Origin of the sequence: Chryseobacterium sp. (assembly GCF_019236175.1) — a bacterium.
Lineage (GTDB): Bacteria > Bacteroidota > Bacteroidia > Flavobacteriales > Weeksellaceae > Chryseobacterium.
On sequence record NZ_JAFAJM010000024.1, the window covers coordinates 1 to 115,343 of the forward strand.

Annotated in this window: 112 protein-coding genes, 1 tRNA gene, 1 other RNA gene and 1 pseudogene (1 of these 115 running past the window's edge); 71 read left to right on the forward strand and 44 right to left on the reverse strand. The window is 36.0% G+C overall.

Annotated elements, in window-relative coordinates:
• The 4 genes from JO178_RS19870 to JO178_RS19885 form a co-directional block, all read left to right on the forward strand.
• Positions 1-1,516: RHS repeat-associated core domain-containing protein (locus tag JO178_RS19870; RefSeq protein ID WP_291939723.1), on the forward strand; the 1,516-nt coding region annotated here is incomplete at its 5' end.
• Between the two features lie 9 nt (positions 1,517-1,525).
• Positions 1,526-2,086: a hypothetical protein gene (locus tag JO178_RS19875; protein ID WP_291939727.1), complete on the forward strand. Its 561-nt coding sequence runs from the start codon at positions 1,526-1,528 to the stop codon at positions 2,084-2,086.
• Positions 2,087-2,555: 469 nt separating this feature from the next.
• Positions 2,556-2,735 (forward strand): hypothetical protein, encoded by a 180-nt coding sequence (locus JO178_RS19880; RefSeq protein ID WP_291939730.1) that lies wholly within the window; start codon positions 2,556-2,558, stop codon positions 2,733-2,735.
• Positions 2,728-2,928, forward strand: coding sequence for a hypothetical protein (locus tag JO178_RS19885; protein ID WP_291939732.1), 201 nt, complete (start codon positions 2,728-2,730; stop codon positions 2,926-2,928). The genes JO178_RS19880 and JO178_RS19885 overlap by 8 nt, the downstream gene beginning before the upstream one ends.
• Positions 2,929-3,440: 512 nt before the next feature.
• On the opposite strand, the gene JO178_RS19890 is transcribed toward JO178_RS19885, so the two are convergent.
• A tRNA-Gln gene (locus JO178_RS19890) sits at positions 3,441-3,514 on the reverse strand.
• Between the two features lie 259 nt (positions 3,515-3,773).
• On the opposite strand from JO178_RS19890, the gene der reads away from it, so the two are divergent.
• Positions 3,774-5,084, forward strand: a complete 1,311-nt coding sequence (gene der / locus JO178_RS19895; protein ID WP_291939735.1) for a ribosome biogenesis GTPase Der — start codon at positions 3,774-3,776, stop codon at positions 5,082-5,084.
• A 106-nt stretch (positions 5,085-5,190) separates the two neighbouring features.
• Here the strand turns inward: der and JO178_RS19900 are convergent, their stop codons facing one another.
• Both JO178_RS19900 and JO178_RS19905 read right to left on the reverse strand, forming a co-directional pair.
• Positions 5,191-5,673: a GNAT family N-acetyltransferase gene (locus tag JO178_RS19900; RefSeq protein WP_291939738.1), complete on the reverse strand. Its 483-nt coding sequence runs from the start codon at positions 5,671-5,673 to the stop codon at positions 5,191-5,193.
• A gap of 21 nt (positions 5,674-5,694) precedes the next feature.
• A complete protein-coding gene (locus JO178_RS19905; protein ID WP_291939741.1) occupies positions 5,695-9,615 on the reverse strand; it encodes a Pls/PosA family non-ribosomal peptide synthetase in 3,921 nt (1,306 codons plus the stop codon).
• Positions 9,616-9,759: 144 nt separating this feature from the next.
• Here JO178_RS19905 and upp point away from each other — a divergent pair, with 144 nt between their 5' ends.
• Positions 9,760-10,410, forward strand: coding sequence for a uracil phosphoribosyltransferase (upp, locus tag JO178_RS19910; RefSeq protein ID WP_291939743.1), 651 nt, complete (start codon positions 9,760-9,762; stop codon positions 10,408-10,410).
• A 1-nt stretch (position 10,411) separates the two neighbouring features.
• Here the strand turns inward: upp and JO178_RS19915 are convergent, their stop codons facing one another.
• The 3 genes from JO178_RS19915 to JO178_RS19925 form a co-directional block, all read right to left on the reverse strand.
• Positions 10,412-11,098, reverse strand: a complete 687-nt coding sequence (locus JO178_RS19915) for an alpha/beta hydrolase (protein WP_291939746.1) — start codon at positions 11,096-11,098, stop codon at positions 10,412-10,414.
• A gap of 93 nt (positions 11,099-11,191) precedes the next feature.
• Positions 11,192-11,845 carry a ComF family protein gene (locus tag JO178_RS19920; RefSeq protein WP_291939749.1) on the reverse strand — a complete coding sequence of 218 codons (654 nt, stop codon included), beginning with the start codon at positions 11,843-11,845 and terminating at the stop codon, positions 11,192-11,194.
• Between the two features lie 117 nt (positions 11,846-11,962).
• A complete protein-coding gene (locus JO178_RS19925) occupies positions 11,963-13,447 on the reverse strand; it encodes a helix-turn-helix transcriptional regulator (RefSeq protein ID WP_291939750.1) in 1,485 nt (494 codons plus the stop codon).
• 127 nt (positions 13,448-13,574) lie between these two features.
• On the opposite strand from JO178_RS19925, the gene aceB reads away from it, so the two are divergent.
• From aceB to JO178_RS19965, 8 genes are all read left to right on the forward strand, one after another.
• The gene (gene aceB / locus JO178_RS19930; RefSeq protein ID WP_291939753.1) at positions 13,575-15,149 is read left to right on the forward strand and encodes a malate synthase A; all 1,575 of its coding nucleotides are present in this window, start codon (positions 13,575-13,577) and stop codon (positions 15,147-15,149) included.
• A gap of 68 nt (positions 15,150-15,217) precedes the next feature.
• The gene (gene aceA, locus JO178_RS19935) at positions 15,218-16,501 is read left to right on the forward strand and encodes an isocitrate lyase (RefSeq protein WP_365867410.1); all 1,284 of its coding nucleotides are present in this window, start codon (positions 15,218-15,220) and stop codon (positions 16,499-16,501) included.
• Between the two features lie 189 nt (positions 16,502-16,690).
• Positions 16,691-17,260, forward strand: coding sequence for an OmpH family outer membrane protein (locus tag JO178_RS19940; protein ID WP_291939758.1), 570 nt, complete (start codon positions 16,691-16,693; stop codon positions 17,258-17,260).
• Between the two features lie 135 nt (positions 17,261-17,395).
• Positions 17,396-17,782, forward strand: coding sequence for a thioesterase family protein (locus JO178_RS19945; RefSeq protein ID WP_291939761.1), 387 nt, complete (start codon positions 17,396-17,398; stop codon positions 17,780-17,782).
• Positions 17,783-17,874: 92 nt separating this feature from the next.
• Positions 17,875-18,321 (forward strand): 6-carboxytetrahydropterin synthase, encoded by a 447-nt coding sequence (locus JO178_RS19950; RefSeq protein WP_047097353.1) that lies wholly within the window; start codon positions 17,875-17,877, stop codon positions 18,319-18,321.
• Positions 18,322-18,345: 24 nt separating this feature from the next.
• Positions 18,346-19,116: a UDP-2,3-diacylglucosamine diphosphatase gene (locus JO178_RS19955; protein ID WP_291939767.1), complete on the forward strand. Its 771-nt coding sequence runs from the start codon at positions 18,346-18,348 to the stop codon at positions 19,114-19,116.
• A gap of 198 nt (positions 19,117-19,314) precedes the next feature.
• Positions 19,315-20,295, forward strand: coding sequence for an acyl transferase (locus JO178_RS19960; protein WP_291939769.1), 981 nt, complete (start codon positions 19,315-19,317; stop codon positions 20,293-20,295).
• A gap of 66 nt (positions 20,296-20,361) precedes the next feature.
• Positions 20,362-20,907, forward strand: a complete 546-nt coding sequence (locus tag JO178_RS19965; protein WP_291939772.1) for a hypothetical protein — start codon at positions 20,362-20,364, stop codon at positions 20,905-20,907.
• Positions 20,908-20,957: 50 nt separating this feature from the next.
• On the opposite strand, the gene aqpZ is transcribed toward JO178_RS19965, so the two are convergent.
• The gene (gene aqpZ / locus JO178_RS19970; RefSeq protein WP_291940393.1) at positions 20,958-21,674 is read right to left on the reverse strand and encodes an aquaporin Z; all 717 of its coding nucleotides are present in this window, start codon (positions 21,672-21,674) and stop codon (positions 20,958-20,960) included.
• A 222-nt stretch (positions 21,675-21,896) separates the two neighbouring features.
• Here aqpZ and JO178_RS19975 point away from each other — a divergent pair, with 222 nt between their 5' ends.
• The 12 genes from JO178_RS19975 to JO178_RS20030 all read left to right on the forward strand — a co-directional run bounded on the left by JO178_RS19975 (position 21,897) and on the right by JO178_RS20030 (position 35,171).
• A complete protein-coding gene (locus JO178_RS19975; RefSeq protein WP_291939773.1) occupies positions 21,897-22,517 on the forward strand; it encodes a DUF5715 family protein in 621 nt (206 codons plus the stop codon).
• A 65-nt stretch (positions 22,518-22,582) separates the two neighbouring features.
• Positions 22,583-23,347: a hypothetical protein gene (locus JO178_RS19980; RefSeq protein ID WP_291939775.1), complete on the forward strand. Its 765-nt coding sequence runs from the start codon at positions 22,583-22,585 to the stop codon at positions 23,345-23,347.
• Between the two features lie 12 nt (positions 23,348-23,359).
• Entirely contained in the window at positions 23,360-23,983 is a 624-nt protein-coding gene (locus tag JO178_RS19985) for a hypothetical protein (protein ID WP_291939778.1), read from the forward strand.
• 152 nt (positions 23,984-24,135) lie between these two features.
• Entirely contained in the window at positions 24,136-24,768 is a 633-nt protein-coding gene (locus tag JO178_RS19990) for an ATP-binding protein (RefSeq protein WP_291939780.1), read from the forward strand.
• Complete coding sequence (locus tag JO178_RS19995) at positions 24,734-25,411, forward strand: response regulator transcription factor (protein ID WP_291939783.1); 678 nt, start codon at positions 24,734-24,736, stop codon at positions 25,409-25,411. The genes JO178_RS19990 and JO178_RS19995 overlap by 35 nt, the downstream gene beginning before the upstream one ends.
• A 163-nt stretch (positions 25,412-25,574) precedes the next feature.
• The gene (locus JO178_RS20000) at positions 25,575-26,921 is read left to right on the forward strand and encodes a DUF2235 domain-containing protein (RefSeq protein ID WP_291939787.1); all 1,347 of its coding nucleotides are present in this window, start codon (positions 25,575-25,577) and stop codon (positions 26,919-26,921) included.
• A 240-nt stretch (positions 26,922-27,161) separates the two neighbouring features.
• Complete coding sequence (locus tag JO178_RS20005; protein WP_291939790.1) at positions 27,162-29,093, forward strand: ABC-F family ATP-binding cassette domain-containing protein; 1,932 nt, start codon at positions 27,162-27,164, stop codon at positions 29,091-29,093.
• Between the two features lie 139 nt (positions 29,094-29,232).
• Entirely contained in the window at positions 29,233-29,589 is a 357-nt protein-coding gene (locus JO178_RS20010) for a hypothetical protein (RefSeq protein ID WP_291939792.1), read from the forward strand.
• Positions 29,590-29,828: 239 nt separating this feature from the next.
• Complete coding sequence (locus JO178_RS20015; protein ID WP_291939795.1) at positions 29,829-32,213, forward strand: TonB-dependent receptor; 2,385 nt, start codon at positions 29,829-29,831, stop codon at positions 32,211-32,213.
• 53 nt (positions 32,214-32,266) lie between these two features.
• Positions 32,267-32,839 (forward strand): hypothetical protein, encoded by a 573-nt coding sequence (locus JO178_RS20020; RefSeq protein ID WP_291939799.1) that lies wholly within the window; start codon positions 32,267-32,269, stop codon positions 32,837-32,839.
• A gap of 163 nt (positions 32,840-33,002) precedes the next feature.
• On the forward strand, positions 33,003-34,337 hold the full coding sequence (locus JO178_RS20025) for a trigger factor (RefSeq protein ID WP_291939801.1): 1,335 nt from the start codon (positions 33,003-33,005) through the stop codon (positions 34,335-34,337).
• Positions 34,338-34,478: 141 nt separating this feature from the next.
• The gene (locus JO178_RS20030; protein ID WP_291939804.1) at positions 34,479-35,171 is read left to right on the forward strand and encodes a hypothetical protein; all 693 of its coding nucleotides are present in this window, start codon (positions 34,479-34,481) and stop codon (positions 35,169-35,171) included.
• A gap of 60 nt (positions 35,172-35,231) precedes the next feature.
• Here JO178_RS20030 and JO178_RS20035 read toward each other — a convergent pair whose 3' ends face one another.
• Together JO178_RS20035 and JO178_RS20040 are read right to left on the reverse strand one after the other, a co-directional pair.
• On the reverse strand, positions 35,232-35,816 hold the full coding sequence (locus tag JO178_RS20035) for a DUF3109 family protein (RefSeq protein ID WP_291939807.1): 585 nt from the start codon (positions 35,814-35,816) through the stop codon (positions 35,232-35,234).
• A 6-nt stretch (positions 35,817-35,822) separates the two neighbouring features.
• Positions 35,823-36,728, reverse strand: a complete 906-nt coding sequence (locus JO178_RS20040) for a DUF6427 family protein (protein WP_291939810.1) — start codon at positions 36,726-36,728, stop codon at positions 35,823-35,825.
• Between the two features lie 42 nt (positions 36,729-36,770).
• Between JO178_RS20040 and JO178_RS20045 the strand changes: the two genes are divergently transcribed.
• Positions 36,771-37,004 carry a hypothetical protein gene (locus JO178_RS20045; RefSeq protein WP_002976854.1) on the forward strand — a complete coding sequence of 78 codons (234 nt, stop codon included), beginning with the start codon at positions 36,771-36,773 and terminating at the stop codon, positions 37,002-37,004.
• Positions 37,005-37,087: 83 nt separating this feature from the next.
• Here JO178_RS20045 and JO178_RS20050 read toward each other — a convergent pair whose 3' ends face one another.
• Positions 37,088-37,525, reverse strand: a complete 438-nt coding sequence (locus JO178_RS20050) for a universal stress protein (protein WP_291939815.1) — start codon at positions 37,523-37,525, stop codon at positions 37,088-37,090.
• Positions 37,526-37,892: 367 nt separating this feature from the next.
• Between JO178_RS20050 and JO178_RS20055 the strand changes: the two genes are divergently transcribed.
• Positions 37,893-38,816 carry a DUF535 family protein gene (locus tag JO178_RS20055; protein WP_291939818.1) on the forward strand — a complete coding sequence of 308 codons (924 nt, stop codon included), beginning with the start codon at positions 37,893-37,895 and terminating at the stop codon, positions 38,814-38,816.
• A gap of 78 nt (positions 38,817-38,894) precedes the next feature.
• Here the strand turns inward: JO178_RS20055 and JO178_RS20060 are convergent, their stop codons facing one another.
• From JO178_RS20060 to JO178_RS20080, 5 genes are all read right to left on the reverse strand, one after another.
• Positions 38,895-40,073, reverse strand: coding sequence for a glycosyltransferase family 87 protein (locus tag JO178_RS20060; protein WP_291939821.1), 1,179 nt, complete (start codon positions 40,071-40,073; stop codon positions 38,895-38,897).
• A 75-nt stretch (positions 40,074-40,148) separates the two neighbouring features.
• Positions 40,149-40,754 (reverse strand): fumarylacetoacetate hydrolase family protein, encoded by a 606-nt coding sequence (locus JO178_RS20065; protein ID WP_291939823.1) that lies wholly within the window; start codon positions 40,752-40,754, stop codon positions 40,149-40,151.
• 108 nt (positions 40,755-40,862) lie between these two features.
• Positions 40,863-41,285, reverse strand: a complete 423-nt coding sequence (locus tag JO178_RS20070; RefSeq protein ID WP_291939826.1) for a DUF2007 domain-containing protein — start codon at positions 41,283-41,285, stop codon at positions 40,863-40,865.
• Positions 41,286-42,050 carry a 3'-5' exonuclease gene (locus tag JO178_RS20075; protein WP_291939828.1) on the reverse strand — a complete coding sequence of 255 codons (765 nt, stop codon included), beginning with the start codon at positions 42,048-42,050 and terminating at the stop codon, positions 41,286-41,288.
• A gap of 87 nt (positions 42,051-42,137) precedes the next feature.
• Positions 42,138-42,851: a CDP-alcohol phosphatidyltransferase family protein gene (locus tag JO178_RS20080; RefSeq protein ID WP_291939831.1), complete on the reverse strand. Its 714-nt coding sequence runs from the start codon at positions 42,849-42,851 to the stop codon at positions 42,138-42,140.
• Between the two features lie 89 nt (positions 42,852-42,940).
• On the opposite strand from JO178_RS20080, the gene JO178_RS20085 reads away from it, so the two are divergent.
• The 9 genes from JO178_RS20085 to JO178_RS20125 all read left to right on the forward strand — a co-directional run bounded on the left by JO178_RS20085 (position 42,941) and on the right by JO178_RS20125 (position 53,766).
• Entirely contained in the window at positions 42,941-44,869 is a 1,929-nt protein-coding gene (locus JO178_RS20085; RefSeq protein WP_291939834.1) for an alkaline phosphatase family protein, read from the forward strand.
• 125 nt (positions 44,870-44,994) lie between these two features.
• On the forward strand, positions 44,995-45,414 hold the full coding sequence (locus JO178_RS20090; RefSeq protein ID WP_291939836.1) for a DUF2147 domain-containing protein: 420 nt from the start codon (positions 44,995-44,997) through the stop codon (positions 45,412-45,414).
• 230 nt (positions 45,415-45,644) lie between these two features.
• Positions 45,645-46,625 carry a pyruvate dehydrogenase complex E1 component subunit beta gene (locus JO178_RS20095; protein WP_291939839.1) on the forward strand — a complete coding sequence of 327 codons (981 nt, stop codon included), beginning with the start codon at positions 45,645-45,647 and terminating at the stop codon, positions 46,623-46,625.
• 117 nt (positions 46,626-46,742) lie between these two features.
• Complete coding sequence (locus tag JO178_RS20100) at positions 46,743-48,737, forward strand: KUP/HAK/KT family potassium transporter (protein WP_291939842.1); 1,995 nt, start codon at positions 46,743-46,745, stop codon at positions 48,735-48,737.
• A 67-nt stretch (positions 48,738-48,804) separates the two neighbouring features.
• Entirely contained in the window at positions 48,805-49,278 is a 474-nt protein-coding gene (locus JO178_RS20105; protein WP_291939845.1) for a transcriptional repressor, read from the forward strand.
• A gap of 3 nt (positions 49,279-49,281) precedes the next feature.
• The gene (locus tag JO178_RS20110; RefSeq protein ID WP_291939848.1) at positions 49,282-51,024 is read left to right on the forward strand and encodes an OstA-like protein; all 1,743 of its coding nucleotides are present in this window, start codon (positions 49,282-49,284) and stop codon (positions 51,022-51,024) included.
• Between the two features lie 98 nt (positions 51,025-51,122).
• Complete coding sequence (locus JO178_RS20115; RefSeq protein WP_291940394.1) at positions 51,123-52,298, forward strand: aspartate aminotransferase family protein; 1,176 nt, start codon at positions 51,123-51,125, stop codon at positions 52,296-52,298.
• A gap of 190 nt (positions 52,299-52,488) precedes the next feature.
• On the forward strand, positions 52,489-52,875 hold the full coding sequence (locus JO178_RS20120) for an START-like domain-containing protein (protein WP_027374691.1): 387 nt from the start codon (positions 52,489-52,491) through the stop codon (positions 52,873-52,875).
• A 78-nt stretch (positions 52,876-52,953) separates the two neighbouring features.
• Positions 52,954-53,766, forward strand: coding sequence for an aminotransferase class IV (locus tag JO178_RS20125; protein WP_291939856.1), 813 nt, complete (start codon positions 52,954-52,956; stop codon positions 53,764-53,766).
• 83 nt (positions 53,767-53,849) lie between these two features.
• Here JO178_RS20125 and JO178_RS20130 read toward each other — a convergent pair whose 3' ends face one another.
• Together JO178_RS20130 and JO178_RS20135 are read right to left on the reverse strand one after the other, a co-directional pair.
• A complete protein-coding gene (locus JO178_RS20130; protein ID WP_291939859.1) occupies positions 53,850-54,128 on the reverse strand; it encodes an N-acetylmuramoyl-L-alanine amidase in 279 nt (92 codons plus the stop codon).
• Positions 54,129-54,252: 124 nt separating this feature from the next.
• On the reverse strand, positions 54,253-54,801 hold the full coding sequence (locus tag JO178_RS20135) for a YqgE/AlgH family protein (RefSeq protein ID WP_291939862.1): 549 nt from the start codon (positions 54,799-54,801) through the stop codon (positions 54,253-54,255).
• Between the two features lie 24 nt (positions 54,802-54,825).
• Between JO178_RS20135 and pdxH the strand changes: the two genes are divergently transcribed.
• Positions 54,826-55,467, forward strand: a complete 642-nt coding sequence (gene pdxH / locus JO178_RS20140) for a pyridoxamine 5'-phosphate oxidase (protein WP_291939865.1) — start codon at positions 54,826-54,828, stop codon at positions 55,465-55,467.
• 195 nt (positions 55,468-55,662) lie between these two features.
• Here pdxH and JO178_RS20145 read toward each other — a convergent pair whose 3' ends face one another.
• On the reverse strand, positions 55,663-55,953 hold the full coding sequence (locus JO178_RS20145) for an HU family DNA-binding protein (RefSeq protein WP_062702846.1): 291 nt from the start codon (positions 55,951-55,953) through the stop codon (positions 55,663-55,665).
• 399 nt (positions 55,954-56,352) lie between these two features.
• On the opposite strand from JO178_RS20145, the gene panD reads away from it, so the two are divergent.
• The 4 genes from panD to JO178_RS20165 all read left to right on the forward strand — a co-directional run bounded on the left by panD (position 56,353) and on the right by JO178_RS20165 (position 59,176).
• Positions 56,353-56,703 (forward strand): aspartate 1-decarboxylase, encoded by a 351-nt coding sequence (panD, locus tag JO178_RS20150; protein WP_029294648.1) that lies wholly within the window; start codon positions 56,353-56,355, stop codon positions 56,701-56,703.
• Between the two features lie 3 nt (positions 56,704-56,706).
• Complete coding sequence (locus JO178_RS20155) at positions 56,707-57,729, forward strand: lysylphosphatidylglycerol synthase transmembrane domain-containing protein (RefSeq protein WP_291939881.1); 1,023 nt, start codon at positions 56,707-56,709, stop codon at positions 57,727-57,729.
• 167 nt (positions 57,730-57,896) lie between these two features.
• The gene (locus JO178_RS20160) at positions 57,897-58,472 is read left to right on the forward strand and encodes a TerD family protein (RefSeq protein ID WP_291939883.1); all 576 of its coding nucleotides are present in this window, start codon (positions 57,897-57,899) and stop codon (positions 58,470-58,472) included.
• A gap of 26 nt (positions 58,473-58,498) precedes the next feature.
• Complete coding sequence (locus tag JO178_RS20165) at positions 58,499-59,176, forward strand: TerD family protein (RefSeq protein WP_291939885.1); 678 nt, start codon at positions 58,499-58,501, stop codon at positions 59,174-59,176.
• 123 nt (positions 59,177-59,299) lie between these two features.
• Here the strand turns inward: JO178_RS20165 and JO178_RS20170 are convergent, their stop codons facing one another.
• From JO178_RS20170 to JO178_RS20200, 7 genes are all read right to left on the reverse strand, one after another.
• A complete protein-coding gene (locus JO178_RS20170) occupies positions 59,300-59,740 on the reverse strand; it encodes a GNAT family N-acetyltransferase (protein WP_291939888.1) in 441 nt (146 codons plus the stop codon).
• Between the two features lie 25 nt (positions 59,741-59,765).
• A complete protein-coding gene (locus JO178_RS20175) occupies positions 59,766-60,284 on the reverse strand; it encodes a 3'-5' exoribonuclease (protein WP_291939891.1) in 519 nt (172 codons plus the stop codon).
• 148 nt (positions 60,285-60,432) lie between these two features.
• Positions 60,433-61,632 carry a tyrosine--tRNA ligase gene (gene tyrS / locus JO178_RS20180; RefSeq protein WP_291939894.1) on the reverse strand — a complete coding sequence of 400 codons (1,200 nt, stop codon included), beginning with the start codon at positions 61,630-61,632 and terminating at the stop codon, positions 60,433-60,435.
• Between the two features lie 337 nt (positions 61,633-61,969).
• Positions 61,970-62,560 (reverse strand): NAD(P)H-dependent oxidoreductase, encoded by a 591-nt coding sequence (locus JO178_RS20185; RefSeq protein ID WP_291939897.1) that lies wholly within the window; start codon positions 62,558-62,560, stop codon positions 61,970-61,972.
• A gap of 77 nt (positions 62,561-62,637) precedes the next feature.
• Positions 62,638-63,462: a helix-turn-helix domain-containing protein gene (locus tag JO178_RS20190; protein ID WP_291939899.1), complete on the reverse strand. Its 825-nt coding sequence runs from the start codon at positions 63,460-63,462 to the stop codon at positions 62,638-62,640.
• Positions 63,463-63,479: 17 nt separating this feature from the next.
• On the reverse strand, positions 63,480-63,944 hold the full coding sequence (locus JO178_RS20195) for a GNAT family N-acetyltransferase (protein ID WP_291939902.1): 465 nt from the start codon (positions 63,942-63,944) through the stop codon (positions 63,480-63,482).
• Between the two features lie 9 nt (positions 63,945-63,953).
• A complete protein-coding gene (locus JO178_RS20200; RefSeq protein WP_291939904.1) occupies positions 63,954-64,571 on the reverse strand; it encodes a TetR/AcrR family transcriptional regulator in 618 nt (205 codons plus the stop codon).
• A 100-nt stretch (positions 64,572-64,671) separates the two neighbouring features.
• Here JO178_RS20200 and JO178_RS20205 point away from each other — a divergent pair, with 100 nt between their 5' ends.
• The 4 genes from JO178_RS20205 to JO178_RS20220 all read left to right on the forward strand — a co-directional run bounded on the left by JO178_RS20205 (position 64,672) and on the right by JO178_RS20220 (position 67,054).
• Entirely contained in the window at positions 64,672-64,806 is a 135-nt protein-coding gene (locus JO178_RS20205; RefSeq protein WP_291939907.1) for a hypothetical protein, read from the forward strand.
• Positions 64,806-65,174 (forward strand): hypothetical protein, encoded by a 369-nt coding sequence (locus JO178_RS20210; RefSeq protein ID WP_291939910.1) that lies wholly within the window; start codon positions 64,806-64,808, stop codon positions 65,172-65,174. The genes JO178_RS20205 and JO178_RS20210 overlap by 1 nt, the downstream gene beginning before the upstream one ends.
• A 225-nt stretch (positions 65,175-65,399) precedes the next feature.
• Positions 65,400-65,975, forward strand: a complete 576-nt coding sequence (locus tag JO178_RS20215; protein ID WP_291939913.1) for a Crp/Fnr family transcriptional regulator — start codon at positions 65,400-65,402, stop codon at positions 65,973-65,975.
• A 59-nt stretch (positions 65,976-66,034) separates the two neighbouring features.
• Positions 66,035-67,054, forward strand: a complete 1,020-nt coding sequence (locus JO178_RS20220) for an NAD-dependent epimerase/dehydratase family protein (RefSeq protein ID WP_291939915.1) — start codon at positions 66,035-66,037, stop codon at positions 67,052-67,054.
• Positions 67,055-67,080: 26 nt separating this feature from the next.
• Here JO178_RS20220 and JO178_RS20225 read toward each other — a convergent pair whose 3' ends face one another.
• The 6 genes from JO178_RS20225 to JO178_RS20250 form a co-directional block, all read right to left on the reverse strand.
• Complete coding sequence (locus JO178_RS20225; RefSeq protein ID WP_291939918.1) at positions 67,081-67,695, reverse strand: hypothetical protein; 615 nt, start codon at positions 67,693-67,695, stop codon at positions 67,081-67,083.
• A gap of 379 nt (positions 67,696-68,074) precedes the next feature.
• Positions 68,075-69,163, reverse strand: a complete 1,089-nt coding sequence (locus tag JO178_RS20230; protein WP_291939920.1) for a serine hydrolase domain-containing protein — start codon at positions 69,161-69,163, stop codon at positions 68,075-68,077.
• Between the two features lie 93 nt (positions 69,164-69,256).
• Positions 69,257-70,105, reverse strand: coding sequence for an SAM-dependent methyltransferase (locus JO178_RS20235; protein WP_291939923.1), 849 nt, complete (start codon positions 70,103-70,105; stop codon positions 69,257-69,259).
• Between the two features lie 5 nt (positions 70,106-70,110).
• Positions 70,111-70,842, reverse strand: coding sequence for a class I SAM-dependent methyltransferase (locus JO178_RS20240; protein ID WP_291939926.1), 732 nt, complete (start codon positions 70,840-70,842; stop codon positions 70,111-70,113).
• Positions 70,829-71,251, reverse strand: coding sequence for a hypothetical protein (locus JO178_RS20245; protein WP_291939929.1), 423 nt, complete (start codon positions 71,249-71,251; stop codon positions 70,829-70,831). The genes JO178_RS20240 and JO178_RS20245 overlap by 14 nt, the downstream gene beginning before the upstream one ends.
• Before the next feature lie 281 nt (positions 71,252-71,532).
• Positions 71,533-73,569: a M3 family metallopeptidase gene (locus JO178_RS20250; protein ID WP_291939930.1), complete on the reverse strand. Its 2,037-nt coding sequence runs from the start codon at positions 73,567-73,569 to the stop codon at positions 71,533-71,535.
• A 206-nt stretch (positions 73,570-73,775) separates the two neighbouring features.
• Between JO178_RS20250 and JO178_RS20255 the strand changes: the two genes are divergently transcribed.
• From JO178_RS20255 to rimM, 6 genes are all read left to right on the forward strand, one after another.
• Entirely contained in the window at positions 73,776-74,306 is a 531-nt protein-coding gene (locus tag JO178_RS20255) for an SRPBCC family protein (protein ID WP_291939934.1), read from the forward strand.
• Positions 74,307-74,538: 232 nt separating this feature from the next.
• Positions 74,539-74,988 carry a hypothetical protein gene (locus JO178_RS20260; protein ID WP_291939937.1) on the forward strand — a complete coding sequence of 150 codons (450 nt, stop codon included), beginning with the start codon at positions 74,539-74,541 and terminating at the stop codon, positions 74,986-74,988.
• Positions 74,989-75,154: 166 nt separating this feature from the next.
• Positions 75,155-75,664: a nitroreductase gene (locus tag JO178_RS20265; protein WP_291939939.1), complete on the forward strand. Its 510-nt coding sequence runs from the start codon at positions 75,155-75,157 to the stop codon at positions 75,662-75,664.
• 1 nt (position 75,665) lies between these two features.
• Positions 75,666-76,250 carry a hypothetical protein gene (locus JO178_RS20270; protein WP_291939941.1) on the forward strand — a complete coding sequence of 195 codons (585 nt, stop codon included), beginning with the start codon at positions 75,666-75,668 and terminating at the stop codon, positions 76,248-76,250.
• A 105-nt stretch (positions 76,251-76,355) separates the two neighbouring features.
• Complete coding sequence (locus tag JO178_RS20275) at positions 76,356-76,919, forward strand: 30S ribosomal protein S16 (RefSeq protein WP_291939943.1); 564 nt, start codon at positions 76,356-76,358, stop codon at positions 76,917-76,919.
• A 14-nt stretch (positions 76,920-76,933) separates the two neighbouring features.
• Positions 76,934-77,476: a ribosome maturation factor RimM gene (rimM, locus tag JO178_RS20280; protein WP_291939945.1), complete on the forward strand. Its 543-nt coding sequence runs from the start codon at positions 76,934-76,936 to the stop codon at positions 77,474-77,476.
• Positions 77,477-77,621: 145 nt separating this feature from the next.
• Here the strand turns inward: rimM and JO178_RS20285 are convergent, their stop codons facing one another.
• Positions 77,622-78,536 carry a response regulator transcription factor gene (locus tag JO178_RS20285; RefSeq protein WP_291939947.1) on the reverse strand — a complete coding sequence of 305 codons (915 nt, stop codon included), beginning with the start codon at positions 78,534-78,536 and terminating at the stop codon, positions 77,622-77,624.
• A 101-nt stretch (positions 78,537-78,637) separates the two neighbouring features.
• Positions 78,638-79,477 (reverse strand): SDR family NAD(P)-dependent oxidoreductase, encoded by an 840-nt coding sequence (locus JO178_RS20290; RefSeq protein WP_291939949.1) that lies wholly within the window; start codon positions 79,475-79,477, stop codon positions 78,638-78,640.
• Positions 79,478-80,626: 1,149 nt separating this feature from the next.
• Between JO178_RS20290 and asnS the strand changes: the two genes are divergently transcribed.
• Together asnS and rpoN are read left to right on the forward strand one after the other, a co-directional pair.
• Positions 80,627-82,075 (forward strand): asparagine--tRNA ligase, encoded by a 1,449-nt coding sequence (asnS, locus tag JO178_RS20295; RefSeq protein WP_291939950.1) that lies wholly within the window; start codon positions 80,627-80,629, stop codon positions 82,073-82,075.
• A gap of 159 nt (positions 82,076-82,234) precedes the next feature.
• Positions 82,235-83,698 (forward strand): RNA polymerase factor sigma-54, encoded by a 1,464-nt coding sequence (gene rpoN, locus JO178_RS20300; RefSeq protein ID WP_291939952.1) that lies wholly within the window; start codon positions 82,235-82,237, stop codon positions 83,696-83,698.
• 49 nt (positions 83,699-83,747) lie between these two features.
• Here rpoN and JO178_RS20305 read toward each other — a convergent pair whose 3' ends face one another.
• The 3 genes from JO178_RS20305 to JO178_RS20315 are packed head-to-tail and all read right to left on the reverse strand — an operon-like array spanning position 83,748 to position 86,587.
• Positions 83,748-85,370, reverse strand: a complete 1,623-nt coding sequence (locus JO178_RS20305; protein ID WP_291939953.1) for an AMP-binding protein — start codon at positions 85,368-85,370, stop codon at positions 83,748-83,750.
• A 58-nt stretch (positions 85,371-85,428) separates the two neighbouring features.
• Positions 85,429-86,103 (reverse strand): beta-carotene 15,15'-monooxygenase, encoded by a 675-nt coding sequence (locus JO178_RS20310; RefSeq protein WP_291939955.1) that lies wholly within the window; start codon positions 86,101-86,103, stop codon positions 85,429-85,431.
• A complete protein-coding gene (locus tag JO178_RS20315) occupies positions 86,096-86,587 on the reverse strand; it encodes a sigma-70 family RNA polymerase sigma factor (protein WP_045500386.1) in 492 nt (163 codons plus the stop codon). The genes JO178_RS20310 and JO178_RS20315 overlap by 8 nt, the downstream gene beginning before the upstream one ends.
• Positions 86,588-86,774: 187 nt before the next feature.
• On the opposite strand from JO178_RS20315, the gene rnpB reads away from it, so the two are divergent.
• Positions 86,775-87,099, forward strand: an RNA gene (gene rnpB / locus JO178_RS20320) — RNase P RNA component class A.
• A 149-nt stretch (positions 87,100-87,248) separates the two neighbouring features.
• Here the strand turns inward: rnpB and JO178_RS21550 are convergent.
• The 3 genes and pseudogenes from JO178_RS21550 to JO178_RS20330 all read right to left on the reverse strand — a co-directional run.
• A pseudogene (locus JO178_RS21550) lies at positions 87,249-87,539 on the reverse strand (CPBP family intramembrane glutamic endopeptidase); the annotation flags it as partial.
• A gap of 326 nt (positions 87,540-87,865) precedes the next feature.
• Positions 87,866-88,735: a polyphosphate kinase 2 family protein gene (locus tag JO178_RS20325; RefSeq protein ID WP_291939959.1), complete on the reverse strand. Its 870-nt coding sequence runs from the start codon at positions 88,733-88,735 to the stop codon at positions 87,866-87,868.
• A 164-nt stretch (positions 88,736-88,899) separates the two neighbouring features.
• Entirely contained in the window at positions 88,900-89,364 is a 465-nt protein-coding gene (locus JO178_RS20330; RefSeq protein WP_291939961.1) for a DUF1573 domain-containing protein, read from the reverse strand.
• A 128-nt stretch (positions 89,365-89,492) separates the two neighbouring features.
• On the opposite strand from JO178_RS20330, the gene JO178_RS20335 reads away from it, so the two are divergent.
• The 6 genes from JO178_RS20335 to JO178_RS20360 all read left to right on the forward strand — a co-directional run bounded on the left by JO178_RS20335 (position 89,493) and on the right by JO178_RS20360 (position 96,003).
• Complete coding sequence (locus JO178_RS20335) at positions 89,493-92,108, forward strand: valine--tRNA ligase (protein WP_291939963.1); 2,616 nt, start codon at positions 89,493-89,495, stop codon at positions 92,106-92,108.
• A gap of 92 nt (positions 92,109-92,200) precedes the next feature.
• Positions 92,201-92,836 carry a DUF4241 domain-containing protein gene (locus JO178_RS20340; RefSeq protein WP_291939965.1) on the forward strand — a complete coding sequence of 212 codons (636 nt, stop codon included), beginning with the start codon at positions 92,201-92,203 and terminating at the stop codon, positions 92,834-92,836.
• 68 nt (positions 92,837-92,904) lie between these two features.
• Positions 92,905-93,795, forward strand: coding sequence for a ribokinase (locus JO178_RS20345; RefSeq protein ID WP_291939966.1), 891 nt, complete (start codon positions 92,905-92,907; stop codon positions 93,793-93,795).
• An 89-nt stretch (positions 93,796-93,884) separates the two neighbouring features.
• Positions 93,885-94,730: an alpha/beta fold hydrolase gene (locus JO178_RS20350; protein WP_291939967.1), complete on the forward strand. Its 846-nt coding sequence runs from the start codon at positions 93,885-93,887 to the stop codon at positions 94,728-94,730.
• A complete protein-coding gene (locus tag JO178_RS20355; RefSeq protein WP_291939969.1) occupies positions 94,727-95,371 on the forward strand; it encodes an HD domain-containing protein in 645 nt (214 codons plus the stop codon). The genes JO178_RS20350 and JO178_RS20355 overlap by 4 nt, the downstream gene beginning before the upstream one ends.
• A gap of 38 nt (positions 95,372-95,409) precedes the next feature.
• Positions 95,410-96,003, forward strand: a complete 594-nt coding sequence (locus JO178_RS20360; protein WP_291939971.1) for a hypothetical protein — start codon at positions 95,410-95,412, stop codon at positions 96,001-96,003.
• Positions 96,004-96,069: 66 nt separating this feature from the next.
• Here the strand turns inward: JO178_RS20360 and JO178_RS20365 are convergent, their stop codons facing one another.
• Together JO178_RS20365 and JO178_RS20370 are read right to left on the reverse strand one after the other, a co-directional pair.
• The gene (locus tag JO178_RS20365) at positions 96,070-96,300 is read right to left on the reverse strand and encodes a hypothetical protein (protein ID WP_291939973.1); all 231 of its coding nucleotides are present in this window, start codon (positions 96,298-96,300) and stop codon (positions 96,070-96,072) included.
• A gap of 174 nt (positions 96,301-96,474) precedes the next feature.
• Positions 96,475-97,365, reverse strand: coding sequence for a DUF72 domain-containing protein (locus JO178_RS20370; protein ID WP_291939975.1), 891 nt, complete (start codon positions 97,363-97,365; stop codon positions 96,475-96,477).
• Between the two features lie 207 nt (positions 97,366-97,572).
• Between JO178_RS20370 and JO178_RS20375 the strand changes: the two genes are divergently transcribed.
• Positions 97,573-100,764 (forward strand): TonB-dependent receptor, encoded by a 3,192-nt coding sequence (locus tag JO178_RS20375; RefSeq protein WP_291939977.1) that lies wholly within the window; start codon positions 97,573-97,575, stop codon positions 100,762-100,764.
• Between the two features lie 288 nt (positions 100,765-101,052).
• Here JO178_RS20375 and JO178_RS20380 read toward each other — a convergent pair whose 3' ends face one another.
• Genes JO178_RS20380 through JO178_RS20390 form a run of 3 tightly spaced genes read right to left on the reverse strand, consistent with a single transcriptional unit; the run spans position 101,053 to position 104,059 of the window.
• On the reverse strand, positions 101,053-102,711 hold the full coding sequence (locus JO178_RS20380; RefSeq protein WP_291939979.1) for a ribonucleoside-diphosphate reductase subunit alpha: 1,659 nt from the start codon (positions 102,709-102,711) through the stop codon (positions 101,053-101,055).
• Between the two features lie 54 nt (positions 102,712-102,765).
• The gene (locus tag JO178_RS20385; RefSeq protein ID WP_291939981.1) at positions 102,766-103,056 is read right to left on the reverse strand and encodes a hypothetical protein; all 291 of its coding nucleotides are present in this window, start codon (positions 103,054-103,056) and stop codon (positions 102,766-102,768) included.
• A 28-nt stretch (positions 103,057-103,084) separates the two neighbouring features.
• Positions 103,085-104,059: a ribonucleotide-diphosphate reductase subunit beta gene (locus JO178_RS20390; protein ID WP_291940395.1), complete on the reverse strand. Its 975-nt coding sequence runs from the start codon at positions 104,057-104,059 to the stop codon at positions 103,085-103,087.
• A gap of 423 nt (positions 104,060-104,482) precedes the next feature.
• On the opposite strand from JO178_RS20390, the gene JO178_RS20395 reads away from it, so the two are divergent.
• The 9 genes from JO178_RS20395 to JO178_RS20435 form a co-directional block, all read left to right on the forward strand.
• Positions 104,483-105,172 (forward strand): ABC transporter ATP-binding protein, encoded by a 690-nt coding sequence (locus tag JO178_RS20395; RefSeq protein ID WP_291939983.1) that lies wholly within the window; start codon positions 104,483-104,485, stop codon positions 105,170-105,172.
• Between the two features lie 87 nt (positions 105,173-105,259).
• Positions 105,260-106,489, forward strand: coding sequence for an ABC transporter permease (locus JO178_RS20400; protein WP_291939985.1), 1,230 nt, complete (start codon positions 105,260-105,262; stop codon positions 106,487-106,489).
• 50 nt (positions 106,490-106,539) lie between these two features.
• A complete protein-coding gene (locus JO178_RS20405; protein WP_291939987.1) occupies positions 106,540-107,811 on the forward strand; it encodes an ABC transporter permease in 1,272 nt (423 codons plus the stop codon).
• 29 nt (positions 107,812-107,840) lie between these two features.
• Positions 107,841-109,046: an efflux RND transporter periplasmic adaptor subunit gene (locus JO178_RS20410; protein ID WP_291939989.1), complete on the forward strand. Its 1,206-nt coding sequence runs from the start codon at positions 107,841-107,843 to the stop codon at positions 109,044-109,046.
• 172 nt (positions 109,047-109,218) lie between these two features.
• Entirely contained in the window at positions 109,219-110,745 is a 1,527-nt protein-coding gene (locus JO178_RS20415) for a glycosyltransferase family 39 protein (RefSeq protein WP_291939990.1), read from the forward strand.
• Positions 110,746-111,045: 300 nt separating this feature from the next.
• Positions 111,046-111,966, forward strand: a complete 921-nt coding sequence (locus JO178_RS20420) for an NAD(P)/FAD-dependent oxidoreductase (protein ID WP_291939992.1) — start codon at positions 111,046-111,048, stop codon at positions 111,964-111,966.
• 92 nt (positions 111,967-112,058) lie between these two features.
• Positions 112,059-113,324 (forward strand): serine hydroxymethyltransferase, encoded by a 1,266-nt coding sequence (glyA, locus tag JO178_RS20425; RefSeq protein ID WP_291939994.1) that lies wholly within the window; start codon positions 112,059-112,061, stop codon positions 113,322-113,324.
• A 57-nt stretch (positions 113,325-113,381) separates the two neighbouring features.
• The gene (locus JO178_RS20430) at positions 113,382-113,840 is read left to right on the forward strand and encodes a regulatory protein RecX (protein ID WP_291939996.1); all 459 of its coding nucleotides are present in this window, start codon (positions 113,382-113,384) and stop codon (positions 113,838-113,840) included.
• 562 nt (positions 113,841-114,402) lie between these two features.
• A protein-coding gene (locus tag JO178_RS20435) for a nucleoside-diphosphate sugar epimerase/dehydratase (RefSeq protein ID WP_291939998.1) crosses the window boundary here: on the forward strand, positions 114,403-115,343 show its 5' end (the start). It continues 988 nt past the right edge of the window; only the first 941 of its 1,929 coding nucleotides appear in the window; it begins with the start codon at positions 114,403-114,405; its stop codon lies beyond the right edge, outside the window.

Here is a 115,343-nt window from a genome sequence, read left to right on the forward strand (position 1 = left end):
CCTGAGAAGAAATGCTTTTCCGGTAACAGGAACAACAGCTACCCGGGTAGATGATCTGGTATATCAATACACCGGCAACCGCCTGAATCAGGTGATAGAAAATGCGATGAACGACACCGGTTATGAAGGCGGCAACAATATCATTGACTATGACCTGAATGGCAACATGGTCAATATGAAAGATAAAGGGATCAACAGCATTCTCTATAACTATCTCAATTTACCCAATACGTATTCGATTATTCAGGGAGATCCTGTCTTAGGAGTCACTTCAAGTGTCGCATTGAAATACCTGTACAGAGCAGATGGGGTGAAGCTTCGCAAAAACAATACCACCATCTCAGGAAGAGGGCAGACCCCAACCACCGTTACCACAGATTATCTGGATGGCTTCCAGTATGAGACCACAGAAGGCGGCGGAATATGCCTGACCTGCAGAACGGAAACCGCCTATGAAGAACAGGCCTACAAAAACAGGGGACTTATCCCTCCCGGTGGAATTGCCACTACAAGACTTGATATTGTACCCACCGCAGAAGGTTTTTACAGTTTCACAGAAAACCGCTATATTTACCAGTACAAAGATCACTTGGGAAATACCCGGGTAAGCTTTGCCAAAAACAGCGCAGGCGCTCTTGAAGTCACTGATATCAACAACTATTATCCATTTGGATTAAACCATATCACGGTAGGTGGCACGAATTCTCTTTTGGGAGGGTATTACAGCTATAAATACAATGGTAAGGAAATTCAGGAAACGGGTTTTTATGATTATGGAGCGAGAATGTATATGCCGGACTTGGGAAGATGGGGAGTGATTGATGAAAAGGCAGAAAAATATAGAAGATGGTCGCCTTATACTTATGCAATAGACAACCCTATTAATTACATCGACCCTGATGGAAGGGATATTATTTTTGTGCAAATAGTAAATCAAAATACACAAGTGCATTTAAGGTACAATAAAGGAAACTTTTATTATTTAAATGGAGATAAAAAAGGAGAAAAGTATGATGGTCGGAAAGATAAGGTAAGTCAAAACCTATTTAGACTGGCAAGAGCTTATAGAAAAATAGAACATTCGAATAGTAAGATTCTAAAGGGAATGTTGCATCAACTTGAAAATAGTGAAAATAAGCATTATATCTTAGACCCTCAGACTCCAAATCAAGGTTCAGGCGTACAAGGTACCTCGGATGGAGGTTCTCAGACTATATTTAATCTTTCAAGCAAAGAAGAAAAAGAAAGATTCCAAAAAATGGAAGGTGTCCCAAATTCTGATTTAAGTACAGTGGCTCATGAAATGCAACATCAATATGATAAAGATACAGATAATCAGTCCGATGGAACTAATAAGAGTGATGCACAGAATCCATTAGAGCAAAGAGCTGTGAAAACTGAGAATGAAGCAAGAAAGATAGAAGAGTTACCTGCAAGAACTACTTATGGAGGGGTACCTGTTAATCCTAATCCCCCCAATTATAATGTACCTAAAGATGATAAAGAAAAAAAATAATATATAATTATGAGATACAAATTAAAATACCTTATATTAATTCTATCCTTTGGGTTGTTGTTTTGTTCTTGTAAAAATGAAAAAGCAAATCCTGAATTTATAGAAAAACTATCTGCTATAGAGAATGGATTACCCTCTCCTTACTTTAATTATTATTTATTTTTAAAAACTAAAGATGGTGAGCTTATAGAAACTAATATAATTTTTTTATACAAACTTTATCAAGACCATTACTCTCAAGATTATAAAAATAATTTTAAAGGTTTTTTAACGGATTTATTTTCAGAAGATAAACCATTAAAGATGGATGATGTCAATCTATACAAAGGAAAAGGCTATCTTTTAAATATTTATGATATTGATAAAAAGATATTAAATATGAATATTGAAGATATAAAAAAAGAATATTTGCAGTCGGAGCAAGAATCTTTTATATTGATTCCGAATAAAGTTGCTAATATATCAAGTTTAAAAACTGTTCTTTACGAAATGTTTATAAATGGGTACATAATTACAATAAATGATTATGGAGGAGGATATTATAATATTGAAAAATATCAATCAAAATAAACACCAAAGGCACTGATCAGGTGGCCCCTTGCTAGCGCGAGCTTCTAGCTCGTGTCTGATAAATAAAATAAAGATCATTGTACTTGCAATGGTCTTTATTTTTAATGTAACAATTGTTATATTTACCAGTATAAAAATCACTTGGGCAGACGAGTAAAAGAGAATCTTTTACGATGGATGCGAACGTAATTTAGCAAGGGTGAGTTTTGCCAAAAACAGCGCAGGCGCTCTTGAAGTCACTGATATCAACAATTACTATCCATTTGGATTAAACCATCACGGTAGGCGGTACGACTTCTCTTTTGGGAGGGTATTACAGCTATAAGTACCAAGGATAGGAATTACAGGAGACAGGTTTTTATAGTTTTAAGTGGAGAAACTATATGCCAGATCTAGGACGATTCTTTAATATAGACCCCTTGCAGAAAAATATCAGTATAATTCTACTTATGTGTTTCAGGATAATAAAATGGACTTAGGTAGAGAATTAGAAGGAGCTGAATTATTGCAGGAAAGAGGTTTAATAACATCAATAGGTATGACAGAATACGATGTATATACAAGAGAGCCACTACCTGATTATATGTCTTATTTAAATTATAAACCTTCTACTCCTGATTGCGATTTAATGACTGCCGAAAATGTCTAACGTATCAAAAGCAGTTAATTACTACCAGACAAAAAATATATACGGAGGAGAGAAAATAGAACCTACAAGCGATAATAAGACTACTAAAATAGTAAATGTTCTTGCCCCTACATCGGATCATAAAAGCATAGATAATGATTTAAGCACAAAAGTTAGAGATGTTGTAAAAAGGGAATTAATACCTAATCAATAATGAAAATAGTTACAAAAATAATTTTAATTATTTCAATAATTTATACCCTACTTTTATTATATTTTCAATATGATTATTTTTTAGAATTTACCCCTTTGGTGATAGTTCTATTGGCAATTAACTTTTACCTGATTTATAAATACAATAATAAGTTGCTAAACTTTATTTTAAATGGTTTATTGTTTGTCTTTCTACTATTTTGCTTCTCCTTTGGGGTAGCATTAAGGCAGGACTGGTAGATATAAGCTTTATTATTTATAATATGTTTTGCAGCTTAGTTTATTTGAGGAATTGGGTATTATGCTTACACCTGAAATAAAAACAAACCCTTGTAACCACGAGGGTTTTGTCTGATACGATAGCTTTAGAAAATAGGGATTTGATTATTACAGGAAGAATAGAAACCGCTATTTTATCCGCATAAAGACCATTTCGGAAATATCCGGGTGAGTTTTCCCGGATTATACAATAAAAAAACAATCTTCTGATATCAGAAGATTGTTTATGTTTGATGGTAGACCCACAGGGATTCGAACCCCAGATGACTGAACCAAAATCAGTAGTGTTACCGCTACACCATGGGTCTGTTTCAATGCCGCGAAATTATAGAAATTATTTGAAATATGAAAATAGAAAATGAAGATTTTGCAATATATTTCGTGTTTCTGAGGTTTAACGGCTGATATCCAAATCATTATTTTTTCATGAAAAAAAATCAAAAAGGAGGATATTTTTAATACTAAATAATAAAACCTTATCTTTGCAAAAAATTGGGCTCCAAAAGTTGGAGTAACCCATTAATAACTTATCCTGAGCATAAGCAAAAGGATTATTAAACATTTTTTATGTCAAATATTGTCGCAATCGTTGGACGTCCCAACGTAGGGAAATCCACGCTTTTTAACCGTTTATTAGAGAGAAGAGAAGCTATTGTAGATTCTACAGCCGGTGTAACCAGAGACCGTCACTACGGAAAATCTGACTGGAACGGGGTAGACTTTACCGTAATTGATACCGGAGGATATGATGTAGGTACTGATGATATCTTTGAAGAAGAAATCCGTAAGCAGGTACAATTAGCAGTAGATGAAGCTACTTCTATCATTTTCATGATGAACGTGGAAGAAGGCCTTACCGACACGGATTTTGAGATTTACAGGTTATTAAGAAGATCTAATAAACCGATTTATATTGTAGTTAATAAAGTAGATTCATCAAAAGAAGAACTTCCTGCAACGGAATTCTATCAGTTAGGAATTGAAAAATACTACACACTTTCTTCTGCTACAGGTTCCGGAACAGGAGATCTATTGGATGATATCGTTAAAGATTTCCCGACTACAGAATATAAAGATCCGTTTGAAGGATTGCCTAAAATCACTATTGCAGGCCGTCCGAACGTAGGAAAGTCTACGATGACTAATGCTTTACTGGATGTAGAAAGAAATATTGTAACAGATATTGCAGGAACTACAAGAGACAGTATCCAGACGCTGTACAATAAATTCGGACATGAGTTTGTACTGGTAGATACTGCGGGTATGAGAAGAAAATCCAAGGTCAATGAAGATCTGGAATTCTATTCGGTGATGAGATCCATTCGTTCTATTGAATATTCTGATGTGGTCATCATTATGGTAGATGCTACACAGGGATGGGAATCTCAGGATATGAATATTTTCGGTCTTGCACAGAAAAACAGAAAAGGTATTGTTATCCTGGTTAATAAATGGGATTTGATCGAGGACAAGCAAACCAATACAATGCGTGATTTCGAAAAATCAATTAAAGATAAAATAGGACAATTCCACGATATTCCGATTTTATTCGTTTCAGCTTTAACGAAGCAAAGAATCTTAAAAGCTGTAGAGGTTGCGATGGACGTGTATAACGATCGTAAGAAAAAGATCAAAACTTCAAAACTAAACGAAGTGATGCTTCCGATTTTCGAACAGACCCCTCCTCCGGCTAACAAAGGAAAATATATTAAAATCAAATACTGTGTTCAGCTTCCTACACCGTCGCCGCAGTTTGTATTTTTCTGTAACCTTCCTCAGTATGTAAAAGAGCCGTATAAGAGATTTACTGAAAATCAGCTTAGAAAAGAATTCGGATTTACCGGAGTTCCGATTGAAGTGTATTTCAGACAAAAATAAAAGAACATTGTTCGCAAAAAAGCCGGCTGTCTCTACCTTGAGACAGCCGGCTTTTTATTTTTCAGTATAAATTCACAGATGAAAATAGCCTGTGGATTATTTTGTATTACCTCCACTTTTCATACACGATCCTTACAGGGCGGTATCCCTGAGAATCCAGCCAGCGCTGCATCGTTTCATTATTACACAGCGTATAACGGTATATTTTCCGTATTTTATAATGAGCATAAGATTCTTCAAATGCTTTATTGAGAGCGGAATAAATGCCTTGTTTTCTGTATTCTTTTTTTACATAGCCCTCAGAAACATAGAGATCGTCCTCCTCTCCAAGTTCAAAATTGCTGTCGTCTTTTTCATCAATATAGCCGAAAAGGAAACCAATTGCTCTTCCGTCCACTTCTGCAATAAGGAATGTTCCGTCGTTTTCTTCTTCACATTCCGACATAAAACGGAGGTAATTTTCTCTGATATGACTCCAGTCGGCTGTTTTATCATTCATTTCCTTTTCGGAAACGTGGAGCTCTCCAACAAGCTCATCCACCACCGGAAGGTGTTCAGCGATTTTTATTTTTCGGATGGAATACTTCATGTGGACGTTTTTTAGTTGTATTTATTTTCCTCTCAGCGGACTTCCGTACCAGGAGGTGTTATCAGAAAGTACTTCTCCTTTCATTACCAGTGAAAGGGCATCAATATTGACATTGTTTCCGATTTCACTATCATATAAAATAATCGTTCTGGAATTAATGGTCGTCTGGCTGCCTATTTTTACACTTCCTACTTTCATAATTCTGTCTTCAAAAAGATGGGTCTGAGGACCACAGTCTTCATTGAGCATGGATTCGTCACCAATGGATACCATGTCGAATTCTGTAATATCAGTAGTGTTAAGCCATACTTTTTTACCAATTTTTACCCCCAGGAAACGCATAAAGAAGGGCAGCCACCAGGTTCCGCGAAGAAAATCCAGAAAAAACTGTACCGGAAGAGCTTCATAGATCGTGGTAATTCCTTCACTAAGCCATACTTTAAGACTGTACATCGGCATTTCGGTTTTCTTATACTTGCCTATTAACAGCCATTTAAGCAATACCGTAAGGAAAAAAGAAGGTAACGCAACGATTCCTAAATAATAAAAAGGAGCCAACAATAGCAGATAAGGAATTCTTCCTTCCAGATAAGTACTGGTATAGGCAATAAACAGAACACTGCAGATGATAATGACTGTTTGGGGGAGAATAATCCTGATTCCTTCTACAATGGCTCTTGCCAGCTTAAGACGGAAAGGCGGATTGTAAGTAAGGGTATCCTGAAATACATCGGATTTCTGTCTGGACGGAAGACCTATAGGAGGAGATCCGAACCAGTCTTTTTCCGAAGAGTTTCTCAATTGTTCTTCAGAGGGTGCTTTACTTAATACACCTATCAGCATATTGTCACCCAGTTCATATCCCTGGGGAATAAGCCCGCTGTTTCCTACAAAGCTGTTGTTTCCTATCGCTGTTTTGGAAAGGATTAATTTTTCATTTCTTACATCGTGCTCACCAAGAATAACCGCATCGGCAATGAAAGAGCCTTCTCCGATTTCCAGAAGGTGGTGGGAAACATCGCTGGCTGTCGAAATTTCTGAATTTCTGCCCACTTTCGCACCCATCATTCTGTAAAATTTACTGATATAGATGGAGGCAAAAAGAGGGTGTACAATAATCAGTGATAAATTAAAAATCTGGTCTTTTATCCATTTTTTATAATACATAAAACTATACACGGGATAAATTCCCGGTTTCATATTGTACTGTAAAATTCTGGTCAGAATACTTACTACAGCAATAAACAACAGAATATAAACGGTAGAAAGTATAGGCGCCTGCCATAAATAATAAAAATTGTAATCTGACGAACGGTCATCCAGATAATACAGCGTATATAAAGTAGGAGCCAGCGGTAAAACAATCAGCAGAGGAAAGAAAAACAGAGAACAGGCATATAAAACAGCAAACCGGTTTCTTTTTCCCGAAGAACTCAATTGCGGAGGCTGAATTTCTTCTCCGGTTTTCACCTTTACTTTTTCAGCAGGGCTTCCGTTCCATACCTCTCCGAATCCGATTCTCTTACCCTCATTCAGGCAGCTTAAATCCTGAAGTTCTCCAAATTCTTCAATTACGGTGTCTCCACATACAATCACAGAAGATCCAAGATAAGCATGAGCTTTAATATGAACTTTTCGTATTTTCAAAATCCCATTTTCAACGGAAGCATTGTCTATACTGCATCCGGAGCTGGTATTTACATTTTCGTCTATAGTGACAAGATCTTCTGCGGCAATAGGAAGCAGGCTTAGCTGAGCACTCGGATGAACTTTTACACCAAGAAGTCTCAGATATTTAGGATATAAAGGCGTTTCGACAATAAATTCCGAAGGCATCAGTCTTTTGATAGTCTTCCATAGCCACCATCTGAAATAATACCATCCCCACAAGGGATAATCTCCCTCTTTTATTTTTCCGATAACCAGCCATTTGGTGAGAACAATAATTGTTGAATACACGGGAGGGATCAACGTATAAAGCAGGATGGCACTTAGCAGCGCATATTGTATTCCGTAGCCGTTAAGCTGGAAATAATAATAACTTAGATAAGGAAAAAATATCTGGATGCTTAATAGTGCAAATACAAGCATCAGACTTAAAGTCTGGGCAATATTACAGGCAATGTACTGTAATGTTGAAACCCTCTGAAAAGGTTCCTGATGAGAGGTTTGCTGAGTCTGTTTGTTTTTTAAACATTCCGAATAGGCGGATAAAGGCCTGTTTTCGTAGATTTCCTTCAATGAAGCGGTAGGTATTCCGGCCTTTTGACGAAGATGGGAAACCAGAGTAGCGGCAAGCAGTGAATGCCCGCCCAGATCTGTAAAGAAATCCTGGCTCAGATCAATATCTTTTCCGGGAAATACCCACTGTAAGGTCTTCAGAAGTCTTTCTTCTACCGGGGCATTTATATCGATTGTAATATCTTCATTTTTTTCGTGAACAGTAAAGCTTTCCGGAACGGGAAGTCGCTTTCTGTCGATTTTTCCACTTGGCATTCGGGGCATTTCCTTCATCTGAACAATGGAAATAGGAACCATATAAGGAGCCAGAAACTTGGCCAGCGCTTTCCTCATTTCATTTTCATTGAATGAAGAATCGTTACCCATTACAACATAACCCACCAGTTGCCCCTGCTCATTGGAATCTTCTTTTACCGCCACAGCAGCAGAGGAAACATCCGGAAGCTGATTCAGTCGGGATTCTATTTCGCCCAGCTCAATTCTGTAACCCCGAAGTTTAATCTGATCATCAATTCTTCCCTGAAAGTCAATAAATCCGTCTTCACGGATAACCACAGCGTCTCCCGTTTTATAAATGGTTTCTCCCGGCATTTCCGGAAAAGGATTAGGTAAAAATTTCTGTTCAGTCAGTTCGGGCAGATTAAAATATCCGTTGCTTACTCCGGGACCGGAAATAATCATTTCTCCGCGCTCACCTCTTGGTACGATATTCAGGTTTTCATCTACAATGGCAATATGGTAATTAGGGAGCGGCGGTCCTATCGTAAGATCTTCCTTGCTGTTTAATCTGATCATATTGGAAGAAACAGTAGTCTCCGTAGGACCATAGCTGTTGATAAACGTTCTGTAAGGTTTTGCCCATTTTTCCTGAACCTGTTTTGTACAGGCTTCCCCACCGGTATTGATAAATCTTATAGCAGGAACTTCATCAATAATCGCTAAAATACTGGGAACGGCATGAAGAACGGTGATGTTGTTTTCCGTTAAAACATGGCTGAGCTCATCAATCGCTTTTACGGTAGTGGCATCGGCAATCCACAGGGTGGCTCCGGCAAATAGGCTGATCCAGACCTCTTCACACCACATATCAAAAGAAACTGAAAATCCCTGATATACAATATCCGTATTTCTGATTTCTATAAAATCCTGTTCAGACCGTATCAGATGGCAGATATTTCTGTGGGAAATAGGAATTCCTTTAGGATTTCCCGTACTCCCTGAAGTAAACAGTACATAAGCCCAGTTATCCGGACTATTCCGGATGGCAGGAGCCGGAATAGAATTTTGGGGTTGAGGTACTATTGATACAGGCGGGCAATGAATATGGGCGTCCGTATCAGAAAAATAAGTTTTTACCTGAATATCTGTAAAGACTTTTTTGATCCTGTCTTCGGGCATTTCCCTGTCTAAAGGGATGTAGGAAGCTCCGGCTTTTAAAATTCCAAGAATGGCGACAGGAAGTTCCATACTTCTCGGATACCAGACTCCCACACGGTCGCCGGGCTGTACACCCTGGTCCTGAAGTTGTTGTGCAATAGCATTACTCCAGCTGTCTAATTCAGCATAGGATAGTTTTTTATTTTTAAATATAAAGGCCGTTTTATCCTTATATTTTTCAAAAGTGGGACGTAGTAATTCAGGCAGAGTTTCATCTTTAATCAACTCCGGGCTGATTTTTCCTAAAATCAGGCTTTTCATCATCTAAAAAATTATAATAATATATCTATTGGGAAAACTTTATAAATATAACTCATTTCTCTTCATCTTCAATCTATCATTTCGTTTTTTAGTTGTAATTTTGCAGGAATTAATATCACTAACTGTAATTTAAAACTTAAAATATTCATGCTTAATATTTTATCGCAAAATTTTTCTCTTGTAAATGAATGGATTAATGAACTTCGAAACGTAGAAGTTCAGCACGATCGGATGAGGTTCCGAAGAAATATGGAAAGAATCGGAGAGATTGCGGCTTTTGAAATCAGTAAAGAACTGAAGTATCGTGAGGTTGTTATCCAGACTCCTCTAGATACCATTAAAAGCAGAGAAATTGCAGTACAACCGGTTATTACAACAATTCTCAGAGCCGGAGTACCATTGTTTGAAGGGATTCTCAATTATCTCGACAGAGCAGACTGTGGTTTCGTGGCAGCTTACAGAAAGCATGATGCCAACGATTATTTCTCTATCAAACAGGACTATCTTACCTGCCCGAATATTGAAGGAAGACCTTTAATTGTGGCAGACCCTATGCTGGCTACCGGAGCTTCTCTTATTGAAGCTATCAAAGATCTTTTAACGAACGGAAATCCTACACAACTTCATATTGTAGCAGCTATTGCTTCAAGACAGGGAGTAGAAACCGTTCAGAATGCATATCCTGATGCCCGTATTTGGGTAGGCGCTATTGATGAACAATTAACCTCTAAAGGATATATCACTCCGGGACTGGGAGATGCAGGAGATTTGAGCTACGGAGAAAAACTGCAGCGATAGTCTAAGACAGGTTCCAGAAATCTTTTATGATATCCAATAACAAAGTTGGCCGTACTTTATCCATCGGGTGTTTGGTATCCGGGAGTACGGCTAATTTTGCATTAGGAAGATTTCTGTAAGTATGGGCACTTTCTTCAATAGTTACCATATTATCCTTATCTCCAACCATAATCTGGACAGGAGTAATAATAGAGGCAAGATTGTCTTTTAAGGGAGGTTTTTTTCCTAAGTCAATCATCAGATCTGCAATGGCAGGAAGTAAGTGTTTCCATGTCGAGCCATGTTGTGATTCTAAAAGTTTTGCATATTGTGGAACTTTATCAAGAATAATATCGGGATTCAGCATTTTACTTTCTTTCAATGCCTGCTCTTCACTCCAGTCAAATTTTGTTCCTAAAGTAATGATAGAGTTAATAGTATCAGGGTTTTTCAAGGCATAGCAAAGTGCAATATAGCCCCCCATGCTATGTCCTAAAATAAAAACATCCTTCAGATTATTATTGTTGCAATAATCGGTAAGCTCCTGAGTGTATTTTTCTATACTGATTCCTCCTGCGGGAAGTTCGGTGCCTCCATGTCCCGAAAATAAAGGAGTATGAATAGTAAAATAAGAAGACAGTTTTTCCCGGTAAGGATTGAAAATGTCACTGTGGCCTAAAGCACCGTGCAGTAAAATCAAATTGGGCATGATTGTAAGTTTTCCTGAAAATTATGAAAAAGAATCTAAAGTCTGAAACGATTCATAATTAAAAAGTAAGAAATAGCCGTTTTGCTGCTGAGGCTAGACATCCATGGCTATCACCAATACGCTGACTTTATTGTTTCCGGCATTTAATATTTCCCAGGCAGCTGATGAGATTGTATTTCCTGTTGTGAAAACATCGTCGACTAATAAAATATGCTTTCCTGTGACAGGTCGGGTGATGGTGAATGTACCGCTGGATTCCAGGCGGTGCTTTTTATCTTTCAGTGCCTGAGCTTGAGCATAATGATTTCTTTGAATCAGCTCATGACGGAACGGGATTGTATAGAAATCCGATAATGTTTCCGTGAACAGGTGAAGCTGATTGTAACCTCTTTCCCGTAATTTCTTTGGATGTAAAGGAATGCTGGTTATAAGATCGGGCTTCGTATCTTTGAAATCCAGACGTTCTGCAGTCCATTCTGCAAGAATTTTTCCAACCCTTTCACGGCTTTTGTATTTCAGTTCATGAATGATTTTTCTGCTTACACTTTCTTGCTCAAACTGAATCAGGGCATATGTGTTTTCAACGGGAAAGAACAATCTGCATTTCTCCCTGATCGGATTGTTTTCAAAATAATCAAAATGGGTGAAATGAATCTGGCTGAAGCATGCGTCACATACCAGTAATTCCGGGTCAATAATTGTATGACAATTCAGGCATCGGTTTGGGAAAAACAGATCAAATATCATGGGTGTGTTTTTGTTAAAGATATGAAAATGCTTTTGTGAAAGAATGCATACTTTAATAATAATTTTTAAACCATTTTGTATCCGTCTGATCTTGGAGTTTCCAGACTTTCCGGAAAACTAATTCTCCTTCCCGAATTCCTTTCTTATTTTTTCTACCGCATTTTTCATGCTGAGATTAAACTGCTCTTTTTCCAGTCGTACAGGAGGAGCCTGTCTTACTTCACAGTCGGCAATGCTGCAGGATTCGCAGGTAACTCCTACATTGATGGTTTTTAAAGACGGAGATTTTATAAAACTTATTTTTTTAATTGTTTGGGGACTCAGTAAAATTCCCAGACAGTAACTTCTGTTGCTTCCGTCAGAAAACGGGTTTTTTTGAGACGTTGAAATCACCAGATAACTTATACCCTGATCTTTATAATGGGAAATCTGAGCATCGGTTAAAGTTTCATTTTCTTTTAAATGATGCAGGTTTTTTACAGCGACCCATCTCCTGCAGTAATGCTCGTTAGTCGCATTGGCATGAGGAGCCTGCTGATGATTGAGGTGAAGTTCTTTTAAAATCTGTATTGTATCGGAATCTTTCTTTTTAACCAGGCATAAATAAAAGAGATCTTTAATCCCCATTTCGGCAGAAAGAATGTTGGTCAGACGATAATAAAATGTCTCCGGAGAGTGGGTGAAACTTCTGATAAGGTTTTCGAAATTCTTAGGCTCCCATTTATTTTGTTTGAAAAAATCTGCAGTTTTTTCAAGAGCTGGTGTTTTTGAGATTAATAAAGCGCCTGCAAAATAGGAAGCATAGAAATTATTAAGAATTTCTTCAAAACTTCCGAAGTCAAGCCATGAGTAGGTATGGGGTCTTATTTTTAAATCCAGGACATTGAATCCGATCTCTTTAGACAGAATAAATGTTTTCTGGTCTTTTTCCAGTTTTTTATTCAGCAGCAATAACCTCTTTTCGGGAATAAACAGGGAACGGAGGTTGTCCAGTGTTCCGTATTTTTCAAAATCTTCCGACTGAAGCCGGTAGCTGAATTTTTCAGTAAGAATAGCCTCCAGTGTTTCTGACTTTAGATTTTTATCAGTTTGTAATTGGTTTTCCTGTATAAATAATGTGACTTTTTCTTCTATTTCCGGAAAATAATTGTCGTACAATTCCTGAAAAGATCTTAGAACGGCAAAATAAAAACGCTCTTTCCCCAGATTATAATTTTGGGAGATTTCTATCAGTGCATTGATGAAAGCGGTTACTTTTTTCGGAGCGTCACTGATGATGCTGATCAGATTGTTTTTATTAATTCCGAATAGTTCCAGCGGAATCTCCTTGAAAAAATCAGACTGCAGGATTTCATTAAAAGGAGCGAGGCTTTTATCAAGTTTTGTAGAAACCAGATCATCAAACGTGCAATTCAGGGATTCTGAAAGCTGGATAATCTTGTCGTGTTTCGGATACTTTTTTCCGTTTTCAATTTCGTTGAGGTAAGATTTTGATAATCCGGTTTTTAAGGCAAGATCCTGAAGAGACCAGTTTTTCTTCTGTCTCTGTTGTTTCAGCTTTAGCCCGAAAACCGTTTTGATAAAGTCGCTTTCTGAATTCATTACTCAAATATAAATAAATAGATGCGATTATTCGCATAATAATTTTTAAAATAAAATAGCGAACGTTCGCTGATTGTGAAAATTTTTATTTATGTTTGTAATATCAAATCATCAAAATCAATAAGTTATGGAAACGAAAACCCAATTGGAAATAAGAGCTGATCAGCAGTTTGAAAGTGTTTTTACTCCGGATTTAATGGATTTTCTGATAGCACTTCATCAGAATTTTAATCAGAAGAGACTGGAGCTTTTAGAAGAAAGAAAAAAAACTCAACAGAAATTTGATAACGGTATTCTTCCGGAGTTTTTACATGAAACGGAAGATATCAGGAATGGAAACTGGATATGTGCACCATTACCAAAAGATTTGCTGGACAGAAGAGTTGAAATTACCGGACCTGTTGATCGTAAAATGATTATCAATGCATTGAATTCCGGTGCAGTTACCTTTATGGCTGACTTTGAAGACAGCAGCTCGCCGACATGGGAAAACTGTATACATGGGCAGATTAATCTTTCAGATGCAATCAGCCGAAATATTGATTTTATTAATGAAAAAGGAAAGGCTTACACTCTTGATGAAAAGACCGCTGTATTATTAGTTCGTCCGAGAGGTTTACATCTTCCCGAAAAACATATTGAGATTAACGGAGAACCGGCTTCCGGTTCACTGACTGACTTTGGAATTTATTTTTTCAGCAATGTAAAAAATCTCCTGGAAAATGGCAGTGGCCCCTATTTTTATCTTCCGAAACTAGAACATTATAAAGAAGCCCGATGGTGGAATGAGGTTTTTGTTTTCGCCCAGAATTACCTTGGAATTCCACAGAAAACAATCAAAGCTACCGTATTGATCGAAACCATTACCGCTTCATTTCAGATTGATGAAATTTTATACGAATTAAAAGAACACAGTGCAGGACTGAACTGTGGCAGGTGGGATTACATTTTTTCCTATATCAAAAAATTCAGAAACCTTCCGGAGTTTATTGTTCCGGACAGAGATCAGGTAACCATGACTTCACCCTTTATGAGTGCATATTCAAAAAGAGTGATTGAGCTCTGTCATAAAAGAAATGTACATGCCATTGGTGGAATGGCAGCCCAGATTCCGGTAAAAGACAATGATGAAGCAAACAGGATTGCTTTTGAAAAAGTAAGAAATGATAAAGAACGTGAAGTAAAAAACGGGCACGACGGAACCTGGGTGGCACATCCGGCATTGGTCACAGTAGCCAAAGAGGTATTTGATGAACATATGCCTTCAGAAAATCAAATCGTTAAAAAGTTCGATTATCAGATAACAGAGCATGACCTTCTGGAAATTCCTAAAGGAGAAATTACAGAAAAAGGAGTCCGCAAGAATATCAACGTAGGCATCCTTTATCTTGAAAGCTGGCTGATGGGAGCCGGAGCCGCAGCGTTGTATCATTTAATGGAAGATGCTGCTACAGCTGAAATTTCAAGAACACAAATCTGGCAATGGCTGAAAAATGAAGCAGTATTGAGTGATGACAGAACGCTGACCCGAAATATGGTTCTCCAATGGGAAACCGAAGAAATGGAAAATATTGAAAAATACGTAGGAGAAAACCGCTTCAAAAACGGAAAATTCAATCTTGCGAAAGAGCTTTTCAATGAATTGATATTCTCTGAAAACTTTGAAGAATTTCTAACCTTAAAAGCTTACCCTTTTATTTAAGTAAACCCGGATGACCAAATATAACAGTCAACCGGTCATCAACAACACCTAATCTAAAAAATCCAAATATTATGAAATCAAGACAAGAACAAATCCAGGCTTTAGAGCAGGACTGGCTGACAAATCCTCGTTGGAACGGAGTAAAAAGACCCTATACTGCGGAGGAAGTTTTAAAATTAAGAGGTTCATATAAAATCGATTATACGATTGCTACTGAAATGTCAAAAAAATTCTGGGATAAATTACATAACCAGGATTATGTTGCAGGGCTTGGAGCCTTAACCGGAAATCAGGCAGTGCAGGAAGTGGATGCGGGGCTCGAGGCTATTTATCTTTCAGGATGGCAGGTTGCTGCAGATGCAAACCTGTCCGGAGAAATGTATCCCGATCAGTCATTGTATCCGGCTAATTCAGTGCCTTCTGTTGTGAAAAAAATCAATAATGCATTATTGAGAGCAGATCAGGTGCAGTCTGTAAGCGGTAGCGGAGACAAAGAATACCTTGTCCCGATTATCGCAGATGCGGAGGCCGGTTTTGGAGGAAATCTGAATGCTTTTGAGCTCATGAAGCAAATGATTGAGGCAGGCGCTGCTGCGGTACATTTTGAAGATCAGTTGTCTTCTGCAAAGAAATGTGGCCACCTGGGAGGCAAAGTTCTGGTGCCTACTCAGGAAGCTGTCAATAAGTTGATTGCAGCACGCTTAGCAGCGGATGTATTGGGAGTACCAAGTTTGATTATTGCAAGAACGGATGCCGATGCAGCAGATTTATTAACATCAGATATTGATGACAGAGATAAAAAATTTGTTACCGGAGAAAGAACTTCTGAAGGTTTTTATGTGGTAAGAAACGGAGTGGAACAGGGAATAGACAGAGGATTGTCTTATGCTCCTTATGCCGATTTAATCTGGATGGAAACCTCAAATCCGGACTTGGAACAGGCCCGGAAGTTTGCAGAAGGAATACATGCAGCATTTCCCGGAAAGATGCTCGCTTACAATTGTTCACCATCATTCAACTGGGCAGCAAAACTCAGTGTTGAAGAAATGTCTACATTCCGTGAGGAACTGGCAAAAATGGGCTACAAATTTCAGTTTATTACCTTGGCAGGATTCCATGCTTTGAATACCGCCATGTTTGAATTGGCTTTAGCTTATAAAGAAAGAGGCATGGCAGGATATTCAGAACTTCAGGAACGTGAATTCGCATTGCAGCAAAAAGGATTCAGAGCGGTAAAGCATCAGTCTTTTGTAGGAACAGGATATTTTGATGAAGTACAGAATGTAGTGACTAACGGTTCATCAGCAACTGTGGCTATGAAAGATTCTACGGAAGCAGCCCAGTTTCATTAATTCATTAATTAGTCATTTTTCCATATTTTTTGATGTAACCTTTCCGGAAACGGGAAGGTTTTTAAATTGATGATAAATCTGCGGACATTTCTAATGCCATTGAGTGTTGAACCAAACCTGAAAATTTCAGATCGTAATGAACGAAAATTTATGGTATCTTTGAAATCAAAATTTTTTAATAAGTACAGAATGAAATTAATTAAAAGTCTTTTTATAGCAATGGGGTTAATATTAACGGCTAATGCTGTAAGTGCTCAACAAAAGATAGGAAGTGTGAATACTGATGATATTCTTGGAAGTTTATCTGAAGTTAAAACGATGACAACAACCATTGATAATCTGACTAAGGCTAAACAGGCGGATATTGAAAAATTAATCAGTGAGTATCAGACTAAGCTGAAAGCTGCTCAGGATAAAGAAAAAACACTGAGTGAAGCAAACAGAGAAACTGTCAGTAAGGAACTGGTCGCTGCACAAACGGAACTTCAGGGACTGGGTAAAAAAATAGAAGATGCCAGAGCAGCTGCAAATAAAGAAATTGCAGACAAGCAAAATGAATTATTTGTTCCGCTACAGCAAAAAGTGAAGGCTGCTATCTCTGCCGTTGCTAAAGAAAGAAGTCTCAATTTTGTATTTGATGTTTCATCACCAGATAATAATAATCTTATTTATACAGATGGAACCGAGGATATTACGACTTTTGTTAAAACTAAACTGGGAGCATCCGCTTCAGCACCTGCTGCAAAAACAAAGAAGTAATTATAAAATATCATATAGAAAAAGGAATCAGGTGAAAATCTGATTCCTTTTTTGATGTAAACCTCCTGTATTCTGTTGTCAATATGAAGTTTCTTTTATGATTAAGTGATACATTTGAGTAAACTTTTCGGAGCAATGAATTTAATATACGAGAAACAAATCAGGGTGACACAGGAGCATATTGACGAAAATCAGCATGTGAACAATGTTCAGTACGTACACTGGGTAGAAGAAGTGGCAGCAGAACACTGGGCTCTTTTAAAAGATGGAACCGCCTATGTCAATGATGCCTGGATGCTTCTGGACCATCATATTCAATATAAAAAGCAGGCTTATCTGGGAGATATCATTACCGTGAAAACATATCCCCGGTCTCCCGAAGGAGCAAGGCAGCCCCGAAAAGTTGAATTTTACTGTAATGATCAGTTACTGGTAGATTCAAGTACATTATGGGTTTTGTTTGATCCTGAAACGAAGAAGATTAAAAGGCTGGAAAGCAACTGGCTGGAAAAGCTCCTGTAATTTTACAGAAAACGTTTCGTTTGATTATTTTAATATCATTGTAATAGAAACAGTCTCTTCTGTGTTAAGCTGTTTTATCCTATCTTTGCAATATGATACGTATTACAAAAATTTTTACATTCGAAACGGCTCACGTACTGTACAACTACGATGGGAAGTGTAAAAATATGCATGGGCATTCCTATAAACTGTTTGTCACAGTGAAAGGAAAGCCAATTAATGACATTGAAAACCCTAAAAACGGAATGGTAGTAGATTTTGGCGATATCAAAAGTATTGTAAAATCTGAAATTGTAGATGTATGGGATCATGCAGTTCTTGTTAATGCTTTGTCTCCCCATAAAGAATTGGGAGATGATCTTGAGCAGAAAGGACATAAAGTAATTTATTGCAGCTTCCAGCCGACTTGTGAAAACATGTTATACGCTATTGCCGCAAAAATAAAATCAAGACTTCCGGAAGGAATTTCATTAGCTTATCTTAAACTTCATGAGACAGAAAATTCTTATGGGGAATGGTTTGCGGAAGACAATCAATAATTTTTATCCAACAAAACTCAGACGGTGTTAAAAACTACAATTAATTTAGAACCTGGAAAAAAAGTATATTTTGCTTCAGATCAGCATTTTGGTGCTCCTACTCCTAAAGAGAGCAGATTGCGTGAAGATAAGTTTATACGTTGGATGAATGAGATCAAGGAAGATGCACAGGTTTTGTTTTTAATGGGAGACCTTTTTGATTTCTGGCATGAATGGAAGCATGTTGTTCCCAAAGGATACATACGTGTTCTTGGAAAGATTGCAGAGCTTAAAGACAGAGGAATTCACATCTATTTCTTTGTAGGAAACCACGACCTGTGGATGAAAGATTATCTGGAAGAAGAAATAGGATGTACGGTTTTCTATCAGAAACAATACTTCGAAATGGGAGGGAAACAGTTTTTACTGGCCCACGGAGACGGTTTGGGACCGGGTGATAAAGGCTATAAGAGAATGAAAAAGCTGTTCACCAATCCGGTGGCACAATGGTTTTTCAAATGGCTCCATCCGGATATTGCCATGAAAATCGCCTTATACCTTTCTCAAAAAAATAAAATGATCTCCGGAGAAGAAGACAAAGCTTTCCTGGGAGAAGATAAAGAGTTTCTGATTATTTATTCCAAAGAGAAGCTGAAGACAGAGAAGATTGATTATTTCATCTACGGACATCGCCACCTTCCCATGGTACTGGATCTGGAGCAGAATTCAAAATATATCAATCTCGGAGACTGGATTTCTTATTATACTTACGGGGTTTTTGAAAAAGACTTTGAACTGAAAGTTTTCGAAAAATAAAGCAAAAAAAAATTACCTCAAAAGAGGTAATTTTCGAATAAACCGAAGTTCATTCTTGTTTTTAATCCATATTCCGGATACATAATTGCAAGAAGTTTACCAAAGTTTCATTTTGGTATAAAATTTATTAAATAAAAAATTATTCACCTCATCATTGTTTAGTAACGGAGGTGGTGAGACGGCTAAAAAAATATAAAATTGGAATACATATTCAACATACAGACAGAGCAGGATTTCCTGGAAGCATCATTGAAAACCTTTCGTTATCAGTATGGAAATGTTGAGATATACAGAAAGTTTGTCGATTTTTTAAAAGTAACCCCTGATGAGGTCAACCGTCTGGAGGAAATACCTTTTCTGCCGATAGAAATGTTTAAAAACCATCAGATCCTGGATAAAAATGTAAGTGCAGATCTTTATTTTCAAAGTTCAGGAACTACGCAGATGAATCTTTCGAAACACTTTATCGCCGATCAGAACCTGTATGAAGAAAGTATTTATAAAAGTTTTGAACAGTTTATCGGTAAACCCGAAGATTTTATTTTTCTCGGGCTGCTTCCAAGTTATCTGGAAAAGCAAAACTCATCCCTGATTTATATGGTAGATTATCTGATGAAAAAATCAGCGAAATCTGAAAACGGATATTTTCTTTACAATCATTCCGAGCTTTGTGAGCTTTTACACCAATTAAAAGATAAAAAAGTGATCTTGTTCGGCGTTTCTTTTGCCCTGCTGGATTTCTTAGACAGCGTAGAATCTATGAATCTTTCCGTTGCAGGATCTCCGGACCTGACGATTATCGAGACAGGAGGAATGAAGGGAAGAAAAGAAGAAATGACAAAAGATGAACTGCTGAAAATTTTACAGAATGGATTTAAGACAGATAAAATTTATTCTGAATATTCCATGACCGAACTGCTTTCACAGGCTTATTCTCTAGGAAATAATGAGTATGAATGCCCGAAATGGATGCGGGTGATGGTGAGAAACGCAGAAGATCCTCTGACTTATGAAAAAGAAGGAAGAACCGGAGCTATTAATATCATTGATCTGGCCAATACCCATTCCTGTTCTTTTATTGCGACTCAGGATCTTGGGAAAATAACCGGAAATAAATTCCAGGTACTGGGAAGAATTGATCATTCTGATATCCGTGGCTGCAGCCTTTTGGTGAGCTGAAAACAGATAGTGTAAGGTTCTCATACTTTCTCTTATGACTTTTTTTCAAATTTTTACTTATAAATAATGATTAAAATAGAAGAACTTGTTCATGCATATATTCATTCTCATTGCGACTTTGAGAAAGAGCTTGTTCTTACCAATTACTTTCAGGCAGATTGGGAGGCAGATATACTGATTATTGATGCCGCAGGTTTTAGTCATGAAATTGAAATTAAATTTTCAAAAAGTGATTTTAAAAACGATTTTAAAAAATCTTACCTCAATAAGGAAACCGGAGAGCAATTTCTGAAACATGATAAAATTTCCTGTGGAGATTATATCTGCAATGCTTTCAGTTTCTTATTGCCGATGGGAATGGTGGAAGCTGACCTTGTTCCTGAACATTGTGGCATCATTGAATTTTATCATAATGCAGATACCTGGGAAACGGAATTTTATAATATCCGTGAACCTAAAAAGCTTCATGGAGATTCTTACTGGAATCTGAATGACAAAGATCTTTTTATCAGGAAAATGGCTCTTAATCTGCTTCAGCGCAAAATGGAAATCAAAGGAAAACACGAAGAGCTTATTTTTAAAAATCCTTTTGATATTAAAAAGATAACATAAAAAAATCCTGTCAAGTGACAGGATTTTATCGTTTATGGGGTTGGCTTCAATTAATCTGCTATTTCAGCCGTGTCTCTCTGAAGTAAGAATTTGTAGATCAGACCGCCTACAACACCACCTAAAATCGGGGCCACCCAAAACAGCCAAAGCTGTGACATGGCAAGACCGCCGGCGAAAACAGCCTGCGATAAAGATCTGGCAGGGTTTACGGAAGTATTGGTGATAGGAATAGAAATTAAATGGATTAAGGTAAGCGCAAGACCGATGGCAATACCTGCGAATTTACCGTTTGCCCACTTATCTGTAGCTCCCATAATCACGATAAGGAAAAAGGCAGTCAGCAAAAACTCTGCAAGGAATGCGGCTCCCATACTGAAAGCCTTCCCGTTATATACTGCTTCTCCGTAGAAGTTGGTGGCAAAGGCACCCGGTTTTGAAAAATCTACGACTCCCGCACCGTTAAGGATAGTGTATAAACATCCTGCTGCCACAAGTGCACCTAAACACTGGGCAACGATGTAAGGGATGAGATCTTTTGCCGGAAATCTTCCACCCGCTAAAAGTCCGAAAGAAACAGCGGGATTGAAGTGTCCGCCGGAAATGTGTCCAACAGCGTAAGCCATTGTCAGAACAGTAAGACCAAAGGCTAAGGCTACCCCTAAAAGTCCAATACCGATGTCAGGAACTCCGGCTGCGAAAACTGCGCTTCCACAACCCCCGAAAACAAGCCAAAATGTGCCGAAAAATTCAGCAAAAAGTTTTTTTATCATGTTGTTTATTTTTGAAATGTATCTCAAATGTAAAGTTTAAATCTTAAAATAAAAAGTTAAAACTGAAAAAATATTTCAAAATCAGGGGAACAAAAAATGTAAATTTAATAATTTGGTTTAATGTTTGTTTGGGATTTATCTGAGTACTATAATGATCAGAAATGAAAGGTATAACATAATTGTTTTATCCTTCATGATGTAAACTTAAAAGGGGAGTTAATGAGAAAGTTTTTTTGTGTGGTCTTTGTGCCTTTTCTTTATAATTTACACTATTCGCAGGCAGCAAGAAAATCTTTTCCTTGCTATGATTTTACATCGGTTTTGAAAGTGGAACCGACGGCGCTTTATAAGCCCCATATAGATGCTTCAAAAAGTTTTGGCATACAGCTGCTTAAAGATTCAAAAACGGTACAGAAATATATTAATAACGGAAAGTTCCATAAGGTTAAAAAATCCGGGAAAGGGTATCATGTTCAGAAGCTTGATTACAGCAGAGCTTATATGGTTTCAAAAGCAAAAGCCACCCTGGAAAAGATGGGAGCCAAATTCAGTAAAGATACAAAAGGGGGAACATTCACCGTTTCATCCATTACCCGGACACTTGAAGACCAATGCAGATTAAGAAGGGTGAATTCTAATGCTTCATTAGGGATAAGTTCTCATAATTACGGAAATTCTTTTGATATTTCATATATAAGATTCAATAACGTTCTCAAGTATAACCCTAAAATGGAGGTGGCGTTGGAGAAAGTTTTAAAGTATTATGCGAATGCTGGTAGGATTTATTACATAAAAGAAAGGCAACAGAGTTGCTATCATATTACAGTAAGGAATTATTAATTAAAATTCTTACTTGCATAGCATGTGTAGTTTGTATATTTTTATACCTCTTAAAAACCATGCTTATGACAACATTAAACAGAGAAGAGTATATGCTTTCTCATGATATATGCCAGGTTGCGGCAGCTACCTGGTGTGAGTATCTTACAAAATATCCGAAAATACAGGATATTATTCCCACCAACTATATTTTTGACCTGTCTCCGGCGCATCTTGACTGGATGAGAAATAACAGCCAATATGAAGAATTTTGTATTGAAGTCGGTGTTTATGACGGAAGGCTGATTCTTATTTTCTATCCTATGAGTAAGGAAGGGAAGAGAATAGATGATAAAGAAGCTTATCCTTTTAGTTTTCTTTGTCAGCTGGACAGAGATATCAGACTTCAGGAAACTCAGGAGTATGTTATCGTTAAAAATGCCATTTTATCAAAAGATCTTCAGAATGTAGATCAGGATGCAGATATGTCATTCCCGATTTCAGGCAAACCGGTCCTTGAACAGGACAAAGCGCTGGAAGCTATTGAGAAATGGAGAGATGAAGGAATGGAGTGGTTTTACAGGGAGTGTAATGAGTTTAACGGGGCAAGAATATTCAGAAGGTTTTACGTTCCAACAGCTGATTTATGCCTTAGTGATAAGAGCTTAAACGGGATCGTATGTTCATTCGGACTTAAATTCAATGATATCTACGAAAGAATGCTGGTAACACTGATTTTCATTTCTTTCCGTGACAGTTTACAGAATGTAGGCGGAGTACAGCTTGAGTCCAATACGTATGACTGGGCAAAACCATGTCCTCCGATCTGCCGTATACCGGGGTTTGAATAATTTGTAACAGGGATGGCTGATTTTTATAAGGCAATTTTATTTCTGAATTATGGTCTGCTTCTGTCAGTAATATTGCTGGGAGCAGTCAGATTCCGTGTTTTAAATAATAAGGAAAAGCAGTATTTTTATTGTATTGCTTTTCTTTTTTTTATTGAGCTTTTGAATCTGGTTTTACCCTATGTTTTTAACCTTAATGATACCTCATTTCTCTACCCTTTATATATTGCCGGTGAATTTTTTTTACTGTCCGCTTTATTTATCAGGAAACTGAATCTTCCGGCCTACTTTCTGGGACTCGTCGCAGTAGTAGCTTCCGGATTTATGATTTCAAAATACAGTTTTGACTATCCCGGTAATGCTGATATCGCGAAAGTGATTTCCAATATCATCATTATCTGTCTTTCCGGCTTTACTCTGATCAGAGAAATTAAAGATACTTCGGGGCAGAACCGTTTTCTGGTAACGGATGCCAGTATTTTTTTCTACTACTCCGTTTCTGTGTTTATTTTTATCGTTCAGCATCAGATAGCTTATCTTTCTGAACATGATTATTATATTATTTTCAGTGCAAATAATATCCTGTCTGGTATTTTATACATTTCATTTTTATATACTTTCATCAAATTAAAGAAGTAACCTTAAATATCAATCTGCTGATTCTTATCATTGTTACGATAGCGATTATCGTATCCTTTATTCTGCTTGCCTACAGAGCTTTTATCAGCAGGATTATCAAGGAAAAAAATGTACAGCATGAGGCGGAAGTCAGTCATCAGAAGAAACTGGTATTGGAAAATATTAAAGCCCAGGAAGAAGAAAGGAAAAGAATTGCAGTAATGATCCATGACGATATCGGAAACAGGCTTAATATTCTTTCTTTATGGCTCAATAATCTCGATACAAAAGGAGATGAAATAATCAAAAAAAATATTTACAGTCAGATGTCTTCACTCATTGATGCAGCCAGAAGTATTTCACACTCATTGTATCCCGTAAACCTTGAATCTGTAGGATTGGTATTGTATGTGGAAGAACTGATTGCTAACCTTTCTCACAAAATCAATATTTCCATGCAGGTAATGCCGGGCTATGAAAAGAAAGATCTTTTTATAGAAGTACAGCTGTATAGAATTATTCAGGAATTTACCACCAACGTCATAAAACATTCTACAGCTACAGATGTATGGATTTATATTAAAGATTATACTCAGAATATGACTGTTGTTATTTCAGATAACGGGCAGGGATTCATCTATGAAGAAGTGAAAAAAGGTATGGGAATTAAAAATATTGAATCCCGGATCAAATCTATGAATGCCACCCACAAATGGAAAAAAAGCTTTTCAAATAAAGGAAGTCGTCTAATTATTAAAATTCCCAAACAAAATGAGTTCCCAAATCAAAATAGCACTGATAGATGATGAACAGCTGATTCTGGAAGGTGTGAAAATGCTGCTGTCTAATGAAAAAAATATATCGGTATGTCTTACAGCAGATAATGGTCCCGATTTTATTACCGATCTGGAAAAACTTTCAGAAGATGAATTTCCCGATATTGCTCTTGTAGATGTACAGATGAAGCCAATGAACGGTTTTGAACTGGTAGAAATCCTCAAAGAAAGATATCCGGATCTTAAAATTATTATTCTTTCTTCACATTATAAGACCTCTATTCTCGGATATATGGTGAAATTGGGTGTGTCGGCCTTCCTTCCCAAAAACTCCAATAAAAAAACATTTATTGATGCCATTACAATGGTTGATAAAAACGGAGTGTTCTTTACGGCTGAAGATCATCAGATGCTGTTTACCTACATGAACAGTTCTGCAAAGAAAAACTCTCTCTTTGAAACAGAAGATGAGTTATCTGAAAGAGAAAAGGATGTTGTAAAACTGATTTGCCAGGAATTAACCAATAACGAGATCGGGGAAAAACTTTTTATCAGCCCGAGAACGGTAGAAAGCCACAGACAGCGGATTCTGGAGAAAATTGGTGCTAAAAATACAGTCGGAATTGTTATTTACGCGATTGTCAATAATATTTATGCGCTCGACAAATTATAATCCTATTCCGTAGAAATACGGATTTTTTTATTTGGTACTTTTCACTCTAGTGTATGTTTCTTTTCTTCTGTTACTTTGAAAAATCCTTGTTGAGAACAAGAATTTTGGATGAGAATTGAATGTAAAATGCAGATAGATCTGCAACATAAATGAATAAAAAAGAATGGAAGACAGTAACGTAATTTCCGTTGGAATCTTTTTTGACGGTACCGGAAATAACGGAGTGAATGCCTTTTCACCGGATAAACCACTGAAAAATAATGAAAGCTACTACGGAGCTTTTACCAATATTTATAAACTATACAATGTATTTAACGGGCAAAAAAAAATATATATAGAAGGTATAGGGACCGTGACAGGGGATGAAGATAACAACTTTGCCATAGCTACATGTGCCAATCCGCCTTACGATAAAGGATATTCAGCAGATGATAAACTTCAGCAGGCCGATGACTTTGTGCAGGAAATCATTGATGATAAAGGCAAAGAATATCATTTCTATATTTATGGGTTCGGTAGGGGAGGAATGCTGGCCAGAACTTTTTGTAACCAGCTGCTGACTCATTATTCTTTGTCTCATATTAAAATAAAATTTCTGGGAGCTTTTGATACCATAGAATCTAAACCTTTCAACAATTATGATTTAAGCTTATCTCAGGAAGTTGAGAATGCATTCCATCTCTGTGGGATAAATGAAAGCAGGTTTTTCTTTCCGCTTACTGGTTTTTTTGAAGACTCAAGGAATATGCAGGACAGACAATATACAGACTGGAATACGGTAAGAAGAGAAATTTTTGTTCCCGGAGCCCATGCAGACGTGGGAGGAGGATATCTGGAAGGTCCGCAGTCTGTTTATATTTCTACAGATTTTGAAAATGAGGCGGAATTGAACGATTATATTTCTGATATCAGGAATGCAAAAACAGATGAAGAGGGAAACAAAATCTGGGATGCTTTGCTTTCAGATTACCGAATTGAAAGCGAAGATGTATTTTTCCAGGCTTTCATTTGCCGGGATAAGGTATACAACAGTCTGGCAAGAGTATACGGGAAACTGATGCTCGAAGAAACCAATAAGGTAACAGATGTTTTTGATGCAGACCTTGCGGGTTTTTATTTTGAAATAGATGCTTCCAGGCATTCTTCTTTGGATAGGCTTTATAGGGGACTGCAAGAATATTTACAAAACATGACTACAGGAAAGAAACCGGTATATGAGTATGAAAAACTTACAGATTATATCCATATTTCAGGAAATTTTGGACTGTGTGGTCATATGTTGATAAGCAGAACAGCATCAGAAACGAATGCAGAGTTGATTAATAACGGTCTGAATGTTTCCAGCAGTACCTCTGTAGATGAGGAGAGCCAGGCAAGACTTTCCGTTGATCTTCATCTTCCGGAAGACAGTTTTGTAGCCGATTTTCTCTACGGAACGAATGTTCCCAATAATGATATCTGGATTCGTTCGGTGATTAAGACTCCCGCAACGGTAAAAATAATGAAATAGGCAATACTTTTTCAGTTTTAAATTTAGGTTATCGGGACATCTTCATAGATGTCCCTTTTAAATGATAGCTCTGTCTTACCGTTGCCAGATAATTGAAAAATGAATCAACCCGTACATATCCGTTTTTAATTGAATATACAGACTCTCCAACAGCCCGCTTTTTTATTTCTGGGCTATTCATTTCTTTTTCCGTATTTTTGCACCCGAAAATTCATTATTCATTACTAATTATTAATTAAGATGCTTTCGGTTCAAAGTTTAGGGTTACACCATTCAGGAAATTATTTATTTCAAAATGTCAATTTCACCATTAAAAAGGATGATAAAGTGGGTCTCGTTGGTAAAAACGGTGCGGGAAAATCCACTTTGTTGAAAATGCTGTCCGGAGAAATTAACTTCTACGAAGGAGAGGTGGTGACGGAGGGAAGTATTACCATCGGTTTCTTAAAACAGGACCTTGATTTTGTAAAAGGAAGAACGGTCTGGGCTGAAACTATGCAGGCTTTTGAAGAAATCAATGCGTGGAAAAATGAGCTGGAAGAGGTGAATCATCAGATGGCTACAAGAACCGATTATGAAAGTGATTCTTATACAGATCTGATTAATAAAATGACAGAACTGAATGATCTTTTAATGAACCATGATGCCTACAACCTGGAAGGTGATATGGAAAAAGTATTATTTGGTTTGGGATTTAAAGCTGATGATTTTCAGAAAATTACCGATGAGTTTTCAGGAGGATGGAGAATGAGAATCGAATTAGCCAAACTACTTCTTCAAAAGAATGATATCATGCTTCTCGATGAACCTACCAATCACCTGGATATGGAATCTATCATCTGGCTTGAAAATTTCCTGAAAGATTATCCCGGAGCCATTGTCCTGGTAAGTCACGACAAGCAGTTTATGACAGCTGTATGTAACAGAACTTTCGATATCAACAATAGAAAGGTAGATGATTATAAGGCCAACTATTCCAAATATCTGGTCATGAGAGAAGATCGCCGTGAAAAACTGATTCAGGCTAAAAAGAATCAGGATGCGGAGATCAAACAAATGGAAGATAATATTAATAAGTTCCGTGCAAGTGCTACCAAAGCATCTTTTGCCCAGTCACTTATTAAAAAATTAGATAAAATAGAACGTATCGAAGTAGATAATGAAGACGTTTCAAAATTCAATATCCGTTTCGTACAATCTATGGTTCCTGGAAAAGTGATTTTTGAAGCAGAACGTTTAGGAAAAGCTTACGGAACAAAACAAATCTTCGATGATGTGGACTTCATTGTTCAGAGAGGAGACAGAATCGCTCTTCTGGGACAGAACGGACAGGGGAAAACTACACTGGCTAAAATTCTTGCCGGTGATATTAAAGAATATTCAGGAAGCTGGAATCTGGGACATAATGTAAACATCGGATATTTTGCACAAAATCAGGAAGAAGTCTTAACTCCGAATAAAACTGTTTTAGAAGAAGCTGAAGATGCAGCAACAGAAGAAACCAGACCAAGAGTAAGAGATTTATTAGGATCTTTCCTATTCCAGGGAGATGCCGTTTCCAAAAAAACAAAAGTACTTTCCGGAGGAGAAAGAAACCGTCTTGCCCTTTGTAAATTATTGCTTCGTCCTTTCAATACCCTGATTATGGACGAACCTACCAATCACCTTGATATTCAGTCTAAGGAGATTATTAAGCTGGCGCTGCAAAACTTCGAAGGTACCCTGATCGTGATCTCTCACGACAGAGAATTCCTTCAGGGGCTTTGTGATAAAATCTACGAATTCCGTGACGGAAAAATGAAAGAATTCCTTGGAGATATCAATGAATATCTTGAATACAGACAAAAGGAAACCATCCGGGAAATTTCTGCAGAAAAAGCTAAACTTCACAAAGAAGATGTAAAGCCGGAACCTAAAAAAGTAGAAGAAAAACCGGTAGTTACTGCCAGTCAGTCTTCCAATATCGTGAGCAAAGAACAGAAGAATATTCAGAATAAAATCAAAAAAGTAGAAGAAAAAATTTCCGAACTTGAAACTAAAGTAGAAGAAATGGAAGCTTCTTTTGCCAAGGAAAATCCTTCTGATGATACTTTGGATAAATACAATAAAGCTAAAGAGGAACTTGATAATGCACTCCAGGAATGGGAGTATCTGGGAACTCAGCTTGATTAATTATAAGACAAATGCTTCATGATTCATGAGGCATTTTTTGTAACATAACATGATAAATTCCGACATATCGTCAACAATCATTAAAGTAATTTAATAAAAGTATAGCCTTACAATTAAATTATTTTCCTAATTTTGAACCATGATTTTAAAAGAAAGCAGAAACCTAAAGAGTTTTATCTCCAAGCTATTGTTTGGAGTGTACTTCCTCGCACTGCTTTCTCAAAGCTTTCACCACCATGATTCTGTAGACTATTTTAAGTCTTTTAATCTTAAAAAAACAGAAAATACGGTTACGAAAGCTGCGACTAAAGAGAAAGCCGGCGACTGTCTGGCCTGCCATTTTTTGGTAACCGGGCACACCTTAGCTCCTGAAGATTTCAGCTTAACTTTCGGGCATTACACTCAGGAAGTAAAGCAAATCATTGCCGTTCAGGAGAAAATCTGGTCTCAGACCAAATTCAGTTTTCAACTTCGGGGGCCTCCCAGTTTTTCATAATTCATAGATTCTTTTTTGGGGTTAAAGCATACGCTTTAAGGTTTAAAGTATAAGGTTGTTGCAAAACAACCGGTCGTTCATAATTGATAATATAATTTAAACAATGCTGTTACCTGCTTTTTAGCACCAATGCTTTGCGTTGTACATGAGACATTTCATTGCACAGTCCCATAAACCCTTTCAACAAATTTAACGAAAAATGTACCTGCTAAAAAGGTACACAATCAATCTATTTTACAATGAAATTGATATATTGCCTGATGCTGATCTTTTGTGGATCAGTATTGATAAGCGCACAAAAAAATTATGCTGTACAGGGAACGGTTCAGGATTTTCACGATAAAACCCTGCTGGAAAATGCAGTCGTGAAAATCGGAAACCAGACAGCTAAAACCAATAAGAAAGGTCAGTTTTCTTTCGATAAAATCCCTGCAGGGAATTATACTCTTATTGCACAACATCCTGACTGTAATGCTTATACTGAAAATGTAAATGTAAATCAGGACCTGCATTTAACGATAACCCTTGAGCATCATAGTAAGGATATCGAGACTGTGACTATCCACGGAAGTCATAAAAATAACGGTTCATTAGTCGTTAAAACAATCAATAAATCGGATATAGAGAAAAATTCAACAGACAATCTTGGAAATTTATTATCTAAAATTTCAGGAGTGACTGCTTTGAAGACTGGAAATAATATTTCAAAACCTGTTATCCATGGGCTTTATGGAAGCCGTATCAGCATTCTGAACAATGGAGTACGTCTTGCCGAGCAGGAATGGGGGGTAGAACATGCACCGAATGTTGACATTAACAATTTTCAGCATATTGACGTCATCAAAGGAGCATCTGCTCTGAAGTATGGGAGTGATGCTATTGGAGGGGTTGTGATAATGGAACCGGAAATTTTTCCTAAAAAGGACACCATCAAAGGTTCTATAGGGCTTACTGGAATTTCTAACGGAAGAGGTCTTGCATTAGACGCAGATGTCGCTAAAGTCTGGAAAAATGGATGGGCTATAAAATCCGGAGGAAGCATCAAGAAGCTTGGCGATCAGAGTGCGCCCAACTATAATCTGAAAAATACTGGAATGGATTTTTCTTCCTTCAATTTTACCGTTCAGAATAATACCTATGAAAAAGGAATCTCTTTTGATTATTATCTGACGAATCAGAATATAGGAATTTTAAGAGACTCACACGTATCTACTTCTGAAGATTACGACAGAGCGATGAGTGCTAACCCTCCTATATATTCCGGCAAATTCAGCTACGATATTGATAACCCAAGACAGGTTATAGAACATCATATTGCAAAAGTTTCTGCTTTCAAAAGATTTGAAAATATAGGAAAGTTATCTGCAACCTACAGTTATCAGTACAACCACAGACAGGAATATGATATCAGAAGAGGAGATTTGAATGATACTCCATCTCTGGATCTTGCATTGATGACACATCAATTTAATATTAATGATTTATTGGAAAGAGAAAAATGGTCTCTGGAAACAGGAATTGATGCAGGTTTTCAAAATAATTATTCAGACCCTGCCACAAAAGCAAGACGTCTGATCCCGAATTATGATAAGTATTCTGCCGGAGTATATTCTGTTTTCAAATATAAAATTTCACCTGAATTCAACTTTGAAGCAGGGGCGAGATATGATTTTACCCGCTATGATGTAACCAAATGGTATGATAAAAGTGACTGGGTAAACTTGTATGCGGATGCTTATCCACAATTTTATGTGAAAACAGATCAAAACAGAATTTTGACACGCCCTCAGCTTAATTATAATAATGTTTCTTTCAATGCCGGTTTGCAGTACCGCCCGAACGCCAATTTTGATTTGAAATTTAATTATGCAAAGGTAGGACGATCTCCAAATGTTGCAGAACTATTTTCAGACGGGCTGCACCACTCTGCGGGTATTATTGAAACAGGATATATGGGATTGAAAAATGAGCAGGGACATCAGTTTAACCTGAATGTAGACTCAAAGTTCAACGTTCTGAAAGGGTTGAATATTTCTGTAAACCCGTATTTCTTTATCACTAAAAATTTCATTAATGAAATTCCGGTAGGAATCAAAGGAACGATCAGAGGAGTATTCCCGGAATGGGTATATCAGCAGATTGATGCAAAAATGTATGGGGTAGACCTGGATATCAACTGGAAACTTACCGATAACCTTACCTATACAGGAAAAGGAAGTTATGTGTATGGTCAGGATGATACCCATAACGAACCGTTGATCTTAATGATGCCTCCGAATTTTTCCAATGCATTACAGTTTAAAAAACAAGAATGGAACAATTTCTATTTCACTGTTGAAAATCAAACATTTTTAAAACAAACCAGATTTCCGATTCGAAATGCACCACTGGAACTTTATATAAATGGCGAATTGGTGGATAAGGAAATCGATTTCAGTACACCTCCAAATGGATATTCACTTTGGAATATCCAGGCAGGAATCAATATCAGCAAAAATCTTTCTGCAGGACTTATCATCAACAATCTTTTCAATACTTCATACAGAGAGTATCTGAACCGTTTGAGATTCTTTGCAGATGAAGCAGGAAGAAACTTTATTTTAAATTTTAGATACAGATTCTAAAAATTTCAAAAAACTATTCAATCAAAATTTTACAATTTTAAAATTCTTAAAAAATGAAAAATCTATTCAATACTAAAAATATTATCAAATTATTAGCTGTTTTATTTATCATTATTACTGCCGTTACCTCTTGTCAGAGAAACGGATCTGCAGAAGAAGATGATCTTCCCCAGGAAGATCTTACCAATATCCTTTTATTGGTGACAGACGATACGGCAGGAACTACTCAGACTTATGATTATAGTATCGGCGCAGGAGGAATACCTACTATTCCTCTTAAAGATGGTAAAACATATACGGTTCAGGCCAAGTTCAAAAACGGAAATGAAGATGCAACTCAGGAAATTATTGATGCTAAAAATGAACACTTTTTAATATTTGATTTTCCAAAATCCAATATTACTGTAGAAAGAATAGATGGAGGTGATCTTAGAGGTGATGGAAAAAGAGTTGGGTTGAGAACAAAATGGACTGTTGTAAAAGCTGTTGACGGAACATCTCCATTATTGAAATTAACGCTTATCCACTCTCCAAAAAGCGTAAACGAGGCTAAATCAGGAACTGCATGGGGAAGTGTAGTAGGAGGTGAAACAGATGCTCAGGCTACTTATAATCTAAGTAACTAAAAAGACCTTAAAAACACACATACATTGTAAATATTATTTTGGTAAGGCCACCGATCTTTCGGTGGTTTTTTTAATTATAAATATTTGAAGACTAAGAATTTATTTGAAATGAGTTATTTTCATAAAAAATTCATATTTTTGCAACCTAAAATTTTAATCAATAATGAAGGTTACCGCACAAAACCATGATGACGTAAGTGCATTGCTTACAGTAACATTGGAGAAATCTGACTACAAAGAAAAAGTAGAAAAGCAATTGATTAATTATGCTAAAAATGCGCAAGTTCCTGGATTCAGAAAAGGGAAAGTGCCTTTAAGTATGGTTAAAAAACAATATGAAGCAGGTATTGCATTTGAAGAAATCAACAGACAGGTTTCTGATGCTTTGAACAACTATGTTAATGAAAACAAATTAAGATTAGTTGGTCAGCCAGTTCCTCAGCCAGTAAATGAATTAAATTACAATGCTGATCAGGTTGAAGTTGCTTTTGAAGTAGGATATGAGCCTGCATTCACTATCGATTTAGCTAAATATGAGGCTCCTCACTATAAAGTAGAGGCTTCTGAAAAAGAAATCAACAAGAGTATTGAAAACATGCAGAAGCGTTTCGCTGAGCAGGTTCCTCAAGATAAAATCACTAAGGATTCTTACATCGCTTTAGAAGTTTCTCAGGTTGTGGAAGAAGATGCTGAAGGAGAGCACCACCACCACCCAAAGAACGTTACCATTACAGCTGAAAATAAAGAAGCTTTCAAATTGGTAAAAGCTTTGAAAATGGATGAGGCTGTAAAAGTATCTAAAGAAACTCTTGCTGGTGACGAAGAATTAGCTAAAGAATTAGGATTCAGCAAAGAAGAAGTAGAGCACCTGCACCACAATGAAGTAGAAGTAAAAGTAAAAGATTTCTATTCATTAGACTTAGCTGAACTTAACGAAGAATTATTCGACAAAGTATACGGTGAAGGAAATATCAAATCTGAGGATGAACTTAAAGAAAAAGTAAAAACTGAATTAGACGAGTACTTCCAGCAGAATGCAGATGTTCACTTTGTGAATAAAGTATTAGAGCAGGTAACAGAGAAGGAAGAAGTAAAACTTCCTGAAACTTTCCTAGTGAAGTGGTTATTATTCTCTAATCAGAACATCCAGTCTGAAGCTCAGGCTAAAGAAATCCTTGAAGCTGAGAAAAGCCAGTTAAGATACCAGATTATTGAAGGTAAATTAATGACGGATAACGAAATCCAATTAGATTATGCTGACGTATTGGCACAGGCTGAGCAGTTGGTTAAAAATCAATTGGCTATCTACGGAATTCACCACTTAGGAGATGAAGAAATCCAGAAGTATGCTGTTGAAATGCTGAAAGATCAGGAGCAGGTAAGACAGATCTCTTCTGAAGTTGCTATGGCTAAACTAAAAGATGTAATTCTTGAAAAAGCGACTAAAAAAGAAACTAAAATTTCTCACGACGAGTTTTTAGAAGAACTTAAAAAATAATTATACACGATATAAATATTTTGAAACCGCCAGTTTTTGGCGGTTTTTTTATTTTCTGGCTTTTATCAATTATCATTTGTCTATCATAACGTATGTCCGCCAATATTCCTATATTTATCCCCTAAACTTATTATTACATATATGAAAAAGATAATCATTCCGTTTTTCTGTGCCGTGCTGTTTTCTATTCCGGCCAATGCTCAGAAGAAAGCAGCGGTAAGCACAGTTAAAACAACTGAGGCTGTGCAATCGAAATTAACACCTAAAGAAGTTATAGACAATTATTTCAAAGCTTTAGGAGGAAAAGATAAACTCGAAGCTGTGAAAACTTCAATCACAGACAATACACTGAGTGTACAGGGAATGGAAATTACCATGACGACTAAGAAATTAGGAAATAAATTCAAATCGGTACAATCATTAATGGGAAAACAAATGATTCAGCTTTTCGATGGTGAGAAAGGATATTTTGATCAGATGGGAAATAAGACTGAAATCCCGGCAGATAAAGTTGTCGAATTGAAAAAAGGAAAGCCGGTGGAAGCCTTGGCTTTTGATTCTGTTCCTTTCCAGAATGCAACCGTAGAAAAATTAGATGGTAAAGACTATAATGTGCTTTCCTCAGAAAAAGGGAAATTCTATTTTGATATAGCAACCGGACTTTTATACAAAACAGTGTCAGGAGACGGAAATATTATAGTGAAAAGCTATATGACCGTAGATGGGATCAAATTCCCTGCTGAAGTAGATGCTGAAGGCGGCGGTCAGAAGATTAATATCAAGACTACAAAAATGTCTATCAATTCCGGTGTAACGGAAGCCGATTTCAAATAAGAGGTCATCTATATAGAAAAAGCCGGAGAATATCCGGCTTTTTTTATTGTTTACTGAGTTCTATGAATCATATTCTCTTTTCCACTCCTCCGCAACTTCACTAAGTACATTATAAAAATCCACACCATATTTTCTTGTTAATGGTGTTTTCAGAAACTTATAAACAGGTACCTGAAGTTCTTTTCCAAGAGTACAGGCATCACTGCATACGTTCCATTCATGATAGTTCAAAGCAGTAAAAGTAGAGTATTCTGTAATTCTGATAGGGTAAAGGTGGCAGGAAATAGGTTTTTGCCAGTCTACAGCACCATCTTCATACGCTTTTTCAATCCCGCATTTGGTAATTCCTTTATCATCAAAAGTAACATACGCACATTCACGATTCTCCACCATCGGAGTAACATACATTCCGTCGTGTGGATCAGTAGTCCATGTTCCCTGTTCTTCCAGAGCTTTTATACCTTCCTCAGTAAGGTAAGGTTTTATTTTATCAAAAATACTGTCCAAAATTTCAAGCTCATCTTTATCCAAAGGAGCTCCTACATCTCCTTCCACACAACATGCACCTTTACACTTGGTAAGGTTGCAAACAAATTCTTCGGAAAAAATATCCTCGGAAATCAATTTATCGTCTATCTGAATCATAATTTCTTAAAATAAATCAAAAACTGTACCCGCTTTAAAACCGAGTAAACTAATAATAATCAACCATAATGCCGTTTCCTGCATCCAGTATTTAGGTAAAAATCTCATCATCCTGCTTAGAATAATACTTGAAGGAAATGCCAGTAAGAGCAGGTATTCATAGTTCTTATTCATATACAAAATAATTGTTACAAGCTGAGCAAGAGAAAAAACCAGCAGAAAAGTATATTTATATCTGCTTATCGGGCTTTTCTTATTATAATTTTGAAAATGATCATATACGGCATAGATCAGCATCAGAACTACAGGAATTAAAGGTAATAGTTCCGTGTAATCAGTTACCGGTTTCATTTTTCCAAAAGGGAAATAATCAATATTCCATGAAGTAAACTGTATGAAATACATCACAGAAAAATAGCTGAATGTGATCAGCATCATTCCCAAAAGGAATCTGAAGAGGTTGAGTCCTATTTTAGCAGACGTAGCGACCACATGGATGATCACAAAAACGGCCATAGGCCAGGTTGTCGGCAGGAAAATAAAATTCAATGCAACTATGGCTCCTACCAATACATAGGATTTTTTCCTGATGTCTTCGTCTGCACTCGTTAAGAGTAAAATCAGAAAAGAATTGGTAAGCAGTGAAACTGCAATTCCGATATCTAAATTACCCGGATACAGCCCAAAAATAAAAAATGTATATAAAAATAACGGAAGGTGGGTCTGATAATTGAGTGCAACACTATGAAAACAAAAATATCCCAAAGCAATTCCCAGGAATGTAATTCCGGCAATAAACGCTTCGTATGTATTGAAATTCAGGATGTTAAATATTATTACTACTAAAAGAAGAAAACCAATATAAACAGGAATTGAAAAAATATTGCTTTCTTTTGAAAGTAATTTAAACATTTTTTATAAATTTGTACAAAGTTAATTTAAAAAAGGAAAATAATGACGTCTTTCTTTCTATTCTTAAGCAAAGTTTTCAAATGGTCTTTCGGTTTCTTTGATGCTTTCGGAAATGTTTTAAACTGGATACTATTTATCGTTTGCTGTGTATTGTTTACGTATTGGTGCTATGTACTGGTGGTTACACTGGGTGGCGATAAAGATAAAGACTATTATTCTCCGACGGAAGGTAAGCATCCTTACTATGATCCGAATATCTACAAAAAAGAAGGTTAATTAATTGGTTATATAGTAAAAAACCGATCAAATAATTTATTTGATCGGTTTTTTTATTACTAACGATTAAAATTTAATTTCTTTTAGTCATGGATGGGAAGTACCAGAACAGGAACGGATGAACTTTTTGTAAGTCCCTTTGTTAAGCTTCCAACAAATACATCATAAATTCCACTTCTTCCGTGGGAACCCATAACGATATAGTCTGCATTTTTTGCCTTTGCATGTTCAAGGATAATATCCTTTGCAAGACCTTGTTTTAAAAGATGCTCACAATCGATATCGTGGGCAAGAATCCGTTGTTCAATTTTATTGAGCTGAACCAGTTCCTCTCTGATCTCATTGGCTTCCACTTCCGGAAAATATTGAAATCCCATATCCCCAATTGCAAAACCGATGTCTGATGGTGCTACGTGAATCAGGTATATTCTACCGTTAAGTTGTTTTGCAAATTTTATGGCACCTTCTACCAGCTGGTCTGTTTTGTCCCCAAAATCTACGGGTAATACAATATTGATCATAACCTTTCATTTTGTTACCTAAAGATATAAAAAAAATACCAGAGTCTGTGTTAAAATACTTATAATATTATATTTCCGGTCATTATTGAATAATCTGCATTTTTATTTCCTGTTGCACAGGCTTTCCTGTGAGCGGATCAGGAATTATTTTTTTTCATACTGTTATTCAGTTGGTTATGTGTTTTTCTTTGCGAATTTTTATCCTGTATTTAAAGTTTGAAATTTTATTTTGAACGGATGGAAAAAAATGATATTTTTGCGCGTAATTAACTGGTAATCTTTATTTTACGATGTTAATTTTAATTTTTTTTTAATAAAAATATAGTGTGTTTTTTATCAAAATGTTTATGGTTAAAATTTTTAACAAATGTTTGAAGTTAATATAAAAGCATGGAATTATGCGAAAGTAGCTTTCAGTGACGAAAGAGATAAATACAGGTATAAACAGCAGTACAAAAGCTTTTTCCTGTCTTTGTTGAATCGTGAACCTTCCAGAAAATGGTTTACGATTTTAGAAAGTGAACGGTATAAGGAAATTGTAGCCAAGAGGCCCAGACTCTTTTTAAAGCCCTTTAAAGCTTACCTTTCCACCCAGTATTGTATTAACAGAAGAATCAAAATCCTTTGTGATACTTATGATTTTATTTATGATAATAAGATTGAAAAAGTGATACAGGATGAAGATTGTACGGTCTGTGAATTTAATCTTAAAAATAATTTACCGGCAAAGCTGAAAATCGGTTACAATGACCGCTACAGAAAGGAAGGCGAATTGGTGTTTTCTCTGGTGATTGATCATCTTCATGGGAAAATAGCTTCTGTATCCTTTTCATTTGAAAAAGATGAGAAAAACGGCTGGATATGCAGAATCGGCTGTTTACAGGGAAGACCTGTGGTAGATGGAGTATATGTAACTAAAGAAGCTCAGAAACTTATGAACGGAATAAGACCTAAAGCTTTTCTGATCGAGGTTTTACAGGAATTTTGTAAAGTTTTTGAGATGAAGTCTATTGATGCTATCGGGGGGAAATATCAGGCACAAAACAAAAAACATTTTATTCATATTCCTTTTTTACATGCTATCCGTTTTTCTTACGATGGCTTTTGGGAGGAAATAGGAGGAAAGTATGCCGAGAATGACTGGTATTCATTACCTTTAGAAACTTCCAGAAAAGAAATGAGTGAAATAAAATCGGAAAAAAGATCGGCTTACAGAAAAAGATATGAGCTTATTGATGCGGTAAAAACCGATTTACAGCATTACTTCAGAAATACATCTGTAGTAGAGTAATTTTCTGGTTTACAGTAAAAAAAGGCAGATTTTCAATCTTATTGAAAACCTGCCTTTTTTTATTCGATAATTTCGTTTTTATTTAAAACTGTAATTCTTTTCAAAATCTTTGCTAAGAAGCTCATAACAGACTCTCAGCCATACCACAATACAAGGGACTGCTTTTAAAGAATATTTGATAATATAATTCTTTTTCACAAATTTCGGGAATAAGTCTGAAGTGGAAAAACAGGTAAAAATAATCACAAAGATTAATAAACCTATGACAAATGGTGTTTTTTCCTTCTGAAGAAAATACCAGATCATGACTCCTGTTACCGCAATGATATAGGTAGGTGATTCCGAGCTTGAACTGAATAATACTAAAAATAGTAAACTGGAAGCGAGGATCATAAGCTGGAAAGCATAGTGCTGATATTGCTTAATTCTTACATAAGGTAGCGCAAAAAGAGGTAATCCGAAGGCTAAAAATACCAGATTGGAAATCGATGGATCTCCCAGGATTCTTCTGACAACTCCCATTAATGAAATATCCTGCATATTTCCTAATACCTGATTTTCACTATTCTTTTCAATAAGAGAATGGAACCAGTCTGCATAGCATTGGGTCACAAACTCCGGACTTGAATAGATCATTGGAATAACAAAAAATAATCCGGCAATAACGAGTCCCGAAAGAATAAATTTAGTCTTATTTTTAATAAAAAAGAACTGTGTAAGACCTACAATTCCGTAGATTTTCACAAAAACCCCGATGAGAATTGCAGTGACAGACTGTACTTCTTTTCTTTCGTAAATATAAACTGCAGATAAGATTAAAAGCCCTGTTAAGGCAATGTTGAACTGATAATACAGGGAAGCAGTAATAAACTCCTGTAGACAAAGCCAGGCAAAAAAAGATTTTTTCTGGTCAGAAAAGGGCGTCTTATAAATGGCAAAAAGAAAAACCAATGTGTTGGCTATATTCCAGGCAACCATTCCTAATCCGTCCTGTAATAAAGCAAAAGGAGCGATAAGGGCACTGAAAAAAACACCATAATGATTACTGTCAAAAAATAAATCAGGGTACTGCAGGAAAATGTTCTTCTGTTCTACAGTATGTACATAAACATACTTGAATAGCAGATAATTATTATAAGATTGTGGTCCCCGGTAATAGTTGTTTACTGCCGTGATGACGCATATAATAACATAGACTGCAAAAATAATTTTATAATTGCCGATGAAACTGAGGAAATTGCGTTTAAATTTTTCCATAAAATTGCGTTAGAGAGGAGCGTATATTTATAATGTATCTAGTATTGCTGCTAAGATAAATTATTATAGCTGTTTTTATAATATCCGGATATCAAGAATTTTTTCGTCTTTAAGATAAGCTTCCAACATATCATTTTCATTTACTTTTCCTACTCCTTTTGGAGTTCCTGTAAAGATAAGATCTCCTACTCTTAATGTAAAATACTGAGAAGCGAAGGCAATAATATCATCAAAACTGAATATCATGTCTTTGGTATTGCCATCCTGTACAGTATCCTTATTCTTTAAAAGTGAAAAAGGCAAATTTTCAAGGCTGTAGTTTTCTTTTTTGAAGAAGCTTCCTACCACGGCGGAGCCGTCAAAACCTTTGGCAAGCTCCCACGGAAGACCTTTGGACTTTAACTCGGTCTGAAGATCTCTGGCTGTAAAATCTATTCCTAAGCTGATTTCTTCGTAATGCTTATGAGCAGATTCTTTCTGAATGTATTTACCTCCTTTTGAAATTTTTAGAACAACTTCCAGTTCGTAGTGAATATCATTTGAAAATTCCGGAATGTAAAAATCATTTCCTTTTAAAACGGCAGTGTCCGGTTTCATAAAAATAACGGGACTTTCAGGAACTTCATTTCCTAGTTCTTTTGCGTGTTCGCTATAATTTCTTCCTATGCAGATGATTTTCATAGTTTTTTATTTATCAATTTTAAATCTCCTTTCTTATTTTCCGGGCATTATATCCCGTTTGAACGACAGATTGGAGGTGTTTTTAATTTGTTTTTTCATTGTAAAGCTTTAATGAGAAAACTCATGTCCACAATAATAGCAATGATACTGATTTTTAGGTACCATGATAGGAAATCCTAATATCAGCCAGCTGATTCCAAAAATTCCACCGGGTTTTTCATCCTGATAAATATGATTGGAACCACACTTCGGACATACAAAACTAAATCCGGAATTTTCAATGGTGTAATCCACCTCTAATGAATATTCCTCATTGTCTTTGTAGTTCTGAAGAATCTTTTTCGCCTGCTCTGTATCATGCTCAAAAACCTGTAGCTGAATTCCGCCTACAGCCTGTGATAGCAGCCAGTCCGACTGAATGAGCTGTTCATTGGCAATAAAACTGTTGATTCCGTTTTCAGCCAATATCTGTTTGTCCCTGTTGGCTTCAAGGGCATTTTCATAAAACTTAATACGGACAAGATCAGACATTTAAAATTTACTTGAAAGTTGAATCTTTGTGAAAACCTTCTTCGTATACAATGGAAAATCAGCATTCTGAAGCCATCCGAAGTATCCCAGATCTTTCTGGAAAACAGCTTTCACACCCTGACCTTTGTATTTTCCGAAGTTGAAAACCTCTTCCATCTTTTCATTATAACCGATGAATCCTGCAAGATCTGCATTTTTATTATGAAATGTAAATTCACTTAAAGGAGCAATCTCGTTGGGAATATCGTCGTACTTTCCTACCTGAGCGTCAAGAACTTCGAAAGTAGCCATTACATCGGCTTCTGCAGAGTGAGCATTTTCTAATGTTTTTCCACAGTAAAACTGATAGGCAGCTCCTAAATTTCTGGGTTCTTTTTTATGAAAAATAGTCTGAGCATCTACCAGTCGGAATTTGCTAAGATCAAAATCAAGACCTACCCTCAGCAGTTCTTCTGCTAAAAGAGGAACGTCAAATCTGTTCGAATTGAAGCCTCCCAGGTCACTTCCGGAAAGCATCTCCATAATTTTGGGAGCTATTTCTCTAAAAGTAGGAGCCTCTTTTACATCTTCATCATAAATTCCGTGGATTTCACTGCATTCTTTTGGAATGGGCATTTCTGGATTCACACGCCATGTTTTACTCTCTCTGGAAGCGTCAGGATTTACTTTCAGGATACAGATTTCAACAATTTTATCTTTTCCGACATTAGTTCCTGTAGTTTCCAGGTCAAAAATACAAAGCGGTTTATGGAGTTTTAAATTCATGTCTGTAATTCAATAATTTGAAAATGTGTTAATTCAAAAATGAGACTATATTCAATCTCATCGTATATAAAGTGTTTTTTCCTAATTTTATTTCAGTTGTTTTTGAAAAATAAATGAGACCAGCATATAGTAGATAACCAACATAGGAATTCCTACTACTTTAAAGGCTGCCAAAATAATAATTCCTCCCGCAAGCAATACAATTTTAGGATAATTATCTTTTAACTGCCTGGATTTGAATTTCATTGCCATCATTTTTATCGGGCTTACAAGGAGCCATGAAGTGATCAGGCTCAATAGAATCAACAGCAGTCCGCTGTTAAATAGGAAGCCGAAACTTCCTGTTTCCCTGAAAGCATAATACAACCCGAAAAGTAATACGGTGTTGGTAGGCGTATTTAATCCTTTAAAATAATAACGCTGTTCTTCATCAAGATTAAAGATAGCCAGCCTCAGGCATGAGAATAGCGTAACCACTAACCCGATGTATTGAATTTCAAATGGAAAATGAAGTCCCAGTAGCTCATTCCCAAATGGTTCTAATGCCTTATACATGGTAAGTCCCGGAATCAATCCAAAGCTGACCATATCAGCAAGAGAGTCAAGCTGAAGTCCCAGATTAGAGTTTGATTTTAATGCCCGGGCTACAAAACCGTCGAAAAAATCAAAAATTGCAGAGAGAATAATACAGATTGCTGTAGTCTGATAGTCTCCCAAAATAAGATGTATTGCACCGATGCAGCCGGCAAATAAATTAGCCAGGGTTAAAGCATTGGCCAGGTTATTCTTTATAAAGTCCATGAGCACAAAATTACAGTTTTTAAAAATTCTATCTTAAAATAATATGTACGAAAAAATACAATCAAGTGATTTTGATGTAAATTTGCTGCATGAAATTTTTTAAAGAATTTAGAAAACAGGAAGTTCTGGCATTGGTTTACAGGATTTTTTTAGCCTATTTTTTTTACCAGACGGCAAGGCTTTTATTCTGGTATTTCAATAAAGACCTGATCAAAATTGATTCGGTATCAGATTATTTAAAGCTTGCCTATCATGGTATAGCTTTCGACACTACGGCGATTTTATATGTAAATTCGCTATTCATACTTCTCAGTCTTATTCCTTTAGTAATCAATACCAAAAAGGTGTTTCAGAAAATTCTTTTCTGGGTTTATTTTATCACAAACGGTATTGCCTATTCAATGAATTTCGGAGATTTTATCTATTATAAATTTTCGCAATCAAGGCTTACCTCTGCTGCATTGCAGGTGGCGGAACATGAGTCTAATCTATCTAAAACATTCATGATTTCGGTGGGGCAGCATCCTTTTGTACTCATCTGGTATATTGTTCTGATGGGGATATGGGTTTTTCTTTACAAAAAAGTAAAAGTTGAAGAGAGAAAGCCGGCTCACCTGTTTCCGTATTTTCTTCTTTCAGTCCTTACGCTTTGTATTACAGCTATTCTGGTTGTTGGAGGAATCCGCGGAGATTTTAAACACAGCACCAGACCGATTAATATGGTAGATGCCAATCGTTTTGTAACGAATCCGCTGCAGGGAAATATTGTATTGAACAGTACATTTTCTTTTTTCAGAACACTGGGAACCAATAGTTTTAAAGAAGTTCATTTTGTAGATGATCAATATATTAAAGATAATATAGAGCCTTATAAGGTATACGACAGAAAAGTAGAAAACCGGCCTAATATTGTTATTTTTATTGTAGAATCTTTTGGACGTGAGTATTCCGGAGCTTTTAATAAAGATAAAAATATCAAAGACTATGTTTCTTATACTCCGTTTATCGACAGTCTGGCAGGTCAGAGTCTTATTTTCCCCAATACATTTGCAAACGGGAGACAGTCTATTCATGGGATGAGCAGTGTTTTGGCGGGGATTCCAAGTCTTACTGATGCGTTTACAGGTTCGCCGTATTCTAATCAGAAAATTCAGTCTATTGTATCGGTTTGTAATGATTTAGGGTATGATACTTCTTTCTATCATGGCGCACCAAACGGTTCTATGGGTTTCCTCGGATTTGGAAACATCCTGGGTTTTAAACATTATTTTGGAAAAACAGAATATAATCATGATGAAGATTTTGATGGGATGTGGGCTATTTGGGATGAGCCTTTTCTTCAGTATTTTGCTAAAAATGTAGGCAAGAAACAACCATTTATGACGACTGTTTTTACGGCGTCTTCTCATCATCCTTTTAAAATTCCTGAAAAATACCAGGGGAAATTTAAAAAAGGAAAAATAGAAATGCATGAGCCTATCCAGTATACGGATTATGCTATTAAAAAATATTTTGAAACTGCTAAAAAACAACCGTGGTATAACAATACCATATTTGTTTTTACAGGAGATCATACCAATCAGATCTATTATCCGGAATATGAAAAAGCAATGAACCGTTTCGCTGTTCCACTGATTTTTTACTCTCCTAATCCTGAATATAAACTCAAAGGAGAAAATCCTGAAATTGCCCAGCAGATTGATATTTACCCTACTCTGGCAGATCTTATCGGTTACAATAAACCTATCAGAAGCTGGGGGAAAAGTCTGGTGAGCGATAAAGCTTATCCTTCTATTGTAGTCAATTCAGATGGAACATCCGAACAATTTATTATCGGGAATTATATTTATCGTTTCGATGGTAAGGAAATTATAGGAGTATATGATAAAAATGATTTAGGTTTAGACAACAATCTGATCGGTAAAGTTAAAACGCCTGAAGTAGAGAAAGGAAAACAAACAGCAAAAGCCTGGTATCAGGATTATATGAGTAAAGTGATTAACAGGAAACTCAATTAGGACGAAAAGAAAAGGAAACCTCTTTATGCTTTGTATAACAAAAGTTTTTGTTTGTTGAAAATTAATTTATATTTTTATCAATACGTAGAGAAGACTACTGTAACAGAATTGAAACTATAAGAAATATGAAAAAATTATTATTAACATTCGCGCTTTCTTTATTCGGTGTGCTTACTTTTGCACAAATAGAAGGCAAGTGGAAGACAATAGATGATGAAACAAAACAGGCAAAATCTATTGTAGAGATATTTAAAAAATCAGATGGTAAATATTACGGAAAAGTTTACCAGTTGTTAATAAAACCTGCAGATCCAAACTGTACAGTTTGTAAAGACGACAGAAAAGGAAAACCTATTTTAGGAATGGAAATTATCCGTGGACTGAAAAAAGAGGGTGATGAATTCACAGGAGGAAGTATCACAGATCCTAAAACAGGTAAGACTTATAAATGTACCATTACAAGAAGTGGAGATAAGCTGAATGTAAGAGGATATTTAGGACTGTCTTTGTTAGGAAGAACTCAGGTTTGGGAAAAAGCAAACTAATACGTTTAAATAGAATTTTAAGGCGGTATTTCAGGAATGAGATACCGTTTTTGTTTTTGAGATACAAACAGGCAAAGTAGTATATAAATGACTGTCAGGAAGTGAATGAACGGCAGAAAATGTATTTTAAATAAAATTAATATTAAAGCATCCCCTTGAATGAGATACCTTTTTTGTTATGTGTATAATAAAAAAACACTATTTTTGTAGTCTAAATTTTTCAAGAAAATATGGCAGAATATACTTTTCGTGAGGTAATTGCACAGGCAATGAGCGAGGAAATGCGTAAAGACGAATCTATCTACCTGATGGGGGAGGAAGTTGCAGAATATAATGGTGCATATAAAGCTTCAAAAGGAATGCTGGATGAATTTGGTCCGAAAAGAGTAATCGATACACCGATTGCAGAACTTGGATTTACAGGAATTTCTGTAGGAGCTGCAATGAACGGGAACAGACCAATCGTAGAATTTATGACATTCAATTTCTCTTTAGTAGGAATTGATCAGATTATCAATAATGCGGCGAAAATCCGTCAGATGAGTGGTGGACAGTGGAACTGTCCGATCGTTTTCCGTGGTCCTACTGCTTCTGCAGGACAATTAGGAGCTACACACTCTCAGGCTTTCGAAGGTTGGTTTGCCAACTGTCCGGGACTTAAAGTAGTAGTGCCTTCAAACCCTTATGATGCAAAAGGATTATTGAAAACTGCGATTCAGGATAATGATCCTGTGATCTTCATGGAATCTGAGCAGATGTATGGTGATAAAATGGAAATCCCTGAAGAGGAATATTATTTACCAATCGGAAAAGCTGATATCAAGAGAGAAGGTACAGATGTAACTTTGGTTTCATTCGGTAAAATCATGAAGTTAGCAATTCAGGCAGCTGAAGACATGGCTAAGGAAGGAATCTCAGTAGAAGTTATCGATCTTAGAACAGTACGTCCTCTGGATTTTGATACAATTTTAGAATCAGTAAAGAAAACAAACAGACTGGTTATTTTAGAAGAAGCTTGGCCTTTTGGTTCAATATCTTCAGAAATTACTTATATGGTACAGCAAAAAGCATTTGATTATTTAGATGCTCCAATCAAGAGAATTACGACTCCTGATGCACCTGCACCTTATTCTGCTGCATTATTTGCAGAATGGTTCCCTAAACTTGAAAAAGTAAAAGAGGAAATCAAAAAAGCGATGTACGTAAAATAACAATAATAGAAAAAAACTTCCGAAAGGAAGTTTTTTCATTTATTATATTCATGAAGAAAAATTCTTAGGGTCATAAAATTAGTATAAATTTGCGGGTTTAAAATTAAAAAAGCTGACATGGCAGACGTTACAGAAGATGGTTATCATTTTGACATAAAAAAACTTTCTTTTATTGGAGTTTTAGTCTCATTAGGAATTGTTTTCGGAGATATCGGAACATCACCGCTTTATGTGATGAAAGCAATTGTAAATGCAAGATCCGTAGGGAGCAATATGCCTTTCAATGAATACATAGAAGGGGCTCTTTCCTGTATTATCTGGACCCTTACTCTTCAGACCACTATAAAATATGTAATCATTGCCTTACGGGCAGATAACAAAGGAGAAGGAGGTATTTTAGCCTTGTTTTCTCTGGTCAGAAACCTGAAAAAAGGATGGTTGTATCTTATTGCCATCATCGGAGCTGCAGCCCTTATTGCAGACGGAGTAATCACTCCATCGCTTACCGTAATGTCGGCTATTGAAGGTTTGGAAATCTATAATCCGCATACACCGGTTGTCCCTATTACGATCGGAATCCTGATTGCTATTTTTGTGGTACAACAATTCGGAACCAGTTTTATCGGGAAGTTTTTCGGTCCCGTGATGGTGGTATGGTTCCTGGTATTAGGCGGTTTGGGAATAATGCATTTAAGCGAGAATTTTGAAATTCTGAGATCTTTTAATCCTTATTACGCATATAAGCTTATTGTGAACTCTCCGAGTGCAATTGTGATTCTTGGTGCAGTTTTCCTTTGTACAACAGGAGCAGAGGCGCTATACTCAGATTTGGGGCACTGCGGAGCTAAAAATATAAGAGTAAGCTGGGCATTTGTTAAAGTGATGCTCATTTTAAATTACCTTGGACAGGGAGCATGGCTCTTAACCAATTATAATAAACCAGGATTTTCAGTCGTAAACCCTTTCTTTGGAATTATGGAAGAATGGATGATTATACCGGGAGTGATTTTGGCTACAGCAGCAGCAATTATTGCGAGTCAGGCTTTGATTACAGGTTCTTTTACTATTTTCTCTGAAGCGATGTCTCTTAACTTATGGCCTAATCAGAAAATCGATTATCCTTCAGGGGTTAAAGGGCAAATGTATATTCCGAGAATCAACTGGGGACTTCTGATCTTATGCATCATTGTAGTACTTCATTTCAGGGAATCAGGAAAAATGGAAGCGGCCTATGGATTATCCATTACGGTAACCATGCTGATGACTACGGTATTGCTGGTATTCTGGTTATTAAAACACAGAGTCAGCAAAATACTGATCCTGTTTTTTGCTATGGTATACATGGCTATCGAATTAGGATTCTTCAGTGCCAATATCATCAAATTCATGGAAGGTGGATGGATTACGGTAGTATTAGCCGGTTCTATTGGGGTTTCTATGTATGCCTGGTATAACGGAAGACTGATCAAAACAAGATTTATCCAGTTTGTGAAAATAGAGAAATATGTGTCTATCCTTAAAGATATGAAGCTGGATGAAACGATTCCGAAATATGCTACCAATCTTGCTTATCTGAGCAGAGCCAAAAGAAATGATGAAGTGGAATCCAAAATTATCTATTCAATCATCAAAAAACAACCGAAAAGAGCGGATCATTATTTTATTTTAAGTATTGTAAATCAGGAAGATCCCTATACCTTCAGATATACCGTAGACGAAATTCTTCCGGGTACTGTTTATAAAATCAATTTCCTTTTAGGATTTAAAGTAGACCGAAGAATTAATGATTATTTCAATATGGTGCTGAAAGACTTAATGAATGACGGAACCATTCCTTCAAGAAGCAGCCACCCGTCTCTTAGGGCTCATGATATACCACCGGATTTGAAGTATGTAATTATAGATAATACATATATTAACGATATTCTTTTAACTGTTAAACAGAAGATTACCCTTAACATCTACAACTTCGTGAAGTATATCGGAAGTGATGACTTTAAAGCCTGGGGAGTGTCTTCGCACAATGTTGAAGTGGAATCTGCACCTATTACGGAACTTACTGTTTATGACAACAAAATTGAGCAGTCCGGTTACTTCCGTCACAATTCTTAAGAGAGCTGGCTCAGAACCATACTATCTATTTAAATAAAAATCAATAAATTTGTAGATAATTTTTTTAATGGATACAGTACAAAAAGAAAAGAATATAGCTTTGATCAAGGATGTTTTAAGGAACTACTTATTAGAAAAAGGGTTCAGAAACACACCTGAAAGATATACGATATTGGAAGAGATTTATAATATGGATCATCACTTTAATGTAGATGATCTGTATCTTCTGATGATGCAGAAGAAATATCATGTTTCCAAAGCAACTATTTATAATACAATCGAAATTTTCCTTGATGCAGGGCTTATCCGTAAGCATCAGTTCGGAGAAAAGACACTGACCTCTTCATCCTATGAGAAGTCTTATTTTGACAAACAACATGATCACCTTGTGATTTATAAAAAAGAATCTGATAAGGAAATTGAAGAAATTATTGAATTCTGTGACCCAAGAATCCAAGGAATCAAAGAAGCCATTGAAGAAGCATTTGGCGTAAAAATTGATTCTCATTCGCTATATTTTTATGGCACTAAGAATGACTAATTAATGAGAATAATCCTTTTTCTGTTTATCTTTATTTCTACGTTTGGTTTTGCGCAGGATAAAACACCTGTGAAGAGAGATCCTTATTTACAGACTCCCGCAACAGCAAAACCACAACCGCAGAGACCTGAAGATAAAATAAAAATTATCCATGCGGATAAAATTATCAAAGACCCCGGAAAATACGAGGGTAATCAATACTTTACAGGTAATGTTCAGATCGAACATCAGGGCTCTATCCTTACAGCAGATGAAGTAGTGCTTTATAACGAAGAAAACTTTGCAAAAGCAATAGGAAATACCAAACTTCAAAATGCCGACGGTTCTGTGATTACTGCCGGAGAAATGGAGTATGACGGGAATACCCAGAAGGGAGTTGCCCGAAAGAATGTGGTGCTTACCGATCCCAAACAGACCATAAAGACCGATATCCTTTATTATGATAAGCTGGCTAATCAGGCTTATTTTAATACCGGAGGAACAATTACAGACAATCAGGGAAATGTAATGTATACAAAGTCTGCAACGTATTTTCTGAATACAAAAATGATAGACTTCGTGGGGAATGTAAAAATAGATAATGCCCAATACATCATTGAAGGGGTTAATATCAAACAGAACCAGAATACCAAAGTAGCTGAATTTTTCGGGCCTACCACGATTACCAACAGGGCTAATCCTAAGAACAGGGTATATACGGAAAGAGGAACGTACAGAATGGAAACCAAAGAAGCTTTCCTTAATAAAAATTCCAAGATCTTCTATAATGATAAAATCCTTACCGGGGATGATATGTATTTTAACCAGATTACCGGTTTTGGAAAAGCAACCGGAAATGTAACCCTTGACGATCCTAAAGAAAGAAGATATATCAAAGGGGGGTACGGTGAAATTTTTGAAAAGAAAGATTCTTCAATGATGACTAAAAGTCCCTATGCTGTAAAAGTAATGGAGAAAGATTCCGTCTATTTTGCCGCAGAAAAAATCATTTCCTATCAAAGACCGGATTCATTAGATATTAAAATCAAGAAAAGCTATTTAAGAGCTTATAAGAAAGCACGTATTTACAAATCCAATGCACAGGGAAGGGCAGATTCTATCACCTTCAATGAAACGGACGGTATCATGCATATGTACACCAAACCAATTCTCTGGAGTGGAGAAAAACAGGTGACAGGTGATAAAGTAGAAGCCTATTTTAATACCAAAAATGAGAATATAGACTCGCTGAAAGTTATCGGAAATGCTTTTGCCATCAGTAAAGTAGATTCACTGAATCTGAAAGATGAATTCAATCAGGTAAAAGGGAAATTCATGACGGTATATTATGAGAAGAATGATATCAAAGAAGTAAGAGTCGTAGGGAATGCCCAGTCTATTGCCTATGTTGATGATACAGATCAGGAAACCAAAAAACCGGAAAGGATAGGAATTACACTTTCTGCCTGTGGTATTATCGGAGCTTTATTTGAAGAAAGGACCTTGCAGATTATTTCCTGCAGTATCGGAGCAGTATCAGATACTTACCCGATGAGCAAAATAGAACCTGTAAAAAGGAAATTTCCTGATTTTAACTGGAATACCAAAGACAGGATCAGGAAGTGGCAGGATATACTTGTCGACAGTCCTAATCATGAAGAAATAAAATATACCGGAGATAATGAGCTCTATGACAAAGCTCAGGATGCTATTGAAAAAGAAAGAGCAAAGGAAGAAGCTAAAAAACCTAAGCGAACCAGAAAATAATGGAAAAGACCGGAAAATCTCCGGTCTTTTTTTATGGATTAATTTTAACGTTTAGTGAATGTTTTATAGCTTTGCTAAAAAATTTTGAGACGATGGAAATGCATAAAGACTTTTTTATATATCAGGCACAAACCACTCAATTTGCAGCAGGTTTTGAAGTTGAGAAAGCAGTTGGAAGCTATATTTACGGGACAGACGGAAAAAAATACCTCGATTTCGTAGCAGGGGTTTCTGCCAATACTTTAGGACATTCACATCCTAAAGTAGTCAATGCAATTAAAGAGCAGGCTGATAAATATCTTCATGTTATGGTATATGGGGAGTATGCACAGGAAAAACCCGTTGAACTATGTAAATTACTTGCAGAGGCTACCCCGGATCCTCTGGAAATGACCTATCTGGTCAACAGCGGAGCAGAAGCTATTGACGGAAGTTTAAAACTGGCAAAAAGATATACGGGAAGAGAAGAAATTATTTCATTCAAAGATTCTTACCATGGCAATACACACGGAGCCCTGAGTGTTTCAGGAAATGAATACCATAAAAGAGAATTTCGTCCTTTGCTGCCAATGATTTCTTTTATCGAATTTAATAATGAAGCAGAATTTGAAAAGATTACCGAAAAAACAGCCTGTGTTATTCTGGAAACCATTCAGGGAGCAGCAGGGTTTCTGGTACCTGATGATGATTACCTGATCAAGCTTAAAAAAAGATGTGAAGAGGTAGGAGCGCTTTTGATTCTTGACGAAATTCAACCGGGTTTTGGAAGAACGGGAAAGCTCTTTTCTTTTGAGCATTTTGGAATCGTTCCTGATATTCTGGTTATGGGTAAAGGAATGGGAGGCGGGGTTCCTGTGGGAGCATTCATGAGTTCCAGAAAAATTATGGAAACCTTGGCACATTCACCAAAATTAGGTCATATTACTACATTCGGAGGCAATCCTTTAATTGCTGCGGCAAGTCACGCTACTTTAAAAGAAGTCCTGGAAAGCGGTTTAATGGATAAAGTCGCAGAGAAAGAAAAACTTTTCAGGGAGCTTTTGGTCCACCCGAAAATTAAAAATATTAATGGAAAAGGTTTAATGCTTGCGGTAAATTTAGGATCTCCGGAATATACCCTCACAGTAGCAAAAAAATGTATGGAAAGAGGGCTTATTGTTTTCTGGCAGTTGTATAGAAACGAGTACCTGAGAATTTCTCCTCCGCTTACATTATCTACGGATGAAATCAGACAGGGCTGCCAGATTATACTGGATGTCCTTAATGAAGATTAAAAGATAAAGTCTCTCTACCCGGAGAGATTTTTTTTATGCTTTACATGGTATTTTAAACCGCTTTTATTTAACATAATACAGATTTAATATCTCTGATAAATATCATGCAGATTCTTTAAAAAAGTAATTGCTTTTTTGTGTAATAAAAAAATTAATTTATATATTGCGGGACGATAAAAACAAAGATTATATGGCGAAACATAAAGTCCATTACGAATTTCCAATGCATTGTTTATCAGAGATTTTATACGAGTATCTGGCGACTGCAGAGGGATTGTCTGAATGGTTTGCGGATGAGGTAACAGAGAAAGGCGATGACTTCTTTTTTAGTTGGGGCGGAGGACCTGCTGAAAAGGCCACTTTGATCAGATATAAGCCTGAAGGTTTCGTGCGTTTTAGATGGGAAGAAGACGAAGGAACTAAGAATTTCTTTGAAATGACTATCGTAATAGATGATATTACAGAAGACTTAGCTCTGAATATTACAGATTTCTGTGAAGAAGGAGATGAAGAAGAAAACGCAATGTATTGGGAAAATCTTATTGAAAACCTCAGAATAAAATTAGGTGCTGCATAATAGAGCATTGTAATAAATGATAAAACTGATGAACGATTTATCGTTCATTATTTTTTTATAAATAAATCACATCAAAAATTGGAAAATCAATATTTTACATCAGATACATTAAATGTAAAGAATAGAGCCTTTCTTGTGGGCGATACAGTAAAGGTTTCTTTTTTCATACGACATGGCAGATTGATCATGGATGAAGAATGCTATTTTTTCCTGATGGCTTCTATGAGAAAGATGAGAATGAATATTCCTTTGACTTATACATTGGAATTTTTCCAGACACTTTTTCATAAAGATGTTATTGAAGGTAAAGGGCTACAGAACGGAATCATCAATTTTCAGGTTTTCAGAAATAATGATGAGCTTACATTGGCAAAATCTTCAGTTTCCTACTTCTATGAAGTTACGGAATTGAACGATCTGTTGGCTGTTCATGATAGACCTCTGGAGCTGGATCTGATTAAAGAAATTAATGTGAACAACAATTTGTTGAGCAATATCAGGGTTCATTGTCCGGAAAATATTTATGGTGGAATCTACGCACAGGAAAATGATCTGGATGATGTGATTCTTCTTAATCCGAACAAAAGAATTGCCCGCTCCACATCAGGAAATCTTTTATTTCTGGAAGGAAATGTGATTAAAGTTCCGAAACAGTCAGAAGGGGCCTATATTTCTCCTCTGATGGAAGGCTTTGTCACTTATTTGCATAAAAATAACCTTGCAGATATTCAGGAACACGAGATTATTGCATTTGAATCTCAGAAAGCCGAAGAGATTTTGATGATTTCAGATGAGAAAGGCATATTTTGTGTAGGTAAAATAAGAAATAAGACTTTTGCAACTGCCCGTTTCTCAGAACTGGTGGAAAACTGGAAAAAAAGTTTTAATTAAAAATTGACAAACCCGGTAAACAACAACATTTCAAAGTCCTTTACCGGGTTTTATTCTGAATATATCAGAAATTGTTTTTTATTTTAATATTCGTTGATGATTTCAACGGGTTTTTTGTACGATTTTTTCCTTGCAATAAGATCCGGATAGCTGTCGGAATTTCTTGTTAAAGCACTCCACTTGTTTTCGATGTAATTGAACTTTTGAATTTCTTTAGTGATATTCAGTGAAATTTCTTTCTCTGAGAAATGACTATATACCCCTTCCGGATCATTTCCGCCATGACCGGCGTTTATGATAATATATTTTTTGTTCAGGGGAATGGGTGACAGAAATGCTGTTGAAAAGATTAATAAAAGCAAGTAAATAAATCCCTTTCATTTTCAGTGATTTTGGTTTTTCAAAGAACGTGAAAAGTTTTTTAAAAATTAGTTAACGTAATCTTAAAATTTGTTAATTATTTACAAGGGATTGATGGAAATATTGTTAATTCAGTGAAATATCTTCCGGGGAGTTGGCCCAAAGTAAAAACTCGCCGCCAAGATTCTGCATGATAGATTTCCATAGTGTCTGATCATTAGGCAAAGTATAGTCAAGATTATAAACATCTACTACCGTCCACATCTTCCTCTGAACTTCGGTATCCAGCTGATTCGGCGACCATCCTGAATACCCCGAAAAGATTTTGATATTGTGAATATCCAGTTCGTTATTTAAAACCGCGCTGATGATACGTTCGATGTCTTCTGTAAGATAAAACTCATCGGTAATGTTGGTGTAGATATCTGTTACTCTTTCGCCTTTTACAATAAAGAAGACCTTGTCATTTTCCACGGGACCTCCGTCGTATACTTCAATCTTAAAATCAAAAAAGTCGTTGAATTTAGTACTCATCTGGCTGTTTTTCTTATTCAGTATCAAACCAAATGCTCCACTTTCATTATGTTCAATAACCAATACCACCGATCTTGAAAAAATATCGCCGGAAATGTCAGGGGTGGAGATTAATATTTTACCTTTGTATGAGTGATTCATACTCAAATTTAATAAAAAATATTTATGGAAAACCTGCACGATAAAAGAAAAGTGTACGAGAAATCCCAACTTATTGAAAGTGAGGTAAAACAAAATCCAATCGAGCAATTCAGAGACTGGTTTTTGGAAGCAAGCGAGAACCAGATGATCTCTGAAGCTAATGCTATGGCGGTTTCTACAGTAGAAGAAGACGGCTGCCCGAGAACAAGAATGGTGCTGCTTAAAGCATATACTCATGAAGGATTTATTTTTTATACCAATTATAACAGTCGAAAAGGAAAAGCTATAGAGCACAATCATAAAGCTTGCCTTCATTTTTTCTGGCCGAATCTTGAAAGACAGATTATTATTAAAGCCAATTTAGAAAAAGTGGCTGAAAATTTAAGTGACGGATATTTTCATTCAAGACCAAAGGGTAGTCAGCTGGGTGCAGTGGTTTCTCCTCAGAGTGAAGTGATTCCGAACAGAGAATTTCTGGAAATGAAATTAAAAGAACTGGAAAAAGAATTTGAAAACTCTGAGATTCCAAGACCTGCTAACTGGGGTGGATATATTGCCAAGCCCTATGAAATTGAATTCTGGCAGGGTAGACCTAATCGTCTTCATGACAGAATTATCTACCAGCTGGAAGATCTGGACTGGAAAATTTCAAGACTCGCTCCGTAGTATAAAAGTTAGAAAGGGTGGTAAGCTCAGCATCTTCTATCATATCAGTCAATATAAGCGGGCTAAAGCTCGCTTATATGTTTTTCTTTACTCTTATGTACATGAGTCGAAATTTCTAGATGGTTTTACGATTATAAAAAACATAAAAAAGGCTGTTTCAAAGAAACAGCCTGTAAATTTTTGTAATCTGAATGATTATTTTTTCTTAGCACCGGAAACTGCATTTGATAAATCAGCTCCAGCCTTGAATTTAGCAACTTTTTTAGCAGCAATTTTAATTGGTTTTTTAGTTGCAGGGTTGATCCCTTGTCTAGCCGCTCTCTCAGCTACTGAGAAAGTACCGAAACCTACTAAAGACACTTTTCCGTCTTTTTTCTTTAAAGTAGTAGTTACGTTAGAAATGAATGATTCTAAAGCAGCTTTAGCTGCAACTTTAGTGATACCTGCATCTTTTGCGATTGCGTCGATTAATTCAGACTTGTTCATAATTTTTAATATTAAAGTTAGTTCGTAATTATAGCAAATATAATACTATTTTCTAATTGTGCAATTTTTTTATTAAAACTTATACAATTTTTTTACATTTCAGTGAAAATAGTTAAAATATGATAATTCGGTTTTGCACGAAAAATCTACGTTACGGGTTACTAAAATCATGCCAAATGCTTATGTGTATTGACTTTAGCAAAAACTTAATATTATTTCCTGTATTTATTAAATCCTAAATTGTGTGTAAACTATTGATGTTTTTGAGTATATATTTGTTGATTCTATAATCAAAATTCATTTTTTTTATGTTTTTTTAAAATAAACACCTGTGTTCGTGGGACTTTTAAAATGATAAGGTACCGCTGTTTTATTAATTTTTATTAATAAATTTGCAACATGTTAATAGAAGTTTTCAAGTCTAAAATCCACAGGGTGAGAGTAACAGCCTCTGACCTTAATTATATTGGGAGTATAACGATAGATGAAGATCTTATAGAAGCGGCCGGACTGGTAGTGGGAGAAAGAGTCTACATCGTCAATGTAAACAACGGAGAGCGTTTTGATACCTATGTTATCAAAGGAAAAAGAAAGTCAGGAGAAGTGTGTCTGAACGGACCTGCTGCAAGAAAAGTGCAGAGAGATGATATTATTATCATTATCGCCTATGCACAGATGACGCCGGAAGAAGCCAAAGACTTCCAGCCGAAAATAGTTTTCCCGGATGAAAAAACAAATCTTCTTACCTAATTCATGGAGAAAACATCAAAAAATTCTTTAAAATCAGTACTTACAATAGTAATATCGCTTGCTTTTGCAGGCTTTTTTTTATGGCTCGCCTTAAAAGGCCTGGATTTTAAAGTGATTCAAAAATCATTAGCCAAGGCTAATTACCTATGGGTATTGTTTGCTGCCGTGTTTGGGCTTCTTGCCTACTGGTTTAGAGCAATCCGATGGAATCTGATGCTGGAACCTATGGGACACCGGATTTCAAACTCCAATTCACTCTGGTCTATATCATTCGGATACCTGATGAACCTTACCATTCCAAGAAGTGGAGAACTTGCAAGGGCTACAGCCCTCTATGGTGTGGAAAAAGTACCGGTAGATAAATCTTTCGGAACCATCATCCTGGAAAGGGTAGTAGACCTGATATGTATGCTTGGTTTTCTTGGATTGACTTTATTGTTTAAATATGAAGCCATTTTATCCTTTTATGAAAATTCAGGAGTGAAGATTAACCCCAATAAGATCTTAGTCGTTCTTTTGATTCTGGCCGGTGGCACGGTTCTCTTTTTTGTTTTTAAAAAGAAACTGGCCGGAGTTCCGTTTCTGGGAAAGATTGTTGGTTTTATTGACGGAATTTTTCAGGGATTAACAACCATTTTTAAACTGAAACAAAAAGGAAAATTTATTCTGTATACACTAGGCATCTGGATTTCTTATTATTTTGCAGCCTATCTGGTATGTTTTGCACTTCCTGAAACATCAGGATTTACGATGGCGGACGGTTTCTTTATTATTGTAGTGGGAACATTAGGAATGATCATTCCTGCCAGTGGCGGAATCGGAGCTTATAACCTGGCCATGAAATTCGGATTTATGGCACTCTTTATTTCTGTGGGAAAAAGTGCAGACCTGGGTGGTGAAATGGGGCTTACCTATTCATTTATCTCTCTGCCGCTTCAGATTGTTATTATGCTGGTGATGGGGCTTATCTCTATTCCTATGTTGGCAAAGGCAAGAAATGCGGCTGTTTCCGAGAAAGATTTTTAAAAGATAACATATCTTCCCTTATACAAGTCCAATTGAAAAAATTGGACTTTTTTAATGAAATACCACAGCCCAAAGGTTGTGGCATGCAGATTAATTTTTATAAATAAATTTGGTCAATTCATAAATCAAATTTATCTTAATGCAAAAATAATTTAATATAGAATACTATGGCAATTAATTTACAGAAAGGACAGAAGATTGAAATAGGGCTGACTAAAATGACAATAGGATTAGGATGGGACCCGAATGAAGGTACAGGATATGATTTTGACCTGGATGCTTCTGCAATCATGATTGATTCCGATAGAAAATTAGTAAGCGAAGAATATTTTGTTTTTTATAATAATCTAAAGTCTCCTGATGGAGCTTTAACACATACCGGAGATGATCCGAATGGTAAAAACAGCGATGGAGACGATGATGAAGCAATTATTATCGATCTTGAAAAAGTAGATTCCAGAGTGGAGGAAATCCTTTTTGTAGTAACCATAGAAGATTTTGAAAGACGAAGACAGAACTTCGGACAGGTAAGAAATTCATATATCAGAGTAGTAGATAACAATACTCATCAGGAAATTGCTAAATATGAACTGGATGAAGATTTTTCCATTGAAACCGGAGTAGAGTTCGGAAGACTCTATAAAAGAAATGGCGGATGGAAATTCGAAGCTTCAGGAATAGGCTACAGGGCAGATCTTGGATTCTTTCTTGAAAAATATTATAAAGGACAGATCATTAAATAAATTATCAATTACACAAAATAATAGCTATGGCAATTAATTTACAGAAAGGTCAAACAATTGATTTAAGAAAGAATGACCGTGGAGAAAGTGTTTACGATCTTTCGAAAGTGACGATCGGATTGGGATGGGATGTAAGAAAACAGGGAAGTGGTTTCTTTGGGAAGCTATTCAGTAAGGAAGCGGAATATGATCTTGATGCCGTTGCATTTCTTTTGGACGGAAACGGGAAAGTAGCTAATCTCGGAAGAACAGTTCAGACCAATGACGGAAGGCAGATGGGACTTTATCAGGGAGATGTGGTGTTCTTCAATTCTATGCAGCACCCTAGCGGAAATGTCTGGCTTACGGGAGACAACAGAACCGGAGCCGGAGATGGTGATGATGAGCAGATCATTGTGAAACTGGATCAGCTGGATCAGACTTATCAGAAAATTGTTTTTCTTGTAACTATTTATCAGGGCAGAACAAATAATCAGCATTTCGGAATGATTGAAAATGCATTTATCCGTGCCGTAGATGCTTCCGGTAAAGAGATTACCAAATATAGTCTGTCAGGTGATTCAAGTATGAACGGTATGTGTGCTATGGTCTTTGCAGAAGCTTATCGTCATAACGGCGACTGGAAGTTCCGTGCTGTGGGAGAACCTCATCATACCGATAATTTTATAGATATTCTGAAACAGCAATACGCATACTCTAATTAAATTTATCTTATTGATTCATAGAAACGGGCTTTAGCCCGTTTTTGTTTCTGAGTCTGAATTTATTTTTTAAATTGCAGATCAGTCAAATACTTTAACATCATAAAATAACAGAGATGTTTCTACCTAAACCGGCGAAATTTCCATAAAATAAGAATGTTCATCTTCACTGATGATTTTGAACCCCAGACTGGAATAAAGGTGTTGTGCTTTGTTGGTTTTTAAAACACTTAATGACACTGTTCTACCGGTTGCTCCTGCTTTATCAAGAATAGCTGTCAGAATTTTTCTTCCAAGCCCGCGGCCTTGTAATTCCGGATCAATCTGAAGTTGAAGAACTTCTGTTTTTTCATCAGTCTGGTTTATTTTCAACAATCCGATAGGCTGATGATGTAAAAAAATAATGTTGGCTTTATCAAACTCATAAAGTACCCTCTGAAGAGTAGTTTTCTGATCGGTAGGAAGTTTAGATTCAGCGTAATGGGGATTCATCGTTTTCATTCTCAGGTTGAGAAGAAAATCAATATCAGTTTCGTCGGCTTTTCTGTAATGAAGGTCAGGATCCATATCTGAATTAAAAATAATGTATCTGTTATAATGCAATTTTCAGTCCCATTTCTCTTTTCATATGAAGCAAAACTTCAGCATTTCCTCTGGCATCGTCTACCGGATGGTGGGTATGCTGCGTTTGGCGTAGATGCTTCCATTGTGCAAAAGTATCCTTTTCCAGTCCGCAATAAAGATCAGATAATCTTCTTGATGAATATCCGAAAGGGTTTCTTCCTATGAAATGATGAAAATACCAGCATATGAACATCCAGTCAAAACCATTATTATCACTAATAAAAATAGGTCTTCCCTTAGAATTTTTTATGATCCATTCCTCAAAATCATACATGACTCTCTCAGGATCCTCAAAATCCAGGGTTTCTTCTCTGCTAAAACCAGAAACGGCTAATGCCTCCGTATTAAACTTTGCCGAAACAGGTTTTAGTTTTCCGTAGAAAGTAGTATCCAGTCTCTCATTCACCAGGACTGCTCCAAAACAAACCATAGAAAAATCTCCGGGAATAGGACCATCTGATTCTATATCAACCATGATGTAGCTCATTGGATAATCGTTTTAATGAAGCGAAGATATTGATTTCATCTGATTTAGAAATGAAAAAGTGATGTAGAACCTAAGAGAAAAACCGGAAGTACTATTCATATATTGTTTGTTGGGCAAGAATGTAGTATTTCCGGCCTTATTTCAAGGGTTATACCAATTCAAAAAATGTTCTTTTGCCAATTTTTATTTTAGTTTGTGGCAGGAGTTTTACTGTTTCATCCGGATCGATAACTTTAACAGCGTTAATCTGAATCCCTCCGCCTTCAATCAGCCTTTTTACTGCTGATTTACTGAGGTCATTTTTTAGCTGATGGCATAGCTCAAGCAATGTAACAGAGTCGCCGGTACTGAATAATGCATCTATTATAACAGGGGCAAATATTTTCTCCTCAGGATTTTTGCTCTGGAGCTGACTCATGAAAAACTGTCCCGCATTTTCAGCCAGTGCTTCATTATGGTATTGGGTGATGATGTTTTTTGCAATTGTTTTTTTGACATTCATCGGGTTTTCACCATTTTCTATTTTTGATTTTAAATTTATTTTTTCTTCGGATGAAAAATCTGTAGTCAGGTCTATGAATTCATCAATTAATGCATCGGGAATAGACATCGTTTTTCCGAACATTTCATTAGGTTCATCGGTCAGTCCTATGATATTGTTTAATGATTTACTCATTTTTTCTTTTCCGTCAAGACCTTTTAGCAGAGGCATGCACATTACAATCTGAGCCGGCATCTGGTGAGCTTCCTGAAGTTGTCTTCCCATCGTACAGTTAAAAAGCTGGTCTGTGCCCCCCATTTCAATATCACATTCAATTTTTACAGAATCAAAAGCCTGCAGAATAGGGTATACCAGTTCATGCATAGCAATAGGTGTATTTTCTGTAAACCTTTTACTGAAATCATTTCTGTGCATCAGCTGGGCTACCGTTACTTTTGATATCAGCTCAATCACCTCAGGAAACCCAAGACTGTCCAGCCAATCAGAATTGAACACAATTTTTGTTTTCTTCATGTCAATAATTTTAGACAACTGGTTGATGTAAGTTTGTGCATTATGCTCCACATCTTCTTTACTCAAAGGTTTTCTTGCTTTGTTCTTTCCGGTAGGATCACCTATTCTCGCTGTAAAACTTCCTACAACAATAATAATCTGATGCCCCAGATTCTGAAATTGTCTGAGTTTTTTGAGTACGACAGCATGGCCGAGATGAAGATCCGGTGCTGTAGGATCAAAACCGAGCTTGATCGTTAATTTTCGGTTGTCTTCGTGGGCTTTTTTTAGTTTTTCTACCAATCCGTTTTCCGGAAGAATAATAGCCACATTTTCCTGTAATGTATGAATCATATTGAATAATTTTAAAAATGAAAAAACCCGGACAGGGATTGTCCGGGCTCTATATATATGTTAGATTATTTTATTAAAGTACAGCTATAGAAAGTCTTCCCGAACAATAGGTCGGGTTGTAATATTCACTGAAAAACGGAAGACGCAATATGCTGTTTAAGTGTTTCATCTGAAGTATAAATATACTTAATCCTCTGAAGATCCAATATTTAAACCATTAAGACAGTCCGGGCTATAAGAAGATATTGTAACCCGTCCTAATGGTTTAAAATAATGGTTCAAAACAATTTTACTTATCGTTTTCGTAGCGAATACCATGCCATAGTCATATCGGTTTTCAGATGTTGGAAACAGACTGGCTATATGTATTCTGAATTTGTTCTTTCCATATTTCAAGATCTTCGGAAGTCGCTTTGTCTGCCTTATCAAAAAAGAAATGTCGGATAATCTCAAAACCGCAGTATGTAAAAATTCCATGATCGGAAGTAAGGGTGAGTGCTTTGTTCATTTCGATGTGTTTATACTCTTCATGAGACTTTCCATGGGTGTTGATAATTACTGTTTTTTTTCCTTTCAGAAGTCCTTTCTGTATCCCCTGATCATAGCGGTATGCAAACCCATAGCTGAAGACTCGGTCTATATAGCCTTTTATGATCGCCGGTAAACCAGTCCACCATATCGGATAAATAAAAGTAACCTGTTCGGCCCAGGAAATATAATCCTGCTCTTCTTTTACATCATCGGATACCTTTCCGCTGTATTGTTTCTGCATGTCGGCCAGAGATAAGACCGGATCGAAATTCAGGTGATAAAGATCCCGAATTTTTATGTCATGATTTTCGGATTGAAGTGTTTCTGTGACATGATTCAGAATACTTCGGTTTAAACTGTTTTCGTTCGGATGAGCGTAAATAATCAAATGTCTCATTGTTGTATTGTTTTAAATTCTTGAGACAAAATTAGAACAGCGGTATCTGTAAAAATTGTAAGAAAACGAAACAACGGTTATTTTGATTTCGGATTACAGATATCCTGCTGGAATTTCAGATATTGAGCAGGAGAAATGTTAATAAAATGTCTGAAATCATGAATGAGCTGACTCTGATCATAGTATCCGCATTCATCAATAATGGCAAACCATTGCACCGGATTTTGTTTTGAAGTTTCTTCCTCTATGATTTTTATAGCCTTTAAAAAACGTTGATAGCGGCTGATTTCTTTTAGTGAATATCCGAACTGTTCTTTCTGCTTCCGCTGGATATTTCTTTCAGTCTGTCGGGTTTCTTCAGCAATTACCTTTATGGCACTCAGATGTTCATTCTCAAAACTGCTTAAAAGCTGTCCGGTACTATCCTGTTCTTTCAGGTAGAGGCTGCAAAATTTTAAAATGTGATCTACCTGTGCTGTTGGAGAGGTAATTTCGCTCAGTTGTTGCCATACACTGGTGAAACAATTTTCTTCCAGAAGCTCATCCGGATGGGTGACAACCTTATTTTCCATTGAAAATTTCCCGAAAAATCTAAAGAAAGCATTGTCTTTAAAATTAGCAACAAGAATAGATGTCCGAGGGGGTAGGGTATATTCAAAAGCTTGTCTTACAGGACCGGATACCATGCATTTGTCCACGCTGATCTTCGTATTTTCACGTGTCGTCATGGAGGCACTTTCACCGAAACAAAATAAAAGTATGGTCTGATAAGTAGGAAGCAGCTTTTTGGTCACAGGATGATCAGAAATATTTTCTGCAAAATAGAAATGTGTGAATACGTTCGCAAATTTCTCTGGAACTGAAATTCTCAACTCATTATATTCCGGCTGTAACTCCTGCATAAGATATTACGGTTTAATTAGTCTATTTTTTTACTCATTTTATAGTTGATGAGGTCTGCACCTTTTATATTGACAGTTTGTTGACAGATCGTTTTAAAACCCATTTTTTCAAAAAAAGGTTTAGCGGTTATGCTCACATCAGCGGTTAGTTCAGTAGTATCTTGCCGTAGTGCTTCTTTCTCAATCTGAGTATACAATTTTAAGGCAACTCCCTGTTGCTGATATTGATGATGGATGAAGAGCAGATCAATATAACTTCCGTGATCAAGTGTACAGAAGCCTATAAGTTTATGGCCAGATTCAGCAACCAAAACCATTTGATTTTGCATAACTTTATGCCACCTGGTCTCGTTTTCCGTTCCCGATTTCCATGCCTCGATCTGCTCATTATTATAATCTTTTTGACAGACATAAGTAATGGTATCAGCAAACAGCTGCTTCATTGCCGATAAGTCATTTATATTTCCCTCCCTGATTATCATATTTTATTTTTAAATATATTGTTGTTCGTAGAGTTTTTGCTGTTTCTCAGTAAGAAAAGGATAGAAAAGATTCATCTGCAGCAGTGTATAATGGTGTACAGCTTTTGTTTCGTTCAGTTTTAAAATCATATAATTATGAGTGATCCAGTTATCTGCAATAATGAATATTTGCTGAATAAGACTATCCATAATAAAATCAGGAACATCCTTTTTTAAAATACCATTTTTTTGAAAACCTGAAAAGATCACCTGAAATTCTTCCTTTCTGCTGATATGTATTCCTTCATACTGCGATTTTATTTCAGGAATGTTTTTCAGAATATCCACGAAATTCACAAAAATAAACCGATACGAATAAAAAATCTTACTGGTTGAAAGGGTAAACTGATAAAGGTCTTCCAGTGTTGTATTTTCCATTTTTTTCATGGTATTCAGCAACCCATCCATTTTTAAACTAAGCTCTGTAAAAAGTATTTTAATAATATCTTCCGAATGCCTGAAATGGTAATGTAAATTTCCTGCACTGATATTGAGCTCTGCAGCAATATGCCGCGTAGTAATTGTATTGTATCCCTTTTCATTAAACAGTTCAAGTGCCTTAAATAAAATCTTATCCCTGGTTTTCATCTTTCAAAGATAAGAATATAAGAAGCTAATCGATATCATTTTTAAAAATTAGAACAATTGTTCTAATTTGATTTATCTTTGCAGTAGAAAATTCAAAAAAATGGAAGGGAAAAAAATATTTGATTACGAAGCTGCAGAAAAAAAAGAAAAGAAAAATGAAACGGATATGCAGGATATAGCTGCAAAAATACTACAGGTTATCATCGGTTTTATAATGGCTATATTACATATGTAATGGAAAAAAAGATTTCATACTGGTTTTTATCAGGACTGGTAATCTGGGCATTCATCATCGTATTAAGAGAGAATGATATTTACATTCCTGTGATCAATAATCATTTTACGGATCTTATTTCCGTTCCTATGTATTGTTACCTGATAGAGTATATTATGAATGGAATATTAGGCTATCATTGGAAACCTGACCTTAATTTTGTTTTGACTTCAGTTGTATACATATCTTTTTTATTTGAAGTAATTTGCCCTGGATTGTCAGACTTGTTCACCGGAGATATTTTTGATGTCCTGGCTTATTTTCTTGGCGGAATAGGATATTACATTCTACATATAATGAGTAAAAACAAAAAGACCAACAGATTCTGAGCTATCGGAAACTGCTGGTCGGAGTTATAGTTTTTATCCTGTCTGATCCTGGTTCTGCATTTTCTGTTAAAGAAATTTTATAGCTTCTTTGTAATGTTTCATATAAGACAATTGGACCGGAAAAGATATTACATAGGTTGATGAAAAAAGTTTTTTAAACGGGAAACTGCCGTTCGGTTTTCTTTTGAGTATTTTTGTGGAATATTCAGAAAATATTTACCCTCAATGCATGATAAACTCTTACAATATATTCAGTTAGAACATGATTTTACTCCCGAAGATATTGAGGCTGTTAAAAATTGTTTTGAACCTGTAAAGTTTTTAAAAAATACAGTGATAGAAAAAGAAGGAGAAGTTCCTGTATATCTGTATTATATTGTTTCAGGGTATCTCAGATTATTTTATCTGGATCAGAAGGGTAATCAGATAACCACCCATATCAATTGTCCGCCAGGTTTTTTTACTTCGTATACTCATTTTATCAACGGAACCCGATCGCAGGATCATGTAGAATGTATTACAGATTGTGAACTTCTTAGAATTTCTAAACTCAATCTGGATCATTTAATAGACATAAGCCAGGCCATGAAAAATTTCAGCATCTCTGTCTTCCGTCAATCTATTATTTACAATGAAAACCGCTCCAGAGAATTGTCTGCACTGACAGCAGAACAACGTTACCTCAAACTTCTGGAAGATTACCCCGGCATTATTCAGAATGTACCTATTCAGTATATTGCTTCTTTCTTAGGAATGAAACCCGAAAGCCTGAGCCGGATCAGAAGAAAAATAATTAACTAACAAAAGTCAAGCATTTCCCAATGTAAGACTAAGAACTTTGTCATATTAAAATCAATACAATGATAAAGCATAATCTAAGTCTGGTTTCAGGAGCAAACGGACATCTGGGAAATAATTTAGTAAGACTTTTAGTACAAAAAGGAATTCCTGTAAGGGCTACGGTACGAAATATTAAAAATAAAAAGCCTTTTGAGGGGCTGGATTGCGAGGTGATACAGGCTGATATTACTGATAAAGCGTCTTTTGTAAAAGCACTGCAGGGAGTGGAAACATTTTATGCAGTGGGAGCTTCTTTTACATTATGGGCAAAAGATCCCAAAAGAGAAATTTATGATGTCAATATCAACGGTACCCGAAATACCATTGAAGCTGCCGCTGAAGCGGGTGTAAAAAGAATTGTCTATGTAAGTTCAATTGCTGCTCTTGATTATACAAAGCTTCCGGCTAAAGAAAGCAACGGATATAATCCGGACAGGAGAGATATGTATTATAATTCCAAGAATGACGGGGAAAAACTGGCTCTTGAGCTTGCTGCAAATCTGGGGATAGATCTGGTTTCTGTAATGCCTTCTGCAATGATAGGAAGCGAAGCCTTTCTGCCTCTGAATGTTTCTTATAATGTATTGAGGCTGATCCTCAACAGACAGATTCCGGTAGATACAAAAATTACTCTGAACTGGGTGGATGTAAAAGATGTTGCCGAAGGGTGTTTTCTCGCCGCTCAAAAAGGTCGCTCCGGTGAACGTTATATTCTGGCTAATGAAAAATGTATGAGCATTACAGAAACTACTCTTTTAGCTGATATATTATATCCTGAGCTTCATTTGAAAATTCCCGGTTCCGTTCCTAAGGTACTCTTATTTGCCATAGCTGCCATCATGGAATTTACAGCTAAAATAAAAGGAAAAGCTCCGGTACTCACCAGAAAAGATATTGCAATGTTTTCAGGCTTACAACAGAATTTTGATATCTCCAAAGCCAGAAATGAATTGGGATTCAATCCTAAAAGCCCTGAGCTTGCAGTGAAAGAAGCATTGAAATACCTGATGAAAAATCCTGAAATTTTAAAAGAAGCTTAACCGCTTCTTTTTTATTGTAAAGAATTTTAAAGCTGAATAATAGACCCTTTATAAAATTTAGTTAAATCATATAAATCGTTGAAATAGAGATGAAGATTGGTGTCTGTTTTCTCCTCAGGTTTTTTTAAATAAAACTGATTTTCTGCTAAGGTGTACAAAGAAGAATGATCTGCTTTTAGGTAATCAGAAAGAATATTTTCCTCCTCATGTTCCTTATTCAATAAGGCGGTGAAAAAAATCCCGTAAATCAGAAACTGATTGAAATTCTGAGCATTCACAATATAATCAAAATGTTGTTGTGTGGATTTTTCATAATCCGCAAGAACCTGTAGAAAATGCTGTACATGATCAGGAGATGGAATTTCATAGAAAAGATCAATTCCATGAACGAAAAGTTGTGTTTTTATTTCTTCAGGATTTGAAGGATATAAATGGCTGAACCATGAAAAAATATGCAGAAGCTCCTTTTTGCTAAGCTCTTCTACGGAATCTTTTATTTTTTCTTTTATCTTTTCAAGGTCGGTTTGGGAATTTGCCGGTATAAATTTTGAGAGCTCTTCTTCTTCACGGCAAAGCTTATTGTACAAATTAATTTTGGCAATATTAGGATTGGTTTTGATGAAAAGAAGTGCTTCTTCCATGGTTTTTTACCAATAATTTATGAATATGGTTATTAAAGATACAAAATATGCAGATACTTGTGTTAAAAAATGTTATGCAATAAATCATATATCAGCTAATGAATTGTTTCATGCAGTGCGATGCTGTTTCTTTCCGGATTTTTACTTTTAAAAATCAAAATGGGTCCGGAGACAAGCTTGATAAGAAATTTCATACACCACATAAGCTATAGAAACCAAAATTAAAATAAAACTCATAAGAGGAGACATTTGTCACTTCAATGCAATATATGTGATGATAAATTTCATTATCTCTACCCAGAAGATCATGGCTGATAAATCCTACAATAATATTTTTTATTGAAGCCCGTCTTTTTGAAGTTGTTATTTTTATCAGGTCTTATTTTTTTACAGATGTCCGGGTGATTTTTGCAATATTTCTGGTGATTTCAGTCGGAGAATGACAATCGCAATTACTTAAACCAATGACATATAAATCTTCAGAAGGAATATAAACCCCCATACTTTTAAATCCAAAGACACTTCCCCCGTGCTCACGGTCAGGAGTTCCATTGATTTCTTTCAAATGCCATCCGTATCCATAGGTAAATTCTTCACCATTATTAAGCTTATATTTTTGAAATGCCTTTTGGGTTTCTTCTTTATTCAACAGTGTATTTTGTTGTAAAGCCTGTTGCCACTTCAGCATATCATCCGCTGTAGACATCAGTGATCCGGAAGAAAACGGGACACTAAAGCTAATGATTGTTTTATTCACAAAACTATTTTCTTTTTTATGATAGCCATATGCTCTTTTGGGGATAAGCTTCCTGTCGGAGGCATAATAAGAATGAGACATTCCTGCTTTGTCAAAAACATTTTCCTGAATAAAATGTTCATAGGTATCTCCCGAAACCAGTTCGATGATATGCCCAAGAATTACATATCCTGAATTGTTATAATCAAATTTTTCTCCCGGAGCAAAATCAACCGGTTCATTTTTGAAGAAATCGACCATAGCCTCTGGTTTCATTTCTTTTTGAGCGATGGATGGTAGAGATTTCATTTTGGTAAAATCTTTAATTCCTGAAGTATGAGTCAGAAGATGATGAATCGTAATATGATCTCCATTAGGATAATCTTTAATATAGGTTGAAATAGGATCAGTTACCTTCAGTTTACCCTGCTGTTCCAGTATCAAAATAGATACAGCAGTAAATTGTTTGGTCATAGATCCGATTTGGAAAACCTGATCTGGGTTGATATTTACATTGAGTTCCAGATTGGCTTTTCCAAAAGCTTTCCGATATAGCGTTTTTCCTTTTTTGTAGACGAGAAATACGCCGCCGGGTTCATTTTGGTTTCCAAATTCAGTAGAAATTAAGCTGTCAATTTTCTTCTCATAGTTTTTGATGGATTGTTGTGCATCCACATTATGGATAAAGAGAACAAATAGTACGATTTTGGCTATCAGTTTTTTAGTAATCATATTTTATACTTTGTTATGCAAAGATATGTATTATTTCAATTACTATGTAATACAATATAGTTATCTGATTTTTTAATTAAAATAATAATTGGACTATAAATTGGCTAATAGAAAAAATTCTCCACTGGCAGGTTCCAGACCATCAGTCCGGTGTGAAAAATAAAGATGTTTAATATCGGGGGTGGAAATGATTTCAGCATTTTTAAATCCTATGTCCTGAGCTATTTCTAACACTTCCTGAGGGGTAAAGAAACTTATAAAAGGGGTTCCGGCCCCGAGGGCTCCTTTCTCCGCAATTTCCTGCATAGGCTGATCCTCTTCATCGAGAAGCTGTATAGGTAAATAAAAAGCTATGGCTAGTTTTGATCCGGGAGCCAACCCGACGATATGCTGTAATGTAGAAATAATAGCTTCTCTGGTAAGGTACAAAGTAACTCCGGTACAGGCAATCACAGCAGGCCGGCTGTTGTCAAATCCTGCTTTCAGAACCTCATTCCACCATGATGAAACTTCAAAATCTACAGGGACGAAATGAAGGTTTTCCGGAAGATTCCAGCCGATTTCAGAAAGACGTTTTTGTTTCCATACCAGTGTTTCCGGCTGATCAATTTCAAAAATCTGAAGTTGGGGAGTGGTATCGTGTCTGCGTTGGGCAAAAGTATCAAGCCCGGCTCCAAGGATAATATATTGTTGGGTTCCTTTTTTATTTTCCCGGATAATGGTATCTTCAATAAAACGTGATCTGCCAACAATGGAGGCTCGCAAACGCTTGGTGTATTTCATATCGGGGCGTTCCTGCCATCCTTCTTGCGGGTTAATGAGCTGTAGTCCGGTTTCGTCTTCAAGAATGTGGGGGAGAGCATCTGCCTGTATATGTAAAGCTCTCCATAAAGCAGTTCTTATTGCTGTGTTATCCGGCTGTGGAAGGCTTTGATTTTCCATAGAAGTTATTTTTCAGCTGAGATCAGGAGCATCATAGGCCGGCGAAGCTCATCTTTCATTTCGGGAATTTCTTTCAGCATTTCCTGACCGGGCTGCGGTTCAACAACTTCGCGGATTTTGAATCCGTGCTTTAGTAATGTATTCACATAAGAAGTTAAAGTTCTGTGATATTTTATGACATTTTCTCCTAAAAATGTAGTGTTTCTTGTACCTTCAATAAAGTAACGATCAACCGGCCAGCAGGTTTTTTCACCGTTTTTATCATAGATCCAGTCCTGGCCTCCTTCTGCTGTAAAAATAGGGTGTTCCACGGAAAATATAAAGTACCCTCCGAAATTCAGCCATCGGTAAATATTCTGAACAATCGTCTCCAGCGACTCCACATAATGTAATGTGAGTGAGCTTAAGACAATATCAAAGCTTTGGTCAGGGTAGTCTGCATCTTCCAATGCTTTTTTTTCATATTGAATACCCTCAGGATTATTGATTTCCTTAGCTCTGGCCAACATTTTTTCAGAAAGATCAATTCCTATAACGGAGGTTGCACCATTTTCTATAGCATAACGGCAATGCCATCCGAATCCACAGCCCAGATCAAGAACAGTTTTTCCTTTAAAATCAGGAAGCATATTTTTCAGCGTATGCCATTCACCGGCTCCTTCCAGTCCTATCCGGGACCTGAGCATTTTTTCATACTGATCAAAAAAAGAGGGCTGATCATATTTATTTTCTTTCATGGGATAAAAGCGGATCTGTGTTCATTAATTTGGACTTTATTTCGTTAAAAAATATGTCAAACTTTGGAAGATCCTTGGGGTCAATCCGGGAGGCAACCACTTTTAAAGTTTTATCAGAAGTGCTAAAAGTGTAATTATTAGTATGGTAATCTGCCGATATTATTTCATCAAGATTGATATGTTTTTTAGGCAGTGTGTTTACCGTAATCTGCTGATGGGTAATAATGATATATTTATTGATATATTCATAAGCTGCCATTAGAAAATAAAGCAGACCCACTACACAGGTTAGAATAGGTTTCCATTGTGAATTTCGAGATTCAAAAAAGTAAGTTATTCCCAATATTGTCCATACGGTACCAATTATAAAATTGATAATAATTGTTTTGTTTTTATGTGCAATTTCCATAGCTGTCGATTGTTAGAATAAACTTGTTTCCATAATGTCTAATGTAAAGTTACGACAATTATTTCAATAGATTAGAAGTTTAAATACAACATTTACGATATGAATAGAAACGGGTTTTGCAGCTCGTTTTTAAAGGGAATTATCAGGGTTTTTGCCAGAACTTATGTATGTTAAAAAGATCCTTTAACTTAAGTAAAGGATCTTTTATTGGCTTCAAATAGCTGTTTTTATCTGGAAGGATATCAAAAAATGAATGGTAAAATACCCTGTTCTTATTGTTTCTATCCAAAAGCTCTCTTCAGTAAACTCTCTACTTTCGGCTCACTTCCTCTGAAATTTTTATACAGTTCCATAGGGTCTTTTGTTCCGCCTGAAGAAAGAAGAACCTTGTATTTCGCTGCGATTTCAGGATTGAAAATACCGTTTTCTTTAAAATACTGGAAAGCATCAGCATCCAGTACTTCTGCCCATTTGTAAGAATAATATCCTGATGAATATCCACCCTGGAAAATATGAGAAAAGCTTGGGCTCATTGCCGTTTCAGGATTAATGGGGTATAGAGCGGTAGCTGTGGTGTATTTGTCTTCAAAGTCTTTAATACTTTCGTTGTTAAGTTCCTCGGCTCTTGTATGGTAATTCATATCCAGCAATCCAAAACCAAGTTGTCTTAATGTCTGATATCCTTCCATGAAGTTTTTAGATTGTTCAATTTTTTCAATCTTCTCATCAGGAAGAACTTCTCCGGTTTTATAATGTTTTGCAAATGTCTTTAAAAATTCAGGCTCATAACAGAAATTTTCCAGAAACTGAGACGGAAGTTCTACAAAATCCCATTTTACAGATGTCCCTGAAAGAGAAGGGTATTGAGTGTCGGCCATCATTCCGTGAAGGGCATGCCCGAATTCATGGAATAAAGTTGTTACTTCCTGGAATGTTAATAAGCTTGGACTATCCTTTGCCGGCTTGCTGAAATTACAGACAATAGAAATATGAGGACGTGAATTTTCTCCGTTCTGTTTGTACTGATTTTTGTAGCTTGTCATCCATGCGCCGGCTCTTTTTCCTTTTCTCGGAAAATAATCCACATATAAGAGCGATTTATAAATGCCATTTTCTTTTACTTCATACACCTGTACATCTTCATGATATTTTGGAATATCGTTTCTTTCCTCAAAAGTTAATCCGAAAAGTTTTCCTGCCAGTCCGAAAACAGCATCCTGTACCTGATTTAGCGGGAAATAAGGTTTTAATTCTTCATCATTAAGGTCGAATTTTTGTTTACGAAGCTTTTCAGCATAAAAAGCATGGTCATAGCTTTGCATATCCTCAATTCCATCGGCTTTTGCCAAAGATTTTAATTCCTCAATTTCTTTTTCGGCATAAGGCTTGGCTTTCGTTAAAAGTTCATGCAAGAAATCAAAAACTTTGACCGGAGATTTGGCCATTCTTTCTTCAAGAACAAAATCCGCGTAATCTTTATAACCTAAAAGTTCAGCCTTTTGTTGTTTCAAATGCAGGAGTTCTTTAATGAGTTGCTGGTTATCAAATTCACCGCCATCAAATGATTTTTTACCATTAGCCAGAGCAAGCTCTTTCCTCAGCTCACGATTCTCGGCATAGGTCATGAAAGGAATATAACTTGGATATTGCAGTGTAACTACCCACCCTTCAAGATTTCTTTCTTTAGCTTCTTCTGCAAACTGATCAATGACAGCCTCTGGAATTCCTGCCAGTTCTTCTTTATTTGCAATATGTTTAAAATATGCATTCGTAGAAGCTAATACATTTTGTCCGAACTGAAGAGATTTTAAAGACAGATCCATGCTGATTTTCTTTAATTTTTCTTTATCTTCTTCGTTCAGTAAAGCGCCACTCCTTACAAAGCTTTTATATGTTTCATTCAAAAGCATCTGCTGTTCTTCATTCAGAAGTTTATGATCTTTTTGATCAGATAAACTTATTTCATCATATACCTTTTTGATTTTATTGAACAGGGCTTCATTTTGAGATATTTTTGAAGAATATTCAGTTAATATCGGAGAAATTTCCTGAGCCAGCTGTTGAAGTTCATCGTTTGTTTCAGCAGAGTTTAAATTGAAAAAAATATTGGAAGCTCTGTCCAGTTGTTCGCCGGAATATGCTAATGCCTCAATTACATTTTCAAAAGTAGGGGCGTCCGGATTGTTGACGATAGCATTGATTTCTTCTTCGGATTTCTGAATTAATTCCTTAAACGCAGGAAGGTAATCTTCATTTTTAATCGTATTGAATGGTGCGGAATGATATGGAGTGTTAAATTTCTCTGTTAAAATATTCATTTTTCGAATTTTATTATAAAGTAAATGTAATGATTCATCGGAGAACCACAGCTGAAACGGTCAAAAATAATGCCTTAATATCAACTTATGACAAAAATACTTATCTTTAATTAATCTTGTCATATGAAAAGGTGGAGTGATGTTGAAATATTTAATTTTGAGAACAGATTTATACATTTAAATAAATAACCCTTTACATATAAACTATGAAAACACTCTTAAAAATTATCGGTATCATCATCCTGTTGATTATTGTATACGCACTGGTTGCTGTCTTGGCTTTCAGTAAAGATTATCACTATGAAAAATCTGTTGTCATCAATGCTCCTAAAGAGAAAGTATGGCAGTATGTAGGTTCTTTGAAAGGATATAATGCCTGGGACCCTTTTTCAAAAGCAGATAAAAATATCGTAATTACCTATTCGGGAGAAGGAGATAAGGTAGGAGATTCCTATCATTGGAAAGGAGATAAAAATGTTGGCGAAGGAGAGCAGACGATTACTGAAATTGTTCCCGGAGAAAAGATGATGACTAAGCTTCATTTTATCCAGCCTTTTGAAGGGGATGCCAAAGCAGCTTTTGTAGTAACACCCGAAGGAAGCGGAACAAAAGTGACCTGGATGATTGATAATGAATTGAATGCCATGATGAAGATTATGAAACCCATGATGAACAGCAATATGGATAAAATGTTTGGCCAGGGACTTGAAGACCTGAAAAAATTGTCTGAAAAATAAAGGAATCTATTTTCCAATGATCACGATACAGCATTTTTATGATGCATTCGTGAATGAAAAAAGCTGTCTTGTTTCAAGATGGCTTTTTTGTACAAAAGAAATCAATAATGGTATTAATTATGTATTTCATATCAGGTAAGGGTGAATGTTTTTTTTCCTCTTATACTTCCTTTTCAGTGAAACACTAAATTATTATTTTAAAAATATTATCTTTATAATAAAGAATCGATTTATGGAGAAGATTGTATTTGAAAAAAGCGATATCAGAGACTTCGTAAAAATTACGATTGCAGAGAAAATTGAAAAATTGAAAAATTTCATTGAATTTACTCTGGAAGCAAGCCGTGACATTAAAAAGACACCGAAATATGACAGTATGCGGGAAGAAATGCAGGAGGAAATTTACCAGATGCAAAGGCAGCTCGGTGCATTAAATGATCTTAGACGGAATATGGCAAAAGTTCTGAATAACGCTACTGAAAGAGTTCAGCTGGGTTCTCTGGTAATTACTAATAAAGCCCGTTTTTATATTTCAGTGTCATTAGGAGAGTTCTTTTTTGAAGGAGATCGCTTTTATGCTATTTCGCCGGAAAGCCCGATGGCTAAGAAAATGATGGGAATGAAATCCGGAGACGAATTTACCTTAAATAAAATTCATCAGAAGATTGTAGAAGTATTATAGAAATCGTATTGATGCCGGAAAAGAGAAACGTTGAGAAGTATATTCTTTCAGATTTATAGTTGTTTGTAAGACGTAAATAAAAATGATAATTATAAACAACAAAATCCTGATTAAATTCTTGATCTCTGATCCCAAATATTAAGTTACATATTGTAATTTTGTATCTATGAATAAAGCAGAAGTTTTAAAAGAAATCATAGAACAAAGAAAAAGTATTTTCCCAAAAGATTATACCGATGCGGAAATTTCTAAGGAAATTCTTGACGAAATTTTAAACGCAGCAACGTGCGCTCCGAATCATAAACGTACAAAACCCTGGCGTTTTAAAGTATTCAAAGGAGAAGAAAAATCCAAGCTGGCTTTAGAAATGCAGGCCATTTATAAAGCAACTCAACCGGAACAGCTTTTCCTGGAGAAAAAATACAATGATATAGGATTTAAAATCAATAAAGCCGATGTTGTTGTTTCTATTGTCGTTAATTTCAGCGGGATGGTTCCAGATTGGGAAGAAATTGCTGCGACCTCCATGGCAGTACAGAATATGTACCTGACCTGCACAGCCAATGAAGTAGGATGCTACTGGAGTTCTCCGAAAATCGTAGACTATTTGAAAGAATCTCTGACCATTGAGGAAAACCAGAAATGTCTGGGACTTTTCTATATGGGAATGGTATAGGATGAAAAACATTTACAGAAATTATAATGAAGAAGATTTGCTGACTGCTTATCTCGATGTGATTGACCATACAGGGAAAATGAATGATGAAATGGAGGAGATGATCAGAAAGAAATTCTATTATAATGAATTTGTAAAAAAAGCAGAATATAAAAGAATTCTGATCAAGGAGAAAGCGAGAATCTCATTTGAGGTTTATAATAAAGTAGAAAAAGGAGAGTGCCTAGATGCCGTTTTAAAAGATACCTTCTCTGAAATTATCGAAAGCAAGGAGCTTGTTTTTTTAATTTCAGAGAAGTTTTATCAATTCTCTGTATATAAAAAAAACAATACAATCGATATTAAAACACTTTATAGCTGTCTTTTGGGAACTTTAGTATCTTCTGGTATTGGGGTTCTGTTTTTCGTAATGCTGATCAGTATACTCAATGAATTTTCATTTCTTTTGTTAATTCCACTTTATATTATCAATTATTTTATTATTAAATTGATAACAGGAAAAACAAGGGATAACCTGATTGTGTTTCTGGCTGTTTTTATTTCTGTTATTATTTCAACAATTTTATTTTTTGTTCTGAAAAAATAAAAAAATGAAAATATCTTATTTTCAAATCACCTAATTGAAAAAAAAAATCTATCTTTGCACTCTTAAATATTTAACTGGGACGAGTTCCCGTAAAATTCAAACATTATGTCAGTAAAAATCAGATTACAAAGACACGGTAAAAAAGGAAAACCTTTTTTCCACATCGTGGTTGCAGATTCTAGAGCTAGAAGAGATGGTAGATTCATCGAAAAACTAGGAACTTACAACCCAATTACTAACCCGGCAACTATCGAATTGAACGTTGATTCCGCTGTACAGTGGTTAAACAACGGTGCTCAGCCTACTGATACTGCTAGAGCTATCCTTTCTTACAAAGGTGCCCTTTACAAAAAACACTTACAAGGTGGTGTTGCTAAAGGTGCTTTTGATGAAGCTGAAGCTGAGAAGAGATTCAACGCTTGGTTAGAAGCTAAAGATTCTAAAGTGCAAGGTAAAGTAGAAGGTTTAGCTACAGCTAAAGCTGATGCTAAGAAAGCTGCTTTAGAAGCTGAAGTAAAAGTAAACGAAGCTAGAATTGCTGCAGCTGCACAAGCTGAAGCTGATGCTAAGGCTGCTGAAGAAGCTGCTAACGCACCTGCTGAAGAAGTTGCTGAAGCTACAGAAGGAGAAGCTCCTGCTGCTGAAACTGAAGAAAACACTGAAGCTTAAGAACAACTCCTGTTATGCGTAAAGAAGATTGCTATTTTTTAGGTAAAATTACACGCAGACACGGACTTGCGGGAAATGTTATCCTTAAACTGGATACCGACCAACCCGAGCTTTACAATAAATTGGAATCAATATTCGTTGAAATCAACGGATTATTGGTTCCATTTTTTATTGCTAAATCATCCTGGAGCAAACTCGATGCTCTGAACCTTGCTTTTAAAGGTTCTTCTGAAGCCATGATAGATCAGGTGTTGGGTAAAAGTGTTTACCTGCCGCTGGCAACATTGCCCAAACTTTCAGGAAAACAATTCTACTATCACGAAATCATCGGATTTGAAATTTTTGATCAAAATGATAACAACTGTGGAGTAATCAGATCTGTAAACGATCAGACAGCACAGGTATATTTTGTGACAAATCTGGACGGAAAAGAAGTGGTTATTCCTATGATCAAAGACTGGATTCTTGAAGTAGACAGAGAAGAAAGATCAATTAAAATGGAACTTCCTGAGGGCCTTATTGATGTTTTTCTGGTTCCTTCTAAAAAAGACGAATAATTTTTGCAATAAGCACTTATTTTTTCTTCCTCACTTTTAATATTTTTCATTACTGATTATTTATTACCCATTTTCAAAGCGGGTAAAATTTCTGTTTACAATAAATAGATGGAAATTAATATTCCTGTTTTTATAAGTATATATTCTAGTTGAACAGCTTTCTAAATTCTCCCGGTGACTGATTGGTTTTTTGTTTAAACAGCTTACTGAAAGACTGAGGATGTTCAAAGCCAAGTTCGTAAGCAATTTCACTCACGGATAAACTTGTTGTGCTTAAACGTTCTTTCGCAGAATCAATTAATTTATTCTGAATATGCTGCTGTGTGTTTTGCTGAGTATGAAGACGAAGTAGCGTTCCAAGGTAATTGGGTGAAATATTCATCTGTTCGGCAATACACTTCACAGAAGGAATACCATTTTCTATAAGATTTCCGTTTTCAAAATAACCGGAGAGGATTTCTTCAAATTTATGGAGCAGTTCATGACTTGATTTTTTTCGGGTAAAAAACTGACGTTCATAAAAACGATCGGAATAAATCAGCAATAATTCAATCTGTGCAATAATCAGCTCCTGTGTGAATTTATCAATGTTTGACTGATATTCACGCTCGATGTTTTTAAGAATTTCAACAATGATTTTTTCTTCTTTATCTGAAAGAAAAAGAGCTTCTTTTACCTGATAGCTGAAGAAATCATAAGATTTTATTTTTTTTGTTAATGATGTATTCCAAAGAAAATCAGGGTGAATCAGCAATAAAAAACCTGTAGGTTCTACCTGGATATCGTGTCTTATCTCCAGACTTAAAAACTGTTGTGGTGAAACAAAACATAAGACTCCTGAATCAAAATCATACTGCTGCTGTCCGTAGTTGAATTTTGGATTCACATTTCTCTTCAGTCCGATCGAATAAAAATTCTGAATCCATTTCAATTCTTCATCCTCCACAATATAATGAACCTTAGTGTAATCTATCAGGCTGATCAGTGGATGTTCAGGACCGGGAAGACTACAGAAAGTATGAAAATCTGCAATAGAGTTAAAACGAACAGGTGGTTTCATAATAGCTAAGTTAATTATTTTGGTGAAAAATATAAGGCATGGTTTCAGAAAGACTTCAACTCCGGTCGCACTGAACGGAGTTGAAGGATATCATGATGATATTAAATTGCTGTTGAAACAGTCAGGTTTTCCCATTTTTCAGCATCCTTCTTTAAGATATCAATTTTATTGTTTAGAAATTCCATCGTTCCCACCCCTAATAATAAATGGACGGGTGGGTTTTCCTCTTTGCTGATTCGGATCAGAATATCAGCTGCTTTCACTGGATCGTTAGGTTGGTTGCCGTTAATTTCATTAAGGTGAGCCTGCTCAGAATTTCTTGCGGCTTCATAGGCCTGAATAGGATTTGAAGGAGTCCTCACGGAATCTTTATGTAAGAAATCCGTACGGAAATATCCTGGATAAACAACTGTAGCATGAATGCCGAAATCCTTTACCTCTTCAGCCAGAGCCTCCGTAAATCCGGCAACGGCAAATTTTGTAGAGCAATAAATTCCCCAACCCGGAAAATTAGCAGAATATCCACCGACAGAAGAGATGTTGAAGATGTTTCCGGATCCTTGCTCACGAAGATAAGGCATCGCGTTTCTGATCACATTTAAGGTTCCGAAAACATTCACAGCATAATTCTCTCTGGCTTCTTCATCGGTAAGTTCCTCCAGAGTTCCGATTTGCCCGTAGCCTGCATTGTTGACAACCACATCAATTCGGCCGAAATGTTTCACGGTCTTGGCAATCGCAGATTTTATATCGTCGTTATCTTTGATATTGACGCTGAGCGGAAGAAATTTTTCCGAAGCTTCCCCGATTGTAGAAATGAGGGATTCAACAGTACGGCTGGTGGCCGCAACCTGAAATCCTTCAGATAGTAATTTTTTTACCAGCTCGAATCCTAAGCCTTTTGAAGCTCCTGTCACAAACCATACCTTTTTTGTTTCCATTTTTAAATATTTTTTCTTGTTTAAGTGATGGTACAAAGATGAAAACTTACAGCAGGGAAAATGTAGCCGAATCGGGGAATGATGTAGCCGAATCGTGAATGATAATTGATTCGAAAAAAATCAGTGAGTTGTTCGGAAATTTTTTCTAATCCGGAAACAGATTTTCACATCAACGACCAGATTAAAAAGGTTAAGTATTTTAAAAAAAGTAAGCATATAAGAGGTATTCTACCCCTGAAAACTAAGCTGAAAATGATAACATATTTTTTATTCTGACTTTCAGAACAGCAGTAAAAAAGAATAATAAAGATTCTTTTTATAAGGATGACAAACATTAAAAAAGAAAATAATAGAATTATAAATCCATTTGATTTTCAGTTATTTGTGTTTATTTTTTTTAGGTATTTACGTCTATGAATTTATAAATTTATATAACATTCACTTGTGTTGTCATCATTCTTTACTGCATCTTTGCTTCAAGGTAAAAACACAGCATTTATATTTTTGTATTGTGGGAAACAGAAATATGAAAACAGAATCAACGATCAGAAAATTCTATATCTGAGATTCTAATGAGAAGAACATTAATTGAACTGGTTATTTAAAATTTTGAATAATTAGAAAATTAAAAAAATGAATAATAGTGTAATTATTCATAAGTGTGATAAGTGATCATTTTTTTAAAATTTATTGGAGTAATTAAAAACAAAAAATTAAAATCATTAGTGTTGTCAGCATAGTGGGTTAAAATAAAAGTTGGAACAAAAAAACTAGTGATGTACCTGATTATTAAATGCAGACGGGTTTATGTGAAATTTCGAATAAAACAAAACTAATAACTATTTCTATACATCAGAAAATCTGATGAAAACCTAAGAATAATTCAATTTATTCTTTTTCGAAAGCCATATAATGAAATGAATGTGTTAAAATCAAGTCAGGACAAATTTTGATTGAAGGTTCAAGACAGTGTTAATTGAAACTATCCTTAAGAATGAGAAGCGGCAATAGCCGAAAAAGGTTGTTTTCTTGAACTGAAAGTTTAAATACTTGATAAATGATTTTTAAAGACAGCGTAACCATTAAGTTGCGCTGTTTTTTTGTAACTTTGCAAACATTAATTTTTATACAAAAATTTATCATCAACAAATGAAAAAGCAAACGATCAAAGAAATCCTGAAGGATTACAAGAAAGTATTACATCATGACATTACTGTTTACGGATGGGTAAGAGCATTCCGTTCTAATCGCTTTATTGCGCTTAATGATGGATCTACGATTAATAATTTGCAGGTAGTTGTTGATTTCGAAAATTTTGATGAAGCGGTTATCAAGAATATCAATACAGCTTCTTCCCTTAAAATAGTAGGAGAGGTTGTAGAGAGTCAGGGAGCAGGACAAAGCGTTGAAATTATTGCTAAGAAAATTATCGTTTTAGGAGATAACTTTACTGAAGAACTTCAAAATACGATTCTTCAGCCTAAAAAACATAGTCTGGAAAAACTTCGCGAGCAGGCACACTTAAGATTCAGAACCAACTTGTTCGGAGCTGTTTTCAGAGTACGCCATGCAGTCAGCTTTGCTGTTCACTCGTTCTTTAACCAGAATCAGTTCTTTTATATCAATACACCGGTTATTACGGGTGCCGATGCAGAAGGAGCAGGGGAAATGTTCGGGGTTACCAACTTTGACCTGAATAATATGCCTAAAACTGAAGAAGGGGAAATTGATTTCTCACAGGACTTCTTCGGGAAAAAGACCAACCTTACCGTTTCAGGACAGCTTGAAGGAGAAACTGCAGCAATGGGATTAGGAAGAATTTATACATTCGGGCCTACTTTCCGTGCTGAAAACTCAAATACGACAAGACACCTTGCAGAATTCTGGATGATTGAGCCGGAAGTTGCTTTCAATAACCTTGAAGACAACATCGATCTTGCAGAGGATTTTTTAAAATATGTGATCCAGTATGTATTAGACCACTGTAAAGACGATCTTGATTTCTTAGATAAACGTTTTGCAGAAGAGCAAAAAACAAAACCTGAGAAAGAAAGAGCTAAAGAAGGTCTTATTGAAAAGTTGCAGAATGTTGTGTCTAAACGTTTCAAACGTGTAAGCTACACGGAAGCGATTGAAATTTTACTGAATTCAAAAGAGAATAAAAAAGGAAAATTCGCATATCCTGTTGAAAAATGGGGGACAGATCTTCAGTCTGAACACGAAAGGTACCTTGTAGAGAAGCACTTTGAAAGTCCGGTTGTTTTATTTGACTATCCAAAAGAAATTAAGGCTTTCTATATGAAGCTAAACGATGATAATAAAACCGTTGCTGCTATGGATGTTCTGTTTCCTGGTATCGGTGAAATCATCGGCGGATCGGAAAGAGAAGCGAGACTTGATGTATTGAAGCAGAAAATGGCTGATATGCATGTAGATGAGCACGAGCTTTGGTGGTATCTGGATACCCGTAAATTCGGATCAGTTCCGCACGCAGGGTTTGGTTTAGGATTAGAAAGACTGGTTCTTTTCGTTACGGGAATGACGAATATCAGAGATGTGATTCCTTTCCCTAGAACGCCGAAAAGTGCTGAATTCTAGAACAATAAAAAAAGCCTTAATCATTTGATAAGGCTTTTTTTATTTCTTAATAGTTTATTATGTTGAGAAGTATAAAGCAAAAATCATGCTAAATGCGTTTATTATCAAATAAATTTATTAAATTCGTAGAATATGTTATGTTAAAACGCAAATATTAGTATGCTTAAACAACACTTACAACTCAAATTAGGACAGAAGCTGGCGCCTCAGCAGATCCAGTTGATGAAGCTTATTCAGCTTCATACTCTTGAATTTGAAGAGGAGTTGGAGAGAGAGCTAGAAGAGAACCCTGCTTTAGAAATAGCAAAAGAAGATTCTAAGGAAGATGAATATTCTTCTTTAGAAGATGCTTATCAAGATGAGGGTACTGAAAGCATTGAAACAGATTTCGACGTTAATGAATATATCTATGACGACGAACCCAGCTATAAAACTGCATCCAGCAACTATTCTCCGGACGATGAAGAATTTGATAACGAAAGTCTTTTAACCGAAGGGCAGTCACTCTATGATTATCTCATGGAGCAGATTCATTTGGTCAATATCAGTGATGAAGATTTAAAGATTGCAGAATACCTCATCGGAAACTTAGATACAGACGGCTATTTAAGAAGAGAGATTAAATCTATTGTTGATGACCTTGCATTCTCCCAGGGAATTTACACTACCAAAGAAAGAGTAGAAGATATTCTTGAAAACTATGTTCAGAAACTGGATCCGTCCGGTGTTGGCGCAAGGGGATTACAGGAATGTTTATTACTTCAGATAGAAAAGAAAGTAAGTTCAGATAAAGCAGTTTCTTTGGCAGCCAGTATTTTGAGACATCAGTTTGATGCTTTAACCAATAAGCATTATAATAAGATTATTCAAAAATATGATATTGAGGAAGATGATTTGAAAGATGCACTGGATGAAATTTCAAAATTATCACCTAAAGTAGGAGGTAACTTCGATACTCAAACCATTACGATCAACCAGGAAATTATCCCTGATTTTGTGATTCAGGTAAAAGATGGTCAGGTTATTCCCATGTTAAACAGTAAAAACGCACCCACTTTAAGAGTCTCTGAAGAGTATAAAGATATCCTTACGACGTATTCGCATGATAAGAACTCATCTGAACATAAGCAGGCTGCTTTGTTCATCAAACAGAAACTCGATGCTGCCAAATGGTATATTGATGCTATTAATCAGCGTCAGAATACTTTGTTGCAAACGATTACAGCCATTGTGAAATTCCAGAAGGATTATTTTATTACAGGAGATGAAAAATCACTGAAACCCATGATTCTAAAAGATGTAGCGGATATCACAGGATTTGATATTTCCACCATTTCCAGAGTCGTGAAAAGCAAATATGCAGATACTCCAAACGGAATTGTATATCTTAAAGACTTATTCTCTGATAGTTTAACGAATGATGATGGAGAGGAGGTTTCTACAAAAGAAATTAAAACTCATCTTCAGGAAGTCATCAATAAAGAAAATAAGAGAAAGCCGCTTACCGATGATGCGTTGGTGGTGATCCTGAAAGAACAGGGATATAATATTGCCAGACGAACGATTGCTAAATACCGTGAACAACTTAATATTCCGGTTGCCAGATTAAGAAAAGAACTTTAAAATATAATAAAAGCATTTCAATTTGAAATGCTTTTTTATGTTGATCAGTTTAAGCTTTATGACCTTCCAGCCCCAGCTCTTTCATAGAAATTTCCCTCATTTCCACTTTTCTTATTTTACCGGAAATAGTCATTGGAAATTCATCTACAAATTTCCAGTATTTAGGGACCTTATAATGAGCTATTTTTCCTTTGCAATATTCCTGTAATTCTTCTTCGGTAATGGTAAAGCCTTTTCTTACTTTTACCCATGCCATTACTTCTTCTCCGAATTTTTCACTGGGAACTCCTATAATCTGAACATCCAGAATGTTGGTGTATGTATATAAAAAGTCTTCAATTTCTTTTGGTGAAATATTTTCTCCACCCCGGATAATAAGGTCTTTTATTCTTCCGGAAATTGTAATATAACCGTCTTTATCCATGACCGCCATATCTCCGGTATGCATCCATCGGGCGTTATCCAGTACTTTTTGAGTGTTTTCAGGATCATTCCAGTATTTCAGCATTACGGAATAGCCTCTTGTACAAAGTTCGCCATGTTCCCCACGCTTCAGGATTCTTCCATTCTCATCCACAATTTTAATTTCCAGATGATCCTGAACCGTCCCTACTGTACTGACCTGTTTTTGTAACGATGTTCCGATCCGTGTCTGGGTAGAAACAGGAGAGGTTTCTGTCATTCCATAACAGATACTCATTTCTTTAATGTTCATCTTATTTTCGACTTTCTTCATGATTTCAGGCGGACAGACAGAACCTGCCATCACACCGGTTCTTAAACTGGAAAAATCATAAGAATCAAAATCTTTTACAGCCAGTTCTGCAATGAACATCGTCGGAACTCCATATAAAGAAGTACATTTCTCATCAGAAACTGTTTTTAAAGTAATATCGGGATCAAAGCTGTCATTAGGAATTACCATACAGGCTCCATGGGCAGTACAGCACATATTCCCGATAACCATACCGAAGCAATGATAAAAAGGAACGGGAATACAAACACGGTCTTTTTCCGTATACTTTAATCTTATCCCGATAAAATAGCCGTTATTTAAAATATTATGATGAGAGAGAGTCACCCCCTTTGGAAATCCTGTAGTTCCGGAAGTGTATTGAATATTAACGGGATCATCGAATTGTACATGCTCTTCAAAGCTGTGAAGAACTTCATCCGAAATATCCTGTCCGTTGTTGACAAAATCATCCCAGTCTTCATCAAAGAAAATTTCATGCTCAAGGCTAGGGCATACCTCTCTGGCATACGCTATCATTTCTTTATAATTGCTGGTTTTAAAATTTAAAGAAGAAAAGATAAAGCGTACTCCGGATTGGTTGAGTACATACGTGAGCTCATGGGTTCTGTAAGCAGGATTGATATTGACTAAAATAGTCCCGATTCTGGCCGTGGCATATTGAAGCAGTACCCATTCATACCGGTTGGCAGCCCAGATTCCGATCCGGTCTCCGGATTTCGCTCCTAAAAATAATAAGGCTTTGGCAACAGCAGTAGTCTGATTATAGAACTCCTGATATGTTGCCCTGTAATCCTGATGAACACAGATTAAAGCTTCCTGATGTGGAAATTTTTCAACAGTACTTTTAAGGTTTCCTCCGATAGTCTGACCTAATAATGGAATTTCAGAAGCTCCATACACATAAGATTGTGGCATAGTTTAAGATTTGGTGAAATAAAATTAACGAATAAATCTTAACTACATTCTATGTATCCTAATTTTCCTCAGAATCTATCTGTTTCAGCTGTTTCAGGTTTTTATCAAGTTTTTTAATAATACTCCCATACACGAGTCTGTAATAAAACCAGATCATGGATACTGTGAGTAAAGTACTGACAACAATTCCTACAATGATAATGGTAAGATTTGCCTGGGTGGGCTGTATATTTTGAGCATTTAACGTGTAAAATATAAAAGCAATCAATACAAATGTAAAAGCCAGCAGCAGTACAATACTGATCAGAATAAATGCATTGACAGTTCTTTTGAATTTAATGATTCTTGTAATGAGTCCCTTGAGGTTTTCTTCAATCTTGATTTTGCGGTAGTTCTGATAAAACTTCAATACAAAATAAGCCGTAATCAGTAAGCTTACAATTTTTATAGCTAAGTAAACATGGCTGAAATTATTCTCTACCTCGTAAGATTCCTGCGCACCCAATCTTTCCAGTACCTTACGGAAACTTTCAGATTCTTCTTCCTGGAAAAAATAAAAAAGTCCCAGAACAGAAAAAAATAGGAATTCAGCAACACTGATCCAGAAAATATACTTTACATAATTACGTGATTTTCTATTCAGCATCTGAAGAATCTCACTGTTGTCATATTTTGGCTGGACAGGTTGTTCCTGCCAGGTTTTCTTAAAGCTATCTAAATCAAATTCAGGCATATTTTTCCATCTGTTCTTTAAGGGTTTTCTTTAATCGGTTCATTTTTACACGTGCATTAACTTCGGTGATCCCGAGGTTTTCAGCAATATCCTTGTAAGGCAGATCGTCAAGATACATCATGACAATGGCTCTTTCTATATTAGGAAGAGTTTTGATTACGGTATACAAAAGCGATATTTGTTGTTGCTTTTCATCGTCGTCTTCCACAAAGTCCTTGTGATTGATATCCAGTTCATTGGTAGGAAGACTTTTGCTTTTTTTTCTGAAGAGTGTAATGGCTGTATTAAGCGCTACACGGTACATCCATGTTGAAATTTTAGAATTTCCTTTAAAAGAATCATAGCTTCTCCAAAGCTGGAGTACGATTTCCTGAAAAAGATCTTCTTCGTCTTCCAGTGAATTGGTATATAAGCGGGATACCTTAATAATCAGACCCTGATTATCCTTGATAAGCTGCGCAAATTCTTTTTCTCTGGAATCCATAGATATATAATGCCACGAAGATAATAATAATGTGGTAATTGAGGATCGTTATGCCTATAAATAATTAAGGATACATAAAAAATAAAAAACTTATCATTCAGGGAATAGGCTTTCTGCATATTGAGTTTTGGATGATTTTAGCCTTTCATCATTTAGTCTTCCTTAAATTTACGTATCTTTGCCTCCGCGAGAAGATCGGCTTGTTGATTTCCCGTTTTACGGGAGGTAGGAAAGTCCGGACACCATAGAGCAACAAAGCGGATAACATCCGTCACCCGTGAGGGTAGGACAAGTGCAACAGAAAGCAGGTACAGTTCGGCTGTAGTGAAACCAGGTAAACTCTTTGTGGTGCAATGGTAAGTATATCGGTTCTTTTCAGTAATGGAAATAGGGGCGGCTCGTCCTGAAAACCGAGGGGTAATCAGCTCAAGTCTTGCAGCAATGTAAGACGTAGATAAATAACAGGCACTTCTTTTGAAGTACAAAATCCGGCTTATAGATTTTCTCGTGATTTTTCATATAAGTTATCCCCTCGTTTTAATATTAAAATTCCAATCATAATTATTATTAATCCCAGAGTAATATAAATCAGGTTATAAGAATTATTTTGCATACTTTTTTCTGCGTAATAATAATTGATGGCATAGATAACGAAATTAGCAATAGAATGGAAAAGAATAGAATATTCGATTCTTTGGGTTTTCTGAAAAATGATTCCCAAAACTATTCCTAAAATGAAGATTTGAAAAGAGGAATTCAAATCTTTATGATACAACGTGAATAGAATACTTGCACTTATTAAAGCAAAGGCATTAGAGTAACGTTTTACCAAATTCCCCTGAATAAATTTTCTGAAAAACAATTCTTCAACTACTGGAGCAATTATACAATCTTTTACCAACCTTAATCCTAAATAAGAAAATGATATGTTTCTCCCATTTACATTATTCATTGTATTTGTTTTAAGTATAATGTCCAAGATATTATTAAAACCATATTGAAAAATAAAATCTCCCAAAATAAATAAAACAAATACAAGAGTAATAAAAAAATTGACTGGAACTTTCTTTAAAGAGATTTTTTCAGAAGAGAAAAATAATCTTTTTATTATAAGAAAAGAGCAAAATTGAGCTATTATATTAATAAATATTTGGTAAAAATGATATTGGTACTTGTTTAAGTTCAATAGTAGTTTTAAAATATCTAATACTGAATAAGTAAAAGAACTCAAAAGTATAAATATCAGCGATATTATAATTGCTTTCCAAATAGTCAATGTTATTCACTTTCAAGAGTATTTTTAGCATCAATAAGTCCCTGTTTTTCCTTTTCCGAGAGAACAGGATACTTAAGATTCATTTTTTCAAGAGTATCAATGATGATCTGAATAGCGGCTACCCTTGCAAACCATTTATTGTCGGCGGGAAGAACATACCAGGGCGCATGATCTTTTGAGGTCTCATTGATTGCTGTTTCATAAGCCTCCATATACTGATCAAATAATGCTCTTTCCGGAAGGTCCCCGGCAGAGAATTTCCAGTTTTTTTCCTGCTCATTGATTCTGTCTAAAAGCCTTTTCTTTTGCTCATCTTTAGATACGTGTAAAAAAATTTTGATAATAGTGGTTCCGTTTTGAGCAAGATGTTTTTCAAAATTACGGATGCTTTCATATCTGTTTTCCCAGAATGTGTTGTTAAAATCTTTTACTGAAGACCAGGTTTTTTCATTCAGATTATATTCAGGGTGAACTTTACAGACGAGTACATTTTCGTAATGGGAGCGGTTAAAAATCCCGATCATCCCTTTTTGAGGTAAAGCCACATAATGTCGCCATAGAAAATCATGGGAATATTCTTTAGAGCTTGGGGTTTTAAAGCTGGTTACATTACAGCCCTGTGGATTTACACCTCCGAAAACATGTTCTATCATACTGTCTTTTCCTGCTGCGTCCATCGCCTGCAATACAACCAAAAGAGACTGGCTTCCGTCTGCGTAGAGCTTTTCCTGTAATTCACGAAGTTTTTCCTTTTCCTGAATAAGCATTTGAGCTCCATCGTCTTTGGTGAGTTTTCCTTTATAAGAAGTGGATGTTTTTTTGATTGAAAATTTTCCGGTTATTTTAAAATCGTCTGAGAAATTGGTGTCCATATGTTTTTTTTAAGATTAAAAAATTAAAAGATTCTGACTGTCATTTCAGATGTTGACATAAAGTCTCTGATATCTAATTTCCAGCCGTTAATCTCTATGCTTACATAAATGTAATAAAAAAACCGCCTCCAGGGAGACGGTTTTTTTATTTTTTTAAGTAGAGCTTACTTCACAGCAGCCTTTTTAGCAACTTTTGCAGCTTTTTTCTCAGCTTTTGCAGCTTCTTTCTGCTCAGCAGGAGTCAATACTTTTGGCTCAGGAGCATTAGCATCTACATTACCTTTAATGTAAATTACGCTTCTGCTGTTGGCAGGGTCATTAGAAAAAACCTCAATCATTTTGTTGAACCCTCCGTTAAGAGCGGTGTTGTATCCAACTTTGATTTTAGCAGATTTTCCCGGCATGATCGGATCCTGGCTGAATTCCGGAGTGGTACATCCGCAAGAAGGCTTTACGTTTGAAATGATCAAAGGTTTGTCACCTGTGTTTGTTACTGTAAAGAACCTTGTACCATCAGCATTTGGTTTAATAGTACCATAGTCAAAAGTAGTTTTATCAAACGTAATAGTTTGTGCAGATGCAAGAGCAAATGTTCCGAATAATGCAATTCCTGCGATTAATTTCTTCATATTCTTGAATGTTAATATGTTTGTTAGATAAATTTTGTGAAACAAAGTTAAAAATTATTTTAATTCATGCTTAAAAATTTTTTTCTTTAGACTATTTTTGCAAATTGCAAGCCAAAGAAATAGAATTTATGCAGATTTCAGAAAAGTACAATCCACAGGAAACAGAACAGAAATGGTACAATTACTGGTTGGAAAACAAATATTTCCACTCAGAGCCTAATGATAAACCACCATATACCGTGGTCATTCCTCCACCAAACGTTACGGGAATATTACACATGGGACATATGTTGAACAATACCATTCAGGATGTGCTGGTCCGTCGTGCAAGAATGCGCGGGTTTAACGCTTGTTGGATTCCGGGAACAGATCACGCTTCAATTGCTACCGAAGCTAAAGTTGTTGCTAAATTGAAGTCTGAAGGAATTAATAAGTCAGATATCACCCGTGAACAGTTCCTTGAACATGCCTGGGAGTGGACGAATAAGTACGGGGGAACAATTCTTGAACAGCTGAAAAAATTAGGATGTTCATGTGATTGGGACAGAACCCGCTTTACAATGGAAGACAAACTTTCACAACAGGTGATCAAAAGTTTTGTAGATCTTTATAACAAAGGATTAATCTACAGAGGGTACAGAATGGTAAACTGGGATCCTGAAGCAAAGACCAATATTTCTGATGAAGAGGTAATCTTTAAAGAACAAAACGGAAAGCTTTATTTTCTTAAATATAAAATTGAAGGGTCAGAAGATTTCCTTTCAGTTGCTACCACACGTCCTGAAACGATTTTCGGAGATACTGCTGTATGTATCAATCCTAATGACGAAAGATATGCGCATCTGAGAGGTAAAAATGTAATCGTTCCGATTGTAAACAGAGTAATTCCTATTATTGAAGATGAATATGTAGATATTGAATTCGGAACAGGAGCATTGAAGATTACACCGGCTCACGATACGAATGATTATGAGATCGGACAGAAGCACCAGCTGAAAATGATTGATGCTCTGGATGATGACGGAAATCTAAACGAGCACGGTCTTCATTATGCAGGGCAAAACAGATTTGATGTAAGAAAACAGATTGCCAAAGAACTGGAAGAAAAAGATCTTTTGCTAAAAGCAGAGGATTATGTTAATAAAGTAGGAACATCTGAAAGAACAGGTGCGGTTATTGAGCCTAAAGTTTCTGTACAGTGGTTTCTTAAAATGTCTGAAATTGCTAAGCCTGCTCTGGATGTAGTAATGGAAGATGAAGTAAAATTCTATCCTGAAAAATTCAAAAATACATACAAATACTGGATGGAAAACATCCGTGACTGGAATATTTCCCGTCAGCTTTGGTGGGGGCAGCAGATTCCTGCGTATTATTATGGTGAAGGAGAGAATGATTTTGTAGTGGCTGAAACCGGGGAAGAAGCATTAGAACTTGCGAAACAAAAAACCGGTAATCAAGCATTAACAGCTGATAATCTGAAGCAGGATGAAGATGCTCTTGATACCTGGTTCTCTTCATGGTTGTGGCCAATGTCAGTATTTGACGGATTACTTGATCCTGAAAATAAAGATATCAGTTATTATTATCCTACATCAGACCTGGTTACAGGTCCGGATATTATTTTCTTCTGGGTAGCCAGAATGATTATGGCAGGACTGGAATACCGAAAAGAAGTTCCGTTCAAGAATGTGTATTTTACCGGGATTGTAAGGGATAAGCAGAGAAGGAAGATGTCAAAATCTTTAGGAAATTCTCCTGATCCGCTGGAATTAATGGATAAATACGGTGCAGACGGTGTTCGTGTAGGAATTTTATTGAGCTCCGCAGCAGGAAACGATCTTCTTTTTGATGAAGACTTAATGCTTCAGGGAAGAAACTTCATGACTAAGATCTGGAATGCTTTCCGTCTGATCAATATGTGGAATCATGAGGATAAAACAGCCAATGCAACGGAAACACAAACTATCGATTGGTTTGAAAATAAATTAAATAAAACAATTGCCGAGATCAATGACCAGTTTGAGAAATTCAGAATTTCCGACGCACTTCATCTGATTTATAAATTAATTTGGGATGATTTTTGCGGATGGTATCTTGAGGCCATTAAACCTAACTATGGAGAAGGAATCTCCAAGGAGGTATATCATAAAACAATATATTTCTTTGAAGAACTGATGAAGCTGCTTCATCCGTTCATGCCTTTCCTGACGGAAGAGTTGTGGCAGACGATCTCAGAAAGAAGTATTGAAGAGGCATTAGTGGTTGCCCAGCAGAAAGAAGCCGTAGCCTTTGATGAAGCAGTTATCAAAAATTTTGAAACTGCGGCAGAATTGATTTCGGGAGTTAGAAACTACCGTCAGACAAAAGGAATTTCACCGAGAGAGACAGCGGAAATATATACCAATGCTTCTGAATTTGCTAATGAAGCAGTGGTGAGAAAACTGGCGAATGTTTCTGAAATCCATTTCGGACAGAAAACAGATAAGCCAAGTTTCACATTCCTGGTAGGGGCTACAGAAGTTTCAATTCCTTTGAGCGAAAACCTGGATTTAGGAGAAGAAAAAGCTAAAACTGAAGAAGAATTAAAATACCTGAAAGGATTTCTGGTTTCAGTAGATAAAAAACTTTCCAACGAAAAGTTTGTGGCTAATGCAAAACCTGAGATTGTAGAGGTAGAGCGTAAGAAACAAAAAGATGCTCTTGACAAGATCGCTATTCTGGAAGAGAAGCTGAAAAGTTTATAATTTAAAATACAGACAATTTAAATTGTCGGGAAATCAGGCTGGGTACAGATGAACACTTGTGCCCAGCCTTATGATTTAAAGAAAAAGAACACATGACACACATAGAAAACATACAAAAACTATTTTCAAAAGACTTTGTTGAAAGCCCTTTGCTGGAAAGTTTTGAAGTGGGGAAAATTTATCTTTCCAGTGGAAAACTGGTTGCCTGTGATCCTTTGATCACCAATGATATGCTTCCTTTTTCTACAGAATTTCCAAAAGGAGATTTCTCTGTTATATTGCACAAAGAAAGAGAAAGTAATTGTGTAGCCTACGCTGAAATTATATTTAGTAATGCTGAAATTACAGATTGGAAAATGGCTACCACAGCCGGACAGAATGTAAAAGATCTGGAAGAGGAGGAGGTATTCGGATATCCTGTAGAAAGCGGAATGGGATGTTTTATGGATGTAGACACTCAAAGCAGCCTGAATGAGCTGGAACAAACACTATATCAGAAGAAAGGAGATGACTTTATGGGGATTTATGAAGAATTCTTTCATGAGCATTTTTTCGATGAAAATGGGGCTATAGATCAATATGCCTTTTTAAAACCGTCGGAAGAGCACCCTGGAACTATATTTGCTTTTGAAACCGGATATGGAGAAGGTTTTTATGCCAGTTATATAGGTTATGGTAAAGATAAGTCACCGGTAAAGATAATTACTGAATTTATTGAAATTAGTTAAGTAAAATTAGTTATTTTTGAACCTGCAAAGTTCACCAGATATAAATGTTAAAACTAATATAAAGCACAATGAAATTCTCCTCAGAACAACCTAAAATTATTGTTGTAGGAAGCTCATCAATAGATTTGGTTTTAGAAACCGAAAAACTTCCTCTGCCTAATGAAACGGTTTTAGCCGTTAATTCAGACAGTTATTTTGGAGGTAAAGGTGCTAATCAGGCAGTAGGTACAGCAAGACTTGGAGCGAGTGTTTATTTCATAGGCTGTGTAGGAATGGATCCTTTGGGACAGCAGATTATGAGAAATCTTGTGGGAGAAGGAGTGAATGTAGGCTTTGTTCATGAAACAGATCAGGAGTCTACCGGAACGGCTTATGTAACCACAAGTAACGGAAATGCTGCCATTGTAGTCGTACCAGCTGCTAATAAATATTTAAATAAAGATCATATAGACGAAGCAGACCGGTATTTCAATACAGCAGACCTTATTCTTATTCAGCTTGAGGTTTCTATGGATGTGGTGGAGTATACGGTGAAAAAAGCCAAAAAGCATGGTAAAAAAGTAGGTTTATATGCTTCTCCTGCTATGCGAATCAGCGATGAAATTATTGAAAATGTTGATTTTATTATAGCCAAAAGCAGTGAGCTTTATATTATTTTTGGCGAAGAAAAGAGAGAAGATGTTCTTAAAAAATATTTCAATAAAGTTTTTGTAAGAGATGACACCAATTCCACCATTTATTTTGACGGTACTGAAATGAAGTACTACAGAAATGATAGAGACAAAACAGTCTATAAAATGGGGATGGGTGATGCTTTTACTTCAGGTTTTGCTATTGCACTTTGCCATGGGAATACTATTGAAGACTGTGTGAAATTCGGAAATGAAGTATCCTCAAGGGTTTCAGGAGGTAAGGGTTCACAGAACGGGCTGCCGAGAATGGCGGATTTTGTTTCTTAAAACTATTTACGGCATATCAAAAGTCTGAAACTTAACATAAAAATATAACGAAAATGTCCACTTTTATAGTGGATTTTTTCTTTTATCCTATGGAAAAACTAATACTTACTACTGAAGATCATGCCTCTTTAACAGCGCACCTTTTTCGCCCTGAGAAGAGTAACGGAAAATTATTACTCATTAATTCTGCAACAGGAGTAAAACAACAGGTTTATTTTTCATTTGCTCAATATTTTTCAGAAAAAGGATTCACGGTCATTACTTATGATTATAGAGGAATAGGCCTCTCTAAGCCTAGGAGTATGAAAGGATTTAATGCTTCTATGAGACTTTGGGGAGCAAAAGATTATAAAGAACTGACCCGGTATATTAAGGTAAAATATTCCGAGTATAAAAAATATTGCCTGGGACATTCTGTAGGAGCCTTGATTTTGGGAATGAACAAAGATTCTGAAATGTTTGATGAATTCTTCTTTGTAGGAACCCAAAATGCTTTTGTGGGAAATCTTAGGTGGAAAACTAAGATAGAAGCTTATCTGGGTTTCGGAATTGTTCAGCCTCTAACTACTTCGTTGCTGGGATACTTTCCGGCCCATTGGTTCGGATTGGGAGAAAGTCTTCCAAAAAATTGTGCATATGACTGGAGAACCTTAATTTTAAACAGGAAATCTACCAACAGATTGTTGGAGAAAATTGATAATTATTCTAACAATTTAAAACAGAATGTATTGGTAATCCGTGCAGAAGATGATGTATGGCTGACTGAGAAAGGCGTATTAAGTCTTTTAAATACTACCTATCCTCATCTCTGCCCGACATACAGGCTGGTGAAAACCTCCGAATCTGAGAAAAATGAAATAGGACATGTTAATTTTTTTAGAAGTTACAACAAAAAACTCTGGGATATTATTTTAAATGAACTGAAAGATAAATGAAAAGTACGATTGACAACACCGTAGAATTTGTAAAAGAAAAACTGGAAGGAGCAGAAGCAGGCCATGATTGGTATCACATCGAAAGAGTCTGGAAACTGGCCGGAAAAATTGCAGAAACCGAAGAATGTAACCGTGAAGTTGTAGAACTGTCTGCGCTTCTTCACGATATTGCAGATCCTAAGTTTCATAATGGAGATGAAACCATAGCTCCGAAAATTTCGAGAGAATTTCTTGAAAAACAAAATGTTTCCCATGAAGTGATAGAGCAGGTCCTTTTTGTTATTGAAAATATTTCATTCAAAAACAGAAGCAATGCGCCTCAGAATCCTTCTGCTGAGCTCATGATTGTTCAGGATGCTGACCGTATTGATGCCATTGGAGCGATCGGGATTGCCAGAACTTTCAATTTCGGAGGCTTTAAAAATAACCCGATGTATGATCCTGAAATCAAGCCTAATCTGGGCATGTCTAAAGAAGAATATAAAAAATCAAACGGAACTACTATCAATCATTTTTATGAGAAATTGCTGCTGCTGAAAGATTTAATGAACACAGAAAGCGGAAGAAAACTGGCAGAAGAAAGACATGAGTATATGTTGAATTTTCTAGATCAGTTTTATAAAGAATGGAATGTAGACTAGAATTCTCCTGAAAAATCTGAAATCTGTATCTTTGCAATATGGAATTTATCATTTTTGTTATCTTTTGGGGCTGTCTGTTTTCTTTGATTTTCTATAAGATTAAATCAGGAAAGATCGCAAAGTGGGCAAAACTGTTCCGGATTCTGACTGTCGTTTTTTCGATTTCTTTTTTTGCATACTGGTTTATCAAAAAAAGCGCTGTAGCGTTTGTTGATAACTCAGTGGGGCTTCAGGTTGTAAATAAACTTCCGCAAACCTTAGACTTCTATCTTGTTAAAGTAAATAAAGTAGAGTCTAATACGGCATTAATCCCCAAACACATCGGAAAAATACGTCCCGATTATTACAGAGTTGAATATCTGAAGATGGATAAATCTGATGAATACTGGATTGTAGGATATTTAGGAAAAAAGAACCTGGTGTATTTTTCCCAGCATTCGGTTCCTAATAAAAATATAGATCAGATTGTTGAAGTACAGAATTATATCAATCAAAGTGTAAAGCTTTCTGATGCTGCCAAAAAACAGGTAGATGCCTATAATTATGAAAATACGAAGCTGGGTATCTGGATTACATTGGATTTTCTGCTTTTATTTCTTAATCTGGTATTACTCCTGAGAAAAAGTGAATAGCAATGGTAATGAGTAATAGAGGTTATAAAAATGTATTACTCATTACTTTTATTCACTATTTGTTTATTAAGGATAGTTCAGGATATGCATAATCCTCTCCTTAAGATCTTCCGGACAATTTTTAATAAGCTTGTCCTTATTTTGCTCACTTATTTGTTCGGGAGTTACCCATTCTGAAACATTAGAGCTCATACTGTGATTGTCATATATTCTTTTGATGGTATCATTTTCATAAAAGATATATTCATCGGTAAGCCAGTTACTGGCAATGCTTATTGTACAAATTTCTTTTTCCATATCATTGTTTTTTAAATTTACACTATTGTGTGAAATACGTATCCTCTAATGTATAAAATTTTATGATATGAAAAGACTTTATCCCCCAAATTTGTTATTAAGGAGATAAATTAAAATGAGTCTATTTAAACTTTTGAAAATGGATGAATTATTGTCTCAGAATGATCATTGAAATTAAAACAGTGTGCCTGTATTTTCAGTTGCCATTTGAGGAATGTGGATATCGGTTTTCCATTCCGCATTTAATTTCTTGATAAAGTAAGCTGACAATAACGGAGATGCTTTTTCGATATTTTGATGTACAAAGAAGTACAGGTTTTGCAGCCCTTCTTTCTTCCATTTTGTTAAATGCTGTACCCAGTCATCCAGTCTTTCATAATCACTTTCAGCATTAGCTCCTACATATCGGATAAAGGCATTCGGAGTAGTAAGACGCATATGAAGCATATCTCTTCTTCCGGCAGTATCTACAATAATGTTGGTGATATTGTGGGCTTCAAAAAGTTCACAGGTTGTATTGAGTATTTCTTCGTCTGTGAACCATTCGGTATTTCGCAGCTCAATGGCCAGAGGAACTTCTTTAGGCCACTCTTTTACAAATTTTTCCAGCCTGTCATAGTCTTTCGGTTTAAAATTATCATGAAGCTGAAGAAAGGCCATCCCTAATTTTTCATCAAAATTAATTACGGCTGAAGCAAAATGAGTGACCGGATCTGTAACATCTATAAGCCTCCTGAAATGAGAAACGGTGTTGGTAATTTTAGGAAAGAACTTAAATCCTTCCGGAGTTTTTTCCTTCCATGTTTTTACCTGATCAGGTGTCGGCATTCCGTAAAAAGTGGCATTCAGTTCTATAGAATTAAACTGAGTGGCATAATAGGTCAATTCGTCTTTCGTTCCTTTAGGATAGAATCCCTTAAGGTCGGTCTTATTCCATTTTGCACATCCGATAGATATATTGTTCAGCCCCTTTTTATTAAGGCTTAAAATTTCTTTGGTTCTGGAGTGATCTTTAGGAAGTGTAAAATCTATTTTTGAAGGGTCCTCTACTTGTCCGAATTTCATATTAAACTATTTTAATGGTTTAAAATTAAGTAATTTTTTTCAGTGATTTCTATAGTTGAGTGAAAAATTAAAGAGGTTACCGGAATGTAGATATTAAGTTTTTTTTAAGGAAATATTAAACTTTAGGTTACATAATGTTAATTTTATGTTACCATACTTCATATGAATGAATTTTAATTTTACAGCCGAGTTTGTATCAATAAAAATATGAAGAAAAAAATTATCTGTGCTTTTGCTTTATTGTCTTTTGGATTTGCATTTTCACAGGAAACCAGCTCTAAGATTTTTGGAAGATTAAAAGGAATTTCTTCCGAAGTTACGGTAAAGGTAGTGCATGTACCTACTAATAGTACCTTTGAAACAAAAAGTAACAGCAAAGGACAATTCAGTTTGGATAACCTTCAGCCGGGTGGTCCTTATAAAATTGAAATATTAGACGGTTCGCAGGTTATTTATGAAAATCCTAACCTTCAACTTTCCTTAGGAAACAACGATTTGCCTATAGTAGACGTTGGCAGCAAAGAAAAGACGATTGACGAGGTAAAAATTACTTCTAAGAGAACTATCGTAAAAAACGGGGTAGGGATCAGCCAGGCACAGATCTCCGGTCTTCCTAATATCAACAGAGGAATTCAGGATGTTACAAAATTGGTTCCACAGAGTGCTAACAACTCTTTTAACGGTACCAATTTCCGTTATAATAACGTTACGATTGACGGATCTATCAACAATGATGCTATCGGATTCAGCCCGTCTTTGGGAGGGCAGACAGGTACATCAGGAATGCCCGGAAGTAGTACCCGTTCCAATTCCATAAGCCTGGATGCTATTCAGGATGTACAGGTTTATATTGCTCCTTATGACGTGAAACTTGGGAACTTCCTGGGCGGAAGTATCAATGCTGTCACCCGAAGCGGAAGTAATGATGTGACAGGTTCTATGTATGTTTACGGAAGGAATGCTGCAATTACAGGGAATAACAGAGTAGGAGATAATTCTAAAATGCCAAAAGATTTTTCGGATTTCATTTATGGAGGAAGAGTAGGACTGCCAATCGTAAGAGATAAGGTGTTTTTATTTACCAATTTAGAATATACGAAAAGAACAGATCCGATCTTCTATAACGCCAATGATCCCAATGCCCTTATTAATGAAGAAGTTGCCCATAAGATCTCCGATTTTGTAAAAAATAGATACGGATTTAATGTAGGAAGTTTTAATCAGTACAATAACTTTTCAGAAAGCTCCAAGCTTTTTAATAAGTTAGACTGGAAAATTAATGATAAACACACATTATCCATTAAAAATAATACCGTATTTTCACAGGCTTCCAATCTTGAAAGAGATGGTGCCAACTTCAGGTTTTCCAGTATGGACTTCATCCAGAAGAATACCGCTTCCACCACTACTCTTGAACTCAAGAGCCGTTTTAATGATAAGTGGAGTAACAATTTAGTTTTAGGATATTCTTCAATTCATGATTACAGAGACCCTACTTCCGGTAATGCTATGTTTCCACAGGTTGAAATTACTTATAACGGAGGAACTATTTTGTTAGGAAACGACAGGGAAGCTACTGTTTTCAATATGAAACAGAAAACGTTTGAAATTACCGATAACCTTACCTATAAAAAAGGAAATCATACCTTCTTATTAGGAACCCATAATGAGCTTTATAATATTAATTATGGTTTCGTAAATGCTTTGAACGGAAGAATTTCGTATAAATCTCTTGATGATTTTTACAACTCCAATCCTGCGAGGATAAGAGGTACCTATCCTTTTAACGGAGAGAGCAGACAAACGCTTTTTGATAATCCTTATGCGCAGTATCAGGTAAACCTTCTTTCATTGTACCTCCAGGATGAAATCAACTGGGGAAGATTGAGATTGTCACCGGGTGTGAGAGTAGATTATACAGATTTACCTAACAAACCTCAGCTAAGCCCGCTGGTTACAAACTCTCCTCAGGATCCTAATTACGGGAAAACTTATACCTATACGCCTCTGAGCCAGCTAACCAATAACTATCTTAACAAACCAACGCTATCTCCAAGACTTGGATTTACCTATGATGTTACTGAAGACCGATCTGTAGTCTTAAGAGGAGGTTCAGGAATTTTCGTAGGTAGAATTCCGTTTGCATGGCTAGGATATGCATATTATAATGACGGGGTTGGATTTGGAAGTTACGATTATAACGCTCCGACAGCGGCGCAGCTTGCAGCCAACGGAGACCCTCTGGTAAGCGGCAACTTCCCAAAATGGCAAAACTCTTCAAAGGTACAGGTAGACCTTGTTGATAATAACTTTAAAATGCCAAGAGTCTGGAGAAGTTCATTAGCCGTTGATTATACCTTTAAAGGATATAAACTTACTTTAGAAGGTATTTATACCAAAGTGCTTTATGACCTGAAATTCCAGCAGGTGAATAAAACAGATAATGTGACGTATTACAGCTATGATGTGAATCATGAAATGCCAATTTATACAACGAACATCAATAGCAATTTCTCCAATGCTTATCTTCTTTCCAATACCAAAGAAGGATACCGTTACAATTTAACAGCGCAGCTTTCAAAATCATATGATTTCGGATTCAATTTCTTCGTAGCTTATACATACGGTGATGCTAAAGATATTACCAACGGAATCAGAAACTCTATGGAAAGTAACTGGCAGATGAACCAGTCGCTTACGCCTAACGATCCTAAGCTGACCACTTCCAACTTTGCGATTAAAAACAGGGTAGTGGCGAATCTGGGATATGCATTCAATATTTCTAATTCCAACAGGTTATATACGAATGTCTATTTCAATGCTCAATCCGGAAACCCTTATTCATGGGGATTTGTGAACAGTACTATTGCAAATACGGGACAGGCGGCAGGACTTGCTTATATTTTTAAAGATGCCAATGAAGCAGCCAAATATATTGTTCCTATAATGGGGAAAGATCAAAGTGGAGCGTCTGTTGTTTTGGTGTCTGCCCAGCAACAGGTTGCTGATTACGAAAACTTTATCAATAGCAATGACTATCTGAAATCAAGAAGAGGAAAGTTTACCGAAAGAAACGGAGACGTTACTCCTTGGAACATTCAGGCGGATATCAGAATTATGGATGAGATTAAACTGGGTAAAAAGAATAATATCCAGATTTCATTAAGTATTATCAATTTTACCAATTTGCTGAACAAAGACTGGGGGAAAGTATACTTTGTACCTAATACCTTCAACTCAACCGCAAGTGTAGGACTTACAAAAGTGGGGAATATTGCTACAGGTCAGCCTTCTGCAGGAGACCCTACTTATAACTTTAAAACACCGGGATTACCGTACACGATTGACCAGTTTGCGTCAAGATTCCAGGCACAGCTGGGAGTCAGATACAATTTCTAAGGTCAGTCTTTTATTTTACTTTATACAACTTTTTCATGGGTCCGGATTTTCTTTCCGGGCCTTTTTCTTTTATAGGACTGTAATGAATGAAGAATACCAAGGACTGATTTTTTTATAAAAGAAAATTATTTTAAACAGTTACAACCACCCGACTTTAATCCGCATATCCTCCAGTTATATTTTAAATTGCTTTTGCCTGATTTATTCTGCTAAAGCGAATCTGTGATAAAATATTAAAAGCACGCCATTGGCGTGCTTTCGTTGATATAGCGTGTTTATTATTTGGATTTATGCTTCACAAGCTGAGCATGTCACAAAATTCACCATCATTTCCTTTGAAACAGAAGAACTTCTTTGGTAGTAAAGTGTTTTTACCCCTTTCTTCCATGCCTCAATGTACAGATAGTTGACATCTTTTACAGGCATTGTAGAAGGAATCTGAAGATTCAGCGACTGAGCCTGATCGATATATTGTTGTCTCTGTGCCGCCTGAGAAATAATTTCCATCGGAGAAATTTCTTTGAACGTTTTGAATACTGCCTTTTCTTCAGGAGTAAGCTCATTAAGGTGTTGTACAGAACCGTGGTTCAGCATGATTGTTCTCCAGGTTTCTTCATTATCTAAACCTTTTTCTTCTAATAATTTTGCTAAATACTTGTTCTTACGCATAAAGTTTCCTTTAGCAAGCCCCGCTTTATAATAGTTTGAAGAGAAAGGTTCAATTCCGGGAGAAGTCTGCCCTAAAATAGCTGAACTTGAAGTGGTAGGAGCAATAGCCATAGTTGTGGTATTTCTTAATCCGTATCCTTTCAGTACTTCAGGTTCACCATAGATATTGGCTAGCTCTCTTGAAGCTTGTTCTGCCTGTTCTTTAATATGTCTGAAAGCTCTTGCATTGAATTGAGTAGCCTCAAAGCTTTCAAACGGGATCATATTTTTCTGTAAATAAGAGTGGTATCCTAAAACACCTAACCCAAGAGCTCTGTGACGCATAGCGAAATTTCTGGCTCCCTGTAAATAATAGTTACCTTCCGTTTTATCTATAAATTCAGATAAAACAGCATCAAGGAAGTAGATGGCTAATTTTACCGCATCCGTGTCCTTCCACTCATCGTACAATTCAAGATTCATGGAAGATAAGCAGCAGATAAAAGATTCATCTCTTGTAGAAGGCAGCATAATTTCAGAACAAAGGTTACTTGCATTGACTGCTAATCCTAGATCTTTATATACCTGTGGCTTATTTCTGTTAACATTATCTGTAAAGAAAATATAAGGCAGACCTTTTTGCTGACGGCTTTCCAGTACTCTTGCCCACACTTTACGTTTCTCCATGTCACCGTCAATCATATCCTGCATCCAGTAATCCGGAACACAAATTCCGGTGAAAAGATTCTGAATCGGGCTACCGATATCTTTAATGGATAAAAATTCTTCAATATCTCCGTGGTCAATATCTAAATAAGCTGCAAAAGCTCCTCTTCTTACTCCTCCCTGAGAAACAACATCCATTGCCGTATCAAATAACTTCATAAATGAAACGGCTCCTGAAGACTTACCATTGTCTGTTACAGCAGTACCTCTGTTTCTAAGTTCTCCGAAGTATCCTGAAGTACCACCACCAATCTTTGTCTGCATGATGACCTCACCCATTTTATGAGTAATCCCTTCAATACTGTCCGGAATGTGAACATTGAAACATGAAATAGGAAGACCTCTCTGTGTTCCCATATTTGCCCATACTGGAGATGAGAAACTGATCCATCCTTTTGTGATCATTTCTTTAAAAGCCGCTTGCAATTCAGGTTTGTATAACCTTTTTGCTGCTGCAGTGGTAATTCTGTCGATAGCTCCGTCTACCGTTTCACCTTTCAACAGATATCCTCTGTTCAACATCTGCTCAGACTCTTCGTTGAGCCACCATATATTTGAATTTTGCTCTTCCATAGATGTTATATTTTCAAACACCGGAGTGAGGGGATCACTCCGGTATTTTGTTTTTTATATTATTGATTCTAAAAATTCTACTTTGTGGGAACCTTTCAGCCCGCTTTCATCTCTTACCCGCTGAAACTCCTTAAAAGATGGGATATTCAAAACCTCATGCTGAACTTCTTCATTGAGGTAGTTCGAATAATGTAAAAATGTAACACCGTCTTCTTTTACATACACCTTATACTCAAACGCAGATGAATCCAAATTTTTAAAATCATCCAGAAATTTTTGAATATTTGCTTTATTTGCAGGAACAAATTCAGGTTTTACCGTGTAACTTACGATTACATTAATCATCTTTTATATTTGTGCTTGTGTTGTTGGATTAGAATAAATCGTTGGCCGTAATACTCTTATCGTGTTTCGTGTAATCAACAGGTCTTTTGGCAAAGAAATCATCCAATGAATTGGCAAATACTTCTTCCTCAAACCAGACCATTGGTCTGTATTGTTCCGGAGTAATATTATATCTTGTTTTCATATTGATTTTCTTCAAACTGTCATCCACACGATATTTCATGAAGTTTAACAGGTTTTCTTTAGACACATTGTCGATCTCACCCAATTCAAAAATCCAGCTCAGAATATCTCCTTCTCTTTCAATAGATTCATCCACAAGCGTGTAAATGTCTTCAATATCACTGTCTGATAACAGATCAGGTTGTTCTTCACGAATTTTGTTGATTAAATAGATTCCTGCATTAGCGTGAATCTGCTCATCTACAGAAGTCCATGCAATGATATTAGATACATTTTTCATGAATCCTTTGAATCTCGTGAAAGAAAGGATGATGGCAAACTGAGAAAATAGAGAAACGTTTTCTACCAGAATACTGAATAATAATAACGCTGAAACATACTCTTTAGGTGTTGCCGAGTTGGCATGTTTTAAAGCATTTCCAAGGAATTCAATTCTGCCTTTTACAGCCGGAATTTCTATCACATTAAGAAACTCGTCATTATATCCTAATACCTCTAGTAAACGGGAATATGCTTCAGAATGACGGAATTCGCATTCTGCAAAAGTAGATCCTAATCCATTGAATTCCGGTTTCGGAAGGTGATTGTATAAATTTCCCCAGAATGTCTTTACAGACACCTCAATCTGTGCAATGGCTAAAAGCGCATTTTTCACAGCATGCTTTTCATGTGGTTCCAACTGCGAATGAAAATCCTGAACATCTGCAGTAAAATCCACTTCCGAATGTACCCAGAACGATTTGTTGATCGCTTCTACAAATTGAAGAACCTCAGGGTATTCAAATGGCTTATAACTTACTCTTTTATCAAAAATTCCCATATTAATATCTTTATAATTAAAATAATTCAGATCTCTGTGGATAACGTTCAGAAAGTTTCTAACTTTTTGTTTTTCTGGTGGTTGTGAATGAAAGTTATTCACATTGTAAGTTTGTGTTTCTGATCAGAATCTAAATACAAAGTTCGAAAAAAAGAACTGATTTTGAAAGAGGTAAATACTAATTGACTGACTTTTAGCTGTAAAAGTTTTCCACATTTACATGAAACCGGCACGAATAATAGGCTGGAAGGGGATATTGTGGGTAAATAGATGGAAATCTTAAGTTACAACTAAACACTTTTGTGTAAAGTGTTATAAATAAAGATAAAATTAATTAAACAAAAAAAATATTGAATTAATTTTCATTCTTGTAACAATTTGAAAGTATCTTCTACTTATTGGGTATAAAACATAGACCACTTAATGTTAGTAATTCAGGATTTACATAAGTCATACGATACGGGGAAAAGCAAACTTCATGTTCTCAAGGGAATTAATCTGGATATATCAGAAGGTGAGTTTGTTTCTATTATGGGAAGTTCCGGTTCCGGAAAGTCTACACTTCTTAATATCATTGGAATTCTGGATGAAAAAGATTCAGGAACTTACGAGTTGGATGGCGTTCCGATCGAGCATTTGTCTGAGGTAAAGGCCGCAGAATACAGAAGCAAGTTTTTAGGATTTATTTTTCAGTCTTTTAACCTGATTAGTTATAAAACAGCGTTGGAAAATGTAGCACTGCCTCTCTATTATCAGAATGTTCCAAGAAAAGAACGTAATCAGAAAGCTTTGGAATACCTGGAAAAAGTGGGACTTTCGCAATGGGCTAATCACCTTCCAAGCGAACTTTCGGGAGGGCAGAAACAGAGAGTAGCCATTGCAAGAGCTCTGATCACAGATCCCAAAGTTGTACTGGCGGATGAACCTACCGGAGCACTGGATTCAAAAACAACCCATGATATTATGAAGCTGCTTCAGGATATTAACAATGAAGGAAAAACGATTATTGTGGTAACCCATGAACCCGATGTGGCTGCACAGACAAAAAGAAATGTGGTCCTGAAAGACGGGATTATTGAAAGCGATGAGTTCATTAAACAAATCGTTTTATAAATTAATTTGAGAATGAAATAACTTGAAAATTGATGGATCCTATTCTGTTCATCTTTAAATTTTTCAATCTTTTAATACTACTACAAAATGTTTGACCTAGATCGTTGGCAGGAAATATTCAGCTCTATCCGAAGTAATGTACTCCGGACAGTACTTTCCGGATTTACTGTGGCTTTGGGACTGTTTATTTTTATTGTGCTTTTTGGGATCGGAAAAGGGCTGCAGAATGCCTTCTCTGAAGGATTTGCCGGAGATGCCAAAAACCTGATTACCATTTATACAGGAAAAACTACTTTAGCCTATAAAGGACTGCAATCCGACCGGACTGTTACCATGAATAATTCTGACTATGATTTTCTGGTCAGTACCGATAAAGAAAAAGTAGGAGCATCCAGCCCCAGGTATGAAGTGAATTTAATGGTAAAATACGGAAAAGAAAGTGGCCTTTATCAGATTCACGGTGCAGAACCCGGAGAACAGATTATTGAAAACAGAAAGATTATTGACGGTCGCTATATCAGCCCCGGAGATCTGGCAAGAAAGCAAAATGTGGCCGTGATCGGAAGAATGGTACAAAGAGACTTGATTAAAAACGGAAGTTCTGTAGGAAAAGAACTGGATATCAACGGAACAATGTTTAAAGTAATCGGAGTGTTCTCTGATGACGGAGGAGACAGAGACGAAAGACATATTACCGTTCCGATTACGACTTTACAACAGATGAAAAAAGGATCTGATACCGTGAATACAGCCTATATCACATATAATGATAAACTAACACCGGATCAGGCAATTAAATACGGTGACGAACTGAGAGATAAGCTGAAAGCAAGAAAAAATGTTTCTCCTGATGATGAAAATGGTGTCCGTGTCTGGAATAATGCCAAGAATATGAACGATACGTTTACATTTATGGCTGTTCTTACGGCTATTGTAGGATTTATCGGACTGGGAACCTTATTGGCCGGAATTATAGGGATCAGTAACATCATGGTGTATATCGTGAAAGAAAGAACCAAAGAAATCGGGGTAAGAAAAGCAATTGGTGCAAAACCAAAAGGAATTGTAGCCCTGATTGTTCAGGAGAGTGTAGTGATTACGGTGGTTTCCGGATTTGTAGGAGTGGCTGTAGGGGTTTTAACATTAAACCTGTTAGGAGACAGCCTTGAAGAATTCTTTATTAAAAGTCCTAGCGTAGGATGGGGAACCATCTTTATGGCATTCATTGCTCTGGTCTTTTCCGGCTTAATTGCAGGATTCGTTCCGGCGTACAGAGCGTCAAGAATTAAACCAATTGAAGCACTAAGAACAGAATAAACAGCTTGTAAAACTTATAACTCATAATGTATAACTCATAATTCGAAAAGGTGAATATCATATTTAAAAAAGACACTTGGCAGGAGATCTATTATTCACTGAGGAATAATAAGCTTCGGACATTTCTTACCATGATTGGAGTAGGATGGGGGATGTTTTTGTATGTAAGCCTTCTTGGGGCTGCCAAAGGAATGGAAAATGGTTTTGATAAATTGTTTTCAGGATTTGCAACCAATTCAATTTTTTTATGGGCTCAAAAAACATCAATCCCCTATGAAGGATTTCCAAAAGGAAGAGATGTTCACCTTAATCTGTCTGATATGGATATGCTGAAGAGAAAGATTAATGAAATTGATTATATATCCCCGCAAAATGCAAGAGGAAGTTTTACCGGAACACCGGGAGAAACGATTTCAAGAAATGGAAAAAGCGGGACTTATTCTCTTACGGGAGATTATTCCGTAGGAAATAAAATTTCAGAGAAGAAGCTTATTTTCGGAAGATATATCAATGATGCGGATGTTTCGGGAAATAAAAACGTAGTAGTGATTGGAGAAGAAATCTATAAAAACTTTTTTGCTTCCAAGAAAAATGAAAATCCCATTGGCCAGTCTATCAATATAAAAGGAATATTCTTTAATGTAATCGGCGTTTTCAGAGTGAAAAAAGGAGGTGGTTTCGAAAACGACCGTACGGCATTTATCCCACTTTCTACCTATACGAAGATGTATAACGCAGGTGAACAGATCGATATGTTTGCTATTGTCAGTAAACCGAATGCTAATGTGAATGCTGTTGAAGAAAATGTGAAGCAGGTTCTGAAAAATAAAAATAAAGTTTCTCCTGAAGATACCAATGCTTTTGGAAGTTTCAATTTGGGAAAAGAGTTTAAAAAACTGACAGGCTTCCTTACGGGGATGCAGCTTTTGACCATTATTGTGGGAACGCTCACTATTCTTGCAGGGGTTATTGCGATTTCAAATATTTTGCTGATCACAGTAAAAGAAAGAACAAAAGAGATCGGAATCCGAAGAGCATTAGGAGCAAAGCCGGCGGAAGTGAGAAATCAGATTCTGTTGGAAAGTGTTGTGATTACTCTCTCTTCAGGGCTGCTGGGATTCATGTTTGGAATTTTTGTGCTGATGATTTTGAATGCCGTTACCCAGGGACAGGATTCGTTTCCTTTTTATAATCCAACGGTAAACTATGGAAATGTATTTGCCGCAATGGCAGTGATGGTGATTTTAGGATTAATTATCGGAATGATACCGGCACAAAGAGCCGTAAAAATTAGACCTATTGAAGCGTTAAGAACAGAATAATAATTTGATTAAAAAAATAAACTATACGTATGAAAAAGAAATTCACTTGGAAAAAAGCCATTTATATTTTTTTAGGGCTTTTATTTGCAGTGGCATTGTTCTCAGGGATTGGATATCTTATAAAATCTAACTCTAAAGAAGGGGAAGCCTTTCTGACCCGTCAGCCTAAAGTTCAAAATATGGATGATAAAGTAATGGCTACCGGAAAGATTACTCCAAAAGAAGAAATTGAGATCAAACCGAATATTACAGGTATTATCGATAAAATTTTAGTGAAAGAAGGAGATAGAGTAGAAGTAGGGCAATTGATTGCCACAATAAGAATTGTTCCCAGTATTTCTGAGGTAAATGCTGCGCAACAGGAGGTTCAGAATGCACAGCTTCAGATCAATAATTCCCAGATGAATGTCGGGAATATGCAAAAACAGTATGAAATGCAGGAACGATTATATAAGCAAGGTGTAATTTCCAAACAGGATTACCTGAATTCTCAACAACAGCTGTTTACACAACAACAGAATCTTAAAAATGCTCAACAACAGCTTAATACAGCACAAAAAAGACTGCAAATTGCAAAGACAGGTGCTACTCCCGAACTTCAGGGGCAAGGGCTTGCTACGACGCAAATCCGTTCTAAAGCTTCAGGTACTGTTCTTGAGGTTCCCGTAAAAGTAGGAAGTCAGGTAATTGAAGCCAATAACTTTAACGCGGGTACAACTATTTGTTCTGTTGCAGATCTAAATTCGTTGATCTTTAAAGGAGAAATTGATGAAGCACAGGCCGGAAAACTAAAGGAAGGTATGGATATGAATATTGTGATCGGAGCATTACAGAATAAAACATTTCCGGGAAGGCTGACGATGATTGCACCGAAAGGAAAAGATAATGCCGGAACCATTAAATTTCCGGTAGAAGGTGATGTTAATAACCCTAATAATGAATACATCAGAGCTGGTTTTTCAGCAAACGGAGAAATTGTCTTAAGTTCTCAGAAAAATGCATTGTTACTGGATGAATCATTGGTTCAGTATGAAAAGAAAGACGGAAAAGATATTCCTTTTGTTGAAGTGAAACAACAAGACGGAAAATTCAAGAAAGCTTATCTGAAACTGGGCGCAAGTGATGGTATTAACGTTCAGGTTCTTTCGGGATCCGGAATTACAAAAGATTCTCAGATTAAAGTCTGGAACCCGTCTGATAAAGACAAAGAAGAATTAAAGTCAAAGCAAAAATAATAAACTGACACTATAAGTTTTTTAAACTGTGAAATCCCGAGGAATCTCTTCGGGATTTTTTATTGTCATATCAGTATATTTCTATAGCAATTGTATGAATAATTGTATATTAGATGTAATAATAGGTTGAGGATAGATGTCTTATAGTTAATTCCGGTTTATTGTTATAATCATGAAAAAATATTATTGGGTTCTTGTTATTTTTATTCTTGCAAAATTTATTCTTCAATATTCTCTGGTCAGCCCGGAATACGACCTGCAGCGCGATGAATACCTGCATTTTGATCAGGGATATCATTTGGCGTGGGGATATCTTTCGGTGCCTCCTGTGACTTCATGGATTGCCTGGCTTATCAGAATGTTAGGCGGATCCGAATTTTGGATCCGGTTTTTTCCTGCCTTATTTGGGGCTTTAACGATCGTGGTGGTCTGGAAAATAATTGAAGAACTGAATGGAAGTCTGTTTGCTAAAATTCTTGCATCTGCCGGACTGCTTTTTTCTATATTACTCCGGTTGAATATGTTTTTTCAGCCCAATTCCATGGAAGTGTTGTTATGGACGTTGTTTTTTTATATTCTCATCAGATATGTCAGTACTGAAAAAGTAAAATGGCTGTATTGGGGAGGAATTGTCTTCGGAATCGGAATCCTGAATAAATACAATATTGCTTTTCTCGCCTTAGGGTTTATTCCGGCACTGCTCCTGAGCAGTCAGAGAAAGATCTTTCTGAATCCGCATCTTTACTTGAGCGGGCTTCTGACTCTTCTTATCGTTTTACCCAATTTGATCTGGCAATATGAACAGCATTTTCCGGTGATTCATCATATGAAGGAATTGTCAGAAAGACAGCTGGTGAATGTGAACAGATGGAATTTTATGAGAGCGCAGGCATTGTTTTTTATTGGAATTGGTTTTGCCATTATCGCTGCTTTTTATGCTTTGCTGTTTTATCCTCCTTTTAAAAAGTTCCGGTTTTTCTTTTGGGGGTATGTGATTACGATAGGATTATTTGTTTTTTTTAAAGCGAAGGATTACTATGCTATAGGACTTTATCCTGTTTATATTGCTTTTGGAACTACCTATTTAGGAACTATCCTCAGAGAGGGCTGGAAAAAGAAATGTATTCAGCCTGTTTGTCTTTTGCATCCTGTGATTTTGTTTTTTCCGTTGTACAGTCTTTTGTTTCCGAATAAAAGCCCGGAATTTATAGCTGCTCATCCGGAGTGGTACAAAAAATTTGGATTACTTCGCTGGGAAGATGGTGAAGACCATTCCTTACCTCAGGATTTTGCCGATATGCAGGGCTGGAAAGAACTTGCCCAAAAAGTGGATGAAAAATATTCCCGGTTATCAAAAACAGGAAATACATTGGTTTTATGTGACAATTACGGACAGGCAGGAGCTATCAATTTTTATTCAAAAAAAGGAATAAGAGCAGTTTCATTCAATGCCGATTATATCAATTGGTTCGACTTAAGTAAAGCCTATAAAAACCTGATCAGAGTCAAAGATTATTCAGAGAATCAGGATGAAATTAGAGAAACAGGTCCTTATTTTGACATTACGGAAAAGGTAGAGTATATCACCAAACCGTTTGCCAGAGAGAAAGGTACTGCCATATTCAGTTTTGAAGGAGCGAAAATAGATATTAACAATAGAGTTCAGAATGAGATCAGGGAAGTCAAACAAGAATATTAATACACTATTAACACTTGATACTGAGATGTAAGTGTGAAATAATCTCTACATTCGTTCTTGCTAAAACGGTTGGTCAGAAGAATTTCTTTGAATGCCGGAACTTAGTTGAAACAACTAAATTATATAAACCCGATCGGCTGTTTAGTAAAAGAGCTGATCAGAAACTGATTCTTGAATTTGTATCAACTCAGGAATCTTTTTTTTAATTTATAGTATAAAATATTATCGCAACAATATTGCGTTATCTGATTTTGTTTTACCTTTGCATGAACAGTTGTTATTTCTAACTGTCATCATATTATGGAAAATAAAAACTTTGATGCCATCATCATAGGAGGCAGTTATGCCGGATTATCAGCAGGAATGGCTTTAGGAAGATCCCTGAGAAATGTATTAATCATTGATAACGGGAACCCCTGCAATAAACAAACTCCGCATTCTCATAATTTTATTACTCAGGATGGGAAAACCCCGGGAGAAATTTCAGATCTTGCCAGAAAGCAGGTGAAAGCCTATCCTACCGTCCGGTTTTATGACGGAACCGTTTCAGTCATGAAAAAAGAAAGCTCAGGCTTTAAGATAGAAACTTCCTCCGGTGAATGTTTTAATGGTAAAAAGCTCATTCTGGCTTCGGGGATAAAAGATGCTATGCCGGATATTCCCGGATTTGCAGAATGCTGGGGAATATCAGTAATTCATTGCCCGTACTGTCATGGCTATGAAGTCAGAAATGAAGTAACAGGGGTTTTGTCTGATGGAGATCTGGGTTTTGAGTTTTCAAAACTGATCTATAATCTGACAAAAGAACTGACACTGTTTACCAACGGGAAAACGAAACTTAGTGCTGAGCAGCTTGGAAAGCTCAATCAGCATACAATACGGGTAAACGAAGATGAGATTGAAAAGATAGAACACGAAAAAGGATATATTCAAAAGATCATTTTTAAAAATGGAAAAGAAGCTCCGTTAAAGGCTTTGTATGCTAAAATAACTTTCACACAAAATCTTAATGTTTCAGCAGATTTAGGATGTGAGCTGACAGAGCAGGGATTTATAAAAGTTGATTTTATACAAAAGACAAGCGTTTCCGGAGTTTTTGCCTGTGGTGATAACGTTACTATGATGAGGTCTGTAGCCAATGCTGTTGCTCAGGGGAGTTTGGCAGGAGCAATGGTTAATAAGGAGTTGTCGGAAGAGGAATTTGAAATCAGTAGTTTTTAAATTTTATGACTGAAAAACATCCTTTTCCATATTAAAATCTTGCCGGAAATTCCGTACATTTGGGGTGAAAAATTTCAAAAACTAAAAGTAAAATGGATATTATTTTCGACCTGATTGAAAAGGAAAGACAAAGACAGGCCCATGGATTGGAGCTGATTGCATCAGAAAATTTTGTTTCTGAAAATGTGATGAAAGCAATGGGAAGTGTACTGACAAACAAATATGCTGAAGGATACCCCGGAAAAAGATATTACGGTGGATGCGAAGTAGTAGATGAGGTTGAAACATTAGCTATCAACAGAGCAAAAGAACTTTTCGGAGTGGATTATGTAAATGTACAGCCACATTCCGGTTCTCAGGCTAATGCCGCCATTTATCTTGCCGTTTTGAAACCCGGTGATAAAATTATGGGAATGGATCTTTCAATGGGAGGTCACCTTACCCATGGTTCTGCGGTAAATTTTTCAGGAATTCAATATGAAGTAGTTTCTTACGGAGTAGAAAAAGAGACGGGTCTTATTGATTATAATCAAATGAGAGAAGTAGCGCTAAGAGAAAGACCCAAAATGATGATTGCCGGTTTTTCTGCTTATTCAAGAGACCTTGATTATGCCAAATACAGAGAGATTGCTGATGAAATAGGTGCAACACTTTGGGCAGATATCGCTCACCCTGCAGGTTTAGTTGCCAAAGGATTATTAAATTCTCCGTTTGAGCACTGTCATGTAGTAACAACTACCACTCACAAAACGTTAAGAGGGCCAAGAGGAGGAATGATCATGATGGGGAAAGACTTTGAAAATACATACGGTCATAAAACTCCGAAAGGAGAGGTTAAAATGATGAGTCAGGTGTTAGACGGAGCTGTATTCCCTGGAATTCAGGGAGGACCTTTAGAGCATGTAATTGCCGGTAAAGCAATCGCTTTCGGAGAAGCTCTGGATGGGCAGTTCGAAACCTATGCAAAACAAGTGAGATCTAATGCTCAGGCGTTGTCAAAAGCCATGATCGAAAGAGGGTTTGACATTGTAAGCGGTGGTACGGATAATCACCTGATGTTGGTAGATCTTAGAAATAAAGGAGTAAATGGTAAGGAAACTGAAAAAGCATTAGTGCTTGCTGATATTACTTGTAATAAAAATATGGTACCTTTTGACGATAAGTCACCGTTTACAACATCTGGTATCAGATTAGGAACAGCTGCCATTACAACAAGAGGACTTAAAGAAAATGATATGGATACGATTGCAGGATTTATTTCTGAAGTCGTAGATAATATCAAAAATGAAGAGGTGCTTACTTCCGTAAGAAAGAAGGTTAATGAATTAATGGAAGGGAAAGCACTGTTCAACTATTAATATAACTGGAAATATAATATAAAGAATGGGCGCCTGCTCATTCTTTTTTTTTTACCTATGGAAAAGAAATCGTTTACTTTTGAAGAGATTAAGCAGAAGCTGGTTAACTATTGTGTTTATCAGGATCGCTGCCATGCGGAAGTGGAACAAAAAATGAGGGAATTCCTTCTTATTGATGAAGCGAAGGAAGAAATTCTGTTATATCTTTTAAAAGAAAACTATCTCAATGAAGAAAGATTTACCAGAAGTTATATTCGTGGGAAATTCTATATTAAGCATTGGGGGAAAAATAAGATCAAAATGAATCTGAAGCAGAAACAAATATCTGAAAAAATGATCAGTATATGCTTTGATGAAATTCATGAAGATGATTACAGAAAAACCATTATAAGAATCTATGAAGATTATTTCTCCAAACAAAAAGGGCTTCAGGAATACCAGAAAAAATCAAAGACGATCAAGTACTTAATGAGCCGGGGCTTTGAATATGAAAAAATAAATGATACATTTGATTAAATATAAAAAGTGAATATTAAAAACATAAGAAAAGATTGAAAGGAAATAAAAGGATAGATGCTGATATTTTAGAATCTGTAAAAACCATGAATTTTATCAGGAATAATTTTACGCTTTTGAAAGTGTCTGTCTTTTCGAAAAATATAATAAAGCTCTTTTTTCGAGGAATTGTTGAGCAACTGTCACTATATAAGGAAATAAATTCAAAATTAGAAAAGAAAAATTTTAAAAAAATATTTTCTGAAAATGGTATAGAAACCAGATGTTTATGACAGGTAGTATATTTTTCAAAATTATATAACAAATATAAATTCTTTAAAGAGAATCTTTGTGGTATACTTTTTGAAAGGGGTTTATGTTTATCGCCGGAACTAATCTTACTGCTAGTAATGAAAATAAAATCGAACAATTATTAAATAATATCAGAAACTAAATTTATTTTTTTAGATATAGTATATTGATGAGATTTTATTTTAATTTTGCATCAATGATTCAATGGGGGTTGAATTAATAATCATGACTTGTACCACACTTTAATAATATATGAACACAAATAAAGACAATGTATAATTCTTTCAGGAAAAAAATATTTGGAGGGGATAATGTTGTCAATCTCTCAGATGTAAGATATCTACCGAGATGGATAATACTAATCATAGATATTATAATTCTCGTAATATCCTTATTTCTTTCCACCTATATCATCGAAAAAATCACTAAAGGAGAATTTATTTATCATGATGATAAAAGTATTGTTTTTGCTTTTATTATTCTTATAAACACCTTCTTTATGTATGTTTTCAAGACATATGCAGGAATTATAAGACACTCTACTTTTATAGATTTATTCAAACTTTTTGTTTCGTGCTTCTGTACGATGTTTGTTGTAGCTACAATAAATATTTTTTACTTCTGGATTTTCGGAACAAAATTTATATTGACACCTTACCTTGTCCTGTATTTTGTCATATCTTTTATGGGATTGTTTCTCTTTAGATTATATGTCAAAGAGTTTTTTCACATTGTAAGAGAATACAGAAGAAGTGCGTTGAAAAAAAGGATTTTGGTGCTTGGGATTGATGAACAGTCAATTGCGATTGCAAGAGCGATTCTGGATAATCCCAATCTTCCCTATCAAGTGGTAGGCTTTTTGACGCAGAGAACAGATTCCAAAAGAGCCTCTCTTCTGGGTAAGCCTATTTATGCGAAAGAAAAAATCGAACACAGTACCAAAGATGATCTTGTTATTGACGGGATTATTATAGTAAAAGAAATGATGGCAAAAGATGAAATGAATTCCTGGGTGAATTTGTTTCTGGAAAAAGATTTAAATGTTTTTAAAGCGCCTTCAGTACAAAAGCTGAGAGATAGTGACCTGGGTGGATCCATCAGAAATCTTCAGATCGAAGATTTACTGAACAGAAAACCTATAAAAATTGAAAATGAAGAGGTTAAAAGCAGGCATTACGGAAAGAATGTACTGGTAACGGGTGGAGCAGGATC

Excerpts from the sequence above, each read along its gene's own strand:
- JO178_RS19905 (WP_291939741.1), bottom strand. The coding sequence starts at position 9,615 with ATGATGAAAAGCCTGATTTTAGGAAAAATCAGCCCGGAGTTGATTAAA.
- JO178_RS20190 (WP_291939899.1), bottom strand. The coding sequence starts at position 63,462 with ATGCAGGAGTTACAGCCGGAATATAATGAGTTGAGAATTTCAGTTCCA.
- JO178_RS20385 (WP_291939981.1), bottom strand. The coding sequence starts at position 103,056 with ATGATTAATGTAATCGTAAGTTACACGGTAAAACCTGAATTTGTTCCT.
- pdxH (WP_291939865.1), top strand. The coding sequence starts at position 54,826 with ATGGAAAACCTGCACGATAAAAGAAAAGTGTACGAGAAATCCCAACTT.
- JO178_RS20210 (WP_291939910.1), top strand. The coding sequence starts at position 64,806 with ATGGAAAAAAAGATTTCATACTGGTTTTTATCAGGACTGGTAATCTGG.
- JO178_RS19995 (WP_291939783.1), top strand. The coding sequence starts at position 24,734 with ATGAGTTCCCAAATCAAAATAGCACTGATAGATGATGAACAGCTGATT.
- JO178_RS20085 (WP_291939834.1), top strand. The coding sequence starts at position 42,941 with ATGAAATTTTTTAAAGAATTTAGAAAACAGGAAGTTCTGGCATTGGTT.
- JO178_RS20235 (WP_291939923.1), bottom strand. The coding sequence starts at position 70,105 with ATGGAAAATCAAAGCCTTCCACAGCCGGATAACACAGCAATAAGAACT.
- JO178_RS20090 (WP_291939836.1), top strand. The coding sequence starts at position 44,995 with ATGAAAAAATTATTATTAACATTCGCGCTTTCTTTATTCGGTGTGCTT.
- JO178_RS20050 (WP_291939815.1), bottom strand. The coding sequence starts at position 37,525 with ATGATCAATATTGTATTACCCGTAGATTTTGGGGACAAAACAGACCAG.
- JO178_RS20155 (WP_291939881.1), top strand. The coding sequence starts at position 56,707 with ATGGAGAAAACATCAAAAAATTCTTTAAAATCAGTACTTACAATAGTA.
- JO178_RS20260 (WP_291939937.1), top strand. The coding sequence starts at position 74,539 with ATGGAGAAGATTGTATTTGAAAAAAGCGATATCAGAGACTTCGTAAAA.
- JO178_RS20070 (WP_291939826.1), bottom strand. The coding sequence starts at position 41,285 with ATGTCTGATCTTGTCCGTATTAAGTTTTATGAAAATGCCCTTGAAGCC.
- JO178_RS20135 (WP_291939862.1), bottom strand. The coding sequence starts at position 54,801 with ATGAATCACTCATACAAAGGTAAAATATTAATCTCCACCCCTGACATT.
- JO178_RS20415 (WP_291939990.1), top strand. The coding sequence starts at position 109,219 with ATGAAAAAATATTATTGGGTTCTTGTTATTTTTATTCTTGCAAAATTT.
- JO178_RS20175 (WP_291939891.1), bottom strand. The coding sequence starts at position 60,284 with ATGAGCTACATCATGGTTGATATAGAATCAGATGGTCCTATTCCCGGA.
- rpoN (WP_291939952.1), top strand. The coding sequence starts at position 82,235 with ATGCTTAAACAACACTTACAACTCAAATTAGGACAGAAGCTGGCGCCT.
- JO178_RS20345 (WP_291939966.1), top strand. The coding sequence starts at position 92,905 with ATGAAATTCTCCTCAGAACAACCTAAAATTATTGTTGTAGGAAGCTCA.
- JO178_RS19925 (WP_291939750.1), bottom strand. The coding sequence starts at position 13,447 with ATGAATTCAGAAAGCGACTTTATCAAAACGGTTTTCGGGCTAAAGCTG.
- JO178_RS19985 (WP_291939778.1), top strand. The coding sequence starts at position 23,360 with ATGGCTGATTTTTATAAGGCAATTTTATTTCTGAATTATGGTCTGCTT.
- JO178_RS20195 (WP_291939902.1), bottom strand. The coding sequence starts at position 63,944 with ATGATAATCAGGGAGGGAAATATAAATGACTTATCGGCAATGAAGCAG.
- JO178_RS20310 (WP_291939955.1), bottom strand. The coding sequence starts at position 86,103 with ATGCCTGAATTTGATTTAGATAGCTTTAAGAAAACCTGGCAGGAACAA.
- JO178_RS20015 (WP_291939795.1), top strand. The coding sequence starts at position 29,829 with ATGAAATTGATATATTGCCTGATGCTGATCTTTTGTGGATCAGTATTG.
- JO178_RS19975 (WP_291939773.1), top strand. The coding sequence starts at position 21,897 with ATGAGAAAGTTTTTTTGTGTGGTCTTTGTGCCTTTTCTTTATAATTTA.
- JO178_RS20160 (WP_291939883.1), top strand. The coding sequence starts at position 57,897 with ATGGCAATTAATTTACAGAAAGGACAGAAGATTGAAATAGGGCTGACT.
- JO178_RS20115 (WP_291940394.1), top strand. The coding sequence starts at position 51,123 with ATGCATAAAGACTTTTTTATATATCAGGCACAAACCACTCAATTTGCA.
- glyA (WP_291939994.1), top strand. The coding sequence starts at position 112,059 with ATGGATATTATTTTCGACCTGATTGAAAAGGAAAGACAAAGACAGGCC.
- JO178_RS20080 (WP_291939831.1), bottom strand. The coding sequence starts at position 42,851 with ATGGACTTTATAAAGAATAACCTGGCCAATGCTTTAACCCTGGCTAAT.
- JO178_RS20335 (WP_291939963.1), top strand. The coding sequence starts at position 89,493 with ATGCAGATTTCAGAAAAGTACAATCCACAGGAAACAGAACAGAAATGG.
- JO178_RS20330 (WP_291939961.1), bottom strand. The coding sequence starts at position 89,364 with ATGAAGAAATTAATCGCAGGAATTGCATTATTCGGAACATTTGCTCTT.
- JO178_RS20035 (WP_291939807.1), bottom strand. The coding sequence starts at position 35,816 with ATGATTCAGATAGACGATAAATTGATTTCCGAGGATATTTTTTCCGAA.
- JO178_RS20340 (WP_291939965.1), top strand. The coding sequence starts at position 92,201 with ATGACACACATAGAAAACATACAAAAACTATTTTCAAAAGACTTTGTT.
- JO178_RS20060 (WP_291939821.1), bottom strand. The coding sequence starts at position 40,073 with ATGGAAAAATTTAAACGCAATTTCCTCAGTTTCATCGGCAATTATAAA.
- JO178_RS20240 (WP_291939926.1), bottom strand. The coding sequence starts at position 70,842 with ATGAAAGAAAATAAATATGATCAGCCCTCTTTTTTTGATCAGTATGAA.
- JO178_RS20145 (WP_062702846.1), bottom strand. The coding sequence starts at position 55,953 with ATGAACAAGTCTGAATTAATCGACGCAATCGCAAAAGATGCAGGTATC.
- JO178_RS19885 (WP_291939732.1), top strand. The coding sequence starts at position 2,728 with ATGTCTAACGTATCAAAAGCAGTTAATTACTACCAGACAAAAAATATA.
- JO178_RS20325 (WP_291939959.1), bottom strand. The coding sequence starts at position 88,735 with ATGGACACCAATTTCTCAGACGATTTTAAAATAACCGGAAAATTTTCA.
- JO178_RS20215 (WP_291939913.1), top strand. The coding sequence starts at position 65,400 with ATGCATGATAAACTCTTACAATATATTCAGTTAGAACATGATTTTACT.
- JO178_RS20000 (WP_291939787.1), top strand. The coding sequence starts at position 25,575 with ATGGAAGACAGTAACGTAATTTCCGTTGGAATCTTTTTTGACGGTACC.
- JO178_RS20350 (WP_291939967.1), top strand. The coding sequence starts at position 93,885 with ATGGAAAAACTAATACTTACTACTGAAGATCATGCCTCTTTAACAGCG.
- JO178_RS20220 (WP_291939915.1), top strand. The coding sequence starts at position 66,035 with ATGATAAAGCATAATCTAAGTCTGGTTTCAGGAGCAAACGGACATCTG.
- JO178_RS20395 (WP_291939983.1), top strand. The coding sequence starts at position 104,483 with ATGTTAGTAATTCAGGATTTACATAAGTCATACGATACGGGGAAAAGC.
- JO178_RS20230 (WP_291939920.1), bottom strand. The coding sequence starts at position 69,163 with ATGATTACTAAAAAACTGATAGCCAAAATCGTACTATTTGTTCTCTTT.
- JO178_RS20010 (WP_291939792.1), top strand. The coding sequence starts at position 29,233 with ATGATTTTAAAAGAAAGCAGAAACCTAAAGAGTTTTATCTCCAAGCTA.
- JO178_RS20065 (WP_291939823.1), bottom strand. The coding sequence starts at position 40,754 with ATGAAAATCATCTGCATAGGAAGAAATTATAGCGAACACGCAAAAGAA.
- JO178_RS20370 (WP_291939975.1), bottom strand. The coding sequence starts at position 97,365 with ATGAAATTCGGACAAGTAGAGGACCCTTCAAAAATAGATTTTACACTT.
- JO178_RS20055 (WP_291939818.1), top strand. The coding sequence starts at position 37,893 with ATGTTTGAAGTTAATATAAAAGCATGGAATTATGCGAAAGTAGCTTTC.
- JO178_RS20105 (WP_291939845.1), top strand. The coding sequence starts at position 48,805 with ATGGATACAGTACAAAAAGAAAAGAATATAGCTTTGATCAAGGATGTT.
- JO178_RS20030 (WP_291939804.1), top strand. The coding sequence starts at position 34,479 with ATGAAAAAGATAATCATTCCGTTTTTCTGTGCCGTGCTGTTTTCTATT.
- JO178_RS19950 (WP_047097353.1), top strand. The coding sequence starts at position 17,875 with ATGATACGTATTACAAAAATTTTTACATTCGAAACGGCTCACGTACTG.
- rimM (WP_291939945.1), top strand. The coding sequence starts at position 76,934 with ATGCGTAAAGAAGATTGCTATTTTTTAGGTAAAATTACACGCAGACAC.
- JO178_RS20365 (WP_291939973.1), bottom strand. The coding sequence starts at position 96,300 with ATGGAAAAAGAAATTTGTACAATAAGCATTGCCAGTAACTGGCTTACC.
- JO178_RS20100 (WP_291939842.1), top strand. The coding sequence starts at position 46,743 with ATGGCAGACGTTACAGAAGATGGTTATCATTTTGACATAAAAAAACTT.
- JO178_RS20185 (WP_291939897.1), bottom strand. The coding sequence starts at position 62,560 with ATGAGACATTTGATTATTTACGCTCATCCGAACGAAAACAGTTTAAAC.
- JO178_RS20245 (WP_291939929.1), bottom strand. The coding sequence starts at position 71,251 with ATGGAAATTGCACATAAAAACAAAACAATTATTATCAATTTTATAATT.
- JO178_RS20390 (WP_291940395.1), bottom strand. The coding sequence starts at position 104,059 with ATGGGAATTTTTGATAAAAGAGTAAGTTATAAGCCATTTGAATACCCT.
- JO178_RS20075 (WP_291939828.1), bottom strand. The coding sequence starts at position 42,050 with ATGAATTTAAAACTCCATAAACCGCTTTGTATTTTTGACCTGGAAACT.
- JO178_RS19915 (WP_291939746.1), bottom strand. The coding sequence starts at position 11,098 with ATGCCCAATTTGATTTTACTGCACGGTGCTTTAGGCCACAGTGACATT.
- JO178_RS20275 (WP_291939943.1), top strand. The coding sequence starts at position 76,356 with ATGTCAGTAAAAATCAGATTACAAAGACACGGTAAAAAAGGAAAACCT.
- JO178_RS20285 (WP_291939947.1), bottom strand. The coding sequence starts at position 78,536 with ATGAAACCACCTGTTCGTTTTAACTCTATTGCAGATTTTCATACTTTC.
- JO178_RS19945 (WP_291939761.1), top strand. The coding sequence starts at position 17,396 with ATGAATTTAATATACGAGAAACAAATCAGGGTGACACAGGAGCATATT.
- JO178_RS19880 (WP_291939730.1), top strand. The coding sequence starts at position 2,556 with ATGGACTTAGGTAGAGAATTAGAAGGAGCTGAATTATTGCAGGAAAGA.
- JO178_RS20265 (WP_291939939.1), top strand. The coding sequence starts at position 75,155 with ATGAATAAAGCAGAAGTTTTAAAAGAAATCATAGAACAAAGAAAAAGT.
- panD (WP_029294648.1), top strand. The coding sequence starts at position 56,353 with ATGTTAATAGAAGTTTTCAAGTCTAAAATCCACAGGGTGAGAGTAACA.
- JO178_RS20200 (WP_291939904.1), bottom strand. The coding sequence starts at position 64,571 with ATGAAAACCAGGGATAAGATTTTATTTAAGGCACTTGAACTGTTTAAT.
- JO178_RS19980 (WP_291939775.1), top strand. The coding sequence starts at position 22,583 with ATGACAACATTAAACAGAGAAGAGTATATGCTTTCTCATGATATATGC.
- JO178_RS19875 (WP_291939727.1), top strand. The coding sequence starts at position 1,526 with ATGAGATACAAATTAAAATACCTTATATTAATTCTATCCTTTGGGTTG.
- der (WP_291939735.1), top strand. The coding sequence starts at position 3,774 with ATGTCAAATATTGTCGCAATCGTTGGACGTCCCAACGTAGGGAAATCC.
- aceB (WP_291939753.1), top strand. The coding sequence starts at position 13,575 with ATGGAAACGAAAACCCAATTGGAAATAAGAGCTGATCAGCAGTTTGAA.
- JO178_RS19900 (WP_291939738.1), bottom strand. The coding sequence starts at position 5,673 with ATGAAGTATTCCATCCGAAAAATAAAAATCGCTGAACACCTTCCGGTG.
- JO178_RS19920 (WP_291939749.1), bottom strand. The coding sequence starts at position 11,845 with ATGATATTTGATCTGTTTTTCCCAAACCGATGCCTGAATTGTCATACA.
- JO178_RS20095 (WP_291939839.1), top strand. The coding sequence starts at position 45,645 with ATGGCAGAATATACTTTTCGTGAGGTAATTGCACAGGCAATGAGCGAG.
- tyrS (WP_291939894.1), bottom strand. The coding sequence starts at position 61,632 with ATGATTCATACATTACAGGAAAATGTGGCTATTATTCTTCCGGAAAAC.
- JO178_RS20025 (WP_291939801.1), top strand. The coding sequence starts at position 33,003 with ATGAAGGTTACCGCACAAAACCATGATGACGTAAGTGCATTGCTTACA.
- JO178_RS20410 (WP_291939989.1), top strand. The coding sequence starts at position 107,841 with ATGAAAAAGAAATTCACTTGGAAAAAAGCCATTTATATTTTTTTAGGG.
- JO178_RS20360 (WP_291939971.1), top strand. The coding sequence starts at position 95,410 with ATGGAATTTATCATTTTTGTTATCTTTTGGGGCTGTCTGTTTTCTTTG.
- JO178_RS20225 (WP_291939918.1), bottom strand. The coding sequence starts at position 67,695 with ATGGAAGAAGCACTTCTTTTCATCAAAACCAATCCTAATATTGCCAAA.
- JO178_RS19940 (WP_291939758.1), top strand. The coding sequence starts at position 16,691 with ATGAAATTAATTAAAAGTCTTTTTATAGCAATGGGGTTAATATTAACG.
- JO178_RS20290 (WP_291939949.1), bottom strand. The coding sequence starts at position 79,477 with ATGGAAACAAAAAAGGTATGGTTTGTGACAGGAGCTTCAAAAGGCTTA.
- JO178_RS20375 (WP_291939977.1), top strand. The coding sequence starts at position 97,573 with ATGAAGAAAAAAATTATCTGTGCTTTTGCTTTATTGTCTTTTGGATTT.
- JO178_RS20270 (WP_291939941.1), top strand. The coding sequence starts at position 75,666 with ATGAAAAACATTTACAGAAATTATAATGAAGAAGATTTGCTGACTGCT.
- JO178_RS20315 (WP_045500386.1), bottom strand. The coding sequence starts at position 86,587 with ATGGATTCCAGAGAAAAAGAATTTGCGCAGCTTATCAAGGATAATCAG.
- JO178_RS20305 (WP_291939953.1), bottom strand. The coding sequence starts at position 85,370 with ATGCCACAATCTTATGTGTATGGAGCTTCTGAAATTCCATTATTAGGT.
- JO178_RS20205 (WP_291939907.1), top strand. The coding sequence starts at position 64,672 with ATGGAAGGGAAAAAAATATTTGATTACGAAGCTGCAGAAAAAAAAGAA.
- JO178_RS20400 (WP_291939985.1), top strand. The coding sequence starts at position 105,260 with ATGTTTGACCTAGATCGTTGGCAGGAAATATTCAGCTCTATCCGAAGT.
- JO178_RS19965 (WP_291939772.1), top strand. The coding sequence starts at position 20,362 with ATGATTAAAATAGAAGAACTTGTTCATGCATATATTCATTCTCATTGC.
- asnS (WP_291939950.1), top strand. The coding sequence starts at position 80,627 with ATGAAAAAGCAAACGATCAAAGAAATCCTGAAGGATTACAAGAAAGTA.
- JO178_RS20355 (WP_291939969.1), top strand. The coding sequence starts at position 94,727 with ATGAAAAGTACGATTGACAACACCGTAGAATTTGTAAAAGAAAAACTG.
- JO178_RS20170 (WP_291939888.1), bottom strand. The coding sequence starts at position 59,740 with ATGGATCCTGACCTTCATTACAGAAAAGCCGACGAAACTGATATTGAT.
- JO178_RS20430 (WP_291939996.1), top strand. The coding sequence starts at position 113,382 with ATGGAAAAGAAATCGTTTACTTTTGAAGAGATTAAGCAGAAGCTGGTT.
- JO178_RS20250 (WP_291939930.1), bottom strand. The coding sequence starts at position 73,569 with ATGAATATTTTAACAGAGAAATTTAACACTCCATATCATTCCGCACCA.
- JO178_RS20120 (WP_027374691.1), top strand. The coding sequence starts at position 52,489 with ATGGCGAAACATAAAGTCCATTACGAATTTCCAATGCATTGTTTATCA.
- JO178_RS20045 (WP_002976854.1), top strand. The coding sequence starts at position 36,771 with ATGACGTCTTTCTTTCTATTCTTAAGCAAAGTTTTCAAATGGTCTTTC.
- JO178_RS20420 (WP_291939992.1), top strand. The coding sequence starts at position 111,046 with ATGGAAAATAAAAACTTTGATGCCATCATCATAGGAGGCAGTTATGCC.
- JO178_RS20165 (WP_291939885.1), top strand. The coding sequence starts at position 58,499 with ATGGCAATTAATTTACAGAAAGGTCAAACAATTGATTTAAGAAAGAAT.
- JO178_RS20020 (WP_291939799.1), top strand. The coding sequence starts at position 32,267 with ATGAAAAATCTATTCAATACTAAAAATATTATCAAATTATTAGCTGTT.
- JO178_RS20110 (WP_291939848.1), top strand. The coding sequence starts at position 49,282 with ATGAGAATAATCCTTTTTCTGTTTATCTTTATTTCTACGTTTGGTTTT.
- JO178_RS20005 (WP_291939790.1), top strand. The coding sequence starts at position 27,162 with ATGCTTTCGGTTCAAAGTTTAGGGTTACACCATTCAGGAAATTATTTA.
- JO178_RS20040 (WP_291939810.1), bottom strand. The coding sequence starts at position 36,728 with ATGTTTAAATTACTTTCAAAAGAAAGCAATATTTTTTCAATTCCTGTT.
- JO178_RS20255 (WP_291939934.1), top strand. The coding sequence starts at position 73,776 with ATGAAAACACTCTTAAAAATTATCGGTATCATCATCCTGTTGATTATT.
- JO178_RS20380 (WP_291939979.1), bottom strand. The coding sequence starts at position 102,711 with ATGGAAGAGCAAAATTCAAATATATGGTGGCTCAACGAAGAGTCTGAG.
- upp (WP_291939743.1), top strand. The coding sequence starts at position 9,760 with ATGCTTAATATTTTATCGCAAAATTTTTCTCTTGTAAATGAATGGATT.